This is a genomic window from Enterobacter sp. 03-F-07-AD-ECC (genome assembly GCF_047530935.1).
Classification (GTDB): domain Bacteria; phylum Pseudomonadota; class Gammaproteobacteria; order Enterobacterales; family Enterobacteriaceae; genus Enterobacter; species Enterobacter cloacae.
Window position 1 is genome coordinate 55626 of sequence record NZ_JBLKBZ010000005.1, and the last position, 114344, is coordinate 169969.

Genomic DNA, 114344 nt, shown 5'->3' on the forward strand with positions numbered 1-114344 from the left:
ATCCTTAGGAGGTGTAAGGCTACTTCATAAGGACAATAGGATCGCGTGAAAATCAGGCGTAATTTAAACAAAAATTGCAAAACATAAAATAAAATGAGGGTCTGATGGCGGGGGAAAATCCATTCACAGCGGCCTGGAGCCGGGGAGGCAATTTGCTATGTCACGGCCACTGGATCATCAGCTGGCATAATACGGCGCTGACGTTGCCGGAATCCCGACGTGAAAAGGATATGGGCACATGGGCGATTTATTCGATTATCGATCCTGAGGATGAGACCTTTGCACAGGGGTTAAAAGAGGATGAGTGGATAATCGAAAACGTGGACTGGCTGACGGATTTATTCTTCGACGCCGGGATCCCGCTTGAGGCGGCAAACTACCGGTACTTTTTCCAGGCCGTAAATCCGCATGACTGGCGCTGCACCAGTTGCGCAGGTTGCATGTAAAAAATACGGCGCTAAAAGTCAGCGCCGTATCGATATTAATTATGGGTATCAAGCGTAGAGAGTTCTTTATCAATAAAGTAAAGACCTTCACCGGTTTTACCGGCCAGCGATAATTTATCCAGAACCGATTTAAACAGTTTCTCTTCTTCGTGTTGTTCGGCCACATACCACTGCAGGAAATTAAAGGTTGGATAATCCTGGCTGGTCATTGCCGCATGCACCAGTTCGTTAATTTTCTGGGTGATCAGCTGCTCGTGCTCGTAGGTAGCGCGGAAGAGTTCATCAAGTGAGCCATACTCCGCAAACGGTGATGCCACGTTATCAATGCGCGGCAGGCTGCCGGTATCTGTCAGATAATCAAAGAGACGCTGCATGTGGGTCATCTCTTCCTGAGCGTGACGACGCAGAAACGCGGCGGCACCTTCAAAGCTGTGATAGCTGCACCAGGCACTCATCTGCTGGTAGAGCAGGGAGGAAAAAAGCTCAAGATTCATTTGTGCATTGAGCTTGTCGATCATTTCAGTTTTCAGCATGGTGACGCTCCGGTTTATTATTTCTGGTTCACAATGAGCGACACTATAATTTGTTATTTAATTATATGCAAAACGTAAAATAAATATTTGTTCATTTAAAAATACGAATGGGAATAAAACGCATTGGCGATATTTATATTTATAAATGAGAATTATTTATTTTAACGGGCTGCCAGCCAAAACTGGCAGCGCAGATTAATACCACGGATTACTGGTGGCCGGTTTAACAGCATAACCCATGCATTTGTACTGAATGGTCACGCTCTCGTTCAGACACAGTGAGCCGCTAATCAGGGTGCAGGTTTTAATGGGCTGTCCATAGGAGGAGGCGGTGGCATATCCCATGCCCTGGCACGCTTTGGTTGCGGTGCCGTTATTCACATATTCATCAGACCAGGCGTTTTGCAGGGCGGCCTGACCATAGTCAAGGCGGACTATGCCATTTGGCGCATCCAGACTGCTCACCTGTGCCTGGCGGTTGATGCTACATCCCGCGAGCAGCAGGACCGTGCCGACAACGAAGACTCTTTTCATGGTTCGCTCTGAGTGGAGGGAAATACGTTATCGTACCGCTCGCTGTCCGCCGCAATGCCCTGAATAGCCGGACAATCTGCCCTTTCTCTTTGCAACGGGCCGGGCTCAGACCTGTCATTAACAAAAATGTGAGTCCTCTTTGGTTTTTTAAAACAATCTTTCATTTAATTTGAAAGTGCGTTTGTGTGATAGTAGGGTGAAGATGAAAAGGTATCCATGATGGGCTCGCCCGCAACGCATTCAGGAGAGAGACAATGAAAATCGCACTGATGATGGAAAACAGCCAGGCCGCAAAAAATCCAGTGATTTTGAAAGAGTTAAAAACGGTCGCCGACGAAAAAGGGTTCCCGGTGTATAACGTTGGCATGAGCGATGAGAATGACCATCATCTGACCTATATCCATCTGGGGATCATGGCGAGCATTTTGCTCAATGCGAAGGCCGTTGATTTTGTGGTGACTGGGTGTGGAACGGGCCAGGGGGCGTTGATGTCGCTGAACATCCACCCGGGCGTGATCTGCGGTTACTGTATCGACCCTGCAGATGCGTTTCTCTTCGCCCAGATTAACAACGGTAACGCGCTTGCCCTGCCGTTTGCCAAAGGCTTCGGCTGGGGTGCAGAGTTGAACGTTCGCTTTATCTTCGAAAAAGCGTTCACCGGCCGCAAGGGAGAAGGTTATCCGCCAGAGCGCAAAGAGCCTCAGGTACGTAATGCGGGGATCCTGAATCAGGTGAAAGCGGCTGTGGTCAAAGAGAACTATCTGGACACGCTGCGGGCAATCGATCCTGAGCTGGTAAAAACCGCCGTTTCCGGCCAGCGCTTCCAGCAGTGCTTCTTTGAAAACTGCCAGGACAAAGAGATCGAGGCTTTCGTGCGCGAGATTGTCGGCTAACCGCGTGGCTGAATGCAGAAAAAAATTGTGATGTGAGTCACAAAAATATTGATTTTTGTGATGGTGGTCATATTATAGGCACATTGACGATAAAGTTGTATAACAAGTTAATGGAGCATCACAATGAAACTGCGCAAAATCCTCAAAAGCATGTGGGCTAACTACTGCAACACCTTCAAAGACGTGCCGCCTGGCGCGATGTTCTGATAAAAAAACCTGCTTCGGCAGGTTTTTTTATGCCTGCAACCACCAGAAAGGAGATGAAAGGGGGCGTGTTTTGTTACTATGGCGGCCTTTGAATAAGGAGAATCCCCCCATGTCTCAAAACCTGAGCGCCGATCAGGAACTGGTATCTGATGTTGTCGCATGCCAGTTGGTCATCAAACAGATCCTTGATGTCTTAGATGTTATCGCGCCGGTGGAAGTGCGCGAGAAGATGTCTACCCAGCTGAAAAACATCGATTTTTCCAGCCATCCCGCTGCGGCTGACCCGGTTACGCTTCGGGCGATCCAGAAAGCCATTGCACTGATTGAGCTGAGATTCACGCCGCAGAGTGAATCTCACTGATAGCGCGCAACGTGAGAAGGGCGACAGTGCCTGTCGCCCGAAAGCGTTTAAAAGAAGGTCTGTACCAGCAGATAACTCGCCGCGCAAGCACAGCTCACGCCAATTATCCCCGGCAGAATAAAGCTGTGGTTGATAATAAATTTGCCGATACGGGTTGTCCCTGAACGGTCAAACCCGATGCAGGCCAAATCGCTTGGGTAGGTGGGCAGAACAAAATAGCCATACGACGCCGGGAAGAAAGCGATCAGCATTTTCGGATCGATACCCAGCATTAACCCCATCGGCGCCACGGCCGTCAACGCTGCCGCCTGGCTGTTCACCAGTTTAGAGACCAGGAAAAGCACGATGGCGTAGGTCCACGGATGGCTTTTCACGACCCCTTCCAGCGCCAGTTTTAGCTCGTCGAGATGCGCCTGGAAAAAGGTATCACTCATCCACGCGACGCCGAACACCGAGAAAATCGCCACCATTCCGGCTTTAAAGACCGCGCCGTTAGAAATGGTCGCTGCATTGACCTTGCAGGTGACCAGCATCACCGCACCCGCAATGAGCATCATCATCTGAATGACAAGGTTCATCGACAGCGCCGTCATTTTGCCTTTCACCTCAAACGCCGGACGCAGTTCAGGTAATGCCCCGAGCAGCACCACCACCGCGATCCCGGCGAAGAAAATCCACGTTGACCAGTAGGCCTGTTTCGGAAAACGTTGGTTCATCAACGTCTCGGTTCCGCCGTAGATAAACTCGCGCTGTTTTGGATCTTTCAGCTTTTCCTGGAATTCCATGTCATCAGCTAAATCTTTCCCGCGGCGTAAACTCCACAGGGCGGCAATAGTCACACCGAACAGCGAGGCGGGAACCGACACGGCGAGAATTTCAAGGATCCCCCACGCGTGTCCAATGCCATGCTGGGCGGCCAGAATGGAAATCAGCGACACCACGGCAACGGAGACCGGGGAGGCGGTGATCGCCATTTGCGATGCCACCGACGCCACGGCCATCGGACGTTCCGGGCGGATCCCTTTTTTCAGGGCGATATCGGCAATAATCGGGAACATGGTGTACACCACATGGCCGGTACCGCAGAGAAAGGTCAGCAGCCAGGTGGTAAAGGGGGCGAGGAGGGTGATGTGCTGAGGATGCTTACGCAGCAGGCGCTCGGCAAATTGCATCATCACATTCAGCCCGCCTGCCGTCTGCAGGGTGGCCGCACACCCGATCACAGCGAGGATGGTCAGCATCACATCAACCGGCGGTTTACCGGGCTGCAGACCAAAGATAAACGTCAAAATAAACAGACCGATACCGCTTATCAGCCCCAGTCCCATCCCGCCAAAACGCGTGCCTGTCAGCAGGCACAGGAGGATGACAATAAACTCAATGGTGATCATGATGCTCCCTCGTCATTAATTATGTAATTAAATAAATCATTACATGTTGTAGGGATAATCATTGAGAGCGAGATCTGATTTGTTAAATCTTTTAAAAAGCAGGAGGTTGGCTGTGAAAAAGAGGCCCACTCCCGAACGGGAGCAGGCGAAAAGCTTAGTGGTGCTGTACTGTTACCAGATCGAGCAGGTGACGGTCGGTCTGTTCCGGGCATAACCCGGACTGTTGCGCGTTGCGGAGCTCATCCGCCAGTGCTTTAAGCAAAATGCCGTCCTGCTGCTGCTCTTTGTCCATATCACGCAAGAACTGCAGTGTTGCGCTGTCATGCTGTGCTCTGGCTTCATCCGCCAGTTTATTCAGCGTGGCGCAGCGTTGCTCATACTCTTCAAGCGTTTTCCTGAATAACTCCTCCAGCGAGGAGTAGTGCCCATTAATTGCATCCGGGGCTTTGACAATAGGATTTGCCCCTGCGCCTTTCAAAAAGTTAAAGACGCGCATCATATGGGTGACGTTACTTTGTGCCAGGGTACGAAAAAAAGTGGCGGTACCGTTGAGACGGTTCTCAGAACACCACTCGCTCAAATGGAGGTGCAGATTCGACGCATAGAACTCCAGGTTCATCTGCGCATTGAGTTTTTGCATCATCGTTTGGGTAGTCATACCAATATCCTTATAGACTGTTAGTGTGATGTCCGTAACAAAACCTGAACGGGCAGGTTAAGACGAGTAAGTGGCAGAAAAGCATTTCTGCAGTGACAAAAGTCGACCGAATAATCACTTCCTGTGTTCGATATAAATAAGCATACCCCTGCCCGGCGTTTAAGAAAACTCTTAATTGGTGCGTTTTACCATACATTACAAAATTTAATATAGTACAAAAATAACAACATGTTGTTATAAAATAATATTTATCTAATGCCTTGAAATTACTGGTTTTTGCCTATTTTAATATCGATATTTACCCACTGGGAATAGTGATCCGGAATAATGCTCTGAGAAATAGTTAATTCAGGATTAACTATTTCAAATATATGATGCGCCGACTAAATTGCGCTAAATCAATTTTCGCAGAATAACGCCATAAAATATATTTTGCGGCAACGCCAGTCCTACACAGTTCCCGATGATGGTAACGCCGTACCGCGATCGCGCCCGGAGTGCGGGGGTTTGGGTATCAGGGATTTCTTAGCTGATCTTATGGATAATTCTGCTTATCTCGGCTTCATTTGTCCGACAAATACTGCCGTTTTTATGTCATTTTTCGCTGAATTTATGTACGCAATTACTGTAATTCTGCGGTGTGATGGCGCTCTCTTATGGATGATTAATTTCCCGCTAAAACTATCACCAGCACTAACGCTTATGACGAGGTAAGCGCTAATGCCTTGTTTTAAGTCCGATTAAATAAGAAGTACGCAAATATTCCCTACAGAAAAGAACGCTAATGCTGGAGTTTACCATGCACAAATTTACTAAAGCGCTGGCGGCCATCGGTCTGGCTGCCGTTATGTCACAATCCGCTATCGCTGAGAATTTAAAACTCGGTTTTTTGGTAAAACAGCCGGAAGAACCCTGGTTCCAGACCGAATGGAAATTCGCCGATAAGGCCGGGAAAGATTTAGGATTTGAAGTCATTAAAATCGCCGTGCCTGACGGTGAAAAAACGCTGAACGCTATCGACAGCCTGGCGGCCAGCGGGGCGAAAGGGTTCGTTATCTGTACGCCGGATCCCAAACTGGGCTCTGCAATTGCAGCCAAAGCGCGCGGTTACGACATGAAGGTCATTGCGGTTGACGATCAGTTCGTCAACGCCAAGGGCAAACCGATGGACAGCGTGCCGCTGGTTATGATGGCGGCCACCAAAATTGGCGAACGTCAGGGCCAGGAACTCTATAAAGAGATGCAGAAACGCGGCTGGGATGTGAAAGATACCGCCGTGATGGCTATCACTGCCGACGAGTTGGATACCGCCCGCCGTCGTACCACCGGGTCGATGGACGCGCTGAAAGCGGCCGGCTTCCCGGAAAAACAGATCTATAAAGTGCCGACAAAATCCAACGACATTCCGGGGGCCTTCGACGCCGCCAACTCCATGCTGGTTCAACATCCAGAGGTGAAGCACTGGCTGGTGGTCGGCATGAACGATAACACCGTCCTGGGCGGCGTACGCGCAACGGAAGGTCAGGGCTTCAAAGCGCCTGATGTGATCGGTATCGGCATCAACGGCGTTGACGCGGTGAGTGAGCTCTCTAAAGCGCAGGCGACGGGCTTCTACGGCTCACTGCTGCCAAGCCCGGACGTACACGGCTATAAATCCAGCGAAATGCTCTACAACTGGGTCACCAAAGGGGTGGAACCGCCGAAGTTTACTGAAGTGACCGACGTGGTGCTGATCACCCGCGACAACTTCAAAGAGGAGCTGGCGAAAAAAGGACTGGGCGGTAAGTAATACGCGGTGATTGTGCCCCTCGCGAACCGCGAGGGGCCAGACGTACACACTACAGGAATCACGGAGACGTTATGCGACAGTCTGATCCGTATCTCTCTTTTCGCGGTATCGGGAAAACCTTCCCCGGTGTTAACGCGCTGACCGATATCAGCTTCGACTGCTATGCCGGTCAGGTTCACGCCCTGATGGGCGAAAACGGCGCCGGAAAATCCACGCTGTTGAAAATCCTCAGCGGCAACTACACGCCAACCACCGGCACGCTGGCCATTCGCGGCGAAGAGGTGGCGTTTGCTGATACCACCGCTGCGCTCAACGCCGGGGTGGCCATCATCTATCAGGAACTGCATTTGATCCCTGAGATGACGGTGGCGGAAAACATCTATTTAGGCCAGCTCCCGCACAAAAGCGGCGTGGTAAACCGGTCGCTACTTAATTACGAAGCGGGGCTGCAGCTGAAACATCTGGGTCTGGATGTCGATCCCCAGACACCACTGAAGTATCTCTCCATCGGCCAGTGGCAGATGGTTGAAATTGCCAAGGCGCTGGCGCGTAACGCCAAGATCATTGCCTTCGACGAACCGACAAGCTCGCTTTCCGCGCGTGAAATCGAAAACCTGTTCCGGGTGATCCGCGAGCTGCGTAAAGAAGGCCGCATTATTTTGTATGTTTCGCACCGTATGGAAGAGATTTTTGCCTTAAGCGATGCCATCACCGTCTTTAAAGATGGCCGCTACGTGCGCACCTTTACCGATATGGAGCAGGTCAATCATGACCAGCTCGTTCAGGCGATGGTTGGCCGCGAGCTGGGAGATATCTATCACTGGCAGCCACGCGAACACGGCCCTGAGCGCCTGAAGCTGGAAAACGTTAAAGCGCCGGGCGTGCGAACGCCGATCTCGCTCTCGGTGCGCAGCGGGGAGATCGTCGGGCTGTTTGGTCTGGTGGGCGCAGGGCGTAGCGAGTTAATGAAAGGCCTGTTTGGCGGTACGCGCATCACCGAAGGGCAGGTATCCATTGACGGGCAGCGGGTCGATATCCAGAAGCCCGCACATGCCATCCAGGCCGGGATGATGCTCTGCCCGGAAGACCGCAAAGCGGAGGGCATTATTCCGGTGCACTCGGTACGTGACAACATCAATATTTCCGCGCGGCGGAAGTTTATTCGCGCCGGTTGCCTGATCAACGACGGCTGGGAGGAGAGCAACGCCGACCACCATATCCGTTCGCTGAACATCAAAACCCCGGGCCCTGAACAGCTGATCATGAATCTCTCCGGCGGTAACCAGCAGAAGGCGATTTTAGGCCGCTGGTTGTCGGAGGATATGAAGGTCATTTTGCTGGATGAGCCAACGCGCGGCATCGATGTGGGGGCGAAACACGAAATTTATAACGTGATCTATGAGCTGGCAAAACGCGGTGTGGCGGTGTTGTTCGCCTCCAGCGATCTGCCTGAGGTACTCGGCGTGGCCGACCGCATTGTTGTGATGCGTGAGGGCGAAATCGCCGGTGAATTGCTTCATGAACAGGCGAATGAACAACAGGCGTTGAGTCTCGCCATGCCGAAAGTTAGCCAGGCTGTCGCCTGAGTAAGGAGTTAATGATGTCCTCTGTTACTACATCCGGAGCGCCGAAATCGAAATCGGCCTTCAGTTTTGGCCGCATCTGGGATCAGTACGGCATGCTGGTGGTCTTTGCCGCACTCTTTGTCGCCTGCGCGATCTTTGTGCCCAACTTTGCCACCTTCATTAATATGAAAGGGCTGGGGCTGGCCATTTCCATGTCCGGTATGGTGGCCTGCGGGATGCTGTTCTGTCTGGCCTCGGGCGATTTCGACCTGTCAGTGGCCTCCGTCATTGCCTGTGCTGGCGTCACCACGGCGGTGGTGATCAATATGACCGAAAGCCTGTGGATTGGCGTGCTGGCGGGTCTGCTGCTGGGCGTTATCAGCGGTCTGGTTAACGGGTTTGTGATTGCCCGCCTGAAGATTAACGCCCTGATCACCACGCTTGCGACCATGCAGATTGTGCGCGGTCTGGCCTATATCATCTCCGACGGTAAAGCGGTGGGGATTGAAGACGAGCGCTTCTTCACCCTTGGCTATGCGAACTGGCTGGGGTTGCCTGCGCCAATCTGGCTGACGGTGGCCTGCCTGATCCTGTTCGGCTTCCTGCTTAACCGCACCACGTTTGGCCGAAATACCCTGGCGATCGGCGGTAATGAGGAAGCGGCGCGGCTGGCGGGTGTACCGGTGGTGCGCACCAAGATCATTATCTTTGTGCTCTCCGGTCTGGTCTCGGCGGCAGCGGGGATTATTCTGGCATCGCGCATGACCAGCGGCCAGCCTATGACCTCCATCGGTTACGAGCTGATCGTCATTTCAGCCTGCGTGTTGGGCGGGGTTTCGCTGAAGGGCGGCATCGGAAAAATCTCATATGTGGTGGCCGGTATCCTCATTTTGGGGACGGTAGAGAACGCCATGAACCTGCTGAATATTTCGCCGTTCTCCCAGTATGTGGTTCGTGGCCTGATCCTGCTCGCAGCCGTGATTTTCGACCGTTACAAGCAAAAAGCGAAGCGTACCGTGTAACGTTCTTCCTGCCTTTTAATTGCTCAACTTATAACCTTAGTTGACGCCTGAACCGCCCCGCCAGTTCCGCTGGCGGGGCGGTTGTCAAATGGCGAGCGACGTCACACTGTCTATACTTACATGGCTATGAAAGAGGTAAAGGCGTTTACCTCTCGTAAACCGTAAGGAGGACCAGGGTGGCTGACTTGTTAACCGCACCGCCTGTACTGCCCGGACACTATGCTTTCTTTTTCGATCTCGACGGCACGCTCGCCGGGATAAAACCGCACCCCGACCAGGTGGTTATCCCGGAGGCGGTATTACAGGATTTGCATCAGCTCTCGCAAATGAATGAGGGAGCACTGGCATTGATATCAGGGCGCTCAATGGCCGAGCTGGATTTGCTCGCCAGTCCTTACCACTTTCCGCTGGCCGGTGTACACGGAGCGGAGCGCCGCGACATCCATGATCACACGCACATCGTTTCACTCCCCGATGCATTAATCGAAAAGCTGCAGGCGCAGCTCGCTGCTGCACTGGCTAAACTGCCGGGCACGGAGCTGGAAGCCAAAGGGATGGCCTTTGCCTTGCACTATCGCCAGGCACCGCAGCATGAAGAGGCCGTGCTTGCGCTCGCCGCCAGGGTCGCGCAGGCGCATCCTGAGCTGGCGCTGCAGCCGGGTAAATGCGTCGTGGAGCTTAAACCGAAAGGGATCAATAAAGGGGCTGCGATCGCCGCGTTTATGGCAACGCCGCCTTTCCGGGGCCGGACGCCCGTTTTTCTTGGGGATGACCTGACCGATGAGGCCGGGTTTCGTGTAGTGAATCAGGCCGGAGGGATCTCCGTGAAGGTTGGGCCTGGTGACACTGAAGCCGAATGGCGTCTGGCAAATGTGACCAGCGTCTGGCAGTGGATATCTGACATCGCTAACCAGCAACAACAACAAATAGCGCAAAACAAAGGGGGAAACCATTATGGGTCGCTTAGTCGTCGTCTCTAACCGTATCGCACCGCCTGACGATAAAAAAGCCAGTGCAGGTGGGCTGGCGGTGGGGGTATTAGGTGCCTTAAAAGCTGCTGGCGGGCTGTGGTTTGGCTGGAGTGGGGACATCAGTGAGGAAGAAAAACCACTTAAAAAGGTGACGCGCGGCAACATCACCTGGGCGTCATTCGCCCTGAAAGAGAAAGATTATGACGAGTACTACTCCCAGTTCTCGAATGCCGTGCTGTGGCCCGCGTTCCACTACCGTCTGGACCTGGTCAAATTCCAGCGAGAATCGTTTGAAGGCTACAGCCGCGTCAATGCGCTGCTGGCGGATAAACTGCTGCCTTTAATCGAGGAAGACGATATTTTATGGATCCACGATTATCATCTGCTTCCCTTCGCCCGCGAGCTGCGAAAACGCGGAGTCAACAACCGCATCGGCTTCTTCCTCCATATTCCGTTCCCGACACCGGAAATTTTTACCGCGCTGCCGCCGCATGAAGAGCTGCTGGAAGCGCTGTGTGATTACGATTTGCTGGGCTTCCAGACTGAGAATGACCGCATTGCGTTCCTGGATTCGGTATCGGGCAAAACACGCCTGATGACGAAAGGGGGCAAAACGCATACGGCCTGGGGTAAAACGTTCCACACCGAAGTCTATCCGATTGGGATAGAGCCGGATGAGATTGCTGAGCAGGCGTCTGGTCCGTTGCCGCCGAAGCTGGCGCAGCTTAAAAACGAGCTGAAACACGTGAAGAATATCTTCTCTGTGGAGCGTCTCGACTACTCCAAAGGGCTGCCGGAGCGCTTCCTGGCGTATGAAACGCTGCTGGATAAATATCCGCAGCACCACGGTAAAATCCGCTATACGCAGATTGCACCTACGTCGCGTGGGGAAGTGCAGGCCTATCAGGATATTCGTCATCAACTGGAGACGGAAGCAGGGCGCATCAACGGCCGCTACGGTCAGCTGGGCTGGACGCCGCTGTTTTATCTGAACCAACACTTTGACCGTAAGATCCTGATGAAGGTGTTCCGCTATGCTGACGTCGGCCTCGTAACACCGCTGCGCGACGGGATGAACCTGGTGGCAAAGGAGTATGTGGCGGCACAAGATCCAGCCGATCCGGGGGTGCTGGTGCTTTCTCAGTTTGCGGGAGCCGCGAACGAACTCACTTCAGCGCTCATCGTGAACCCTTACGACCGGGATGATGTGGCGAACGCGCTCAACCGTGCTCTGACGATGCCGCTGACGGAGCGTATTTCCCGTCATGCGGAAATGATGGATACGATCCGCGAGAACGATATTAATCACTGGCAGGCACGTTTTATTCGCGATTTGCGTAATATTGAACCGCAAAGCCATGAAGGCGTTCTGCAAAAAAAGATCGCGACTTTCCCTAAACTGGCGTGATATTCCTCTGGGGGTTTAACGACCCCCAAGAGGCACCAACAGCACATCAACCAGGCTTGAGGCGACTATCGATTTCGCCGCACAGGCCGCCCGTGAAATAAAGCTTTGGTTATGATTACCGCATATCACTAAATCAATTTTCTCTTTGCGACATACGTCGAGAATATGCGCATTCAGTTCACCTGTCGCAATGACGGTCTGATAAATGGGATATTGCGCTTTCTCCACCAGCTCCTGCAGAAATTGCTGCGTTTCTTCCTGTAATACCTCACGAATATCTTCCAGCATGGGGGCTGCCAGTTGATTGTACATCTCGGGTTCGGCCGCAAGGGTAATTAAGCTGATGCGCGCATTATGCGGGCGGGCGATGGACACCGCCCGGGCAACGAGTTGGTGACTTTCCGGTGAAACTGCAACAGAAACAAGAAGATGGGAGTAACTCATCACGCACTCCTTAGCTGTCTGAAAAACCGCGTCTGTGTCAGCATTACCGCGAAATCAGCACTTCTGCAAGAGGTGAATACGACATTAGTGTGAAGCTTCTCATAATTATTCATTAATTATTCTTATAAGAAGAATAACGGCAAACCGCGTGCAAATGAAAAAAATTAACAACTTAACGTAAATCACACATTTTGATGCGCGTGATGTTAAATCGTTTTAAAGCGTTATAGACGCAATGTGAATGATCACGCTTTGAAACAAATTTTTCACCCCTCAAGCATAACTGTATGTTTTTCATAGGTAATGAAAATGTGGCCCTGAGATGTATAGCGTGTGAATTGTTGCGGTAGTCGCTATTGCTCAAAAAAGCAATCGCCATGCGCCTTCTGTTCGCACTTCTGCATGAGTATTCGTCCATAAAGAATATAAAATGGTCTTTATTGGTTAAAAAGTGAACAAATTACAAGTCTCACTGATGGATTTATGGATGATATTCACTTAAATTATGTGACATGGATCACATTTTTTTTAAATTTGAGGATGGCTGCATTGTATGTGTCAAAACTGACGAGTAGAGTTTGCGTCGAATTAGGAAAAATCTTAGTTATTTGTAAGAAATGATAAAACATGTAAGAAGCGCATCCGCGCTTCGTTGGTGCACGTTTTGCAGAATACAAACCTAAATTCAACTATGCATTTAGCCTTTTTTTTAAATACCGGGTGTTTTCCCGGCGACATCACGGGGTGCGGTCTTTCCGCATAAAAATAATAGTTGGTTATTCGGGATGGGAAAAATGCATACATCCGAGTTGCTAAAACATATCTATGACATCAACCTGTCATATTTACTGCTCGCGCAGCGATTGATTAGTCAGGACAAAGCGTCCGCGATGTTTCGTTTAGGTATTAACGAAGAGATGGCAACCATGCTGGGCGGGTTAACCCTGCCGCAAATGGTTAAACTGGCTGAAACGAATCAACTGGTTTGCCAGTTCCGCTTCGATAATCCTCAGACTATCACGCGGCTGACACAGGAATCTCGTGTGGACGATCTGCAACAGATCCATACCGGTATTCTTCTCTCCACCCGCTTGCTCAACGAAATCAGCCAGCCTGATGACGCAGCCCGTAAAAAAAGAGCGTAGAAATGAGCGAGAAAAGCATTGTTCAGGAAGCGCGTGACATACAGTTGGCCATGGAGCTGATTACACTGGGTGCTCGTTTACAAATGCTGGAAAGCGAAACTCAGTTGAGCCGTGGTCGTCTCATCAAACTGTACAAAGAGTTACGTGGTAGTCCCCCACCGAAAGGAATGTTGCCGTTTTCAACGGACTGGTTTATGACCTGGGAGCAGAACATTCACGCCTCCATGTTCTGTAATGCCTGGCAGTACCTTCTCAAAACCGGTTTGTGTAGCGGCGTCGATGCCGTGATCAAAGCGTATAAACTTTACCTTGAACAATGCCCACAGCAGGAAGAGGGTCCCCTGCTGGCGCTGACCCGCGCATGGACGCTGGTACGTTTTGTTGAGAGCGGAATGCTTGAATTGTCGCGCTGCAACTGCTGCGATGGCAATTTCATTACCCATGCTCATCAGCCTGCAGGCAGCTTCGCCTGTAGTTTATGTCAGCCTCCATCCCGTGCAGTAAAAAGACGTAAACTTTCCCGGGATGCTGCCGATATTATTCCACAACTGCTGGATGAACAGATCGAACAAGCTGTTTAACCCGAACGTGTGGGAAAGATTCCAGCAGCGGTAAGCCATTACCGCTGCTTTTTTTTATCCTGGATTCGGTAAACGCTGCGAGCTGAACGTCCTTGCCATAGTCACTAGCGGAAGGATGATGTCGTGCTTATCTTATTAGGTTACCTGGTAGTTCTCGGTACAGTTTTCGGCGGTTACATGATGACCGGCGGGCACCTTGGAGCACTCTATCAACCGGCTGAACTTATTATCATCGGCGGCGCAGGGGTAGGGGCTTTTATCGTTGGCAACAACGGGAAATCGATCAAGGGGACGCTGAAAGCTATTCCATTGCTGTTCCGTCGCTCGAAATACACCAAAAGCATGTATATGGATCTACTGGCTCTGCTTTATCGCCTGATGGCGAAGTCGCGCCAGCAGGGGATGTTCTCGCTGGAACGGGATATCGAAAACCCGAAAGAGAGCGAGATTTTTGCCAGCTACCCGCGCATTCTTGCCGATGCCATGATGCTGGATTTCATTGTCGATTACCTGCGCCTGATCATCAGCGGCAATATGAATACCTTCGAAATTGAAGCGCTGATGGACGAAGAGATCGAAACCCACGAGAGCGAATCCGAAGTGCCGGCCAACAGCCTGGCGCTGGTGGGGGACTCATTGCCGGCCTTCGGTATCGTGGCGGCGGTCATGGGGGTTGTTCACGCGTTGGCCTCGGCGGATCGCCCGGCGGCAGAGCTGGGGGCGCTGATTGCCCACGCCATGGTGGGGACCTTCCTCGGTATTTTGCTGGCGTATGGTTTTATCTCTCCGCTGGCCAGCGTTCTGCGTCAGAAGAGCGCGGAAACCACCAAAATGATGCAGTGCGTGAAGATTACGCTGCTCTCTAACCTCAACGGTTATGCGCCACCGATCGCGGTTGAGTTTGGCCGTAAAACGCTTTACTCCAGCGAGCGTCCGTCGTTTATCGAGCTTGAAGAACACGTGCGTGCGGTGAAAAACCCAAACCAACAGACGACAACTGAGGACGCATGAAAAACCAGTCCCATCCGATCGTCATCGTAAAAAAGCGCAAGCATAAGGGGCATGGGCACGGTGCGCATGGCTCCTGGAAAATTGCCTACGCCGATTTTATGACCGCAATGATGGCCTTCTTTCTGGTGATGTGGTTGATCTCGATCTCCAGCCCGAAAGAGCTGATTCAGATTGCGGAATACTTCCGTACGCCACTGGCGACTGCGGTCTCCGGTGGGCCGCGTATCTCTAACAGTGACAGCCCGATCCCCGGCGGCGGCGATGATTACACCCAGAAGCAGGGTGAGGTGAAAAAAGAGCCGAACATCGATGAGCTGAAGAGAAAGATGGAGCAGGCGCGTCTGAAGAAACTGCGCGGCGATCTCGATCAGCTGATTGAAGCGGACCCGAAACTGCGCGCGCTGCGACCGCATCTGAAGATCGATCTGGTGCAGGAAGGGCTGCGTATCCAGATTATTGATAGCCAGAACCGCCCGATGTTCAAAACCGGTAGCGCCGAGGTTGAACCCTATATGCGCGATATTTTGCGCGCCATTGCGCCGGTGCTGAATGGTATTCCAAACCGCATTAGCCTGTCAGGCCACACGGATGACTTCCCGTACGCCACGGGCGAGAAGGGATACAGCAACTGGGAGCTTTCTGCCGATCGTGCCAACGCCTCGCGTCGCGAGCTGGTGGCGGGTGGGCTTGATGATGGCAAGGTACTGCGCGTGGTCGGCATGGCAGCAACCATGCGTGTCTCTGACCGCGGGCCGGATGACGCCATCAACCGTCGTATCAGTCTTTTAGTGCTGAACCAGCAGGCGGAGCAGGCCATCCTGCATGAAAACGCCGAAAGTCAGAATGAGTCACTGGACGATTTAAAACAGCCTGGGGCCGTTCCTTCGGCTGCCGTTCCAACATCGCCACCAGCCAATCCGAGGTGATAGCGTGAGCATGGATATTAGCGATTTTTACCAGACATTCTTTGATGAAGCCGACGAATTGTTGGCGGATATGGAGCAACATTTGCTGGATTTGGTGCCAGAAGCGCCGGACTCCGAGCAGCTCAATGCCATCTTCCGCGCTGCGCACTCCATTAAAGGCGGAGCCGGAACATTTGGATTTACCATCCTGCAGGAAACCACCCATTTAATGGAAAACCTGCTTGATGAAGCACGACGCGGTGAGATGCAGCTCAATACCGACATTATCAACCTGTTTTTGGAAACCAAAGATATTATGCAGGAACAGCTCGACGCCTATAAAAGTTCGGCAGAGCCTGATGCCGCCAGCTTTGAATACATCTGCAATGCGCTGCGCCAGCTTGCGCTGGAAGCAAAAGGTGAGGTCGCCGCAGCCGTTGTTCCTGCAGCCAAACTGAGCGTTGTTGATGCGCCAGCCGCTGAAGATGCAGCACCTGCCGCACCTGCCGCCGCTAAAGCGGGGAAACTGCGCGTTGTGCTGTCGCGCCTGAAAGAGAACGAAGTCAACCTGCTGGAAGAGGAGCTGGGTAACCTGGCGACATTAAGCAACGTGGTAAAAGGCAAAGACAGCCTTGCTGCGACGCTCGATGACGGTATCAGCCAGGACGACATCGTGGCAGTGCTGTGCTTTGTTATCGAAGCCGATCAAATCGCCTTTGAAACGGAAGCGGTTGCCGTTGACGCGCCTGCTGCAGTGGAGGAGGTTGCCGCTGTGGCTCAGGCTGCTGCGCCCGCGGTCGCCCCTGCTGCCCCGGCGTTGAAAGCTGTTCCTAAAGAAGCTGCCGCCCCGGGCCGTGGTGAAAAACCGGCGGCGCGCTCCAGCGAATCGACCAGCATCCGCGTTGCCGTAGAGAAGGTTGACCAGCTGATCAACCTGGTCGGCGAGCTGGTGATCACCCAGTCAATGCTGGCCCAGCGTTCTAACGAACTGGACCCGGTCACGCACGGCGATCTGATTACCAGCATGGGGCAGTTACAGCGTAACGCCCGCGATCTGCAGGAATCGGTGATGTCCATCCGTATGATGCCGATGGAGTACGTCTTTAGCCGCTTCCCGCGTCTGGTGCGCGACCTGGCCGGTAAACTCAATAAGCAGATTGAACTGACGCTGATGGGTAGCTCCACCGAGCTGGATAAGAGCCTGATTGAACGCATTATCGATCCGTTAACGCACCTGGTGCGTAACAGCCTGGACCACGGTATCGAACTGCCGGAAAACCGTATTGCCGCCGGAAAGTCCCCGGTCGGTAACCTGATCCTGTCTGCGGAGCACCAGGGCGGGAACATCTGTATTGAAGTGACCGATGACGGCGCGGGCCTTAACCGCGAGCGTATCCTGGCGAAGGCGATTTCGCAGGGGATGGCGGTCAGCGAAAACATGACCGATGAAGAAGTGGGCATGCTGATCTTCGCCCCGGGTTTCTCAACCGCCGAGCAGGTGACGGATGTCTCCGGACGCGGCGTGGGAATGGACGTGGTGAAGCGTAACATTCAGGAAATGGGCGGCCACGTCGAAATCCAGTCTAAGCAAGGTTCTGGTACCACCATTCGTATTCTGCTGCCGCTGACGCTGGCGATCCTCGACGGTATGTCGGTGAAAGTGGCGGACGAAGTCTTCATTCTGCCGCTGAACGCGGTAATGGAATCACTGCAGCCACGTGAAGAAGATCTGCACCCACTGGCAGGTGGCGAGCGGGTGCTCGAAGTGCGTGGGGAATACCTGCCGCTGGTGGAACTGTGGAAAGTCTTCGAAGTCGACGGGGCGAAAACAGAGGCCACGCAGGGTATCGTCGTGATCCTGCAAAGTGCGGGTCGCCGCTACGCGCTGCTGGTTGACCAGTTGATTGGTCAGCACCAGGTAGTGGTGAAAAACCTCGAAAGCAACTACCGCAAAGTGCCGGGTATTTCTGCCGCCACCATTCTGGGTGATGGTAGCGTGGCGCTGATCGTCGACGTGTCGGCGCTTCAGGGATTAAATCGTGAACAACGTGTGGCGTACACAGCCGCCTGATTAAGTAAAGGGTAAGAACATGACCGGTATGAGTAATGTAACGAAACTGGCGGGCGAGCCATCAGGACAGGAGTTCCTGGTATTCACTTTAGGCGATGAGGAGTACGGCATCGATATCCTGAAAGTGCAGGAAATTCGTGGTTACGATCAGGTTACCCGCATCGCGAACACGCCAGCGTTTATTAAAGGCGTCACCAACCTGCGCGGCGTGATTGTGCCTATCGTTGACCTGCGCGTGAAGTTCAGCCAGGGCGATGTGGAGTATAACGATAACACCGTGGTGATTGTCCTCAATCTGGGGCAGCGCGTGGTCGGTATCGTGGTGGATGGCGTGTCTGACGTGCTCTCACTGACGTCTGACCAAATCCGTCCGGCGCCGGAGTTTGCGGTCACGCTGTCTACCGAGTACCTGACGGGGCTGGGGGCGCTGGGTGAGCGTATGTTGATTCTGGTAAACATCGAGAAGCTGTTGAACAGCGAAGAGATGGCGTTGCTGGATATCGCGGCGAACCATGTAGCGTAGGTAAATGCAAAACGGCAATCCAGGTTGCCGTTTTTTGTGTTTGCTCCCCCTCCCACAGGGAGAGGGGTGAGGTGAGGGCATCAGGCCACACCCCTTTTGTACTCTTACACTTCCTGCTCTACCAGCTCCGCTTCAGCTTCCCGCGCCCCTTCATTCTGCGACAGCATCGCGGTTGCAATCCCGTTACCCAGCACGTTAATGGCGGAACGCCCCATATCCAGGAAGTGGTCGATCCCCATCAGCAGCAGAATACCCGCCACCGGAATATTAAAGCTTGGGATGGTCGCCGCCAGTACCACCAGCGAAGAGCGTGGTACCCCCGCAATGCCTTTTGATGCCAGCATCAGCGTCAGCATCAGAACGGTAACCTCAGAGAAACTCAAATGAATATTGTACGCCTGAGCGATAAACATTGAGGCAAAAGAGCAGTAGACCATCGAACCGACCAGGTTAAAGGAATACCCAATTGGCAGGACGAAAGAGGCGATGCTGCGCGAGCAGCCAAATCGCTCCAGTTGCTCAAGGGTTTTCGGATACGCTGCCTCGGAGCTGCTGGTGGTAAAGGCGACCAGCACCGGATCTTTCAGCATGCTGAGCAGGCGGAACACCTCTTTTTTCAGCACCATGTAACCCACTGCCAGCAACACCATGCAGGTGAGCAGGATCGCCACATAGTAGCCGCCAATAAAGGAGGCATAGTTCAGCAGAATGCCGAGACCCTGGGTGGCAATCACCGACGAGATAGCAGCGAAAATCGCCAGCGGGGCAACATACATGACGTAGCCCGTGACCTTCAGCATGATATGGGATACCACATCCAGCGCCGCGACCAGCGGGGCGTTGAATTTCTGGCCCAGCGACGCGCCGCCGATGCCAAAGAACATGGAGAACACCACAATTTGCAGAATTTCATTGTTCGCCATCGCCCCGGCAATGCTGGTCGGAATGGTGTGTGAGAGGAACGCTTTCAGGGTCATGCCGCCGACGGCCAGCCCGGTATCCACTGCTTCAGTGGGGATCGTCAGGTTCAGACCGCTGCCTGGATGCTCCAGAGTGACAATAAACAGCCCCACCAGAATAGAAAGCACCGATGAGCTGATAAACCATACCATCGCTTTACCGCCTACACGGCCAATAGTCGAGGTTTCGCCCATTTTCATAATGCCGACCGTCAGCGTGCTGAAGACCAACGGTGCAATCACCATTTTGATCAGTCGCAGAAAAATATCGGTGAGAAGCGTAATGTTATCCGACCAGGTTTTGATGGCATCCGCAGATGCGTATTCATGAATGGCCGCCCCTGAAAGAATACCCGCCAGCATGAATATCACGATGAAGAGCGTAAGTTTGTTTGCACTTGCCACGAAAAAGACCCCTATGCGCTGTAGATGTCGCCCGCGCCGATATATATGGATTTTTTATTACTGCGCGGGAAATTATTCGGCACATAAATTGAAGTAAAGCGGGGGGAGATACAACTCCTTTTTAAATTTTATTGATTTTGTTGCTTAGGCTACGACGATATATTGTGACGCTTATCACACTTTAATGGGATATATCCCCAGACAACAGTCGGTAAATTCCGTTTATAAATCAATAACCCAATGTTTCTAAAATCATTTCTCTGTCAATCGGACAAGGGGGTGACTGACATGGCCGCCAGTGGTCGAAGCGATAACCATAAACTAAATTCTCAATAACCCCCTCGGAGGAACATTAAGCGGGGCTAACATCTTGAACGTTAAAACTAAATTGTTGTACGTGAACGGAGACGTCTTCTGGAGGGTGGTAAATGAAAAGAAAACGCCTTTTGACCTGCGCTGGCATTCTGTTAACCGCGACAACCGCCCATCAGGCGCTGGCGGTCACCAGTAGTGGCACTATCGGCGCGACGCTGACATTGACAAACGGGTGTCTGATTAATGGATCGCCCACCCAAAACGGCATTAACTTCGGGACACTGGATTTCGGGACCCATCCTGCAACCTTTTCCACCCTGACGACGCAGTTGACCGGTGCCAGCGGTGGAAACACCTTCACGATTCAATGTACAACCGCCAGCTACACGGTGGCGATAACCGGGAATACCAACTCCACTGCGCCGGGCACCGTCGTTGGCACGACGGGGACACCCGCCCGCTATCTGATCAACACCACCAACACGGCGCAGGGTGTGGCATACAGCCTGTATAGCGACAGCGGATTTAATAACGTTGTGGCGAATAACGCGGCATTGCCGATCGCGTCCACGGCCGGTGGGGTGGACAGTTATACCCTCTACGGGCGTATTACCGGCGGCGGAAACAGCGTTACGGTGGTACCGGGGACCTACACCGACACCATAAATGTCAGCGTAACCTATTAGCCCACTTAGCCCATGAAGACCGCTTTTTCAGGTCTGCGCCACTGCGCAGAGGGGATCGTGCATCTTTTTTTTACGCTGATCCTCGGGCTGGCGCTGGTGCCGGCCGCTATGGCCGTCACGTCGCAGTCCTTTAAGGTCAGCGCGACCATTGTGCCGGGATGCGCGGTGAGCACCGGCAGTGGGGGGCTGTTAGGCACGCTGAACTTCGGTACCCATACCGGTGTGGAGAGTGCTCCGGTGAGCACCAGCTTCGTACCAAACGGGGCACTCTCGATCGCCTGTACGCCAGGCGTGGCGCTGAGTATGAGCATTAACGGCGGGCAGAATTACGCCTCCGTGCGGCGAATGACGCGCAACGGCGGGAACGACGTGGTGGGATACCGGCTTTACAGCAGCAGTTCACTTGCGGCGAACAGCGAAATAGGGGTCAACCAGGCGATTCCGGTGACCTATACCAACAGCAATAACATCGCGCTGCCGCTGTTTGGCGTGGCGCTATTGACCGGGTTCAGCCCGGCAGGAACCTATTCTGATCAACTTACCGTGACCTTGTCATGGTGATAAAGGGAGAGAGTCGATGACGGCATATTTCAGGCGCATATGTCTGGGAAGTTTGCTGGGGGTGATGGCTCTGGCGGCAGGCCAGGTGCAGGCCGCCGCGACCATTCTGTTATGGCCTATCGATCCGTGGCTGGCGGCTGATGCCAAAGCCACGGAGCTGTGGATCCAGAATCAAGGAAACAGCCCAACCACCATGCAGGTACGCATTGTGCGCTGGAAGCAGGAGGGCGGGTTCGAACGTTACAGTGCCCAGCAGGATGTGGTGGCCAGCCCGCCAATTGTCACCATCGCAGCGGGCAGCAAGCAGCTTATTCGTCTTATCAAACAGGGGACGGTTCCGGTGGGGGTCGAGCAGGCCTACCGCATTATTGTCGATGAAATTCCTCAGCCGGATAATAAAGCCGAACCGGCTATCGGCCTCAAACTGCAGATGCGTTATTCCATTCCCCTTTTTGTCTATGGGCAGGGGATCCCGACAAGCAAAGAGGGGGCGCACCATGCGTTTGTGGATACGCACAACCTCAGCTGGCGGGTAAAAAATGAGGGCGGACAGCCTCACCTGGAGGTTAACAACCGGGGCGATGTACACGTCAGGCTCAGTCAGGTTTCGCTGGTGCAGGGCGGGCAGAAACGTCCTGTTGCTGAGGGATTGCTGGGCTACGTGCTGGCGGGCAGTACCCGCAGCTGGGCCATCCCGGCCGGAATTCGGCAGCCAGACCAGATGCGCGCGCAGATTAACGCCAGGGATGAACAATGGCAGTCGACGCCCGTCAACTGAAACCGGCGATGATGATCCTGCTTTGCGTCACGACCAGCGCCTGGGCAGAACCCGGCGATGACAGTTTACCGCCGCCTCCCGAGGCCCGGGCGGTGAACGATGAGGCGGTTTTTCAGCTTGGCCTCATAGTGAACCACTACGATACCGGTCTGGTGGTGCCCGTGACGCAGCGTAAAGGCGCTTACTTTATCTCGAGCGCCGATTTGCTGCGTGCCGGGCTGCCGCCGGAGCATGTGCCGACCGGCGAGGTGGATCTCTCATCGCTTGCTCAGGTTCGCGTGGAGTACGACAGCGCCGCACAGCGTCTGCTGCTCAGCGTGCCCCGCGAATGGGTGGCCTCCCGGGTGACCTCTTTTGGCGGGCAAACCGCGCAAAGCAAACCTCACTTTGGGCGCGGGGCGCTGCTGAATTACGATCTTTATACTAACCACACGGAACACGTGGGTGGCCAGGCTTCTCTGTGGCATGAGTTCCGCTACTTCAATGAACGCGGTTCGCTCTCTTCTACCGGTTATGTGCGGAAAAATTTCGCTGGCGATGACGGCCAGCAGGCCGGATATGTGCGCTATGACACCACCCTGCTGGTCACCAATGAAGAGGACGCCACCACCTGGACGGCCGGGGATGTGATCAGCGATGCCCTGAGCTGGAGCTCCAGCGTACGTATGGGTGGGATAAGCTACGGGCGTGACTTCTCCCTGCGCCCGGATCTGGTGACCTGGCCGCTACCGGAGTTCTCCGGGGAAGCAGCGGTTCCCACCTCGGTCGATCTCTTTATTAATGGCTATCGGTCTGGCTCTACGCAGCTTCAACCGGGCCCCTTTACCCTGACGAATCTGCCCTATATTAACGGGGCCGGAGACGCGGTGCTGATCACCACCGATGCGCTGGGACGGCAGGTGAGCACTACGCTGCCGTTCTATGTCACCAGCGAACTGCTTAAACGCGGCTTGAGCGATGGGGCGGTGACGCTGGGAAGCCTGCGGCGCAACTACGGGATCGACAATTTTGATTATGGTCCGGCGGCGGGCAGCGGTTCGTATCGCTACGGGGTAACGGACTGGCTGACCCTTGAAGCTCACGCGGAAGGGGCGGAGTCGCTGGCGCTGGGCGGGGCCGGGACGGTGGTGAAGCTCGGGCACTTTGGCGTTGTGAATACCGCGTATACCCAAAGCCGGATGCGCGGCGATGAGGGCGGGCAGATCGCCTGGGGCTATCAGTACAGCACCAGCGATTTTAGCCTTGCCACTCAACATACGCGACGCGATCGCGGCTTTGGCAACCTGGCCCTCTATGACCAGCCGACGATCTATGACGAAAACGACCGGCCTGTCGCCAGCTTCAGCCGCAATACCGATCAATATTCCCTGACTTTTAACCTTGGGCAGTACGGCAATATCGGGGCTGCCTGGATCGGTGTGGAGAGTTTTGACAGCCAGAAAACAGAACTGCTTAACCTCTCATGGAGCCGCAACCTGTGGGGCGCGAGCAGTCTTTACCTCGCCGCAAGCCGTGATCAGCAGCGGGGCGACTGGACGGTTGCACTCTCGCTACAGGTCCCGCTTGGGGAACGGGACAGCGCCGCAGTCACCTTCGAAAACACGCCGGAGGCAGGCAGCACGCAGCGCATCAACTACAACCACTCCATGCCTTCCGATGGCGGGTTAAGCTGGAACATGGCATGGGCGCATCAGTCGCGGGCGAACAATTATCAGCAGGGAACCTTGGGCTGGCGTAACAATAATATCGAAGTGCAGGGCGGGGCCTACGGTGAAAAGGACATGATGACCTGGTGGAGCGAGGCGCTGGGCTCCATTGTGCTGATGGACGGCGAGCTGTTTGCGGCGAATAAAATCAACGACGCCTTTGTGGTGATCAGCACCGATGGTCAACCGGATGTGCCCGTCAGCTACGAGAACCAGCCGGTCGGCAAAACGAATCGCAACGGCTATCTGCTGGTGAGCGGCGTGTCGGCCTATTACCCGGCCAGTTACCGCATTGACACCCTTAATCTGCCTGCCGATACGCGTCTGAAAGAGACCGAACGCCGGATTGCGATCCGCCGCCACAGTGGTTATCTGGTGGACTTCCCTATGGAGCAGGAGCGGGTGGCAAGTGTCATTCTGCATGATGCCGAGGGACAGGCCATTCCGGTGGGCAGCCAGGTCAGACGTGCCTCACGCAGCAACGCGGTGGTGGGTTATGACGGGATCGCCTGGCTGGAAAATCTTAGCGACGTCAATTCGCTGGAGGTGATCACCCCGACGGGCAAACGGTGCCAGGCGACGCTGACTGTTGGCGCGAACCCGGAACACAGGCTGCAAACCTACGGGCCGCTGGTATGTCGGGAGGCACGGTGACGCGTTATCTGCTGGTGATTTTGCTGCTCTTCTCCGGTGCCAGCGGCGCGGCCTGCACCGTCAGTACGGTGAATGCGTCGTTTGGCAGCGTGACCTCGTTCGCGCTGAGCGGAACCGGGGAAGTGGAAACCACCGGCACGCTGGTGGTGGCCTGCGATACGGTCCTCAACCTGCTTACCAACGACTCGGTGGCGCTGACTTACACCTCGGCATCGATATTCGCCAACAGTCGCGCCACCCTGAAGCGCACGGACAATGCGGCTATTATCGATGTCATACCCACGCGCCTGTGCGCTGCCTCCGGCTGTGGCGGTAGCAGCGAAGTGCAGATCGGTAATGCCTATACCTGGAGCGGGAACACGCTGCTCGGGCTGCTGGGGTCGAAGCGCTACAACATTCCGCTCTATTTCCGTACGGTGCCGGGGCAGAACGTCTCGGCCGGGCCGTATCAGGTGCTGCTGACATTCAGTATTAATTACAACGTCTGTGCCGTTGGCGCTGCCGGACTTTGCCTGACGCCGCAAACCGGCACGGCCACCACCACGATCCTTCTCAACATGACCGTCACTAACGACTGCAGCACCATGACCACCCCGGACGTGAATTTCAACAGCGCGCCGCTGGTACAAAGTTTTCCCACCGTCTCGCAGGCCATCGCCGTCACCTGCACCAAAGGCAGTACCTATACCATAGGGATTAACAATGGTGCCAATGCGCTGAACAACGTTCGTCGCATGGTGAGCGGCAGTAACTACATGAGTTACGACATCTATAAAGAAGCTACCACCAACCGCTGGGGCAGCAGCGGCACCGAACGCTGGACCAGCGCGACCTCGTCCCAGGTCAGTACCGACGGATTACTGCGTACCTACAATTACACCGCCAAAGTCCTGACCGGGCAGGCCACGCCCCCCGCCGGAACCTATACCGATACGCTGATTGTTGACGTGGCGTTCTAACCCCCGCGCTTTTCCCTTTCGCAAATGTAAAGTTCCTGTGGCCTGTGCCGATAACACCGTTAATAAATCTATGAGAAGGTGTTGTATGTTGAACCGTATCCGCGTTGTCACAATGCTCATGATGGTGCTGGTCATTTTCGCACTACTTCAGCTTATCTCCGGTGGGCTTTTTTTCTCGTCGTTAAAACAGAATCAGGACAGTTTCGCCGCCTCAAACGATCTGCGCCTGCAGCAGAGTGAACTCACGTCAACGTGGGATTTGATGCTGCAAACGCGTATCAACCTGAGCCGCTCCTCCGCCCGCATGATGATGGATCCCAATAACCAGCAGAGCAGCGCGAAAACCGATCTGCTGAAAAATGCCCGCGCAACCCTTGCGGATGCCGCAAAGCATTACGACGCCTTTAAGAAGATCGCCCCGCAGCCTGCCATGGAGCAGGTGAGCCAGAATATCGATGAAAAATATAACGCCTACTATGCCGGTCTGACGGAGCTTATCCAGTTCCTGGAGAGCGGCAACATGGACGCCTATTTCGCCCAGCCGACACAAGGAATGCAAAACGCGCTCGGCGCGGCGCTGAGTGAATACGCCAAAGCCAGCGCAGATCTCTACCACTCGGCCTTTACGGAAAGCCAGAATGATTACCGCTTTGCCAAATGGCAGATGGCGGTAATGGCGCTGGCGCTGGCCATTGTGCTGATCGCGGTATGGTACGGCATTCGCCATAGCCTGCTGAACCCACTGGGTCGCGTCATTGCCCATATCCGCGAGATTGCGAGCGGCGATTTGACCAAAACGCTGACCGTCTCCGGGCGTAACGAAATCACCGAACTGGCTAACAGCGTAGACCATATGCAGCGTTCGCTTATCGATACCGTTGCCAACGTGCGTAGCGGCACGGATGCCATCTATACCGGCACCAGCGAAATTGCGATGGGCAATAACGATCTCTCTTCCCGTACCGAACAGCAGGCCTCCGCGCTGGAAGAGACCGCGGCCAGCATGGAACAGCTCACCGCCACCGTGAAGCAGAACGCGGATAACGCGCGTCAGGCTTCTCAGCTGGCAGAAAGCGCGTCCGAAACGGCGCAGCGTGGCGGTCGGGTGGTGGATGGGGTGGTGAAAACCATGCATGAAATTGCCGACAGCTCGAAGAAAATCGCTGACATTATCAGCGTGATCGACGGCATTGCCTTCCAGACCAATATCCTGGCGCTGAACGCCGCCGTTGAGGCTGCGCGTGCGGGTGAACAGGGGCGCGGGTTTGCGGTGGTGGCCGGTGAAGTGCGTAATCTCGCCAGCCGCAGCGCTAACGCGGCGAAAGAGATTAAAGCCCTGATTGAAGACTCGGTTTCCCGCGTCGATACCGGCTCCGTGCTGGTGGAAAGCGCAGGGGAGACCATGAATGACATCGTGAATGCCGTTACCCGCGTAACGGACATCATGGGTGAAATCGCCTCTGCCTCTGATGAGCAGAGTCGTGGTATCGACCAGGTTGCCCTGGCGGTATCGGAAATGGATCGCGTGACACAGCAAAACGCCGCTCTGGTGCAGGAGTCCGCCGCGGCGGCCGCTGCGCTGGAAGACCAGGCGAGCCGTCTGAAGATGGCCGTCTCGGCGTTTCGTCTCGCTTCACTCGCTGGAAATACGGTCACCCCGCAAGCCACGTATCGTGCGCCAGCCGCTGAGCCGGCGGCCACGCGTACCCGCGCCGCGACGACCGGACATGATGAAAACTGGGAAACATTTTGACTGACATTTAAACCGCGGCTGCTTGCCGCTTGATGGGAGCGTGGATGTTAAATCGTATTCGTATCTCGACCACACTGTTTTTGATTCTGATCCTTTGCGGTGTGTTGCAGGTTGGCAGTAACGGGTTGTCTTTTTGGGCGTTTCGCGATGGCTATCAGAATTTGCAGGAAGTTGAGGCGAGTAATCAGCAGCGCTCCGCACTGGCACAAACGCGTGCCGTGCTGTTGCAGGCAAGCACTGCGCTGAACAAGGCGGGAACCTTAACCGCGCTGAGTTATCCGCCGGATGATATCAAGGCGCTGATGGCGACGGCGCGCAACAGCCTTAAACAGGCCGACGCGCAGTTCAAAACGTTCACCGCGCAGGAGGACGTCAGCGAAAAAGGGAAAGCGCTGAAAGCTGCCATGAAGAAGAACTTTGAGCAGTGGCACAGCGATCTGGATCACCAGGCGACCTGGCTTGAGAACAACCAGCTCTCGGACTTTATGAGCGCGCCGGTGCAGGCCTCACAGGCGGCGTTTGATGACAGCTTTAACGCCTGGCAGCAGGACATTAACCAGTTTGTGCAGCGCGCAGGGGAAAGCAGCCGCATGAGCTACCACATGTCCGGCGTGATTTTTACCGTGGTGGTGATTCTGGCGGCGCTGCTGACCGGTGCCGCGCTGCTCTGGTCGCGCAAGATGATTGTTCAGCCGCTGGCGATCATCAGCAGCCACTTCGACAGCATTGCGAAGGGGGATCTGGCGCGTCCGGTGGCGGTGTATGGCAAAAACGAAATTTCGGCGATCTTTGCCAGCCTGAAGGCGATGCAAGGATCGCTACGGGAAACGGTCTCCGATGTGCGCCAGGGCAGCTATGCCATGCACACCGGGATCTCAGAGATTGCGGCAGGCAATAACGATCTCTCTTCCCGCACCGAGCAACAGGCGGCCTCGCTGGCGCAAACGGCGGCCAGCATGGAACAGCTGACTGCGACGGTAAGCCAGAACGCCGACAACGCGCGCCAGGCGTCAGACCTGTCAAAACAGGCGGCGATGACGGCGAAGAAGGGGGGCGACCAGGCGTCTCATGTGGCCAGCACCATGCAGGATATTGCCGCCAGTTCGCAGAAAATTGGCGACATCATCAGCGTGATTGATGGCATTGCGTTCCAGACCAACATTCTGGCGCTGAACGCGGCTGTGGAAGCGGCGCGTGCGGGTGAGCAGGGGCGCGGGTTTGCGGTGGTGGCGGGTGAAGTCCGTAACCTGGCGAGCCGCAGCGCCAACGCGGCGAAAGAGATCAAAGGGCTGATTGAAGAGTCTGTCTCCCGCGTCCAGCAAGGCTCCGCGCTGGTGGATACGGCGGCGAAAACCATGCACGAGATTGTCACCTCCGTTACGCGGGTGAACGACATCATGGGCGAAATTGCCTCGGCGTCTGATGAGCAGCGTCGCGGGATTGAGCAGGTGGCCCAGGCGGTAAGCCAGATGGATCAGGTCACGCAGCAGAATGCCTCGTTAGTGGAGGAAGCGGCAGCGGCAACCGATCAACTGGCCAGTCAGGCGGATCATCTGACCGGGCTGGTCGCGGTATTTAATGTCAAAGAGCACGTTGAAGCAGTAACAGAAGTCGGGCGGTCGCAGGCCGTGCCAGTTGTATCCTGAATGTAATTAAGAAGGCGCTATGACATCACCAATGCCTCCAGGGCAAACGTCATTATTGTTGCAGATGACACAGCGCCTCGCGCTGTCCGACGCGCATTTTCGTCGGATATGTCAGTTAATTTACCAGCGTGCGGGGATCGTGCTTGCTGACCATAAGCGAGACATGGTCTACAACCGTCTGGTGCGGCGCCTGCGTACGCTGGGGCTGGATGATTTTGGTCGCTACCTGAGCATGCTCGAAGCGAACCAGAACAGCGCCGAGTGGCAGGCTTTTATTAACTCTTTAACCACTAACCTGACGGCCTTTTTCCGCGAAGCTCATCACTTCCCGGTACTGGCAGAGCACGCCCGCCGTCGCACCGGGGAATATCGCGTCTGGAGTGCGGCGGCCTCGACCGGGGAAGAGCCTTACTCGCTGGCGATCACCCTTGCCGATACCCTGGGAATGGCGCCGGGTCGCTGGAAAGTGTACGCCAGCGATATCGACACCGAAGTGCTGGAGAAGGCGCGTAACGGCGTCTATCGCCAGGATGAGCTGAAGACGTTGTCGCCTCAGCAGCTTCAGCGTTACTTCATGCGCGGTACCGGCCCGCATGAAGGGCTGGTGCGCGTGCGCCAGGAGCTGGCGAACTGCGTGGAGTTTGCACCGGTTAACCTGCTGGATAAGCAGTACAACGTGCCGGGGCCTTTCGACGCCATTTTTTGCCGTAACGTCATGATCTATTTTGATAAAACGACGCAACAGGACATTCTGCGTCGTTTTGTTCCGTTGCTCAAGCCTGACGGTTTACTGTTTGCCGGGCACTCGGAAAACTTCAGCAACCTCGTGCGTGAGTTTAGCCTGCGTGGGCAAACGGTATATGCGCTGAGTAAGGAAAAAGCATGAGTAAAATCAGGGTATTGTCTGTCGATGATTCGGCGCTGATGCGCCAGATCATGACTGAAATTATCAATAGCCACAGCGACATGGAGATGGTCGCTACCGCGCCGGATCCGCTGGTAGCGCGGGATTTAATTAAAAAATATAACCCCGACGTGCTGACGCTGGATGTCGAGATGCCGCGCATGGATGGCATTGATTTCCTGGAAAAGTTGATGCGTCTGCGTCCAATGCCGGTGGTGATGGTCTCATCGCTGACTGGCAAAGGCTCGGAAATTACGCTGCGCGCGCTGGAGCTGGGGGCGGTGGATTTCGTCACCAAACCCCAGCTTGGCATTCGTGAAGGCATGCTGGCCTACAGCGAAATGATCGCTGAGAAGATCCGCACCGCCTCGCGCGCGAAGCTCGCGGCCCATAAGCCAACGGCTGCCCCGGCAACCCTGAAGGCGGGTCCGTTACTCAGCTCGGAAAAACTGCTGGTGATTGGCGCATCAACCGGAGGAACAGAGGCAATTCGCCATGTACTCCAGCCATTGCCGCTTTCCAGTCCGGGTATTCTGATTACTCAACATATGCCGCCAGGCTTTACCCGCTCGTTCGCGGAGCGTCTGAACAAGCTGTGCCAGATCAGCGTGAAAGAGGCGGAAGATGGCGAGCGTGTGCTCCCGGGTCATGCTTACATCGCGCCGGGCGATAAGCATATGGAGCTGGCGCGCAGCGGCGCTAACTATCAAATCAAAATTCATGACGGGCCGCCGGTAAACCGGCACCGTCCGTCGGTGGATGTGCTGTTTCATTCGGTGGCGAAACATGCGGGACGCAACGCCGTTGGGGTGATCCTGACGGGGATGGGCAACGATGGTGCCGCCGGAATGCTTGCAATGCACCAGGCTGGCGCCTGGACGATTGCGCAGAATGAAGCAAGTTGTGTGGTGTTCGGCATGCCGCGCGAGGCCATCAATATGGGTGGCGTGAGCGAAGTGGTCGATCTTAGCCAGGTAAGCCAGCAGATGCTGGCGAAAATCAGTGCCGGACAGGCAATACGTATTTGACTCAGGAGTATTATTTTATGGCGGATAAAGAGCTTAAGTTTTTGGTTGTGGATGACTTTTCCACCATGCGTCGCATTGTGCGCAACCTGCTGAAAGAGCTGGGCTTCAACAACGTTGAAGAAGCAGAAGACGGCGTGGATGCGCTGAACAAACTGCAGGCGGGCGGGTTTGGTTTTGTTATCTCTGACTGGAACATGCCGAATATGGATGGTCTGGAACTGCTGAAAACCATCCGCGCGGATGCAGGCATGGCCTCTATGCCGGTGCTGATGGTGACCGCAGAAGCGAAAAAAGAGAACATCATTGCCGCTGCACAGGCGGGCGCAAGCGGCTATGTGGTGAAGCCATTCACCGCGGCGACCCTGGAAGAGAAGCTCGGTAAGATCTTCGAGAAACTCGGCATGTGAGGTGTTGGTTATGATGCAACCTGCTATGAAACCCGTTGAAGAACATTCGCCCAGCGATATCATTGCCCGCATCGGCAGCCTGACACGCATGCTGCGTGACAGCCTGCGTGAACTGGGGCTGGACCAGGCAATCGCAGAAGCGGCGGAAGCGATTCCTGATGCGCGTGACCGTCTGGACTACGTTGTGCAGATGACCGCGCAAGCGGCTGAACGTGCGCTGAACAGCGTTGAAGCGTCACAACCGCACCAGGATGCGATGGAAAAGGGCGCAAAAGCGCTGACCAAACGCTGGGATGAGTGGTTTGAGAATCCTATCGAGCTGGCGGATGCCCGCGAGCTGGTGACGGATACCCGTCAGTTCCTGGGCGATGTACCGGGCCACACCAGCTTCACCAACGCTCAGCTGCTGGACATCATGATGGCGCAGGATTTCCAGGACCTGACCGGTCAGGTGATCAAGCGCATGATGGATGTGATTCAGGAGATTGAACGTCAGCTGCTGATGGTGCTGCTGGAGAACATCCCGGAACCGGCTGCACGTCCGAAACGCGAGAACGAAAGCCTGCTCAATGGCCCACAGCTCGACGCCACCAAAGCGGGCGTTGTGGCAAGCCAGGATCAGGTAGACGACCTGCTGGACAGCCTCGGCTTCTGATACGCCTTTCCGCCTCAGGTGTGCATGCGCCTGAGGCGGTTAACGCAGAATCACCGAAAAGAGCCCGAATAAACGGGCTTTTCCCGCCATTGGATTTCCTCTGCGCTGGCATGATACCCGTGACGTAATGGGCTGAGCATGCACTGTGGCAGAAGAGAACGACGACAAAACAGAAGCCCCCACACCCCACCGACTTGAAAAAGCGCGTGAGGAAGGGCAGATCCCCCGATCCCGAGAGCTGACATCCCTGCTGATCCTTATTGTGGGTGTGTGCATCATCTGGTGGGGTGGGGAGTCGCTCGCCCGAAAACTGGCCGGGATGCTCTCTGCCGGATTACGTTTCGACCACAGTATGGTCAACGACCCAAACCTTATCCTCAGCCAGATTATTCAGCTTATTAAAGGGGCCATGGTCGCACTGCTGCCACTGATTACCGGGGTGGTGCTGGTCGCGCTGATCTCGCCGGTGATGCTTGGCGGTCTGGTCTTTAGCACCAAATCGCTGCAACCAAAATTTTCCAAACTGAACCCGCTGTCCGGCATCGCGAAAATGTTCTCCGCACAGACCGGGGCAGAATTGCTTAAAGCCATCCTCAAAGCAGCGCTGATGGGCAGTGCCGCGGGGTTTTACCTGTGGCACAACTGGCCGGAAATGATGCGGCTTATCAGCGAGTCGCCTCTGACCGCGATGAGCAATGCATTGAATCTGGTCGGACTCTGCGCGCTGCTGGTGGTCCTCAGCATTATTCCGATGGTGGGGTTCGACGTCATCTTCCAGCTGTACAGCCATTTCAAAAAACTGCGCATGTCCCGTCAGGATATCCGTGACGAATATAAGCAGATGGAAGGTGACCCGCACGTGAAAGGGCGTATCCGCCAGATGCAGCGCGCCGCCGCCCGTCGACGGATGATGGAAGATGTGCCGAAAGCCGACGTTATTGTCACCAACCCGACCCACTATTCCGTTGCGCTGCAGTACGACGAAAACAAAATGAGCGCGCCGAAAGTGGTGGCGAAGGGGGCGGGCTTAATCGCCCTGCGCATCCGCGAGATTGGCACGGAAAACCGGGTGCCAATACTGGAAGCGCCGCCGCTGGCGCGTGCGTTGTACCGCCACGCGGAAATTGGACAACAGATCCCAGGACAACTCTACGCCGCCGTGGCGGAAGTGCTGGCCTGGGTATGGCAGTTGAAACGCTGGCGTCTGGCTGGCGGTCAACGACCTGTCAAACCTGAGAACCTTCCGGTGCCTGCTGCGCTGGATTTTATGAACGAGAAGGACACTGATGGCTAATCTGGTGGCAATGTTGCGCCTGCCCGGCAACCTGAAATCGACCCAATGGCAGATCCTTGCCGGGCCGATCCTCATCCTGCTAATCCTGTCGATGATGGTATTGCCGCTGCCGGCATTCATCCTCGACCTGCTTTTCACTTTCAACATTGCGTTGTCCATCATGGTGTTGCTGGTGGCGATGTTCACCCAGCGTACCCTTGAGTTTGCGGCGTTCCCGACCATCCTGCTGTTTACCACCCTGTTACGACTGGCGCTGAACGTGGCGTCCACGCGTATCATCCTGATGGAAGGCCACACCGGCGCGGCAGCAGCGGGTAAAGTGGTTGAGGCCTTTGGCCACTTCCTCGTGGGCGGTAACTTTGCCATCGGCATCGTGGTGTTTGTCATCCTCGTTATCATCAACTTTATGGTTATCACCAAAGGTGCAGGGCGTATTGCGGAAGTGGGTGCGCGCTTTGTGCTGGACGGGATGCCGGGTAAGCAGATGGCGATCGACGCCGACCTTAACGCCGGGCTTATCGCGGAAGATGAAGCGAAAAAACGCCGTGCGGAAGTGACCCAGGAAGCGGACTTCTACGGCTCAATGGACGGTGCAAGTAAGTTTGTGCGCGGTGACGCCATCGCGGGCATTCTCATCATGGTGATTAACGTGGTGGGTGGCCTGCTTGTTGGGGTGCTGCAGCATGGCATGGGCATGGGCCAGGCGGCTGAAAGCTATACGCTGCTGACCATTGGTGACGGTCTGGTTGCCCAGATCCCGGCACTGGTCATTTCTACCGCCGCGGGCGTTATTGTTACCCGCGTCAGTACCGATCAGGACGTTGGCGAGCAGATGGTTGGCCAGCTGTTCAGCAACCCGCGCGTCATGCTGCTGGCGGCGGCGGTGCTGGGGCTGCTCGGCCTGGTACCTGGCATGCCGAACCTGGTGTTCCTGCTGTTCACGGCAGCACTGCTGGGCCTTGCCTGGTGGATGCGTGGCCGTGAAATGAAACCCGCGGCAGAACCTGTACCGGTAAAAATGCCGGAGAACACGCAGGCCGTGGAAGCCACCTGGAACGACGTTCAGCTGGAAGATTCGCTGGGGATGGAAGTGGGTTACCGTCTGATCCCGATGGTCGATTTCCAGCAGGATGGCGAACTGCTTGGCCGCATCCGCAGTATCCGGAAAAAGTTCGCCCAGGATATGGGCTTCCTGCCGCCGGTTGTGCACATCCGCGACAACATGGATCTTCCGCCTGCCCGCTACCGTATTCTGATGAAAGGGGTTGAGATTGGCAGCGGCGATGCGTATCCAGGCCGCTGGCTGGCGATTAACCCGGGCACAGCCGCCGGTACGCTGCCGGGTGAACAGACCATCGATCCCGCGTTTGGTCTGGCCGCTATCTGGATTGAAAGCGCGCTCAAAGAGCAGGCGCAAATTCAGGGGTATACCGTGGTGGAGGCCAGTACCGTGGTCGCTACCCATCTTAACCACCTGATTGGACAGTTCTCAGCAGAGCTGTTTGGCCGTCAGGAAGCACAGCAGTTACTCGACCGCGTGAGCCAGGAGATGCCGAAGCTGACGGAGGATCTGGTGCCGGGCGTGCTGACGTTGACCACGCTGCATAAGGTGCTGCAAAACCTGCTTGATGAAAAAGTGCCGATCCGCGATATGCGCACCATTCTGGAAACCCTCGCCGAGCACGCGCCGCTGCAAAGCGATCCGCATGAGCTGACGGCGGTGGTGCGCGTGGCGCTGGGCCGCGCGATCACCCAGCAGTGGTTCCCGGGCACCGGTGAAGTGCAGGTGATTGGCCTGGATACGCCGCTGGAACGTCTGCTGCTGCAGGCCCTGCAGGGCGGTGGCGGGCTGGAGCCGGGTCTGGCGGACCGTCTGCTGGCGCAAACACAGGAGGCGCTGGCGCGTCAGGAGATGCTGGGGGCACCGCCGGTGCTGCTGGTGAACCATGCGCTGCGTCCGCTGCTGTCACGCTTCCTGCGCCGTAGCCTGAACCAGCTGGTGGTGCTGTCGAATCTGGAGCTGTCTGATAATCGCCATATTCGTATGACGGCGACGATTGGAGGTAAATAATGCGTAAGTGGTTAGGGCTATTACTCTTCCCGCTGGTGGCGCAGGCCGCGGGCGAAGGGAGCTGGCAGGCCAGCAGCATCGGCGTGACCCTCAGCAACCGTGGCGTGGCGATGTCGTCGCGTCCGCTGGCGCCTTCTGAACCGGTGTCCGGTCAGATGAGCCTGGTGGTGTGGAACTACTCGCTGATTGGCCCGACGCCTGCCGGGCTGCAGGTGCGTCTGTGCTCCCAGAGCCGTTGCACGGAAATTGACGGAGAGAGCGGCACTACCCAGGCGTTTAACGGCGTACCTGCGGTAGAACCTTTACGCTTTATCTGGGAAGTGCCGGGCGGCGGGCGGTTGATCCCGGCGCTCAAGGTGCAGAGTAATTCCGTTATCGTTAACTACCGCTAGTTGCCTGCCTCAACGCCCGTTATCAACGTTTATGATAGCGGGCTCGCAAAAATGACCTCACCTTTTGAAGTAATAGAAACGCTGTTTTATAAATCAGTGATGCACGTAATGACACTCTTTGCATTTTTGCCAGCCTTTGCGGTGTGATGGCAGAAACAGAAAGGTTTCCACAGTGCGTTAATTCTACTGTAGCCGTGTAAAAACTCCCGGACGAGGTTTGCTTACAGGGGGTCTCCTAAAACTGATTAGGGTTGACGGCAATGAAAACACGAAAAATTGGACTCGCAAACTATCTTGCATACGGGGCAGGGGATTTCCTCGGCGCTGGAACGACCGCGCTGACGGCGGCCTGGCTTTTGTATTTTTATACGACCTTCTGTGGACTCACACCGATTGAAGCGACCTTTATTTTTGCTGCTGCAAGGGTACTGGACGCAGTGGTCAGCCCGCTGATGGGCTTTTTAACCGATAACTTTGGCACCACCTGGCTGGGCAAACGTTTTGGCCGTCGCAAGTTCTTTATTCTGCTCGGCATTCCCTGCGTCTTCAGCTACTCCCTGATGTGGGTTGGGGAGATGAATTTCTGGTACTACCTGCTGACCTATCTGGTCTTCGATATTGTCTACACCATGATTCTGGTGCCGTATGAAACGCTGGTCCCGGAGATGACCGATGACTTTAAACAGAAAACGAAATTCTCCGGTGCGCGTATTTCGATGGCGCAGATGTCCGCTATCCTGGCTTCGTTCCTGCCGGGGATCCTGCTGACCCACTTTGGTAAAGACAACGCGATTTCATTCTTCTACGCAAGCCTGGTCTTCTCGGTGCTGTGCGCGCTGATGCTGACCTTTGTCTGGTTCTTCACCTGGGAGCGCCCGCGCGAGGAGTGGTCCGAAGCTGCCCTGCGCGCGGAAGAAGAGAAGAAAAAACTGACCCTGGGCCAGAGCCTGAATCGCCTGTTTGTGGAGTTAAGCTCGACGCTGCGCATCAAGATTTTCCGTCAGCACCTGGGCATGTACCTTGGCGGCTACATTGCGCAGGACGTCTTCAACGCCGTCTTTACCTATTACGTGGTGTTTGTGCTGATGCAGGAGGCGTCAATGGCGTCGAACCTGCTGGGCACGATGGCCATCTTCCAGTTCCTTGCCGTGATTGGGATGATCCCGCTGTGCATTCGCTTTGGGCCTGCGCCGTCTTACCGCATGGTGGTGGTGCTGTTTGGCCTGGCCTCTCTCTCCTACGCCGTGCTGTATTATGCCGGGCTGAGCGACGTTTACGCTTTGCTGCTGCTTATCTCCGCGGTTGCCGGTCTTGGTCGCGGCGGTATCAACTATGTGCCGTGGAACACCTATACCTACATTGCTGACGTGGACGAGGTGATCACCGGCCAGCGTCGTGAGGGCATCTTCGCCGGTATCATGACACTGACCCGAAAAGCGTCTCAGGCCGGTGCGGTAATGCTGGTGGGCATCGTGATGCAGATGTCCGGCTTTGTCAGCGGTCAGAAAACCCAGCCTGCTGAAGTCAGCCACACCATTCTGCTGATTTTGAGCGTGGGAACCCTTCTGGTGCTGTTATGTGGCTTCCTGGTCTCCCTGCGCTTCAGGCTCAATCTACAAACCCACAGCACGCTGCGCGAAGAGACCGCGAAAATGCGCGAATCGGGCCGCGCCATGCCTGAAGCGGCCACCCCGCACGCCCGCGCCACCGTGGAAATGCTGGCCGGTATGCCGTTCGAATCCTTGTGGGGGAATAACAACATTGGTTATCTCAATCGCAATAAACCAGCGGCTCCTTCGCTGAAGGAACGTGCGGTACTGAATTCGACATACAACAGAGGTTAAGATGATGAAAGTTTGGCCTGTCAAACATAGCCCCTTGCTGCGTCAGCCAGAGCGTTTTATCGCCAGGGACGAGCTGAAATCGCTGATTCAGAAGGTGACGCATAACCTGGTCAATATCCACGACAAAACGGGTGAATTTTTGCTGCGGCTGGACGACGGGCGCGTCATAGATACCAAAGGCTGGGCAGGGTGGGAGTGGACGCACGGCGTCGGGTTGTACGGTATCTGGCAGTACTACTGCCAGACCGGCGACGACGGAATGCGCGACATTATCGACAGCTGGTTTGCGGACCGTTTTGCACAAGGGGCAACCACCAAAAACGTGAATACCATGTCGCCGTTCCTGACGCTGGCGTACCGCTATGAAGAGACCCGAAATCCGGCCTGGCTGCCGTGGCTGGAGAGCTGGGCGGAGTGGGCGATGCATGAGATGCCGCGTACCGAACACGGCGGCATGCAGCACATTACCCTGGCGGAAGAGAACGCGCAGCAGATGTGGGATGACACGCTGATGATGACGGTCCTGCCGCTGGCCAAAATTGGCAAGCTGCTGAACAAACCGGAATACGTTGAGGAGGCCGTGTACCAGTTCCTGCTGCATGTGCAGAACCTGATGGACCGGGAGACCGGGCTGTGGTTCCACGGCTGGAACTATGACGGCAACCATAACTTTGCCCATGCCCGCTGGGCGCGTGGCAACAGCTGGCTCACCATTGTGATCCCGGACTTCCTCGAACTGGTTGATCTGCCGGAAAACAACGCCGTGCGCCGTTATCTGACGCAGGTGCTCAATGCGCAGATTGCCGCGCTGGCGACATGTCAGCACGACAGTGGCCTGTGGCATACGCTGCTCGACGACCCAGACTCATACCTGGAGGCGTCGGCCACGGCAGGCTTTGCCTACGGTATTCTTAAGGCCGTGCGTAAACGCTATGTGGCGGCGGAATACGCTGAGGTCGCGGAGAAAGCCATCAGAGGGATTGTGAAAAACATCTCGCCGGAAGGGGAGCTGCTGCAAACGTCGTTCGGAACCGGGATGGGGAGCGATCTGGAGTTTTACCGCCAGATCCCGCTGACGTCGATGCCGTACGGTCAGGCAATGGCAATCCTCTGTTTGACGGAGTATTTGCGGAAGTACTTCTGATCATAAAAAAACCCGGCGATGATAGCCGGGTTTTTTGTATTACATACGTTCTACGGTTTCGATACCCAAGGTATCCAGACCCAGCTTCAGGGTCTTCGCCGTCAGCTGCGCCAGCTTCAGGCGGCTGTTGCGGACCGATTCATTTTCCGCAGACAGAATAGGGCAGTGCTCGTAGAAGCCGGAGAACAGACCGGCCAGATCGTACAGGTAAGCACACATCACATGCGGCGTACCGTCGCGTGCAACCACGGACAGCGTCTCTTCAAACTGCAGCAGACGGGCCGCCAGCTGGGCTTCACGATCTTCGGTAATGGTGACGGTCGCATTCGCCAGCACGCTTTCATCGATATTCGCTTTACGGAACACCGAGAGCACGCGGGTGTAGGCATACTGCATGTACGGCGCGGTGTTACCTTCAAACGCCAGCATGTTGTCCCAGTCGAAGATATAGTCGGTGGTACGGTTCTTGGAGAGATCCGCGTATTTCACCGCACCGATACCCACGGCGTTCGCCAGTTTTTCCAGCTCCTCGGCCGGCATATCCGGGTTCTTCTCTGCCACCAGGCGACGGGCGCGTTCCAGCGCTTCGTCCAGCAGGTCGGACAGCTTCACCGTACCGCCCGCACGGGTTTTGAACGGCTTGCCGTCTTTACCCAGCATCATGCCGAACATGTGGTGTTCCAGCGGTACGCAATCGGGAACATAACCGGCTTTACGCACGATAGTCCACGCCTGCATCAGGTGCTGGTGCTGACGGGAGTCGATGTAGTACAGCACGCGGTCAGCATGCAGCGTTTCGTAACGGTACTTCGCACAGGCGATATCGGTGGTGGTGTAGAGGTAGCCGCCATCCTTTTTCTGGATGATCACGCCCATCGGTTCGCCTTCCTTGTTTTTGTACTCATCAAGGAATACGACCGTTGCGCCTTCGCTCTCAACCGCCAGATGTTTGGCCTTCAGGTCGGCCACAATGCCCGGCAGCATTGGGTTATAGAGGCTTTCACCCATCACGTCGTCGCGGGTCAGGGTGACGTTCAGACGGTTATAGGTGAGCTGGTTCTGGGACATGGTGATGTCCACCAGCTTGCGCCACATCTCCAGGAAATACGGGTCGCCGCCCTGCAGTTTCACCACATAGCTACGCGCGCGCTCGGCGAAGGCTTCATCTTCGTCGTAGTGTTTTTTGGCTTCACGGTAGAACCCTTCCAGGTCCGCCAGCGCCATTTCACCCGCGTTTTCCTGCTGCTGTTTTTCCAGGTAAGCAATCAGCATACCGAACTGGGTACCCCAGTCGCCCACGTGGTTCGCGCGGATCACCTTGTGACCGAGGAACTCAAGGGTGCGTACTGCCGCGTCACCGATGATGGTGGAGCGCAGGTGGCCAACGTGCATCTCTTTCGCGACGTTTGGCGCGGAGTAGTCAATCACCACGGTCTGTGGCTCTGGCTGGGTTACGCCCAGACGGTCAGATTTCAGCGCTGCGTCAACGTGGCTTGCTAGGAAGGCCGGCTCAAGGAAAATGTTGATAAAGCCCGGGCCAGCGATTTCGGTTTTGCTGGCAATGCCGGTGAGATCCAGATGAGTCAGCACCTGCTCAGCCAGTTGTCGCGGCGGCATGCCCAGTTTTTTAGCCACTGCCATCACGCCATTAGCCTGATAGTCGCCAAACTGTACTTTCGCTGACTGACGAACCTGCGGTTCGCAATCCGCAGGCGCACCTGCGGCAATCAGTGCCTGACTGACTTTTTCTGAGAGAAGAGCCTGAATATTCACCTGGATACCTTACGTTTTTGATGCGGGCTGACTGCCACCCGCGCCAGTTAAAGAATGAGGGCGGGAGTATACTGCAAATGCCTTCTGGCGTCAGCACTGCGGGGGGCGAAGATTGCGCAGAATCCAGGCTAAGAAAGCATGCATAATCATGCAGTGATAAAAAGCGTCATTCCGCGGTTGGTCAAAAGGGGGCAACAGAGTAAATTAGCGGCTTTGCGACACGATAAGAGACTGACTTATGGCGAACTGGCAATCCATTGACGAACTGCATGATATTTCCGCAGATTTACCGCGCTTCACCCAGGCGTTCACAGAACTTGCCACCCGTCTTGGTCTGGACATCGCACCGCTTGAGGCCGATCACATCTCCTTGCGCTGTCATCAGAACGCCACCGCCGAGCGCTGGCGTCGCGGGTTTGAACAGTGCGGGGAACTGCTCTCTGAGAACATCATCAACGGCCGTCCTATCTGTCTGTTTAAACTTCATGAGCCGGTCTGCGTAGCGCACTGGCAATTTAGCGTTGTTGAACTGCCGTGGCCGGGAGAAAAACGTTACCCGCATGAAGGCTGGGAGCACATCGAAATCGTGCTGCCAGGCGAGCCCGACACGCTGAATGCGCGCGCGCTGGCGCTGCTGTCTGATGAGGGGTTGAGCAAGCCGGGTATCTTTGTGAAAACGAGTTCACCAAAAGGCGAGCGCGAGCGTTTACCGAACCCGACGCTGGCCGTGACTGACGGACAGGTGACGGTGAAGTTCCATCCCTGGACGATAGAACAGATTGTTGCCAGCGAAGAGTAAGCGTTGTGACGACACGCGAAGACCGACCGGGAGCGGCGTGTCATGATGGTGCATTACGCGAAATTTAAGGAGGAGTGGATGGCGCGGCTGGAGATTTGCTGTTACAGCGTGGAGTGTGCCGTGACGGCGCAACAGCGGGGGGCTGACCGCATTGAACTGTGCGCGGCACCGAAAGAAGGGGGGTTAACGCCCTCGTACGGTGTGTTGAAGTCTGCCCGTCAGGCTGTCACCGTTCCGGTACACCCTATCATTCGTCCTCGGGGCGGTGATTTTTGTTACACGGCAGGCGAGTTCAATGCCATGCTTGACGATATCGCCCTTGTTCGCGATCTGGGTTTTCCGGGGCTGGTGACGGGACTGCTCGATGAAGAAGGTAACGTCGATGTACCGCGGATGCGCCAGGTAATGGCGGCCGCGAAGGGGATGGCGGTAACATTTCATCGCGCGTTCGATATGTGTAAAAACCCATTGCAAGCCTTTGATACCCTTGCGGAACTTGGCGTGGCGCGTGTGCTGACATCGGGCCAGCAGTCGTCGGCTGAAAAAGGACTGCAATTAATTACGGAACTAAAAGCACATTCCGGTGTTCCAATAATAATGGCGGGTGCGGGAGTCCGTGCCAGCAATCTGGAACTGTTTTTAAACGCCGGGGTGGAAGAGCTGCACAGCTCTGCCGGGAAATGGATACCGTCGCCCATGCGTTATCGCAATACAGGGTTGTCTATGTCGACGGATGCTGAAGCGGATGAGTACTCACGCTACGGTGTAGATGGAGAGTCGGTTGCGGAAATGAAATCGCTGATTGAACGTCATCACGTGTAGCAACGTACCGATTTTTACCGCGCATCATGTCGCCCAATATGATGCTTGCTTGTACCAGGCCCCTGCCAATTACACAGGGGCCTTTTTTTCTCCTTCATATTTCAAGCCGCAGCTGCGTTGGCTGCCTCGCTCCCCCCAGTCACTTACTGATGTAAGCTCCTGGGGATTCGCTGCGTTGCCGCCTTGCTGCAACTTGAAATATTTTGGAGAAAACCTGCGATGACCAGGCCGGGTAAGGCGCAGCCGCCACCCGGCTAAAAGGCTACGGCTTCGTGGCAATCAACACCGCACGCATTGGCGCCGGATAGCCTTCAACGGTTTTGCTGTGGTCGGTTGGGTCAAGGAACTGCTCCAGCGATTCGGTCACCATCCACTCCGTGCGGCGTTGCTCCTCAATGGAGGTCACGCAGACGTCGGCGATGCGCACATCCACAAACCCGCACTTCTCCAGCCAGTTTTTCAGCGCCAGCGCGGAAGGAATGAAGTAGACGTTGCGCATTTGCGCGTAACGATCGCCGGGAACCAGAACGGTATTTTCATCGCCTTCGACCACCAGCGTTTCCAGCACCAGTTCGCCGCCGCTGACCAGCTGATCTTTCAGCTGCCATAAATGCTCCAGCGGGGAACGGCGGTGGTACAGCACGCCCATGGACAAGACAGTATCAAACGCTTTCAGCGCGGGCAGTTGCTCAATGCCCAGCGGCAGCAAATGCGCGCGCTGGTCGTTACCCAGTAGCTTACGCACGGCTTCGAACTGGCACAGGAACAACTGCATCGGGTCGATGCCAACGGCTAAATGCGCGCCCGCGCCAATCATGCGCCACATGTGGTAACCGCTACCGCAGCCGACGTCCAGAATGGTACGCCCGGTCAGGTCGGAGAGGTGCGGCAGCACGCGATCCCATTTCCAGTCGGAGCGCCATTCAGTATTGATATTCACCCCGTAGAGCGAAAACGGTCCTTTGCGCCACGGCATCAGGTTACGCATCAGCGTTTCGATGCGATTAATCTGCCCGGCGGGCAGCGGCTCTGCGCTTTCTGCCGTGACGCTGTGCAGCAGATCCAGACGGTGAGGCGTCAGCTCCGGCAGAAACTCCACCGCATTTGACCACTGCTTCAACAGCCCATGCTGCTGATCGCGCTGCCAGGTGGCAATCTGCGCAGGCAGCGTCTCCAGCCAGTGGGAGAGATGGTTTTTTGCAATCAACTGATAGAAGTTACCGAACTCAATCATGCCGCGTCCTCAGCTTTCAGCGCCACCAGGGAGCCAAAGTTAAAGCACTGGAACCACAGTTCGCTGTGCTCAAAGCCTGCCTGGCGCAGACGCGCTTTATGGGTTTCCACGGAGTCCGTCAGCATCACGTTTTCCAGCATGCTGCGTTTCTGGCTAATCTCCAGCTCGCTGTAGCCGTTTGCACGTTTGAAATCGTGGTGCATGTTGAACAGCAGTTCGCCGACGGTCGCGTCTTCAAAGCTGAATTTCTCAGACAGCACCAGCGCGCCACCGGGGTTAAGGCCCTGATAAATTTTGTCCAGCAGCCGCTGGCGGTCATCGGGCACCAGGAACTGCAGGGTAAAATTCAGCACGACCATCGAGGCGTTGTGGATTTCGATGTCACGAATGTCGCCTTCAACGACCTCGACCGGAGTTGCCGCTTTCCAGGCATCAATATGACGGCGGCAGCGTTCAACCATCGCCGGGGAGTTATCGACGGCAATGATCTTACAGCCTTCGTGATGAACGTTACGACGTACCGACAACGTTGCCGCGCCGAGCGAGCAGCCCAGGTCATACACCTGCGTGCCGGGTTGAACGAAGCGCTCAGCCAGCATGCCGATCATGGAGATAATATTGGAATAACCGGGAACAGAGCGCTGGATCATATCCGGGAAGACTTCGGCTACCCGTTCATCGAAGGTCCAGTCGCCCAGGCTGGCGATAGGCGCGGAAAAAAGCGTGTCGCGATCTGACATAACGTAAAAATCCGGGAAAAATAAAGTGGCGTATTGTGCGCTAACGGAAGGAGAAAACCAACTCCCACGGCATATACCAAAGGTTAGCCAGCACCATCAGCAAAAGCGAACACCATGTCGCGCTCATGCCGGAACGACGCCAGCGGAATAAGCGGTGGTGAAAGCCGTAATAATGCATTAACCGACCCGCAATCAGCAGCAGGCCACAAATGTGTACCATCCAGGTTTCGGCGCCATTCATCTCCATAAACAGCAGCAAAATGAGTGCCACCGGAATGTACTCAACCGCGTTGCCGTGGATACGGATAGCGCTTTGCAGTTCGGAAAACCCCCCGTCGCCGTATGAGACGCGGTACTGCATTCTGAGTCGCACAACATCAAATGAAAATTTAATCAGCAGTAATGCACCTAGCACCGCATACAACGCGCTGACCATACAAACTCCCTGTGTTTTGGCAGATGGCGTCTCTATGATATGGCGTGATCTCAGAAAAGAGAAGATTGTTGTGGGATGGAGGGCGCGCTGCCGAGCGACGGAACCGCGGTTTGCAGGGCCTGCCAGAGCGTATCGACCAGTTCGGGGGCCTGGGCGATATCCGGCGTATGTAAAAAAAGATACGGCGTGGTGGTCTGTTCCCATTTCGCTAACGTGTGCAGCCAGACGGCGAACATCTCCTGATTTTGCTGCATATTGTCGCTGCCGATAAACCGGACCATCGGATTGTGCGCGGTTACGATAGCGTGGACCGGGACTTTGGGCTTCTTGCGCTGGGCATCAATAATGGCTTCGTTATGCGCAATTGCGCTGTGAACAGGACGACTGTCAAGGATGACGCGGTTGACTGAGCGCTCATGCAATCCCCGGTTGAGTGCTTTCTCTACCTCGCCTTTGGCAAAAAATTCAGGATGTCTCACTTCAACGCCGTAGGTAAAGTCCCGGGGCAGGCCATCAAGAAATGGCCAGAGCGCGGGCAGATCGCGCGGACCAAAGGTGGCGGGAAGCTGCAGCCAGTACTGGCCGATACGGTTTGCCAGTGGCGACATTCGGCCAAAAAACTCTTCGGTTAAATCACCGCAGTTACGCAGGGCGGCGTTATGGGAGATGGTTGCCGGAAATTTAAAGCAGAAGCGGAAATCATCCGTGGTTTGATCCCGCCAGCGCTCGACAATCTCTGCCCGGGGAAGGGCATACAGCGTGGTGTTACCCTCCACGCAGTTAAAGTGCCGGGCGTACTCTTCAAGGCTGGTTATGCCAAGGCGCACCCATTTCGGGTGCGACCACTGGGGCAGGCCCACATACATCATAACGCGCTTAAAATCTCATCCGTGCTGCGCACGCGACCGATGCGCGGGAAAATATGGGTCATGCTGCCCTGGTGTTGTTCCGCAGAAGCCGCGCTACATGCGTCTTCGGCAATCACCAGGTTAAAGCCCAACTCCCAGGCGTTACGGGCGGTGGATTCCACGCCAATGTTGGTGGAGATCCCGCACAGGATAATGGTGTCGATACCGCGGCGGCGCAGCTGTAGCTCCAGGTCGGTGCCATAGAAGGCGCCCCACTGGCGTTTGGTCACTTCGATATCGCTGTCGCGTTTGCCGAGCGAGACCGGATATGTCCACCAGTTGTCCGGCAGGGCGTGCGCGGGCGCCTGAGCGTCAACCGGCTGTTTTAACGCTTCGGCAAAATCGGCCGACCAGCCAACGCGCACCATGACAACCGGTGCGCCGCTGGCGCGGCATTTTTCCGCCAGACGGGCGGCACGGCTGACAACATCATCAGCGGTGTGCGGGCCACCGGCAAAGGGAAGGATCCCTTCCTGTAGATCAATCACCACCAGGGCGGTTTTGCGGGCATCAAGTGTCAGCATGGTAACTCCAGTTAAATGAATCGCTTCCGTTACACCTTACGACGTTATGGCCTGTTATCGGTCGGATAATTTTGTTAATTTTTGTGAGAATGCGCAATAAGAGTGCAGCAAACGTGCGTCTGGCCGTGCTTCGCTCTTATCGTCCGGCGGAATTTCCAGTATAATAGCCGCCTTTTTTCATCCAGTTGTGACATACAGAAAGCTGCGACATAGTAGCCTGCATACCAGGCGACATTTAGCCTGCGGCTAATTAAGGGATATCTCATGCGTACAGAATATTGCGGGCAGCTGCGTCAGTCCCACGTCGGACAGCAGGTGACCCTGTGTGGTTGGGTCAACCGTCGTCGTGATCTTGGTAGCCTTATCTTCATCGATATGCGCGACCGCGAAGGTATCGTTCAGGTGTTCTTCGATCCGGATCGCGCGGACGCGTTGAAGCTGGCTTCTGAGCTGCGTAATGAGTTCTGCATTCAGGTCACCGGCACCGTACGTGCGCGTGACGAGAAAAACGTCAACGCAGATATGGCGACCGGTGCCATTGAAGTGCTGGCCTCCGATCTGACGATCATCAACCGTGCTGAAGCGCTGCCGCTGGACTCCAACCACGTCAACACTGAAGAAGCGCGTCTGAAATACCGCTACCTGGATCTGCGTCGCCCGGAGATGGCACAGCGCCTGAAAACCCGTGCGAAAATCACCAGCCTGGTGCGTCGCTTTATGGATGACCACGGTTTCCTCGATATCGAAACCCCGATGCTGACCAAAGCCACGCCGGAAGGCGCGCGCGATTACCTGGTGCCATCCCGCGTTCATAAAGGCAAATTCTACGCGCTGCCGCAGTCTCCACAGCTGTTTAAACAGCTGCTGATGATGTCCGGCTTCGATCGCTACTATCAGATCGTAAAATGCTTCCGTGACGAAGACCTGCGCGCTGACCGTCAGCCAGAATTTACCCAGATCGATGTGGAAACCTCCTTCATGACCGCTGAGCAGGTGCGTGAAGTGATGGAAGCGCTGGTGCGCAGCCTGTGGAATGACGTGAAGGGCGTGGAGCTGGGCGACTTCCCCATTATGACCTTCGCCGAAGCCGAGCGTCGTTACGGCTCCGACAAACCAGACCTGCGTAACCCTATGGAGTTGGTGGACGTTGCTGACCTGGTGAAATCCGTTGAGTTTGCGGTGTTTGCCGGCCCGGCTAACGATCCGAAAGGCCGCGTAGCAGCCCTGCGTGTTCCGGGCGGTGCAGCGCTTAGCCGTAAGCAGATTGACGACTACGGCAACTTCATCAAGATCTACGGCGCGAAAGGTCTGGCCTATATTAAAGTAACCGAGCGTGCGAAAGGTCTGGAAGGTATCACCAGCCCGGTGGCGAAGTTCCTGAACGCGGAGATTGTAGAAGCGATCCTTGAGCGCACCGGCGCACAGGATGGCGACATGATCTTCTTCGGCGCTGACAACAAGAAAATTGTTGCCGATGCAATGGGCGCGCTGCGTCTGAAATTGGGCAAAGATCTGAACCTCACTGACGAGAGCAAATGGGCGCCGTTGTGGGTTATCGACTTCCCGATGTTTGAAGACGACGGTGAAGGCGGCCTGACTGCCATGCACCACCCGTTCACCTCGCCAAAAGACATGACGGCGGCAGAGCTGAAAGCGGCACCGGAAGAGGCAGTCGCGAACGCCTACGATATGGTTATCAACGGCTATGAAGTGGGTGGCGGCTCCGTGCGTATTCACAGCGGTGAGATGCAGCAGACGGTGTTCGGCATTCTGGGCATCAACGAACAGGAACAGCGCGAGAAGTTCGGCTTCCTGCTGGATGCGCTGAAGTACGGTACGCCGCCTCACGCAGGCCTGGCATTCGGTCTCGACCGTCTGACTATGCTGCTGACCGGCACCGACAACATCCGTGACGTTATCGCCTTCCCGAAAACCACCGCAGCGGCGTGTCTGATGACCGAAGCGCCAAGCTTCGCTAACCCGGCCGCACTGGCTGAGCTGGGTATCGACGTGGTGAAAAAGGAAGAGAAAAACTGATATGGCATATAAGCGTCCCGTTTCTGTCTTAGTTGTAATTTACGCTCAGGACACGAAGCGGGTGCTGATGTTGCAGCGGCGCGATGACCCTGAATTCTGGCAGTCGGTTACCGGCAGTCTGGAAGAGGGCGAAACCGCGCCGCAGGCCGCCGCGCGTGAAGTAAAGGAAGAGGTCACCATTGACGTTGCTTGCGAGCAACTGACCCTGAAGGACTGTCAGCGCACGGTGGAGTTCGAAATTTTTAGCCATTTACGTCATCGCTATGCACCGGGTATCGAGCGCAACACGGAATCGTGGTTCTGTCTCGCGCTCCCTCACGAACGGGAGATCGTGTTCACTGAACATCTGACCTACCGCTGGGTGGATGCGGCGGATGCCGCCGCACTGACCAAATCGTGGAGCAACCGGCAGGCGATTGAAGAATTTGTAATTAACGCAGCCTGAAAAGGCGCGATTTTTGGAGAACTTTTTATGGCAGGTCATAGTAAGTGGGCCAACACCAAACACCGCAAAGCGGCACAGGATGCCAAGCGCGGTAAGATCTTTACCAAAATCATTCGCGAGCTGGTGACAGCGGCGCGTCTGGGCGGCGGCGATCCTGCGTCTAACCCACGTCTGCGTGCGGCAGTAGATAAAGCGCTGTCCAACAACATGACGCGTGACACCCTGAACCGTGCTATCGCTCGTGGCGTGGGCGGTGATGAAGACACGAACATGGAAACCATCATTTATGAAGGTTACGGTCCTGGCGGCACCGCGGTAATGGTTGAATGTCTGTCCGACAACCGTAACCGTACCGTTGCAGAAGTGCGCCATGCGTTCACCAAAACCGGGGGTAACCTGGGGACTGACGGTTCTGTAGCGTACCTGTTCAGCAAAAAAGGCGTCATCTCCTTCGAGAAAGGCGACGAAGATGTCATCATGGAAGCGGCGCTGGAAGCGGGTGCGGAAGACGTAGTGACCTTCGACGATGGCGCTATCGATGTCTACACCGCGTGGGAAGAGATGGGCGCAGTACGTGATGCGCTGGAAGCGGCGGGCCTGAAAGCCGACAACGCTGAAGTCTCCATGATCCCGTCCACCAAAGCGGATATGGATGCTGAAACGGCACCAAAACTGCTGCGTCTGATCGACATGCTTGAAGACTGTGACGACGTGCAGGAAGTGTATCACAACGGTGAGATCTCTGATGAGGTTGCAGCGACTCTCTGATGAGAGCGTTTAAACCGTTTACGGGAGACGCGTGATGTCGATTATCCTTGGGATTGACCCCGGCTCACGCGTCACCGGTTACGGCGTTATCCGTCAGGTTGGACGCCAGTTAACCTACCTTGGCAGTGGCTGTATTCGCACCAAAGTTGAAGATCTGCCGTCGCGACTGAAGCTCATTTATGCGGGCGTGACGGAGATTATCACCCAGTTTCAGCCTGACTATTTCGCCATCGAGCAGGTCTTCATGGCGAAAAACGCCGATTCGGCGTTAAAGCTCGGTCAGGCGCGGGGCGTGGCAATTGTTGCTGCCGTGAACCAGGATCTTCCGGTATTTGAATACGCGGCAAGACAGGTCAAGCAGACGGTGGTGGGGATTGGTAGCGCGGAGAAAAGCCAGGTGCAGCACATGGTGCGTACCCTGTTGAAGCTCCCCGCGAACCCGCAGGCCGATGCCGCCGATGCGCTGGCAATTGCGATCACCCACTGTCATGTCAGCCAGAACGCGATGCAAATGAGCGAGTCGCGGCTCAATCTGGCGCGAGGCAGGTTACGATAATGAGAAATCAGGCTGGATGTTTATCCAGCCTTTTTTTATTATGTCGCAAATCAATAATTTTCCAGAACGCAGGAGCGTCACGTGATAGGCAGACTCAGAGGCATCATCATTGAAAAACACCCCCCGTTAGTGCTGCTGGAAGTGGGCGGCGTGGGCTATGAAGTCCATATGCCAATGACCTGCTTCTACGAGCTGCCGGACGCGGGCAAAGAGGCGATTGTCTTTACCCAGTTTGTGGTGCGTGAAGATGCTCAACTGCTCTATGGCTTCAACAACAAACAGGAACGCACCCTGTTCCGCGAGCTGATTAAAACCAACGGCGTCGGGCCGAAGCTGGCGCTGGCCATTCTCTCCGGTATGTCCGCCCAGCAGTTCGTGAATGCCGTTGAGCGCGAAGATCCTGCCGCGCTGATTAAGCTTCCGGGCATTGGTAAGAAAACGGCAGAGCGCCTGATTGTTGAGATGAAAGACCGCTTTAAAGGTCTGCATGGCGATCTCTTTACCCCTGCTGCCGATCTGGTGCTGACTTCGCCGGGTGCGCCTGTGTCGGATGATGATGCCGAGCAGGAAGCGGTTGCCGCGCTGGTGGCGCTGGGCTATAAACCTCAGGAGGCCAGCCGAATGGTGAGCAAAATTGCCAAACCGGATGCCAGCAGTGAAACTCTGATTCGTGAAGCGCTGCGCGCTGCATTGTGAGGTAAAGGATGATTGAAGCAGATCGCCTGATATCGGCAGGCACTATTCAGGCAGAGGACGTGGTGGATCGTGCGATCCGTCCGAAGTTGCTTGATGAGTATATTGGCCAGCCGCAGGTGCGTTCCCAGATGGAGATCTTCATCCAGGCGGCAAAGCTGCGCGGCGATGCGCTCGATCACCTGCTGATTTTCGGTCCTCCGGGTTTGGGGAAAACCACCCTGGCGAATATCGTTGCCAATGAAATGGGCGTGAACCTGCGTACCACGTCTGGCCCGGTGCTGGAAAAAGCAGGCGATCTGGCGGCGATGCTGACCAATCTTGAACCGCACGACGTGCTGTTTATCGATGAGATCCACCGCCTGTCGCCGGTGGTGGAAGAGGTTCTCTATCCGGCAATGGAAGACTACCAGCTGGATATCATGATCGGCGAAGGGCCTGCCGCGCGTTCGATCAAAATCGATCTGCCGCCGTTTACCCTGATTGGCGCCACCACCCGCGCCGGGTCGTTAACCTCTCCACTGCGCGACCGCTTTGGTATTGTGCAGCGCCTCGAGTTCTATCAGGTCGCCGACCTCCAGCATATCGTGGGCCGCAGTGCCCGCTATATGGGGCTGGATATGAGCGAAGAGGGGGCATTTGAAGTGGCGAAGCGTTCGCGCGGAACACCGCGTATCGCTAACCGCCTGCTGCGCCGCGTCCGTGACTTTGCAGAAGTGAAGCACGATGGTTCTATTTCTGCCGAAATTGCTGCTCAGGCGCTGGATATGCTGAATGTCGATGCTGAGGGTTTTGACTACATGGACCGCAAGCTGCTGCTGGCGGTGCTGGACAAATTCTTTGGCGGGCCGGTCGGGCTGGATAACCTGGCGGCGGCAATCGGGGAAGAGCGTGAGACAATTGAAGATGTACTCGAACCGTATCTGATCCAGCAGGGCTTCCTGCAACGTACCCCGCGTGGGCGTATGGCCACGGTGCGGGCGTGGAATCATTTTGGTATCACGCCACCGGCAATGCCGTAATGCTTAATTCCCTCTCCCAGTGGGAGAGGGTTAGGATGAGGGCATCAGCGCCCTCGATATCAACTAGCGGTCTTCTTCATCATACTGAAAATAAACAGCACCGCCGCACACAGCACCACTGACGGCCCCGCAGGCGTGTCATAGAACGCCGAGAAGGTTAACCCGCCCGTGACCGCAATCATCCCGATAATCACCGCCACGCCTGCCATCTGCTCCGGCGTACGGGCAAAACGACGCGCGGTGGCCGCAGGAATAATCAGTAGCGACGTAATAATCAGCGCACCGACGAACTTCATCGCCACGCCGATGGTTAACGCCGTCACCAGCATCAGCAGCAGTTTCACCCGCTGCAGCTTCACGCCGTCTACAAACGCCAGATCCGGGCTGACGGTCATCGCCAGCAAATTACGCCACTGCCACAGCAGAATACCCAGCACCACCACCACGCCAATGGCAATAGCAATGAGATCTTCAGGCGTCACGGCGAGCAGGTCGCCAAACAGATAGGCCATCAGGTCAACGCGGATATTGGACATCAGGCTCACTACCACCAGGCCCAGCGACAGGGCGCTGTGCGCCATAATGCCGAGCAGGGTATCAATGGCGAGGTGAGGGCGTTTTTCCAGCCAGACCAGACCGGCGGCGAGGAGCAGCGTAACGACAATCACCGCATAGAACGGGTTGACGTCCAACAGCAAACCAAAGGCCACGCCCAGCAGTGAAGCATGGGCCAGGGTATCGCCGAAATAGGACATTCTGCGCCAGACCACAAACGAGCCAAGCGGACCCGCGGCGCAGGCGAGCATAATCCCGGCCAGCCAGCCGGGCAGTAACAGTTCAATCATGAGTGTCCATTTCCCCGGCGCAGGACAATTCGTCCCTGTAAATCATGGCGGTGGTTATGATGATGGCGATAAATACCCAGTTGTTCAGCCCCGCGAGGGCCGAACATAGAGATAAATTCGGGGTGCATTGACACCACTTCAGGCGTGCCGGAACAGCAGATATGATGGTTCAGACAGAGCACTTCGTCGGTTTTCGCCATCACCAGATGCAGGTCGTGGGAGACCATCAGCACCGCGCAGTTCAGTTCGTGGCGCAGCTGGTCAATTAAATCGTAAAGCGCGACCTGACCATTGACGTCCACACCCTGCGTTGGCTCATCCAGTACCAGCAGCTGGGGGCTGCTGAGCAGCGCCCGGGCAAGTAACACGCGCTGGGTTTCCCCGCCGGACAGTTTTTGCAGTGGCGCGTCCACCAGGTGGCCCGCCTGGACACGTTTCAGCGCCGGAAGAATATCGGCTTTACGCGTACCAGGGCGCAGGCGCAGGAAGCGGCTGACGGTCAGCGGCAGCGTGGCATCAAGATGTAATTTTTGCGGCACGTAGCCGATACGCAATTTTTCTTCACGCTTGATGACACCTTCATCAGGGGCTACCAGACCCAGCACCACGCGCACAAGGGTGGATTTACCCGCGCCGTTCGGACCGAGCAGCGTCAGAATTTTACCGGGCTTCAGATCCAGCGAGACGTCAGAAAGGACGCGGCGCTGACCGAAAGAGACCGAAACATTTTCAAGAGAAACCAAAGTTGTCATGTCAATTTAAGCTTGCAGAAGTCAACGAATGTTATAATATCACATTCCACGCATTCATTACGATGATTAGTCGCATTATGTTACATAAAAATACGCTTCTTTTCGCAGCATTATCCGCTGCCCTTTGGGGCACAACAGCACAAGATGTTAACGCTGCCGTTGTCGCTTCGCTCAAACCGCTGGGATTCATTGCATCGGCCATTGCAGATGGGGTGACGGAAACCCAGGTTCTGCTGCCCGATGGGGCCTCTGAGCATGATTATTCACTGCGTCCATCTGATGTAAAACGCTTACAAAACGCGGACTTAGTTGTCTGGATTGGGCCGGAGATGGAAGCCTTCATGCAGAAGTCTGCGAACCAGATCGCGGACACGAAAAAGGTCACCATTGCCGAACTTTCTGGCGTGAAACCGTTGCTCATGAAGGGGAGTGACGACGACGGTGACGAACACGAAGGTCATCATGCTCATGATGAAAAAGGTGACGGGGATCACCATCACGGCGAGTATAATATGCATCTTTGGCTCTCCCCAGAGATAGCGCGGCTTTCGGCGGTTGCAATCCATGACAAATTAGTGGAACTTATGCCGCAAAGTCGAGCCAAACTAGACGCCAACCTGAAAGATTTTGAGGCACAATTAGCCGCAACCGATAAGCAGGTGGGTAACGAGCTGGCACCGCTGAAAGGAAAAGGGTATTTCGTTTTTCATGACGCCTATGGCTATTACGAAAAACACTACGGCCTGACCCCGCGTGGCCATTTTACCGTCAACCCTGAAATTCAGCCTGGTGCGCAGCGTTTACATGAGATCAGAACACAGTTGGTTGAGCAAAAAGCGTCCTGCGTTTTTGCTGAGCCACAGTTCAGGCCAGCGGTCGTAGAAGCCGTGGCCAGGGGAACATCCGTGCGCATGGGAACCCTTGACCCGCTAGGAACGAACATCCAGTTGAGTAAAGCGAGCTATTCGCAGTTCCTCACTCAACTGGCGAACCAGTATGCGAGCTGCCTGAAAGGAGATTAACGAGGAAGTGAATACGTGCAACAGATAGCCCGCTCTGTCGCCCTGGCATTTAACAATCTGCCCCGACCCCATCGCGTTATGCTGGGGTCGCTTACAGTTCTCACCTTAGCGGTCGCCGTCTGGCGGCCCTATGTTTACCACCCGAGTTCTGCCCCTATCATCAAAACCATCGAGCTTGAGAAGAACGAAATCCGTTCTCTGCTGCCGGAGGCCAGTGAGCCTATCGACCAGGCGGCTCAGGAAGATGAAGCCATTCCGCAGGATGAGCTGGACGATAAAACCGAGAATGAAGCCGGGATCCATGAATATGTGGTCTCCACTGGCGATACGCTGAGCAGCGTACTGAACCAGTACGGCATTGACATGGGGAATATCAGCCAGCTGGCTGCCGCAGATAAAGACCTGCGTAACCTGAAAATTGGCCAGCAGCTCTCGTGGACGTTAACGCCAGAGGGCGATCTGCAGCGCCTGACCTGGGAAATGTCCCGTCGCGAAACGCGCACATACGACCGCACTGCAAACGGTTTCAAGATGACCAGCGAGTTGCAGAAGGGCGACTGGGTTAACAGCGTGATGAAAGGGACCGTAGGCGCAAGCTTTGTATCGAGCGCGCGTGATGCGGGCCTGACCAGCGCTGAAATCAGCTCGGTTATCAAAGCCATGCAGTGGCAGATGGATTTCCGTAAGCTGAAAAAAGGTGATGAGTTCTCCGTACTGATGTCCCGCGAAATGCTGGACGGCAAGCGTGAGCAGAGCCAACTGGTGGGGGTACGTTTGCGCTCTGATGGTAAAGATTACTACGCCATTCGCGCTGAAGACGGCAAATTCTATGACCGCAGCGGTACCGGGCTTGCGAAAGGCTTCCTGCGCTTCCCAACGGCGAAACAGTTCCGCATCTCATCCAACTTCAACCCGCGTCGTCTGAACCCGGTCACCGGGCGTGTGGCGCCGCACCGTGGCGTGGACTTCGCCATGCCACAGGGCACACCGGTGCTGGCGGTGGGAGATGGTGAAGTGGTTGTCGCCAAACGCAGCGGGGCTGCCGGGTACTATGTTGCGGTCCGTCATGGTCGCACTTATACCACCCGCTATATGCACCTGCGTAAGCTGCTGGTGAAACCAGGCCAGAAAGTGAAACGTGGCGACCGTATCGCCCTCTCAGGCAATACCGGACGTTCTACAGGGCCACACCTGCATTATGAAGTGTGGATCAACCAGCAGGCGGTAAACCCGCTGACGGCGAAACTGCCGCGCACCGAAGGGCTGACGGGTAAAGATCGTAAAGATTACCTGGCGCAGGTGAAAGAGGTTGTGCCGCAACTGCGTTTCGACTAAACCCTTCCGTTTTGTCTAAAGCCGGCGTCAGTAAGCGCCGGCTTTTTCTTTTGTGCGTGGGGCGCTGCCTCGCTACACTATCGTCATTATATTTTGCGTCACCAGACCCTGGAACCAGCATGGAAACCAAAAAAAACAATATTGAGTTCATTCCTGAGTTTGAAAAATCCTTTCGCCACCCGCGTAACTGGGGCGCCTGGCTTGGCGTTTACGCGTTTGCTGGCATTGCCATGTTACCTGCCCCTGTGCGCGATCCCGTTCTGGGTAAAATTGGCCGTCTCGCAGGACGAATGGGCAAAAGTGCCCGCCGTCGCGCGCAAATCAATCTCTTCTACTGCTTCCCGGAAAAGAGCGATGCCGAGCGCGAAGCGATTATTGATGACATGTATACCACCGCGCCACAGGCCATGGCGATGATGGCAGAGCTGGCGCTAAAAGGGCCAGAAAAGGTCCTTAAGCGTGTTGACTGGAAAGGGCTGGAGATCATTGACGAGATGCGCCGCAACGATGAAAAAGTGATTTTTCTCGTTCCGCACGGCTGGGGAGTGGATATCCCGGCCATGTTGATGGCATCTCAGGGCCAGAAGATGGCGGCCATGTTCCATAACCAGGGTAATAAAGTGTTTGATTTCGTCTGGAACACCGTGCGTCGTCGTTTTGGTGGACGCCTTCACGCCCGTAACGATGGTATCAAGCCGTTTATTCAGTCCGTGCGACAGGGGTACTGGGGTTACTATCTGCCGGATCAGGATCACGGTCCTGAGCACAGCGAGTTTGTCGATTTCTTTGCCACCTACAAGGCGACGCTTCCGGCGATTGGCCGTCTGATGAAAGTCTGCCGCGCCCGGGTTATTCCGCTGTTCCCGGTCTACGATGGCAACACGCACCGTCTGAGCATTGAGGTTCGCCCGCCGATGGACGACTTACTGACCGCGGACGATAACACCATCGCGCGTCGCATGAATGAAGAGGTGGAGGTGCTGGTGGGGCCGCATCTTGAGCAATACACGTGGATCCTGAAGTTGCTCAAAACGCGTAAGCCTGGCGAGAAAGAGCCGTATCAGCGCAAAGAACTTTACCCAAAGAAATAAAACCCCTCACGCTGACCCTCTCCCCGTGGGGGAGAGGGAAACATCTGTTTATTATTCGACGGTTAATACGCGGGTGGTGTTGGTTGAGCCGATGGTGCTCATGACATCACCCTGGGTCACGATGACAATATCACCGGATACCAGGTAGCCTTTGTCGCGCAGCAGATTAACGGCATCGTGCGCCGCTGCCACACCGTCATTGGTGCTGTCGAAGTAAACCGGGGTTACGCCGCGGTACAGCGCCGTCAGGTTCAGCGTGCGCTCGTGGCGGGACATCGCGAAGATCGGCAGACCGGAGCTGATACGGGACGTCATTAGCGCGGTACGGCCTGATTCGGTCATGGTGATGATCGCCGTGACGCCCTTCAGATGGTTAGCCGCATACATGGCGGACATCGCAATCGCTTCTTCCACGTTGTCGAACTGCACGTCCAGACGGTGTTTAGAGACGTTAATGCTTGGGATCTTCTCCGCGCCCAGACAGACGCGCGCCATCGCGGCAACGGTCTCTGCCGGGTACTGACCGGCTGCGGTTTCAGCGGAAAGCATGACCGCATCGGTACCGTCCAGCACGGCGTTAGCCACGTCCATCACCTCTGCACGGGTCGGCATTGGGTTGGTGATCATGGATTCCATCATCTGGGTTGCGGTGATCACCGCGCGGTTCAGCTGACGCGCGCGACGGATCAGCGCTTTCTGGATGCCGACCAGTTCCGGGTCGCCAATTTCCACACCCAGATCGCCACGGGCAACCATCACCACGTCAGACGCCAGAATCACGTCGTCCATGGCATCCTGATCGCAAACGGCTTCCGCACGTTCAACTTTTGCTACGATTTTCGCGTCGCAGCCGGCATCACGCGCCAGACGACGGGCATAGTTCAGGTCTTCGCCGCAGCGCGGGAAGGAGACGGCCAGATAGTCCACGCCGATCAGCGCCGCGGTAACGATATCCGCTTTGTCTTTATCGGTCAGCGCTTCGGCAGACAGGCCACCGCCGAGTTTGTTAATGCCTTTGTTGTTAGAGAGTGGGCCGCCGACGGTGACTTCGGTGAACACCTTCATCCCCTGAACTTCCAGCACTTTCAGCTGAACACGACCGTCGTCGAGCAGCAGGATATCGCCAGGCACAACGTCAGCCGGCAGACCTTTATAGTCGATACCCACTTTCTCTTTATCGCCTTCACCTTTACCCAGGTTGGCATCAAGCAGGAATTTATCGCCGATATTGAGGAAAACTTTGCCTTCTTTGAAGGTCGAGACACGAATTTTTGGACCCTGCAGGTCACCGAGGATAGCAACATGGCGGCCCAGTTTAGCCGCGATCTCACGCACTTTGTCGGCACGTAATTTATGGTCTTCTGGCGTACCGTGAGAGAAGTTCATACGCACCACGTTGGCACCCGCGGCGATAATCTTTTCGAGGTTATTATCGCGATCGGTGGCCGGGCCTAAGGTGGTGACGATCTTGGTTCTGCGAAGCCTTCTGGACATGTAATACTCCGTTGACTGAAACAACTTTGGTGTTGCGTGAAGATTGAATCGGCCTTCATCTGCTGCAAAGCAACCGCGAGGGGACCGAATGCCGTAAATCGTTACATCGTAATTTTTCGTTACGTCTTAGTTATCTACTATCAAGGAACATCGCTCTTTATAAGCAATTCTTTATCAAAACGCGATTCCTTGAGCGCTTCCTTGACACGCTTCAAGTTATCTCTGAATTTAGCGCCGCGGCGTAAGGTAAAACCGGTTGCCAGGACGTCAATCACGGTCAGCTGCGCCAGACGGGAGACCATTGGCATATAGATATCCGTATCTTCCGGAACGTCCAGAGTGATGGCGAGCGTGGCTTCTCTTGCCAGCGGCGTGCCTGCTGTCGTGAGGGCGATAACCATGGCATCGTGTTCACGCGCCAGCTGCGCCAGCTCAACCTGACTTTTGGTGCGCCCGGTATGGGAAATCAGGACCACCACGTCATCCTCGCTACAATTCATACAGCTCATGCGTTGCAACACGATGTCATCGGAATAAATGACCGGGACGTTAAAGCGGAAGAATTTATTCATGGCATCATGCGCCACGGCCGCCGATGAACCGAGTCCGAAGAATGCAATTCGCTTGGCCTGGGTCAGTAAATCGACCGCCCGGTTAACGGAACTCATATCCAGCGACTGACGCACGTGGTCAAGCGTGGCCATGGCCGATTCAAATATTTTCGCCGTGTATGCATCAACGCTGTCGTCTTCATCCACATTGCGATTAACATAGGGCGTACCATTTGCCAGACTTTGTGCCAGATGCAGTTTAAAATCAGGAAAGCCACGCGTTTCCAGGCTCCGGCAGAACCGATTCACCGTCGGCTCGCTGACGCCTGCATCCTGTGCCAGAGCGGCGATGCTTGAATGAATCGCCTGAGCAGGCGAGGCGAGAATAACTTCAGCCACTTTTCGCTCGGATTTGCTAAGGTGTTCCAGTTGAAACTGGATTTTTTCCAGTATGTTCATGTTAACAGGACGCTCATGGGTGTAAACGATTTCATCTATAGATGAAATTGAGATTCGATTTAGCCGATATTACCCTCGTGGCTTCCATAAAGGGTAACAGTCGACAAGATAATGTTGTTGTTTTTTTTCATTACTTGATCGGTGTCGGGTTTTACTGTGACCGTGTTGCGCAAAGAATCGACGCTTGTTGCGTCATCAGGCCAGCGTAATCCTCTTAAGGGGTGAAAAATCGCCGTATCGCACGCGACGTTAAGCGCTAATGGTTTCGGGAATGACGTAAAAGCAGTACAGTGCATTGTAATAAAATTACAACGATACCTGGCAGAAGCACCAGGTGATCCAACTGAGGAGAATGACATGGCGGTAACGCAAACAGCCCAGGCATGTGACCTGGTCATTTTCGGCGCGAAAGGCGATCTTGCACGCCGAAAATTGCTGCCTTCCCTGTATCAACTGGAGAAAGCGGGCCAACTTCATCCGGATACCCGTATCCTGGGTGTAGGGCGCGCCGACTGGGACAAGGACGCATACACCAAAGTCGTGCGTGAAGCGCTCGAAACTTTCATGAAAGAGAAAATTGATGAAAGTTTGTGGGATACCCTGAGCGGACGTCTCGATTTCTGCAATCTGGATGTGAACGACGTGAGCGCGTTTACCCGTCTGGGTGAGATGCTGGATCAGAAAAACCGGGTCACCATCAACTATTTCGCCATGCCACCAAGCACCTTCGGCGCCATCTGTAAAGGTCTGGGCGAAGCGAATCTGAACGCCAAACCTGCGCGTGTGGTAATGGAAAAACCGCTGGGTACCTCACTGTCTACCTCCCGCGAAATCAACGACCAGGTGGGCGAATACTTCGAAGAGTGCCAGGTCTACCGCATCGACCACTATCTGGGCAAAGAGACGGTACTGAACCTGCTGGCGCTGCGTTTTGCCAACTCCCTGTTTGTGAACAACTGGGACAACCGTACCATCGACCACGTGGAAATCACCGTGGCCGAAGAGGTGGGTATCGAAGGCCGCTGGGGTTACTTTGACCAGGCCGGTCAGATGCGTGACATGATCCAGAACCACCTGCTGCAGGTACTCTGCATGATTGCCATGTCTCCGCCATCAGACCTGACCGCTGACAGCATCCGCGACGCGAAGGTGAAAGTGCTGAAGTCACTGCGTCGTATCGACCGTTCTAACGTGCGCGAGAAGACGGTGCGTGGTCAGTACACATCCGGCTTTGCGCAGGGCAAAAAAGTCCCTGGTTATCTGGAAGAAGAGGGCGCGAACAAGTCCAGCAACACCGAGACGTTCGTGGCGATCCGCGTGGATATCGATGACTGGCGTTGGGCGGGTGTGCCGTTCTACCTGCGTACCGGTAAACGTCTGCCAGCCAAATGCTCTGAAGTTGTCGTTTACTTCAAAAACCCTGAGCTGAACCTGTTCAAAGAGTCGTGGCAGGAGCTGCCGCAGAACAAACTGACTATCCGTCTGCAGCCGGATGAAGGTGTGGATATCCAGATCCTGAACAAAGTGCCGGGACTGGATCACAAACATAACCTGCAGACCACCAAACTGGATCTGAGCTACTCCGAGACCTTCAATCAAACGCACCTGGCGGATGCTTACGAGCGCCTGCTGCTGGAAACCATGCGCGGTATCCAGGCGCTGTTTGTGCGTCGCGACGAAGTGGAAGAGGCGTGGAAATGGGTCGACTCCATCACCGAAGCCTGGGCTGCCGATCAGGATCCACCAAAACCGTATCAGGCGGGCACCTGGGGACCTGTCGCCTCCGTGGCGATGATCACCCGTGATGGCCGCTCCTGGAACGAGTTTGAGTAAGATAATCCTCTAGCCCGAAGGTGTTATTTTACCGGTAACATGATCTAACACAGCTAGTGGCACAATTTTTATACTTTTAAGCTCCGCGTGGATTCACCCGCGGGGCTTTTTTTATTACACTGCCGGAAGCGATTTTGCCCCTGAGCTCCGGACAGCAAGCGTTTCAGCGTTGTTAACAACTGCCAGCGACTTTGTAAACTCCCGAGCCCGGACAGATAAATTAGAGGAGCTTTTATGAATCCGACATTGTTACGCGTAACACAACGCATTATCGAGCGCTCGAAAGAGACCCGTTCGGCCTACCTCGCCCGCATTGAACAGGCTAAGACCAATACCGTACACCGCTCGCAGCTGGCCTGCGGTAATCTGGCGCACGGTTTCGCCGCCTGTCAGCCTGAAGACAAAGCCTCATTAAAGAGCATGCTGCGTAACAATATCGCCATCATTACCTCCTATAACGACATGCTCTCCGCGCATCAGCCGTACGAAGTGTACCCGGACATCATCCGTAAAGCGCTGCACAGCGTGAATGCGGTGGGCCAGGTGGCGGGGGGCGTGCCGGCCATGTGTGACGGTGTGACCCAGGGGCAGGACGGGATGGAGCTGTCGCTGCTGAGCCGCGAAGTCATTGCCATGTCTGCAGCGGTCGGTCTTTCTCACAATATGTTTGATGGCGCGCTGTACCTCGGCGTGTGCGATAAGATTGTCCCGGGGCTCGCCATGGCGGCGCTGTCGTTTGGTCATCTTCCGGCCATTTTTGTGCCGTCAGGTCCGATGGCCAGCGGTTTGCCAAACAAAGAAAAAGTGCGTATCCGCCAGCTGTATGCCGAAGGTAAAGCAGACCGCCAGGCGCTGCTGGAAGCGGAAGCCGCCTCTTACCATGCGCCGGGTACCTGTACCTTCTACGGTACGGCCAACACCAACCAGATGGTGGTGGAATTTATGGGGATGCAGCTTCCGGGCTCCTCCTTCATTCAACCCGATGCGCCGCTGCGCAAGGCTCTGACCGAAGCCGCCGCCCGTCAGGTGACGCGTCTGACCGGGAACGGCAACGAGTGGATGCCGCTGGGTAAAATGGTCGACGAGAAAGTGATCGTCAACGGCATCGTGGCCCTGCTGGCAACGGGGGGCTCAACCAACCACACCATGCACCTTGTGGCAATGGCACGTGCGGCTGGCATCCTGATCAACTGGGATGATTTCTCCGACATCTCTTCCGTGGTGCCGCTGATGGCGCGCCTGTATCCGAACGGTCCGGCAGACATTAACCACTTCCAGGCCGCCGGTGGCGTACCGGTGTTGATGCGTGAGCTGCTCAAGGGCGGTCTGTTGCACGAAGATGTGAACACGGTGGCGGGTTTTGGTCTGCATCGCTATACCCTTGAGCCATGGCTGAACAACGGTGAGCTGGACTGGCGTGATGGGGCGAGCGCCTCTCTTGATCCGCAGGTCATTGCTACCTTCGAACAGCCGTTCTCACGCCACGGCGGCACGAAAGTGCTGAGCGGCAACCTGGGACGCGCAGTGATGAAAACCTCTGCCGTGCCGGAAGAGAACCAGGTGATTGAAGCCCCGGCAGTGGTCTTTGAGAGCCAGCATGATGTTTTACCTGCCTTTGATGCGGGCCTTCTCGACAAGGATTGCGTGGTGGTGGTGCGTCATCAGGGACCCAAAGCGAACGGGATGCCAGAATTACATAAACTTATGCCACCACTTGGTGTATTATTGGACCGCCGTTTCAAAATTGCACTGGTCACCGATGGACGCCTCTCGGGTGCCTCAGGTAAAGTGCCTTCAGCCATCCACGTAACGCCTGAAGCGTATGATGGTGGTTTGCTGGCTAAGGTGCGTGACGGCGACATCATCCGCGTCAATGGCCAGACAGGTGAGTTAACCCTGCTGGTGGACGAAGCCGAGCTGGCGGCCCGTCAGCCGCATATTCCAGACCTGAGCGCATCGCGCGTGGGAACCGGACGCGAAATGTTTGGCGCGCTGCGTGAGAAACTCTCCGGGGCGGAGCAGGGCGCAACCTGTATTACGTTTTAAGACGACTTGATTTTATCGATCTGGCGAGAGAAAACTCTGATGAAAAACTGGAAAACAAGTGCAGAAGCAATCCTGACCACTGGCCCCGTTGTGCCGGTTATCGTGGTGAACAAACTGGAGCACGCGGTACCGATGGCGAAAGCGCTGGTTGCGGGTGGCGTTCGCGTTCTGGAAGTGACCCTGCGTACCGCCTGCGCGATGGACGCGATTCGCGCAATCGCTAAAGAAGTGCCGGATGCCATCATTGGTGCGGGTACCGTTACGAACGCAAAACAGCTGGCTGAAGTGACCGAAGCGGGCGCGCAGTTTGCCATCAGCCCGGGTCTGACCGAGCCGCTGTTAAAAGCGGCAACCGAGGGCACCATCCCGCTGATCCCGGGGATCAGCACCGTTTCTGAACTGATGCTGGGTATGGACTACGGTCTGAAAGAGTTCAAATTCTTCCCGGCAGAAGCCAACGGCGGCACCAAAGCGCTGCAGGCGATTGCGGGTCCATTCTCTCAGGTGCGCTTCTGCCCGACGGGCGGCATCTCTCCGGCCAACTACCGTGATTACCTGGCGCTGAAGAGCGTGCTGTGCATCGGCGGCTCCTGGCTGGTACCGGCGGATGCCCTGGAAGCAGGCGACTGGGATCGCATCACCAGACTGGCTCGCGAAGCGGTTGAAGGCGCGAAGCAGTAAGCACCTCGCATCATGAAAAACGGGCCATCAGGCCCGTTTTTTTTATCCGTTAACGCTAACCGCGGCAGCGGCAGCTTTCGCCCTTGCCACGGCATCATCCACGCTATTGCCAGTGGCTAATGCCACGCCCAGTCGACGCGTACCGTCGATCTCCGGTTTCCCGAACAGGCGAACCTGCAGACCTGCCCCAACCGCGCCTTCAACGTTGTCAAAGGTGACGTTCTGGCTGGTCAGTTGCGGGAGGATCACCGCCGAGGCGGCCGGACCATACTGGCGAATACCACCAACCGGCAGGCCGAGGAACGCGCGCACGTGCAGGGCGAACTCGGAGAGATCCTGGGAAATCAGGGTCACCATCCCCGTATCGTGCGGGCGAGGGGACACTTCGCTGAAAATCACCTCATCACCGCAGACAAACAGTTCCACGCCGAACAGGCCGTAACCGCCCAGCGCCAGCACCGTTTTACGGGCGATCTCCTGCGCGCGCGCCAGCGCCAGGGCACTCATCTGCTGCGGCTGCCAGGATTCACGGTAATCGCCATCCTCCTGACGGTGTCCAATCGGATCGCAGAAATGGACACCATCAACGGCACTGACGGTCAGGAGGGTAATTTCGAAATCAAACTTCACCACGCCTTCAACAATCACGCGACCGGCTCCGGCGCGACCGCCCTGTTGGGCATAATCCCATGCCTTGTCCAGCGTGCTGCTGTCGCGGATGAAGCTCTGCCCTTTACCGGAGGAGCTCATCACCGGCTTAATGATGCACGGATAGCCAATCTCCTCAACGGCCTGCAGGAAAGCAGCTTTATCGCCGGCAAAACGATAGCCAGAGGTGGGTAATCCCAGCTCTTCCGCCGCCAGGCGACGAATGCCTTCGCGATTCATGGTCAGCTTCGCGGCCTTTGCACAGGGCACCACGCGCTGGCCTTCCTGTTCAAGGGCAAGCAGCGTATCGGTGGCGATGGCTTCGATTTCCGGTACGACAAAATCCGGTTTCTCACGCGTAATCAGCTCGCGCAGGGCATCGCCATCCAGCATGTTAATCACATAAGAACGGTGGGCAACGTGCATGGCGGGTGCATCGGCGTACCGGTCTACGGCAATGACTTCCACGCCTAAACGCTGACACTCAATGGCGACCTCTTTGCCCAGTTCACCCGATCCCAACAGCATTACACGCGTCGCCGCAGGTCGCAGCGCGGTTCCTAAACGAGTCATAACAATCCCCCTGAAAAAGTTGCGCGCAGTATAAACGAAAACGTTTGCGTGTGTCTTGATCGGGGCCCGTGCGCGGGGAAGAAATTTGCGCTTCTTTAGCCCCGCCAGACATTTCCTGACGCCTGCTCGCTTACGCTGTGGAACATGTACACCGTTAAGTGAGGGAAACCATGTCTGGCTGGTTAAATCAATTGCAATCACTGTTAGGGCAGAAAACGTCGCCATCCGGCGAACAGGGGCTGAGCAAACTGGTCCCCGGGGCGCTCGGCGGTCTGGCAGGCCTGCTGGTGGCGAATAAATCCTCGCGCAAGTTGCTGGCAAAATATGGCACCGGCGCGTTACTGGCCGGTGGCGGAGCCATTGCGGGGACTGTACTGTGGAATAAATACAAGGACAGAGTACGAACCGCACATAGCGATGAACCCGATTATGGTCAGCACACATCACCGTTGGATCTGCGCACTGAACGGCTGATCCTTGCGCTGGTTTTTGCCGCGAAAAGTGACGGGCATATCGACGATAAAGAACGGTCGGCGATTGAGCAGCAGCTGCGGGAGGCCGGTGTGGAAGAGCAGGGCAGAACGCTGGTGGCCCAGGCCATCGAACAGCCGCTGGATCCGCAGCGCCTTGCGCAAAGCGTAAAGAATGAGGAGGAGGCGCTTGAACTCTATTTCTTAAGCTGTGCCGCCATTGATATTGACCACTTTATGGAGCGCAGCTACCTCAATGCCCTCGGCGACGCGTTGAAGATCCCTCAGGACGTGCGCGACGGCATTGAGAAGGATATCAGGGAGCAAAAACAGGCGTTAGCGGGTTAACTGTCACCGTCGCGGTCATGTTTCGCTTGCATCATGCGCGTGTTTTGCCAACCTTATAGGGTGTAAAACTCAAAAGAAACATGACATGCCACCAAAAGCCCGACGTACTCCTTATGCGATCACCACGCATGGCGATACGCGCATTGACAACTATTACTGGCTCCGGGACGATTCGCGTTCCCGGCCAGAGGTGCTCGACTATTTGCACGCGGAAAATGACTATGGCCGTAAGGTCATGGCCAGCCAGCAGGCGCTTCAGGATCAGTTGCTGAATGAAATGGTGCAGCGTATTCCCCAGCGCGATGTCTCCGCACCCTGGACCAAAAACGGCTATCGTTATCGCCATATCTACGAGCCCGGTAACGAATATCCCATCTACCAGCGTCAGTCGGTGTTAAGCGCCGAGTGGGATGAATGGGATATTTTGCTGGATGCTAACCAGCGTGCTGCCCACAGCGAGTTTTATACGCTGGGCGGCATGTCGGTCTCGCCCGATAACGCCATTATGGCGCTGGCGGAAGATTACCTCTCCCGGCGTCAGTACGGCCTGCGTTTTCGCAATCTGGAAACCGGTAACTGGTATCCGGAGATGATTGCGAACGTTTCGCCGGATTTTGTCTGGGCGAATGATTCTGAAACCGTCTACTACGTGAAGAAACATGCCTCCACGCTGCTGCCTTATCAGGTATGGCGTCATACCGTCGGCACCAGTGCGGATGATGACGAGCTGGTCTACGAAGAGAAAGATGAAACGTTCTATGTCAGTCTGCATAAAACGTCGTCACGCCACTATGTGATTATCTTCCTCGCCAGCGCAACCACCTCTGAAGTTCTGCTCCTGGATGCCGAGCTGCCTGATGCGCAGCCGCTCTGCTTCCTGCCGCGTCGTAAAGATCATGAGTACAGCCTGGATCACTTCCAGCACAGCTTTTACCTGCGCTCTAACCGCGAGGGCAAAAACTTTGGCCTCTATAAAACCAAAGTACGCGATGAAAGGAAATGGGAAGTGCTCATTCCTGCGCGGGAACAGGTGATGCTGGAAGGATTTACCCTCTTTACCGACTGGCTGGTGGTGGAAGAGCGCCAGCGGGGGCTGACCAGCCTGCGGCAAATTAACCGCAAAACGCGGGAGGTCATCGGGATTGCGTTTGACGATCCGGCCTATGTTACGTGGATTGGGTTTAATCCCGAGCCGGAATCGTCCCGCTTGCGCTATGGCTACTCGTCAATGACCACGCCGGATACGCTGTTTGAGCTGGACATGGAGACCGGACAACGTCAGGTGCTTAAGCAGTCTGAGGTAAAAGGGTTTGATTCCGATAACTACCGAAGCGAACACCTGTGGGTCACCGCCCGGGATGGCGTTGAGGTGCCCGTCTCGCTCGTCTATCACAAGGCGCATTTCCAGAAAGGGAAAAACCCGATCCTGGTCTACGGGTATGGATCCTACGGCTCAAGCATGGATGCCGATTTCAGCAGCAGCAGATTAAGCCTGCTCGATCGTGGCTTTGTTTTCGCCATCGCTCACGTGCGCGGTGGCGGCGAGCTGGGCCAGCACTGGTACGAAGACGGGAAATTCCTGAAGAAGAAAAACACCTTTAACGATTACCTCGACGTCTGCGATGCGCTAATAGAACAGGGTTATGGCGATCCGCAGCTCTGCTTTGGCATGGGCGGCAGTGCGGGAGGGCTGCTGATGGGGGCGGCCATTAACCAGCGTCCTGACCGCTTCAAAGGGGTCATCGCGCAGGTTCCGTTTGTCGACGTGGTAACCACGATGCTGGATGAGTCTATTCCGCTGACGACCGGTGAGTTTGAAGAGTGGGGGAATCCTCAGGACGAGATCTATTACCGCTATATGAAAGAGTACAGCCCGTACGATAACGTGGAAGCCAAAGCCTATCCGCACATGCTGGTGACCACCGGCCTGCACGATTCACAGGTGCAATACTGGGAGCCCGCAAAGTGGGTGGCGAAGCTGCGTGAGCTGAAAACTGATAATAACCTGCTGCTACTCTGTACCGACATGGACTCCGGACACGGCGGGAAATCGGGACGATTCAAATCGTATGAAGGGGTCGCGCTGGAGTATGCCTTTTTGATTGGCCTGGCGCAGGAAACGCTGCCAGGCCGTGCCGGAAGTTAAGCTTCACCCAGATAGTGCTTGAGCGTTAAGCGAAGCTCCGGGCTCATTTTGTCGAGGTTGTTATACAGCCAGCGCAGGTAGCCCGGATCTTTATCGGCGATATCGGACACCGCTTTGCCGCGGTATTTGCCAAAGGTGAAGGTGGTCATAAGCGCCGGTCGCCCGGTGATCGTTGCCATATCATCCGGCGTCCAGCCAGAGGTATTCATAATATCTATGAGTAGCGCCGCGGTGATATAGCAGTCGTACAGGGCGCGGTGATGATGCAGCCCCTCGGGCGTTCTGACGCTGAGCTTACGCGATTTATACAGCGCCATATTGCTGTATTTGATCCCCGGCCACAGACGACGCGCCAGCTTCATGGTGCAAATCCATTCGCCGGGCATCTCGGGCAGTACCCGGCGGTCAAAGCTGGCGTTGTGCGCGACATACCACGGGCTACCGTAATAGTGCGGAATGACCTCTTCAATCCAGGGTTTATCCGCCACCATCGATTCTGTAATGCGATGAATAGCCATCGCCTGCGGGCTAATCGGGCGGTCGGGACGCACCAGATGGCTCATGGGATTGACGATTTTACCGTCAATGACGTCAACAGACGCCACTTCCACTATTCCGCCCTGAAGATCGCAAGTTTCGGTATCGATGACGCGCAGCATTGAACGCTCCTGAGCTAAAACGCTTAGCCTAAAGGAATGATATCGCCTTGCCAACCCTGTCGGCCCAGAGATCCGGTCAATAATAGTTCGCCCTTATCCGCACGGACAATCAGCTGGCCTTTTTCATCCCACAGCGCGCTACCGCCACGGGCGTTCGCCATTAACACGGCAATGGCATACCTGTGCGCGAAGCGCTGCAACGTGTTGATGGACTGGCGCCAGCGGGTATCGCCCACGGACTGACAGCTGGTGAATAGCGTCGCCTGCGGATCCAGATTGGGGGAATCGGCATGCGTATCAACAATCGTCAGCTGTTTATCACCCGGCACCAGGCTGGCTCCGCTTCCCTGGGGGTAGCGCAGGATGCTGTGCCGGGATGGCGAAAACAGGGCGAGGCCCTTTACGCGCTGACCATTCAGATCAAGGGGCAGACCGGCAATGATGGTGATCCGGTAACGCTTTGCGGCGGCCAGCAAGGGGGTCAGCTGTGCGTCATCGGGTGGTGGAGGTAGGTCCGTCCTTCCCGGTCCTGTTAACGAGAGTTCAGGAAAGACCAGGAGATCGCACCGCTGTTGTGCCGCTTCCGCAACGAAACGGAGGTGGTGCGTTACGTGGTCATCTACACTGTGATGCTGCCCGGCATACTGGGCGGCGGCAATATTCCATTGTGACATCGTGACTTCCTTATACACAGAGTCGCAGGATTTAAGAATACACCTAAACTAATCAGGGTTTTCTTATCCTGGCATATTCCGCGTAAGGAAGTGTAACGAGTCGTTAAGCTTATTTAACTTTAGGTTCGTACGGCAAACGAGAGAGATTGACCGACGCGAGTCGGTGCGCAATCAAACGTTCGCGGAACCAGTCACGCAGATGGGCGGGTTGTTCACGTTCCACCACCTCAGCCACGATTGGCATGTTGTAACGCTCTTTAAACGCGACACCTGCGGCAGCGAGATCGACATTCACTTTATCCATCTCGTCCTGAGGAAGGGCAGCCAGATTGATCTTCATTACCTTCTCCTTTTTATGCGGCGGCAACGTTACCGCGATTGCACGATGATGACAAGCGGAGGTGGGATGATCCTCGACTCGATTATTATACAGCGTTATTCTTTAGCATACAGGCATAACAAAAAGGAATGATTGCGATGGGTTTATCCGCTTCCCGCGCGGTATGCGCGCTGGCTTTTCTCTTCTCTTCCGTTACAGCGACCCCGGTGCTGGCGCATGCGCACCTCCAGCAGCAAATCCCGGCAGCCGATAGCCAGGTAGCAGCTCCTCAGGCGCTTACCCTGAATTTTTCCGAAGGCATTGAACCCGGATTCAGCGGTGTCGTGGTGAAGGATGCACAGGGGAACGTGGTTAAAACCGGTGATATACAGCGTGACGAGCAGAATAAGGCCCAGTTCCATGTTCCGCTGGAGCAGACGCTGGTGACCGGCACGTACCAGGTTGACTGGCATGTGGTCTCGGTAGATGGTCACAAAACCAAAGGCAGCTATCGCTTCAGCGTGAAATAATATGCTGGCCTTCATCTACGTGGGGTTGCGCTTTATCCATTTCGGCGCGCTGATGCTGATTTTTGGTAATGCGCTGTATAGCGTCTGGTTCGCGCCGTCTTCTTTGTACCGTCTGATGTCCTGTCGTTTTCAGGTGCAGCAGCAGATTGCGGCGCTGGTCAGTCTGTTGTCGGCGCTCCTGATGTTCATGATCCAGGCCGGGCTCATGGGCAACGGCTGGGGAGACGTGTTTAACCCGAACGTCTGGCAGAGCGTGCTGGCAACGCAGTTTGGTAGCGTGTGGCTGTGGCAAATTATCCTGGGTGCAATTGCGGCCTGTGTCGCCTGGCTTGCGCCCCAGAAAGGATCGCGACTCTTGCTGCTCGCCATGGGGCAATTTGTCCTGCTGGCAGGCGTAGGGCATGCGGCAATGAACGACGGTGCAGCGGGGGCGTTGCAGCGTATCAATCACGCTCTGCATCTGCTCTGTGCCGCCACCTGGGTTGGCGGCCTCCTGCCGCTGCTGTATTGCATGCATCTGGCGAAAGGGCGCTGGCGGGTTGCGGCAATTTACACCATGATGCGCTTCTCTCGCGTGGGACATTATGCCGTAGCGGGGGTCGTGCTTACCGGCGCGATCAATGGGCTCTTTATTCTGGGCATTACGGTGCCCTGGCAGACGGGCTACGTGCAACTATTGTTGTTCAAATGTGCGCTGGTGGCATTGATGGTGGTAATTGCACTGGTGAATCGGTATTTTCTGGTGCCACGGTTTGGTGCCCACATCGGGCGCGAACAACAGATTTTTATCAGAATGACACAGGCAGAGGTGGTGCTGGGGGCGTTGGTGCTGGCAACGGTCAGCCTGTTCGCGACCTGGGAACCCTTTTGACAAGGTTAAAAAGCTTATGAAAAAGACAGTACTTTCTCTCTTATTGTTGGCCTGCACGGGTAGCGCGCTGGCGGCACCACAGGTTATCACCGTCAGCCGTTTTGAAGTGGGTAAGGATAAATGGGCGTTCAATCGTGAAGAGGTGATGCTGACCTGCCGTCCGGGTCATGCGCTGTATGCCATCAACCCAAGCACGCTGGTGCAATACCCGTTAAACGACGCGGCCGAACAGCAGGTCGCCAGCGGTAAGAGCAGCGGACAGCCTATCAGCGTTATCCAGATTGACGACCCGTCCAGCCCGGGGCAGAAAATGAGCCTGGCGCCGTTTATCGAACGCGCTGACAAGCTCTGCTAGCTTTCGGTTTCCAGTAAAAAAACCGCAGTGGCTTGCGAAAGCACTGCGGTTTTTCATATTTATTGATGTTTTGACGCTTTTTTTCCGGCCGCTTTAGCTGTGGACTGGAAAACCTGGCGTCGTCATCTATTCTTAAAAGGCAAGGCGACTTAGCCTGCATTAATGCCAACTTTTAGCGCACGGCTCTCTCCCAAGAGCCATTTCCCTGGACCGAATACAGGAATCGTATTCGGTCTCTTTTTATCTGATTGAAAGTAACGACAAAATCCACTTATCGACTCTCTCAGAAGGGACACTTCCAGTGAACCGCCTTCAACCATACCACACTACGGCAGGCGGAAGTCCTGCCCTTTTTGACGGTTTTGTTAAATTTTTGTATGTGGTTGGCAAAAGCAAGACGCAGGGTTAAAAGCGGGCGTTAATGGCCGTTTTAATTTCATCAAGCAGCTCAAAGCGGCGGCGATATTCTGCCCGTTTCTTACTGGCAATCTCGTCCAGGGATTTACGCGCCATCTCAAGTGGCAACTGCCAGCAGAAGGTCGAGCGTTTCTTACCGTCCAGGGTTTCCCAAAACTCATCGTAGCTGGCGTGGAAATGACGGCCTTTGCTCAGGCGATAACGCAACGCGCGGAAAACATGGCCCTCATCACTGACGGCATAGATGGCGCGGATGTTTGACTGTGCGACCAGCTGGAAAATCACTTCCATCAGTACGCGTTTTGGGAACAGGCCGTGGCAGGCGCGGGTAGCCTGTTTGATCACATCGCGCGTGACGCCACGGCGAGGCCCCTGAAGCCCGCCAATCACCAGTACCCGTTGTCCCGCGCTATGTGCAACAGTGAAGGTCAGGCTTGCGAGTAAGGTATTCTCGTCATCGCGCAGCCACAGTGTGCTTTCACCTTCGCGCTCGGCTTTGTGAGCGGAGGAGGCGTTGACGGTATAGAGCACCTCATTTTTAGCCCTGAACTGCACGACAGGTTGCTCCTGAGGGCTGGTCAGCGCATGGGCGAGTAAGGGGTCTTTCAGACCATCAATCCAGTGGTAGTGGCTGACGATCGCGTCAGCACGGTCGCCGGCATTCAGGCCGCGCATCAAGTACTGGCGGTGGGTTTTACTGGGTAACGTGATTTGCGCGGCCAGTAACCGATCGAAGTCATCCCGGCCAGAAAGTGCCTCAAGCATGCGTCGGGTAGAAGACCAGAACAGAAGCGAGCGTAACAGGAATTTCAGCCGATACTCACGCTTTTTCCAGATGGGGCCCGGAACGCATCTTCCGTTGACCAGGTCGGAAATAATATGTGTACGATGCGGATAGAGCACATCGTTATGCAGGTGAGTATTGGACACGTTGAAACCTCTCTTTTATTTAGCGCTTATTTTAAAGGCCCGATAAAAAGGGATTAATAGCGCGGGAAGGTTTATTTCCGTTTGGTTTAGCGTTTGTTTGGCTTTGTGATGCCCGGCGCTGATATTTGCATTTTCTGATGCGGCTATACTTATTCAGGGAGGCCTTATGTATCAGCGAATCGATGGTGGAAAGTGGCGTCACGTCTGGGTTGTGAGCGATATACACGGTTGCTATCAGTGGCTGTTGGACGAACTGAAACGCCGCCGTTTTAATCCTTATGAGGATTTGCTGATCTCCGTTGGGGATTTGATTGATCGTGGCCCTGACAGCGTTAAGTGCCTGCAACTGATCAATGAAAAATGGTTTCGCGCAGTCCGGGGGAACCATGAGCAAATGGCAATCGACAGCGTGGAAAATAACGACTTTGCGCTCTGGTTGATGAATGGTGGAAGCTGGTTCTCGCAGCTTGATGATTCGCAACAGCAGCAGGCGCTGACCCTGTTAGAAGCGTGCCGACAGTTGCCGCTGATTATTGAGATAACCTGCACAAACGGCCTGAATGTCATTGCTCATGCTGACTATCCGGCAGCGGAATATCGCTGGCAGCAGCCGGTGAGCGCTGAGCGGGTGCTGTGGGATCGGGATCGGCTAATGGGGTTTATGGCAGGAAAAGGGCAGGGAATTCGCGGGGCGGATCACTTCTGGTTTGGTCATACGCCGCTGGATAAGCGATATGATTTTGACAACCTGCACTACATTGATACCGGCGCGGTGTTTGACGGCTATTTCACGCTGGCGCAGTTGCAGTAATAAATAACCCGCCTTCGGGCGGGTTCTCTCTGGTCAGGCAAGACGCATGACCCAGGCATCGGTTTTACTATCGTAATGCTCGCGGTAAAGGACGGAATGTTCGCCATCAAGGATTGCCGGAACGCTGGTGTCGGCATCCCAGGCATCCAGTTGCATACACAAATCCGGGTCGGATTTGCAGGGAATACTTAACGTTCGTTCGCCCTGGGTTTCGCCGCGCAATTCTGCGTCGTCGATTTCAAAAGCGCCAATTCGCACGCTGGTTTTCGTCATAATGCTCTCCGGGTGTGTTGTCAAAATCTGGTATGACCAGTACAGCCATCCATTTTTGATCGTAGACAAGGAGAGCAAAATCGCCAGTAAAAAAGTGCGCTTTTTTTAGTCGGCGCGATCGTTACCGGTAAACAGGCGACCATCGCGCACCAGTTCGCGTGGATAGCTGTTTTTCAGACGCGAACCCACTTTCTTTGCCAGTCCCAGCGGGTATCCCTGGTACGTCACCACAACGTCATCCTGAGAAGGGGCCGTTTCCGGATACACATCGCGCCCCCGGTACCACTCTTCAGCTTCCTGATGCGTCAATGCGAAGGTGTTAGACGTGCCGGCAAGGGCAATGACCGCCTCGTGCTGCCAGCGATAGCCCTTGTTATGCACTTCCGCCAGGCGGATCCCGATTCGGGAAAAACGAACTTTGCCGATAAGCGGTTCGATGTTCGCCGGGAAAAGCCAAATCTCTTTATCGCGCTGCCAGAGGTGAAGATCGTCATTCCAGTTCAGTCCGGCTTTGCGGGCTGCGGTGGTGACCTGCTCTGCTTCACGGCTCTTCAGCGGTGTGAAGGGGAAATTACCGACCTTAAATGTTGGCGCGGGCAGTGGTGCGATGGCGGCAGTTTTACGCAGACGGGCGACAAAAAAACCTTCGCAGTCATAAATCTGCGGGAATACGTGGAGGAAACCCTCCGGGGTGATGGCGTCTTCAGCAGAGGCAAATAAGTCATTCAGTGGCAGAAACTCAACCGCATCGGGGTATTGCGCTTTCAGCCACAGGCAGACGTCTTCGTTTTCATCACGGTTTAACGTGCAGGTGGAATAAACCAGCGTACCGCCTGGACGAAGGGCATGAAACGCGCTGTCGATCAGTTCGCGCTGCGTTGCGGCAATGTCGAGGTTGCTTTCAACTGACCAGTTTTTTAGCGCATCGGGATCTTTACGTACCACGCCTTCACCGGAGCAGGGGGCGTCCAGCAGGATGGCGTCAAACGCTTCCGGCAGGGCGGCACCAAACACGCGTCCGTCGAAATGCGTCAGGGCGACATTCTGAATGCCGCAGCGGCTGATGTTGGCATGCAGCACCTTCACGCGGCTGGCTGAAAACTCATTGGCGAGAATGGCCCCGCGGTTAGCCATGCGGGCGGCAATCTGCGTGGTTTTTGAACCGGGGGCGGCAGCCACATCCATGACCCGTTCAGGCGTGTTGCCATCGGCAAACAGCGCAGCAACCGGCAGCATTGAGCTGGCTTCCTGAATATAAAACAGACCGCTCAAATGCTCGGCGGTACTGCCCAGCGGCAGTGACGCCTCGTCCTCCCGTTCGATCCAGAAACCCTCTTCACACCACGGAACGGGCGTGAGCTGCCAGTGGTAAGGTGATACCAGCGCAAGGAAATCCGCGACGCTGATTTTCAGCGTGTTGACGCGAATACTCCGGCGTAACGGTCGCTGACAGGCGGCGATAAAATCGTCTAACGAGAGGTGAGAAGGAAGCGCCTCGCGCATCTGCGCGAGGAATTGTTCAGGAAGATATACGGAGTTTTGAGCCACGGGCACACCACAGGGAAAAGTTCAGGTGCGCAGTGTAACATAAAGGCTCCGGCGCGTTGACACCGGAGCCCTGAGATTAACGCGGCAGGGCGGTTCCCCACTCACGCCACTCTTTAGGTTCGCTTTCGAGCAGCAGGAAGTGTTTGCCCGGCTGTGCTTTCGGCGCCAGCGGTGTACCCGGCGGCGTGGCGAAAGCAATACCGCCGCGAATAAACTGGTTGAACGTACCGGTTTTCACCACGCCGCCCGTCAGGCCGAAGTCCAGCGAATAGCCAGAGGCCAGCCAGAACACCGAGTTATTCCGTACCAGATGCTGGTAACGATCGCTGATGCGTAACGCCACCATCACGCGGTCGGAGAGCGTGCCGAGCGTCAGGCCGGTCACCGTTCCTACTTCAATACCGCGGAACAGGACTGGCGTGCCGATGCTAAGCGAGCCGGCTTCCGGTACCTCCACCACAATGCTCAGACCATCAAGATAGCGCGAGTCGGTGATGGTGGCTTCCTGCAGTTCAAAATCACGACGCGCGTTGCCACGGCCAGGCTCGACGTTGATATACGGCTGCAGGATGGTGTCGAGATGCTCAACGCCCGCGGCCGAGATCTGCGGCGTCACCACGGAGAAACGCGTGCCTGAACGGGCAAACGTCTGCACATATTCCGGATAAAGCACCGCGGTGGCCTGCACTTCATTGCGGGCGGTGATCAGCGTCAGCTTCTGGATCTGTCCGATATCAATGCCCAGGTAGCGGATAGGCATTCCTTCCGCCAGCTTTCCGGCATCGAAGGCGTGCAGGGTAATCTGCCCGCCAACCGCACGTGCAGCGGTTTCAGACGGGAAGAGGATACGCTTGTCACCCTTGCGCATATTGCCGCCCGCGCCGGGCAGATTATCGAAGCTGATCGCCCCGCGCAGCGCGCGCGAGAGCGGGGAGGCCTGCACGGTCAGTCCGCTACCGTTAAGCTGAACTTTTGCGCCACCTTCTGCCCAGAAGACGCTGTTCGGGGTAAGCAGTTTGCGATACTCCGGCTTGATGTGCAGTTCAATATCAAAGGCGTCTGCACGAGGGCGAACGGTGATGACCTCCCCAACTTCAAACTTGCGATACAGCACGACTGAGCCTGCCTGAACGTCCGGCAGCGTTTCCGCACTCAGCGTCAGCGTGGTGGTCGGCAGATCGCTCATGCTGTTTTCAATCGCTTTATCCAGATTGGCATACAGCGGATAGCTGTCGCGAACGGGACCTTTGCTGCCCGGCAGAATGCGGATCCCGCCGTTCACCCACTCGCTCGCACTGGCTCCGAGGAATTCAACGCCGTCCAGCCCGACCTTCACGTCTAAGCGGCTGTTAACCACGAATTTGCTGTCGCCATGCACCAGATTGCTGTATTGCGGATCGATTGCAGCGGAGAAGCTTACACCGTTTTCCGACAACGACCGCTCCAGCACCTGGCCTACCTGTACACCGTGTAAGATCAGCGGCTGACCAGCTTCGATACCGTAACTTTCCGGCGCGTTCAGCGTTATTGTCACTACGCCGGGTTTTTGCAGCAGGGCTTTATCCGCCGGGGCAACCACAAAGGTGTTGCTGGGCTGGCCTTCGCCGGGGATCAACTCGAAGGTACTGCCTGTCAGGAGGCTGCTGATGCTGGCATCACTCAGGGACAGTTTCGGGCTGCGCATTTCGATACGCGTTTTCTCGCGCAGAAGATCTACCACGCTTGGGTCAACCGTCATCTCCCCGGTTACGGAACCGCCCGGATTGAGCGTCATTTTGGTGAGCTGACCGACCTCCAGACCCTGATACATCAGCGGCGTAGAACCGGCTTTTAACCCTTTGGCATCGGGCAGGGCAAGTTTGACGATCACGCCACGCTGGCTGTGCGCCAGGTCGGCATACAGGCCAAACGTGTCATCTGCGGCGGCAGGGCTGGAATTTTCCGGGGAGTCAAAGGCAATGGCACCATTGACCAGCGCGGCCAGACTTTCAAGCTTCACTTTCGCACCGCTGAGGCTTAGGTCAGCATCCACGCCGGAAACGTTCCAGAAACGGCTGCCTTTTTTCACCAGATTGGTAAAGCGACGCTCGATTAACACATCGATAGTCACCCCCTGCTTGTTGGGGTTGATGGCGTAATCGTACACCCGGCCCACCGGGATTTTACGGAAGTACACCAGCGAGCCGCTGTTGAGTGACCCCAAGTCCGGCGCCTGCAGGTGGATCATCAGATCCCCGTTATTGAGACGATATTTGGGCTGCGTATCAAGCGCCACAAAGTGATCCTGTGGCTCACCTTTACCCGGCATCATGCCGATATAGTTCCCGCCAACCAGCGCATCCAGACCGGACACCCCGGCCAGAGAGGCCTTTGGCGTGACCAGCCAGAACTGTGTTTCGCTGCGCAGCGCGTCCTGCATATCAGATTTGATGCTGGCCCGCACCTGAATCTTATTCAGCCCTTTTCCAAGGGAGATATCCTGGACGGTACCGACTTCCACCCCCTGGAAACGCACCGGGGTACGTCCGGCCACAATGCCGTCGGCAGACTGGAAATCAATGGTGATGGTACTTCCGCGATCTTCATAGCTCGTCCAGATAAGCCAGCCTGCAATCATCAGGGCGATGACAGGCAGCAACCAGAATGGCGAAATGCGGCGTTTTGTTTTAATTCTCGCTTCAGTCGGCGAAGCGGGGGTTTCCTGACTCATGTGCATCCCAAAGTAAGCGGCTATCCAGCCATTCCACAGCAAGAATAGTCAATATCACCGCAGAGCCGAAATAAAAAGCTGCGGGTCCCATTGTAAAAGCAAGTAGCTGGTCGCGGTTAATCAGCGACATCATCAACGAAATCACGAACAGATCCAACATCGACCAGCGGCCAATCCAGGTAACGAAGCGCAGGAGCAGGATACGGGTACGTAAGCCTTGCTCACATTTAAAGTGAATGCTGATGAGCAGGGTAAACATCACCACCACTTTGGTAAACGGCACCAGAATACTGGCGATAAACACAATTGCCGCCACGCCAATATTACTGTGCGCAAGGGAGATAATGCCCGAGAGGATGGTATCCTCCTGCCGCCCGCCATTCACGTAAATAATCGATATCGGCAACATGTTGGCAGGAAGCAGGAATATCAACGAGGCGATGAGGGCGGCCCAGCATTTTTGCAGGCTGTTGTTGCGCCGCAGTCGCAAGGGAATATGGCAGCGTGGGCAGCGGCCGCGCGCATCGGGGAGCCCGGTATAGTGGCAGCCCAGACAGACCCGGAGATTCTCGTCCGGGCGCGTGGCGGGGCGCTGCGGGTAAAATCGCTCCCAGAGCTGCTCAACGTTGAGATGGATCAGCGTCAGGATACTGAGCAATACCAGACAGATAAAAGCAAAGAGGCCGACGCCCGGTTGCAGAAACGCGTAGTCCTGCACTTTTATGGAGGCCACGCCAACGCCCACCAGATAGATATCCAGCATCACCCACTCTTTGAGTTTATCGAGCATCAGCAACACCGGGCGCAGGTTCATGCCGAGAATATTACCGAACCAGAGATACGCAATGGCGGCGACCAGCACCAGCGGTGCACCAACGGTACAGAAAAGCACCATGGCTGCGGTCACCGGATCGCCCTGGCGCGTCATCTGCCAGATCCCCTGCAGCACGTTGGCATCGATGCGCACGCCGAGCAGGTAGAGCTTCAGCAGCGGCTCGCTCCAGGCAAAGGGCATCAACAGCAGCATGGTGACCGCCATGGCGGCGAGACGGGTTAATGACCAGTCGCGGCCGTCACGAATTTTGGCGTCGCAGCGGGGACAAAAGGCGCTTTGGTGCGATTTCATCTTCGGCAACATAAAAAGCGTATCGCACTGGGGGCAACGCTGATAATGTGCACGAGGCAAAGCTGCGCTTACCGTATGGACAGTTATCTTTTTTGTCGGCGTGATTTTGGTTGTTTTTAAGGCCATCAGTTGCGCACAAATAGGTATTGTTGAAAGTTATAATAACTCATGAATGGATTCATCTTGAGCATGAGCGCATTTAATGCTTATTTTAATAGGCTATGCGGTAATTTTGTAAGACAACTAAGTGATTAAAGAATGAACAAAACAGAATTCTACGCGGATCTGAACCGCGATTTTAAGGCATTGATGGCGGGTGAAACCAGCTTCTTAGCCACTCTGGCAAATACTAGCGCATTGCTGTTTGAACATCTCTCTGACGTGAACTGGGCCGGTTTTTATCTTCTGGAAGGTGAAACGCTGGTGCTGGGGCCGTTCCAGGGCAAACTGGCCTGCGTGCGCATTCCGGTAGGCCGGGGTGTCTGCGGCACGGCAGTCGCCGAGAATCAGGTACAGCGTGTGGAAGATGTGCATGCGTTTGACGGGCACATTGCCTGTGATGCCGCCAGTAATTCTGAAATCGTGCTGCCGCTGGTGGTAAAAAATCAGATTATTGGCGTTCTGGACATCGACAGTACGGTCTTCAGTCGCTTTACAATCGAGGACGAACAGGGGCTGCGCGAGCTGGTGGCGAATCTGGAAAACGTTCTTGCAGCAACCGATTATCAAAAATTCTTTGCGAGCGTCGCAGGATAATCAACGGATAACGTAGCATTTACTGATAGCGTCATTATAATGACGCCTGTTCATGCCTGCGCTTGTTGGCAACGTCCGTTGTAATCAGGAAATTTCATGGAAAATCAACCTAAGTTGAATAGCAGTAAAGAAGTTATCGCATTTCTGGCCGAGCGTTTCCCACAGTGCTTCAGCGCTGAAGGCGAAGCTCGTCCCCTGAAAGTCGGTATTTTTCAGGATCTGGTAGCACGCGTTGAGGGGGAAATGAACCTCAGCAAAACTCAGCTGCGTTCCGCCTTACGTCTTTATACTTCGAGCTGGCGTTACCTGTACGGTATCAAACCGGGCGCGACTCGCGTGGATCTTGACGGCAACCCCTGTGGTGAGCTGGACGAGCAGCACGTCGAGCATGCGCGTAAGCAGCTTGAAGAAGCCAAAGCACGCGTTCAGGCACAACGTGCAGAACAGCAGGCGAAAAAACGTGAAGCCGCTGCGGCAAACGGCCAGGAAGAAGCGCCTCGCCGTGAGCGTAAACCGCGTCCTGCACCGCGTCGCACCGAAAATAACGATCGCAAACCGCGTGCTGACAAACCAGCAGCTAAAGCCCCGCGCGCGCCTCGTGAAGAGCAGCGCCACACTCCGGTTTCAGACATCAACGCCCTGAGCGTCGGTCAGGCACTGAAGGTAAAAGCGGGTAACAATGCAATGGACGCCACCGTTATGGAAATCACCAAAGATGGCGTTCGTGTACAGCTGACTTCTGGTATGTCAATGATTGTACGCGCAGAACACTTGTTGTTCTGAAACGGAGGCCAAGCCTGGCATGAACACTTTTTTTAAGCTCACCGCGCTGGCGGGCCTGTTTGCCATAACAGGCCATGCTTTCGCAGTGGACGATATTACGCGTGTTGATCAAATTCCGGTTCTCAAGGAAGAGACGCAGCACGCGACGGTGAGCGAGCGTGTGACGTCACGCTTCACCCGTTCGCACTATCGTCAGTTCGATCTCGATCAGGCCTTTTCGGCCAAAATCTTCGACCGCTATCTGAACTTGCTGGATTACAGCCATAACGTACTGCTCGCCAGCGATGTCGAGCAGTTCGCCAAACGTAAATCCGACGTCGGTGATGAGCTGCGTTCCGGCAAGCTGGATCTGTTCTACGATCTGTATAATCTGGCACAAAAGCGCCGCTTTGAACGTTATCAATATGCGCTGAAAGTGCTGGAACGTCCGATGGACTTCACCGGCAATGACACCTTTAATCTGGACCGCAGTAAAGCGCCCTGGCCGAAAGACGAAGCCGAGCTGAACGCCCTGTGGGACAGCAAAGTGAAGTACGACGAACTGAGCCTCAAGCTCACTGGCAAAGATGAGAAAGAGATCCGTGACACGCTGACGCGCCGTTACAAGTTTGCCATTCGTCGTCTGGCACAAACCAACAGCGAAGATGTTTTCTCGCTGGCAATGACTGCCTTTGCCCACGAAATCGACCCGCACACGAACTATCTCTCCCCGCGTAACACCGAACAGTTCAATACCGAAATGAGCCTGTCTCTGGAAGGTATCGGCGCGGTGCTGCAGATGGACGACGATTACACGGTGATCAACTCCATGGTTGCGGGTGGCCCGGCATCAAAAAGCAAAGCGATAAGCGTAGGCGATCGCATTGTCGGTGTAGGCCAAACCGGGCAGAACATGGTTGATGTCATCGGCTGGCGTCTGGACGATGTGGTTGCGCTGATCAAAGGTCCGAAAGGCAGCAAAGTTCGTCTTGAAATTCTGCCTGCCGGGAAAGGCACCAAAACCCGTATCGTAACCCTGACCCGCGAGCGTATTCGTCTTGAAGACCGCGCGGTGAAAATGTCGGTGAAAACCGTTGGTAAAGAGAAGGTGGGTGTACTTGATATCCCTGGCTTCTACGTAGGGCTGACCGATGACGTAAAAGTGCAGCTGCAGAAGCTTGAGAAGCAGAACGTCAGCAGCGTGATCATCGATCTGCGCAGCAACGGCGGTGGTGCACTGACAGAAGCTGTCTCTCTGTCTGGCCTGTTTATCCCGTCTGGTCCGGTCGTGCAGGTGCGCGATAACAACGGTAAAGTGCGTGAAGATGCCGACAATGATGGCGTGGTTTACTACAAAGGCCCGCTGGTGGTGCTGGTCGATCGCTTCAGTGCGTCAGCGTCAGAAATCTTTGCCGCTGCAATGCAGGACTATGGTCGCGCGCTGATCGTGGGTGAGCCGACGTTCGGTAAAGGTACCGTGCAGCAGTATCGTTCCCTGAATCGTATTTACGATCAGATGCTGCGTCCGGAATGGCCTGCGCTGGGGTCTGTTCAGTACACCATTCAGAAATTCTATCGTGTGAACGGCGGCAGTACGCAGCGTAAGGGCGTGACGCCAGACATCATGATGCCGACAGGCACGGAAGAGACGGAAACCGGTGAGAAGTTTGAAGATAACGCGTTGCCGTGGGATAGCATCAATGCCGCGACTTACGTGAAAGCCGGTGATATGACCCAGTTTGGTCCGGAGCTACTGAAAGACCACAACGAACGCATCGCGAAAGATCCTGAATTCCAGTACATCATGAAGGACATTGCCCGCTTTAATGCCCTGAAAGAAAAACGGAATATTGTTTCTCTTAACTACGCTCAGCGTGAGAAAGAGAACAATGAGGATGACGCAACGCGTCTGGCGCGTATCAACGATCGCTTCAAACGTGAAGGTAAACCGTTGCTCAAGAAACTGGACGATCTGCCAAAAGATTACCAGGAGCCGGATCCGTACCTGGACGAGACGGTACATATCGCTCTTGACCTGGCGAAACTCGAAAAAGCCAGGCCCGCCGAGCAACCTGCTCCGGCAAAATAATCCCCAACAGGCACAAGAAATTGTGCCTGTTTCTTTTTGTTCTGCATCCTTCCGTCAGGCAGATTTCCAATTGTGTAAAGTTGTGTCTTTCTGGTGACTTACGCCCTTCGGATGCTTGAAAATAGCCACAATACCCATACGATGTGGGTAATCGCATAGTGCGTTTTGTTAAACTGAGGTTAAAAGAAAATTATGATGCGAATCGCGCTCTTCCTGCTCACCAACCTGGCGGTAATGGTGGTATTCGGGCTGGTGCTAAGCCTGACAGGAATTCAGTCGAGTAGCGTTCAGGGTCTGTTGATTATGGCGCTGCTGTTTGGTTTTGGTGGCTCTTTTATTTCACTTCTGATGTCGAAGTGGATGGCGCTGAAATCGGTAGGTGGTGAGGTCATTGAACAGCCGCGCAACGATATGGAGCAGTGGCTGATGAATACGGTGGCGCAGCAAGCTAAGCAGGCGGGGATCGCCATGCCGCAGGTTGCCATTTACCATGCGCCGGACATCAATGCCTTTGCTACGGGTGCCCGTCGCGATGCGTCGCTGGTTGCCGTAAGTACCGGGCTGCTGCAGAACATGAGCCGTGACGAAGCCGAAGCGGTTATCGCGCACGAAATCAGCCATATTGCGAACGGTGACATGGTAACCATGACGCTGATTCAGGGCGTGGTGAACACCTTTGTGATCTTTATTTCCCGTATTCTGGCGCAGATCGCCGCTGGCTTTATGGGTGGAAACCGCGATGAAGGTGAAGAGAGCAACGGTAACCCGCTGATCTACTTCGCGGTATCAATGGTTCTGGAACTGGTGTTCGGCATTCTGGCCAGCATCATCACCATGTGGTTCTCCCGTCACCGTGAATTCCATGCGGATGCCGGCTCTGCGAAACTGGTTGGTCGTGAGAAGATGATTGCTGCCCTGCAGCGTCTGAAAACCAGCTACGAGCCGCAGGAAGCAAACAGCATGATGGCATTCTGCATCAACGGTAAATCAAAATCGTTGAGCGAGCTGTTTATGTCTCACCCGCCGCTGGATAAACGTATTGAAGCGCTGCGCAGTGGGGAATACCTGAAGTAACGCTGAAGATGCAGTCTGAGCCGGGCGGAGGTAACTCCGCCCGGCTTTTTTTACGCCTGTACGCTGGGCTGCGTGACGCGCAGGCCGCTGACGATCGCGGCAAGTGTGGCAAGTGCGCCTGCGGTGAGGAGCGCAAGGTGATTACCATTCTGCCCGGCAAGGTTGAACATCAGGGCGACCAGTGCCGCACCGGTGCTTTGCCCCAGCAGGCGCGCGGTACCCAACATGCCACTGGCTCCTCCACTGCGGTGGCGCGGTGCGGAGGTGATAATGGTGTGGTTGTTCGGCGACTGGAACAGGCCAAAACCGGCACCGCAGAGGATCATGCGCCAGATAATATCCAGATCCGTAGGTTGCGAGGGAAGCAGCGCCAGCGCAAACAGACCCGCCGCCATGACTGCCAGCCCCAGCGCGCCCAGTAATCCGGCATGCACTCGCTCTATGAGATAACCTGCCAGCGGTGCCATCACCATCGTTGCCAGCGGCCATGGGGTCAGCAGCAGTCCAGTCTCCACTTCCGAACGTCCTATTACGCTCTGCAGGAAAAAGGGCAGAGAGACGAGGGCGAGCATCTGGGCGCAGAACGAACAGATGGAGGTGCATATTGAGAGCGAAAAAAGCGGAATACGCAGCAGATCCACCGGCAGTAACGGCACAGGTAAAGCGAGCTGACGGCGAACAAAGAAGTAGCCAATGATCAGCAGAGCAGCAACCTCTGCGACGGTCAGCAGGAGTGATTGACCCTGCGCAAAGCCGCTCAGGGCCGTAATCAACAGGCCAAAGGTCAGCGCATTCATCACCGCACTGGCGATATCAAAACGAGGCATGGTGCTTTTGGGGCCGTTCCCCGGCAGATAGCGCAGGGCAAAGAAAATGGCCACCATACCCAGCGGCACATTGATGGCGAACAACCATTGCCATGAGGCGACAGACAGTATAGCCGCCGCAATGGTGGGCCCGGCGGCCGAGGATACCGCCACAATAAAGGAGTTTATTCCCATTCCGCGCCCTAAATGGCGCTGAGGATAAATTAAGCGAATCAACGCGGTATTAACGCTCATCAACGCCGCGCCGCCAAAACCCTGCGCAATGCGGGCCAGCGTCAGCATATGCAGCGAATCAGAGAGGGCGCAGAACAGGGAGGTTAAGGTAAACACAACCAGACCGCACTGATACACCCGCCGGTAGCCGAACATATCACCCAGAAACGAGAACGAGAGCAGTGAGATCACGATCGCTATCTGATAAGCGTTAACAATCCAGATTGAGCTGGCGGGTGAGGCATGCAGATCGCTGGCAATGGTAGGCAGGGCAACATTGGCAATCGCGCCGTCGAGTACGGCCATTGAAATACCGATGATAATCGTAGCGATAGCGCCATACCGCTGGGGTAAAGGCAGGCCATCGGACAGTTTTTTTTCCATGTGGGATGAATAGCTCAGTGTGAAATTATTCTCAGGGTAACTATTTTAGCACTGTTACAACCGCTTTATGTCGCAGATTTGTAACGAAGTAAACGCGGATTGATTGCAGCAGGCATGACGGGAATTTATAATAAAAACCGGTTCTGATTTTTATAAAACACTCTCTATGAGGTGATGAATGGCAATTGCAGATTTGGATAAACAACCCGATTCTGTTTCTTCCGTGCTGAAGGTGTTTGGCATCCTGCAGGCGCTCGGAGAAGAGCGTGAAATTGGTATTACAGAATTGTCGCAGCGTGTGATGATGTCGAAAAGCACCGTTTATCGCTTTTTGCAAACCATGAAGTCACTGGGGTATGTCGCGCAGGAAGGCGAGTCTGAAAAATATTCTCTGACGCTGAAACTGTTCGAATTAGGTGCCCGTGCGCTGCAAAACGTTGACCTGGTGCGTAGTGCAGATATCCAGATGCGTGAGCTCTCTCGTCTGACCAAAGAAACCATTCACCTGGGTGCTCTGGATGAAGACAGCATTGTTTACATCCATAAAATTGACTCTATGTATAACCTGCGCATGTACTCTCGCATCGGGCGTCGCAATCCGTTATACAGCACGGCTATCGGCAAAGTTCTGCTGGCCTGGCGCGACCGTGAAGAAGTGAAGCAGATTCTGGATGGGGTGGAGTACAAACGCAGTACCCAGCGTACCATCACCAGTACGGACGAACTGCTGACGGTGCTTGATAAGGTACGTGAGCAGGGCTATGGCGAAGATAACGAAGAGCAGGAAGAAGGGCTGCGCTGCATTGGTGTGCCGGTATTTGACCGCTTTGGTGTGGTGATTGCGGGCTTGAGTATCTCCTTCCCGACGCTGCGCTTCTCAGAAGAGCGTCTGCATGAGTATGTTGCTATTCTTCATACCGCCGCGCGTAAGATTTCTGAGCAGATGGGCTATAACGCGTATCCGTTTTAACCCCTCTCAGCATAAAAAAACGCCGCAGACATTGCGGCGTTTTTTATCGGTCGTAAAAAAGGGTAATTAACCGTTATCAATGACGACGGAAGTTTTACGCAGGACCGGGCAGTTGGTTAACCCGATGATCCCGCTATCAGAATGCAGGTACTGGGCGGTGCTCATTCCCTGGGCGGTCAGGTATTTACACTGGATACCTAATCCAGCTGCGTTTTCGGTGCTCCCCACAAGCACGCCATATCCGGTTAATAAAAGGCCAATCCATACTACGGCCAGTGCAATAATTGTTCGAATGATTAAATGCATCATTGCCTCTTTATCTTTGTTGTCATGCCTCAAGACTAAACGGTTTACTCTATGAAACAAGTGCATGATTCTGAAAAGGGCTTACAGGCGTTACAGTTAGTCCTTGTTTAAGATAACCGTGATAACCTGTATGCAACAGGTGTTAAGACGGAGTGTGGAGTGAAAAAAATACGCTGGGTAATTCTGGTTATCGTGCTGATTGCATGCGTGGTGTTGTGGACGCAGACGATCAATGTGATGTGCGATCAGGATGTACAGTTTTTTAGCGGCGTTTGCGCAATCAATAAGTTTATTCCGTGGTAACAGGCATTTTTTCTTCAGGTGATTTCCTTCCTTCGCGCCAGTGGTAAAATGCGTGTTTTTATTGAGGTGGTGAAATGGGTGAGTTACTGAATTCAGGGCTGCTGAATATGGCATCCCTGATGGTTTCTGTCGTTGTTTTGCTGGTGGGACTTGTCATCTGGTTTTTCGTGAACCGTGCGAGCTCCCGGACGAACGAGCAGATCGAACTGCTGGAAGCGCTGCTCGATCAGCAAAAGCGTCAGAATGCGCTGTTACGCCGTCTGTGTGAGGCCAACGAACCGGAAGAGAAAGAGACGGCGAAAGAGGCTGCTGCGGAAGAGAGCGACGACAAAGACGACTTTATCCGTCTGGTGGCAGAGCGTTAATCTTTCTGACCTGGGAGGTGGTTGTGGTCTGGAAAAATCCCTGGTATGACGCCTCCCTGAAGCATCACACACCGAACGGTTTTCAGAATACCTGTCCCGTTGGGCATCAGCCCGGCGACCTTGAGCGCTGGCGTAAAGCGCGTAAAGAAGCCGGTTTGCCCAAACCTCCTGCGCTCGGTTATGACGACTTTATCCGCCAGTGGTGGCAGCCCGTGTCGCTTAATCAACCTCATGAAGATGGGGTATGGTGGCTGGGGCATGCGAGTATGCTGCTGCAAATGGACGGCAATACTCTTCTCACCGACCCGGTGTTTTCCCGACGCGCCTCTCCCGTACCGTTCCTGGGCCCCCTGCGCAGAACGCCTCCCGCTCTCTCAGTGGAACAACTCACGCAGCTTGATGCAGTGGTTATCTCCCACAATCATTACGATCACCTTGATGACGCGACCGTTCGCCGTATCCTGAAGCGCTTTCCCGATGTCAGTTTCTTCGTGCCGTTAGGACTTGCACAGTGGTTTCGCCGCCGGGGAGCAAGGCGCATCGTTGAGCTCGACTGGTGGCAGAGTATCACCTGGCAGGGGATAACCCTGACCGCCGTTCCGGCACAGCACTGGAGCATGCGAACATTCTGGAACCGCAATCGCTCTCTGTGGTGTGGCTGGGTCTTTGAGGGACGACACCGCCGTTTCTGGTTTAGCGGCGATACGGGCTACTCTCCGGAGCTGCTTTTGATCCCGGAACGATTGGGCAAAATCGACGCCGCCGCGTTGCCCATTGGCGCCTATGCACCAAGATGGTTCATGGCGGTACACCATATGGATCCGCAATCTGCCGTCGCATTGTGGCAGCAACTGGGAAGTCCCTTAGCCTTTCCCATTCACTGGGGCGTGTTTGAACTGGCGGATGAATCACTTGATGAACCTGTCAGAGAGTTAACTGACGCGCTTGTTAATTTAGCACCGGTTAATAATTCCTTCAGGATACTGAAAATTGGTGAATATTTATCCTTGTAAGCGAAGCGATGATTTGTTGCATATATTCTGCTATTAAAGCCACTATCTAATGTTTTATTTTTATCGAAACGTTTTGCTTGCCTTCTTTTGAGGCAGAGTCATAAAAATTTCATTATTTTGGTGCATAACGTTTTTATTATCTGGTGATTTTTAACACAGTTTGGCCGGGCTTATTAGCTGTGTATTTTCTTTGTAACAATACAGTTGCGTTACAATGATTTGAGCATAACTTTTCACAAAATGTTCTAAATCAATCACTGTTTCCGGCTTTCTTTCGTAGGTTGCTGGACGCATTGTAATGATTGAGCTATGTTAAAAAAGTCTTTGATTACAGCGGGTGTGAAAGCAACGTTGAGTCTGTATAAGGACGAGGACTGGTTTGTATGCGGTAAGCATAAATGTGCAAATCCTTACAGGCTGTGTTCGAATTTGTGCGGCGGATCGAGACATGTTTAAAAATGGCTTGCCATATTAAACATAGTGTGTGATAACACGTTTTGGGTCAAACGAGGTACAGTTCTGTTTATGTGTGGCATTTTCAGTAAAGAAGTCCTGAGTAAACACGTTGTCGTTGAATACCGCTTCTCTGCCGAACCTTATATTAGTGCCTCAAGCAGTAATGTCTCAGTTTTATCTCAGTCAATGCCTGCGGGCTAAGAAAACACTCTAAGGAATTTTGCAAATGGCAAAGATTAAAGGTCAAGTTAAGTGGTTCAACGAGTCTAAAGGTTTTGGTTTCATTACTCCTGCTGACGGCAGCAAAGACGTGTTCGTACACTTCTCTGCAATCCAGGGTAACGGCTTCAAAACTCTGGCTGAAGGCCAGAACGTTGAGTTCGAAATTCAGGACGGCCAGAAAGGCCCAGCTGCAGTTAACGTAACTGCTATCTGATCGAACCGCTGCTGACTGAAGCGCGTAGCACTTCAATCTCAGACATAAAGCCTCGCAAACGCGGGGCTTTTTTATATGCCTTATCTTTCAAAATATTACCATCCCTGTCTCTGTTAGTAACTTGTTGCAAAGCTACGAGATTATTAGCACTGTTTTCCCCCCTCCACAGCGGCTTTTCCCGTTAAATCAGGGCGTTGTTCAACAGCCCTGGGGTTCAGGTGAAGAAGAAAATGATACCGAGTGCCGGCAGTTTCACCCCGGCACGTTTTGCTCTGCTCTGTTTTGCTATTTTTTGCAGCCTGGCATTTTTACTGGGACGCGTTGCCTGGCTGCAGATTATTAAACCTGACAATCTGGTAAAACAGGAAGATATGCGATCGCTGCGTGAGGTGGCGATTGATGCACCGCGTGGCATGATCATGGATCGTGAAGGCCGTCCGCTGGCGGTGAGTGTGCCCGTCAGGGCCGTCTGGGCCGACCCCAAAACGGTGCTGGCAAAAGGTGGGGTTGGGTTTGATGACCGCTGGCAGGCGCTGGCCAGTGCGCTGCATCTCTCCCTTAGCACGCTGGCATCTCGCATTAACAGTAATCCGCAGGGACGCTTCATTTACCTTGCCCGTCAGGTGGATCCTGCTCAGGCGCAGTGGATCGATAAACTCAATTTGCCGGGCATCAACCTGCGCGATGAGTCCCGGCGTTTTTATCCGGCAGGCCATGTGGCCGCAAACCTTATCGGTTTTACCAATATTGATGGCCAGGGGATTGAAGGCGTAGAGAAGAGCTTCAACGCGCAGCTGATGGGGAAGGCCGGGGTCCGGCAGGTGAGGGAGGACCGCTATGGACGCGTGGTGGAAAACCTGACCGAAGTGGCGCCCGTTCCTGCGCATAATATCCAGTTGAGCATTGACGAGCGTCTGCAAACCATCACCGAGGACGCGCTTGATAATGCGGTTGCCTGGAATAAAGCCGAGTCGGGTGCATCGGTCCTGATCAATATCCCCACAGGGGAAATACTCGCCATGGCGAGCTATCCCTATTTCAACCCAAACAACCGTGAAGGTGCAACGTTAAACGATTTTCGTAATCGTGCCATTAGCGATACCTTCGAACCCGGCTCCACCGTTAAGCCGCTGGTTCTGATGACGGCATTGCAGCAGGGGCTGGTGCAACCGGACAGCGTCATTGATACCCATCCGTATACTCTTGACGGTCACCGTATCCGTGATGTGGGTTACTATCCGGAACTGACGATGACCGGGATCCTGCAAAAATCGAGCGACACCGGTGTTTCCCGTCTCTCTCTGGCGATGCCCATCCAGCATCTTATCGATACCTACCGGAACTTTGGCTTTGGCACCAATACCGGGCTGGGCTTAACGGGCGAAAGCTCAGGATTACTGCCGCAGCGTAAATTCTGGAGTCAACTCGACAGGGCAACCTTTGCCTTCGGCTACGGCCTGATGGTGACGCCCCTTCAGCTGGCCCATGTCTACGCCACCATTGGCGGGTATGGGCTTGAGCGCCCGCTCTCGATCACCCGTATCGACCCGCCGGTGATAGGCCACAGAGTCATGCCAGAAAAGATTGCCCATGAAGTGGAACACATGATGGAAAGCGTGGCGCTTCCGGGCGGTGGAGGAGTGAAGGCCGCGGTACGGGATTACCGGGTGGCGGTCAAAACCGGTACGGCGAAAAAGATTGATGACAGTGGCAAGTACGTCGATAAGTATGTCGCCTATACCGCAGGCGTTGCGCCTGCCAGCGACCCGCGTTTTGCGCTGGTGGTGGTCATAAACGATCCGCAGAACGGTGCCTATTATGGTGGTGCCGTTTCAGCGCCAGTTTTCAGTGAGATCATGGGGAATGTGCTGCGCCTGGAGAACGTGAAACCGGATGGCTTGCCGGCTGATTCCGGCCACCTTATCGTCATGCGTTAACCCTGGCGTTTTATAACGGGGCGAATAGCGGTACACTTCGCCCTTTGATTTATGCCCCGGAGTTGTCATGCCCTTCAGTTGCCCCCTTTGTCACGCGCGCCTGACGCGTTCTGAGAAAAGTTATGCGTGTCCGCAGGGACATCAGTTTGATATGGCGAAAGAGGGGTATGTGAATCTTCTGCCGGTACAGCATAAACGCTCCCGCGATCCGGGCGACAGCGCAGAGATGATGCAGGCGCGACGTGCCTTTCTGGATGCCGGACATTACAAGCCGCTAAGGGAGAGTGTCGCGCAGCTGCTGGACCACACGCTGACGCAGAGTGCCTCCGCTCTGCTGGATATCGGCTGTGGTGAAGGGTATTACACCGCAAGGTTTGCCGAGATTGCCGCCGGGAAGGGCGCGCAGACGACGGGTCTGGACGTGTCGAAAGCGGCGATTCGCGCAGCGGCAAAACGCTACGCGGGGGTGATGTTCTGCGTGGCCTCAAGCCACCGGCTGCCGTTTGAAGATGCCAGCATGGATGCCGTTGTGCGTATTTATGCTCCCTGTAAGGCAGAAGAGCTGGCCCGGGTGGTGAAACCCGGCGGGTGGTTGATAACCGTCACGCCTGGACCACGTCATCTGATGGAGCTGAAAGGGCTGATTTATGACGAGGTTCGCCTGCATGCTCCCCATTCAGAACAACTGGCTGGTTTTGTGCTCAGGCAGGAAGAAACCGTAGCGTATGAGATGGATCTGACAGGGGATGAAGCCGTGGCGTTACTGCAAATGACGCCGTTTGCCTGGCGGGCAAAACCGGCTGTCCGGGAGACGCTGGCTGCACAGGCCACGTTTCGCTGCCAGACGGATTTCAGCATCCACTGCTGGCAGCGCGAAGGTTAACCCGCGAAGTGTGCCCAGAGTATCTGGGCACCAATACCGATTAACACGATCCCGCCCAGGATCTCGGCTCGCTTACCCAGCAGCGGGCCGATAAAACGGCCAACCATCATGCCCAGGGTGGACATAATCAGTGTGGCGCAACCAATGGCCAGCGCGGTGGCAATGATATTCACCTGCAGGAAGGCCAGACCAACACCGACGGCCATCGCGTCAAGGCTGGTGGCAATTGCGGTGGTGACCAGCAGCCAGAAACCGTGGCGGTGCTGAGGCTCTTCATCTTCATCGCTGTTGCCACGGAATCCTTCAATCACCATTCGTCCGCCGAGAAACACCAGCAGCACAAACGCAATCCAGTGGTTCCACTCCAGTACAAACTGGCTGGCCAGCATACCCAGGCCCCAGCCGATAAGCGGCGTCAGGGTTTCGATAGCACCGAAAATCAGACCTGTGCGCAGCGCTTCAGAAAATTTTGGTTTATGGAGTGTGGCACCTTTTCCGATGGAAGCAGCAAAAGCATCCATGGACATGCCGAAAGCGAGAAGAATGGTGGCGGAGATGTTCATACAAGCGTCCAGACCGGGAGATATCCATATGACACATCACTGCCCCCAGTAAACAGCAGTTGATGTATCTATGGTCTCGCCTGACCGTCGCACAATGATGTGCAGAAAACGATCCGTACGCGCCACGTTTTTCAACGAGTATGTTGACACGTACATTTCCTGAGTACAGGAAATTAGCTACTCCCCAACGACGGGCGCAACCTTAACATATTTTGAGAATATAAAACAACAACAGCGGGGTATTATTTTATTATCTTGTTGATAACGATTTTCATTTAGATTTATTCGTAAAAATAGCGTTAAAAAATAGGAAGGATAAAAAGAATGGAATATAGCTATGGCTATATTTCGTGAGCAACGTTAACACGGAATATAGCCGATGCTATAAATATAACTTATTGAGTTTTAATGAGTAATTTGTATATCTTTTCCAGGTCATCTATATTTTTGACCCGAATGAGCAGGCGGCGCTGTTCTAATTGCATCACCAGCACCCCGTCTTCAGATAAATTCATCTCTTTAATGCGGTTATATTCTATCCAGACATTGGCAAAGAAGAACCCGTGTTTTTTAAAAATGAGTTTTGGCGAACGGATCCAGAACAGGTAAATCGCCATTAATGCCAGCGCACATAATAACCATGTGGTTAATATTGCACCATGGCTGGTCACGTTATTGTAAATCAGGATGACCACCAGACCGGCGAAGATAAACGCATCAATGCGTCCACGGCGTAAGAGGGGAAGGGTCAGCAGCGTCTCGCCGTGGCGGCGAGGCATTATGAACTCGTCATAGATCGCGTAAGCCAGAAGGGCAACAATAAACAAAACCAGTACGGTGTCCGTGACAGTCATTCATCCTCCAGATAAAAAAACCGGGGGCAAGCCCCCGGCGTATAACATAAAGCTTTACAGGCCCAACAGACCAACAGCGTAGCCCGCGATACCGATGACGAAGAAGCCAACGATGATCCACAGCGGGTTCACTTTCTTACGCAGCAGCCACATACAGGCGAAGGTCAACAGCAGCGGCACCAGGCCAGGCATCAGCTGGTCAAGGATGGTCTGCACGGTGGTCACACGGGTTTGCCCATCCTGTCCGGTGATGGTTGAAACCACCAGCGGGATGTTCACGTGCGTCCACTTGTTAACCAGCGCCCCCATCACAAACAGGCCGAGGATTGACGCCCCCTCTGTCAGTTTTTGCAGGAAGCCGCCGCCCATATCTTTAACGATATCCACCCCTTTACGGTAACCGTACGTCACGCCGTAGTAACGGGTCAGCAGACGCACCGCATTGAACAGGATGAAAAACAGCAGTGGACCGAGCAGGCTGCCGCTCATCGCGATACCCGCGCCCAGCGCTGCAAAGACCGGACGAACGGTACCCCAGAAGATCGGGTCACCTACGCCTGCCAGCGGACCCATCAGACCGACTTTAATACCGTTGATGGCACCATCGTCGATCTCTGCGCCGTTTGCACGCTGCTCTTCCATCGCCAGGGTAACGCCCAGTACCGGTGCCGCTACGTAAGGATGGGTGTTAAAGAATTCCAGGTGACGCTTAATCGCCTGGCGACGTGCTTCGTTGTTCTCCGGGTAGAGGCGTTTGATCGCCGGTACCATGGAGAAGCAGAAGCCCAGGGCCTGCATACGTTCGAAGTTCCATGAACCCTGAAACAGGTTAGAACGGATGAACACGCCACGAATATCACCCGGAGTGAGTTTCTTCTCAGGGGTAGTTTTAGTCATATCAACCATTTCGCTCACCTGTTAGTCCAGTTCGTTATCGAGATCGTTATTACCAGCAGCCTGCGCTGGGGCACCCGCAACGCGGTTATATTTCGGGCTGAGCTGGATGTAGAGAATTGCCATTACCGCACCAATCACACCCAGAGCAACCAGGTTGAAGTTGGTGAACGCCGCGGTTACGAAGCCCAGGTAGAAGAATGGCATCAGGTAGCCTGCGCGCATCATGTTGATGACCATCGCATAACCAACCACCACGATCATACCACCGGCGATGTTCAGACCGCTGGTCACCACTTCAGGGATGGCGTTGAGCATGCCCTGAACTTCGCTGGTGCCTACGGAGATAGCGACGATAACGGCCGGAATAGCGATACGCATCGCCTGCAGGAACAGGGACGAGACGTGGATCCAGGAGAGCGCCGTGAGGTTGCCGTTTTCGGCCGCCTTATCCGCCGCGTGCTGGAAAGCCACGGTGATAGTACGAACGATAATGGTCAGTACCTGGCCTGCGGCGGCCAGCGGAATTGCCAGAGCGATACCGGCACCGATGCTTTGATGACCGGCAATGACCAACACGGTTGAAATAATGGACGCCAGCGCGGCATCGGGCGCAACCGCCGCACCGATGTTCATCCAGCCAAGGGCGATCATTTCCAGGGTACCACCGATGATGATACCGGTTTTCATATCACCGAGAACGGCGCCAATCAACGTACAGGCCACCAGAGGGCGGTGGAACTGAAATTCATCAAGTACGGATTCCATACCCGCAATACACGCGACGATGAACACCAGCACAATCTGAAGAGTGGTAATCTCCATTGTACTTCTCCTATTGCATAATCTTTATGTGAAAAACCGGCGCGGGCTTATTTCCCAACTTTGCCGATCAAATCCATCATTTTCAGTTTCGGGTCCGTGGAAACCTTACGGGCTTCCAGTTCAATACCGCGAGCATTCAACTTGTTAAATGCCTCGATATCTTTCGCATCGACTGAAATCGCGTTGTTGACCTGCGTTTTGCCCTGACGGAAAGCCATACCACCAATGTTCACGGAGGTGATTTTCACGCCGCCTTCAACAATGCGCTCGACGTCTGTCGGGTTAGTGAACAGAAGCATCACACGTTCACCGGCATATTTCGGGTTGTTATAGACGCGGATCATCTTGGCGACATCCACCACGTGCGCGGTAACGCCCGGAGGAGCAACCTGGGTGAGGAGGGTTTTACGCACCGTGTCGGCGGCCACTTCGTCGCTGACCACGATAATACGTTGAACGTTGGTCTCTTTGGTCCAGCGCGTTGCCACCTGGCCGTGAATTAAACGGTCATCGATGCGCGCAAGGCCAATCACCATATAATCGTTCGGGCCCATCGGTTTTGCGGGGGCAGCGGCTTTCGGTGCCGCGGCAGCCGCCGGTGCGGGTTTCTCAACCGGCTGTGCCTTCAGCGCTTTCACGCCTTCGCGACCGGTTTCGACCGCCAGGGCAACCAGCTCATCAAAAGCCGGGTTGTCGTCGCGTGCCATGAAGGTTTCCACCAGCATCGGGATATTGACCCCGGCGACAACTTCATAGTGCTCTTTATCGACGACAATGCGGCTGGCAGCGTTGAACGGGCTGCCGCCCCATGTATCAACGAGAAACAGCACGCCTTTGCTGGTATCCAGCTTCGACAGTTGAGCCGTGTATTTCTCAATCAGCGTCTCGGCGTTTTCACCGGGAACGAAATCGATCCAGCCGACGTTTTCCTGCTCGCCCAACAGCATCTCTGCTGTTTTGAGTAGCTGCTCTGCAGCCCAACCATGTGTGCCTATGACAATAGCAATGGTCACTTGCTACCTCCTTTTATTATCATTAATACCTCTGCCAGGCAGACGTACTGAGAATCGTATTGGCGAACCGAATCGATTCAGATAAGGGTTAGAGTTAAAAAAGCTCAGACTTACGCGAATTATTTTAGATAGTGAAAAAATAATTTATGTGATGAAGATCCGTAATTTAGGTTTCGAAAATCAGAAATTACTCAACACAAATTCTGCCTTTTCACGTTTTTGCAAAGGAACGTAAATCTTTGCTAAAAACGTAATGTCTCTGATATGTTTAGCCTCCGTTTAATTGATCAGGAGTATAGGGCTACAGCCCACTATATGGACCGTCACCGACGTCAGTCATCTATCAGGCCACTTCGCGCCTTTTTCACCGGCGATCCTCGCCACGTATCGACTCTGTTTACCGCTGTTTTGCCCACATTGAGTGGGGCACCGTTTCGTCATTCCTTTAGCAGGAGCTTGTCATGGAATTCTTAATGGACCCGTCAATCTGGGTGGGATTGCTCACGCTGGTGGTGCTGGAGATCGTTCTCGGCATTGATAACCTGGTGTTTATTGCCATCCTCGCGGACAAACTGCCGCCAAAACAGCGTGATAAAGCGCGTCTGATCGGCCTCTCGCTGGCGCTGGTTATGCGTCTGGCGCTGCTGTCCGTGATCTCATGGATGGTCACCCTGACAAAACCGCTCTTTACCGTCATGGATTTCACCTTCTCTGGCCGCGATTTGATCATGCTGCTCGGGGGGATATTCCTGCTCTTTAAAGCAACGACAGAACTGCACGAGCGGCTGGAGAACCGTCAGCACGACGATGGTCATGGCAAAGGCTATGCCAGCTTCTGGGTTGTGGTGCTGCAGATCGTGGTGCTGGATGCTGTCTTCTCGCTTGATGCGGTGATCACAGCGGTGGGTATGGTGAACCATCTCCCGGTGATGATGGCGGCGGTGGTTATCGCCATGGCAGTTATGCTGCTGGCGTCTAAACCGCTGACCCGCTTTGTGAACCAACATCCGACGGTCGTGGTGCTGTGTCTGAGCTTCCTGCTGATGATCGGTCTGAGCCTCGTTGCGGAAGGTTTCGGTTTCCATATTCCGAAAGGTTATCTGTATGCCGCGATTGGCTTCTCGATCCTGATCGAACTGTTTAACCAGATTGCACGCCGTAACTTTATTAAGCAGCAGTCCAATCAGCCGCTGCGTGCCCGCACCGCGGATGCCATCCTGCGCCTGATGGGCGGTCGCCGTCAGGTGAATGTGCAGAGTGACACCGAGAACCGTAACCCGGTTCCGGTGCCGGAAGGGGCATTTGTGGAAGAAGAGCGTTATATGATTAACGGCGTTCTCTCCCTGGCCTCCCGTTCGCTGCGCGGCATCATGACCCCGCGCGGCGAGATCAGCTGGGTAGATTCCCGGTTGAGCGTTGATGAAATTCGTCAGCAGCTGCTCTCTTCACCGCACAGCCTGTTCCCGGTGTGTCGTGGTGAGCTGGATGAGATCATCGGTGTCGTGCGTGCCAAAGAGATGCTGGTCGCGCTGGAAGAGGGCGTTGACGTCGAAGCCATCGCCGCCGCCTCCCCGGCTATCGTGGTACCGGAAACGCTGGACCCCATCAACCTGCTTGGCGTTCTGCGCCGTGCCCGCGGCAGCTTCGTGATTGTTACCAACGAGTTTGGTGTGGTGCAGGGGCTGGTCACGCCGCTGGACGTGCTTGAAGCCATTGCCGGTGAGTTCCCGGATGAGGACGAAACACCGGAAATCGTGGCCGATGGTGAAGGCTGGCTGGTGAAAGGTACCACTGACCTGCACGCGCTTTCGCATACGCTGGGGCTGGAAAACGTGGTCAACGATGAAGAAGACATTGCCACTGTGGCCGGTCTGGTCATCGCCGTGAACGGGCAGATCCCGCGCGTGGGGGATGTGATCGAACTGCCCCCGCTGAGCATTACCATTGTTGAAGCCAACGACTATCGCGTTGATATGGTGCGTATTGTTAAAGAGCAATCCGTGCACGACGAAGATGAGTAACGCTTCTTAACGCAACGGCATTAAGGGCACGATGTGCCCGTTATGATGCGCTGGCGGAGGTGAACTCTCCGCCAGCCATTGTGGAAAATCCCGCAGCGGCATCGGCCGCGCATAGAAATACCCCTGCAGAGTATGAACACCGTGTCGGCGTAAGTAGCGCGCCTGCTCCTCCGTTTCGACCCCTTCCGCAACCAGCTCAATATTCAGCCGCTGACCCAGCGCAATAATGATATCTGTCACCGTTGAGTTCACGGCATCGGTTCCAATGGCGGTGGTAAAGGACTGGTCGATTTTCAGTACGTCAGGATGAAGCTTTTCAAGCCAGGAGAGCGAACTGTTCCCGGTACCAAAATCGTCGATAGCCAGTTTGACCCCTTTGCGATGCAGCTCGCGCACGATGCGATAATCTGCATCGACCAGCGCGTCACGCTCGGTGAGTTCGATAACCAGCCGCTGGCTCGGGTTTGCGCTGAACCAGTAGCGGTTCAAATCCTGAAGTAGCACGGCGTGACGGAAGTGGCTGGCCGCCACGTTAATACCGATGTGAAAGCCCGGGTGGGAGGGGAAGTAGCCTATCTGGCGTACCGTCTCGGCAATCACGTAGCGGGTCAGGGGAACAATCAGGTTATGTTCTTCTGCCAGGGGGATGAACACTTCCGGGGAGATCCAACCCTGACGCGGGTTGTTCCAGCGCAGAAGAATTTCCACGCCGATACACTCCTGCGTACGGGCATTCACAAGCGGCTGACAGAACAGCTCAAATTCCCGCGCCGCAATCCCCATATCGATCTCCCACGTGAAGCTCATCCGGTTTGCTGTGGCCAGCCAGGCCAGATACCCCAGAACCAGGCTCAGCATTAACCCCAGCGGCAGCTGTGCCGGCAGGCTTTTAAGTGCCAGCGCGCCAGGACCCGGCCCACTGACCGTGATGGTAAATGGAAAGCGTGTAGAGACTTCCTCTATTCGCGAGTCAGCCTCATTAAACTTCAGCGCGTCGGTAATACCTTGACCGTAGCGTAAAGAGCGATCTCCCACGGTTAACGCCACGTCAGTGATAAGCGGGCGGGGCGGCTCAAGGATCATTCTGGTGATGAGATCGATATTGATCACCTCCATCACCCCCTCTTCACCGCGTTGTGACGTCGGGTGCCACTGGATAAGAATAGGGCTGCCTTTAAGCAGCCACTTATCGGTCGATAAAATCAGTTTTGGCAGACCTGACGGCAGTTCGGGAAATAATTCATGAACCGGGACGGCGCGACTGCCAAAAATACTGGAGCAGTAGAGGATCCCCTCTTTAATCAGGGTAATCGAGCGGACGGTCTGTAAAATGGCGGCCTGCTTACGCAGAGTCAGATGCGCCTGCGGGCACGGCTGGCCGACAAGACCCAACAACTCCGGTCGGCGGTTATCCAGAGAAAGCAGGACGTTTTCAAGTGAGCGAACGGTATGGCTGGCGAAATCGACAATGCGTTGTTGATTAACATTGCGCTGTGAAATAAATCGAATGCCCAACGTCAGGATGAGCGTAAGGAGCGCAACCGTCACGCAGACGATAACGCGTTTTCGGCGATAGTTTTTAATGATCGTTTGTGCGGTTTGCATGAACGGTCGCCTGATACACCTCCAGCCCCAAAAGCCAGACGCAACAGTGAAAGTGTAGTGGGGAAAGTGAAAGGCGACGAGAATCAGAAGGAAATTTCGCCCATCCGTTGCAGATGGGCGAGGGGAGGTATTAGTCGCACTGTACCTTAATGGCCAGACCACCACGGGAAGTCTCACGGTACTTCGCGTTCATGTCTTTACCGGTTTCGTACATGGTCTCAATAACTTTATCCAGCGACACGCGAGGCTCGCTGGTACGGCGCATTGCCATACGGGAGGCGTTAATCGCTTTCACCGACGCAATGGCGTTACGCTCAATGCACGGTACCTGCACCTGCCCGGCAACCGGGTCACAGGTCAGGCCCAGGTTATGTTCCATACCGATCTCCGCCGCCACGCAAACCTGCTCAGGGCTTGCGCCCAGCAGTTCAGCCAGACCAGCGGCCGCCATGGAACAGGCCACACCCACTTCACCCTGGCATCCTACTTCAGCGCCAGAGATAGAAGCGTTCATTTTGTACAGCGCACCGATGGCACCTGCCGCCAGGAAGTAACGGATGTAGATATCTGGCGTAACAGGTTCAATAAAGTGATCGTAATAAGCCAGCACCGCCGGAACAATACCGCACGCACCGTTGGTGGGCGCCGTCACCACGCGGCCACCGGCAGCGTTTTCTTCGTTAACCGCCAGAGCGAACATATTCACCCAGTCGACCACGTTCATCGGGTCGTTGGAGAATTTATCGGTGGTCACCAGCATGCGGCGCAGGGCAGAGGCACGACGCGGTACCCGCAGCGGACCCGGCAGCACGCCTTCGGTGTTCATCCCGCGATCGATACAGGCGCGCATGGTCTGCCATACGTTTGCAAAATAGTCTTCGATCTCTTTTTTGCTGTGCAGTGCCAGTTCGTTCTGCATCACCATGCCGGACAGCGACAGGCCGGTCTCTTTGCAATAACCCAACATCTCGGTGGCCGATTTGAACGGATACGGCACGTTGACGTCGCCGGTGCTCTCTTTACCGAAATGCTCTTCATCCACGATGAATCCACCGCCGATGGAGTAGTACGTTTTGCTGTAAATCTCTTTTTCGCCATTCCATGCATGGATGGTCATGCCGTTTTCATGCAGCGGCAGGTTGTCGCTACGAAAACGCATCCCGTCATCCTGCGGGAAATCCACTTCGTGCTGGCCGTTAGCCAGCAGCAGACGACCGCGCGCTTCCACGTCACGGATGAATGCCGGGATGGCATCAATATCTACAGTGTCCGGCATATTGCCCGCCAGACCCATAATAATGGCGATATCGGTGTGGTGGCCTTTACCCGTTAATGACAGTGAGCCGTAGACATCCACGGCGACACGGGTAACGCTTTCCAGTAATCCTTTTTCGACCAGATCATCGACGAACTGTTTACCGGCCTTCATCGGCCCAACAGTATGGGAAGACGAAGGGCCAATTCCCACTTTGAACATGTCGAATATACTAATCACTTTCACACTCCTGACAGGGTTACCGGGGTTCCAGTAACGATGTTATAACTGCGCATAGTGTAAGAGGGAACATCGACCTCGGCTTAACTATTCACATGAATTAAACTAATGGTTAACGATGGTTTTGCTAATAGCGCGACGCCGATCGCAAACCTGACAAAAGAGGGTGGAATGTAAAGTATAGTCAAGGCTTCAGGCCGATTTGCAGAGCCAGTTCACGAATGATGCCCGCCGTCATGCCCCAGACAAAATAATGCTGATACCAGGACAACCAGACCCGATGATCGTGCCCACGGCGCTGAATATCCAGCGGGTGATAGCGACTGAGGCGAAGGGCTTCTTCTAGTGGCATTTCAAACACCGCAGACACCTCATCAACACTGGCGTGATACTGAAGGCCGGGCGGGATAATGCCCACCACCGGCGTCACCTGGAAACCGGTCACGCTGTCCACCGGCGGGAGGACGCCGACAATCTCGACGGCCTCCGGTGGGATAGCCACCTCTTCCTGCGCTTCACGCAGCGCCGCGGCAATCAGCGAGGCATCGCTGCTGTCTACCGCGCCGCCGGGGAAAGCGACCTGACCGGCATGTTTGCGTAAATGAGGGGAGCGCTGGGTCAGCAGCAAACCGGGCTGCTCACGACGCACCACGGGGATCAGCACCGCCGCCTGACGTTGATTAAGCGCTTCGCGGCTCACCTGTGGCCGCAAAAGCTGAAAGCGCGACAGAAAATCATCCAGCGTCAGGTTCTCTCTCTCCACCCGTCAGTTCTCCAGTTGTTGCAGGATACGGTTAACTTTATCAAAGGTTTCCTGATATTCCGCCTCGACCTGGCTGTCAGCAACAATCCCGCCGCCTGCGGAACAGTAAAGCTGGCCGTCGCAGGCCGTCAGGGTGCGAATAGTGATGCTGGTATCCAGCGTGCCGCAGACGCTAACGTAGCCAATGCTGCCGCACCAGGCGTTGCGACGGTGCGGTTCCAGTTCATCGATAATCTCCATCGCCCGCACTTTTGGCGCGCCGGTGATGGAGCCACCCGGGAACGCGGCGCGCAGAAGATCGCAGGGGGTACGCGAAGCCGGCAGCTGTGCGGTAATGGTGCTGACCAGATGGTGCACCGCCGGGAAAGGCTCGACGACGAACAGCTCCGGCACGCGAACGCTGCCCGGTACCGCCACCCGGCCAATGTCGTTGCGCATCAGGTCGACAATCATTAAATTTTCGGCGCGGTCCTTCGGTGACGCGGCGAGCTTTTCCGCCTGCTGGCGGTCAGCAGCCGGATCGCTCAGGCGCGGCAAGGTCCCTTTAATCGGGCGTGTCTGGATCTTGCCTTCCGCCAGATGAATAAACCGCTCAGGCGAAAGACTCAGGATCGCGCCCAGATCGAGACGGATAAACGCACTGAACGGTGCCCGGTTGCTGGCATTGAGGCGGGTAAAGGCCTGCCATTCATCGCCCTGATATGTCGCCTGGAAGCGCTGGGCAAGGTTCACCTGATAACAATCGCCGCTTTGCAGATATGCCTGTACGCGTGCGAATTTTTCCGCATAGGTCTGCGGGGTCATGTTTGAACGCCACGCAGAGGTCAGACGGAAATCCGGCGCGGCTGCGGGCTGCTGCGCGTTCAGCCAGGCCAGGCGTGCCTCCACATCCGAATGGCTGAGCAGGGAGACCACCTGTTTATGGTGATCGACAATCAGCGCCCAGTCGTAAAGTCCCACCGCCATATCCGGCAGTGGAATATCCGCCTTCGCAACGGAAGGCAGCGTTTCAAAGCGGCGACCAAGGTCATAGCCAAACACGCCCAGCGCACCGCCCTGGAAGGGAAGATCCGGGTTAGGCGTGGCAGACAAACCCAGCTCGTCGATAGCCTCCTGAAGCTTGATCAGCGGATCGTGCGTGGAGGGCTGGTTTTCGGATGTCACCGTGCGCACCGGGTCAGCAACCACAATGTCGAAGCGGCTGTAAGGATGGTCCGCATGGCCGGAATGCAGCAGCATCGCCCAGGGAAGATGGCTCAGACGAGCAAACCAGAATTCAGCGGCGTCAGTACGCCACGGCAGGGTAATAACAGTGGGGAAGCGCATGTTCATGTGTGGCATACTACCGGGCAGCGTGAAATAATTAGCGCGAATAATTTAGCAGGAGTTGACGATGTTTGCAGGTTTACCTTCTCTGAGCCATGAGCAACAGCAGAAAGCGGTTGAGCGGATCCAGGAGCTGATGTCCCAGGGGATGAGCAGCGGGCAGGCCATTTCTCAGGTGGCGGAAGAACTTCGCGCCACCCATACCGGCGAGCGGATCGTGGCGCGTTTCGAGGATGAAGATGAAGAGTAACCGGCTTACACAGCCGCGATAATCTTAATCTCTACCTTGTATTCCGGCTTCATCAGCGTGGCCTGTACGGTACAACGTACAGGCGCGTGACCCGCCACCACCCACGCATCCCAGGCTTTGTTCATGGCCGCAAAATCGTCTTTATTCGCCAGGAAAATGGTGGCGTCCAGAATACGCGATTTGTCGCTGCCTTGCTTTTCCAGCACCGCATCGATCTGCGCCAGGGTGTCAGCCGTTTGTTCAAAGGCACCCGCATCCAGATTGGACGGCACGCCAGTGTAATAGAGCGTCTGGTTATGAATGACTACATCAGACCAGCGGGCTTCGGCATCAATGCGCACAATTGTCATAAACGTTTCCTCGTTACTTTCGTCATCAGGCGGCAAGACTGCCATATTGTTTCGCCGTCGTCACTATTTGGGGTGGCACAGGAGAGGATGGGCTGACATAATCCCTGTGCAAAAATACAGTGAGAGAACACCGTGGCAGACGATTTTTCCCCTGAAGGGCAGTTAGCACAGGCTATTCCCGGTTTTAAACCGCGTGAACCGCAGCGTCAGATGGCGCATGCCGTCGCTCGCGCCATCGATAAGGCACAGCCGCTGGTGGTCGAGGCCGGAACCGGCACGGGAAAAACCTACGCTTACCTTGCACCGGCGCTGCGCGCGAAAAAGAAGGTGATCATCTCTACCGGCTCGAAGGCGTTGCAGGATCAGCTCTACAGCCGTGATTTGCCGACGGTGGCAAAAGCGCTGAAATACAAAGGGCGGCTGGCGTTGCTGAAAGGGCGCTCCAACTATCTCTGCCTGGAGCGTCTTGAACAGCAGGCGCTGGCGGGCGGCGACCTGCCGGTGCAGACCCTGAGTGATGTGATCATCCTTCGCGCCTGGGCTAACCAGACGGAAGAGGGGGATATCAGCACCTGCGCGAGCGTGGCGGAAGACTCTCCCGCCTGGCCGCTGGTGACCAGCACCAATGACAACTGCCTGGGCAGCGACTGCCCGCTGTATAAAGACTGTTTTGTGGTCAAAGCGCGTAAAACCGCGATGGATGCAGATGTGGTGGTGGTCAACCACCATCTGTTTCTCGCGGATATGGTGGTGAAAGACAGCGGTTTTGGCGAACTTATTCCTGAAGCGGAAGTGATGATCTTCGACGAAGCCCATCAGCTTCCGGATATCGCCAGCCAGTATTTCGGCCAGTCGCTCTCCAGCCGCCAGCTGCTGGATCTGGCGAAAGATTTCACCATTGCTTATCGCACTGAATTAAAAGATACCCAGCAGCTGCAAAAATGTGCCGATCGCCTCGCGCAAAGCGCGCAGGATTTTCGCCTGCAGCTTGGCGAGCCGGGTTACCGCGGCAATCTGCGCGAGCTGCTGGCGGACAATAATATCCAGCGCGCGCTACTGCTGCTAGATGACGCGCTGGAACTCTGTTACGACGTGGCGAAACTGTCGCTTGGCCGTTCTGCGCTGCTGGACGCCGCCTTCGAGCGCGCCACGCTCTATCGCGGGCGGCTGAAACGGCTGAAGGAGATCAACCAGCCGGGGTACAGCTACTGGTATGAATGCACCTCGCGTCATTTCACCCTGGCGCTTACGCCGCTGACGGTGGCAGACAAATTCAAAGAGGTGATGGCGCAAAAACCGGGGAGCTGGATATTTACCTCCGCGACCCTGTCGGTGAATGACGATCTGCACCACTTCACTGAGCGTCTCGGGATTGAACAGGCGGAATCACTGCTGCTGCCGAGCCCGTTTGATTATGAAAAACAGGCGCTGCTCTGCGTGCCGCGTAATCTGCCGTTACCCAACCAGCCCGGCGCCGCACGCCTGTTGGCAGCCATGCTGAAGCCGATGATTGAGGCCAACAATGGCCGCTGCTTTATGCTCTGCACCTCTCACGCCATGATGCGCGACCTGGCAGAACAGTTCCGCGCCACCATGACCTTGCCGGTGCTGCTGCAGGGGGAAACCAGCAAAGGGCAACTGTTACAGCAGTTTGTCAGTGCCGGGAATGCGCTTCTGGTGGCAACCAGCAGCTTCTGGGAAGGTGTGGACGTGCGGGGCGATACCCTGTCGCTGGTCATTATCGATAAACTGCCTTTTACCTCGCCGGACGATCCGCTGCTCAAAGCGCGAATGGAAGACTGCCGTCTGCGCGGGGGCGATCCTTTCGACGAGGTACAGCTGCCGGACGCGGTGATCACCCTTAAGCAGGGGGTAGGACGACTGATCCGCGACGTGGACGACCGCGGCGTGCTCGTAATCTGTGATAACCGGCTGGTGATGCGCCCCTACGGTGCGACCTTCCTCGCCAGCCTGCCGCCCGCGCCGCGTACGCGGGACATTAAACGCGCGGTTCGCTTCCTGGCCAACCCAACGGCGGAGTAATTTGCCCGGGAGTGTGCTAAGATGCGCGCCATTTTGTGACTGACCATTGCGAGAGCGCGACGACTGATGCGAATTCTGGCTATTGATACCGCTACAGAGGCGTGTTCCGTTGCTCTGTGGAACGACGGTGCTATTTCTGCTCATTTCGAAGAGTGCCCACGAGAACACACCCAACGTATTCTGCCCCTGGTGAAAGCGATTTTGACCCAGGGCAACACCACCTTAACCGACCTCGATGCGCTGGCCTTTGGCCGTGGCCCCGGCAGCTTTACGGGTGTACGCATTGGGATCGGTATTGCGCAGGGGCTGGCGCTGGGCGCTGACCTGCCGATGATCGGTGTTTCCACCCTGGCGACGATGGCGCAGGGCGCGTGGCGTATGACCGGTGCTACCCGTGTGCTGGCAGCGATTGATGCCCGCATGGGCGAAGTCTACTGGGCTGAATACACCCGCGACGAGCAGGGCGTGTGGCACGGCGAAGAGACGGAAGCGGTGCTCAAGCCGGAAGCGGTAACCGAACGGTTGCAGAACCTCTCCGGTGAATGGGCGACGGTAGGAACCGGTTGGGCGGCATGGCCTGACATGGCAAACGGTACCGGCGTAACGCTGGTGGACGGCAACATGCTTCTGCCTGCCGCAGAGGATATGCTTCCTCTGGCCTGCCAGCTGCTCGCAGCAGGAAAAACCGTGGCTGTTGAACATGCCGAGCCGGTTTATTTGCGAAACACCGTCGCGTGGAAGAAACTTCCAGGCCGCGAGTGAATCTCAGTAACAGGAACTGAGAAAAAGGAGTCGCATCATGGCGGTTCAGACTAAAGTAGTACGCCTAATTATGGCAGGCGCTGTGGCCATAGCACTGAGCGGATGCGTTTCCGTTCCTGATGCGATTAAGGGCAGTAGCCCTACGCCACAGCAGGATCTGGTTCGCGTGATGAATGCCCCTGAGCTTTACGTCGGTCAGGAAGCGCGCTTCGGCGGGAAGGTGATTGAGGTGCAAAACCAGCAGGGGAAAACCCGGCTGGAGATCGCCACCGTGCCACTGGATAGCGGCGCGCGGCCGATCCTCGGCGAAACCTCGCGCGGGCGCATTTTTGCCGATGTCAGCGGCTTCCTCGACCCGGTTGATTTCCGTGGACAGCTGGTGACCGTCGTCGGGCCGATTACCGGCACGACACAGGGCAAAATCGGCACAACGCCTTACAAATTTATGACCATGCAGGTTAACGGCTACAAACGCTGGCGGCTGACACAGCAGGTGATCATGCCGCCTCAGCCTGTCGATCCGTGGATGTGGGGCCCACACCCGTATCGTTACGGCTACCCCGGCTGGGGCTGGTATAACCCGGGTCCGGCGCAGGTACAGACGATCGTTACTGAGTAACTTACTGTTATTGTTAGAAAAGAGACAGCGGCTCAGCCGCTGTCTCTGTTTTTTTACGGCTAAAACGAAAAAAAAAAGTGACGCGCTTCGCAACCTTAAATCTGGGCAATTAATAAACTGGTACGCTGAGTTAATATAATGTTAACAAACTGTTTATTATCGGGGTTGTGATGACGACGAACACTCAATTCAGAGGTGATGCATTGAACAAGGTTTGGCTTAACCGTTATCCCGCAGATGTGCCTGCGGAGATCAATCCTGACCGTTATCAATCCCTGGTTGAATTATTTGAACACTCGGTAAGGCGTTACGCCGATCAGCCCGCGTTTATCAATATGGGTGAGGTGATGACGTTCCGTAAGCTTGAGGAGCGGAGTCGGGCGTTCGCGGCCTATTTGCAGGAAGGGCTGGGGCTGCAAAAAGGGGATCGCGTCGCGCTGATGATGCCGAACCTGCTGCAATACCCGGTCGCGTTATTTGGTATCCTGCGGGCCGGGATGATTGTCGTCAACGTCAACCCGCTCTACACCCCACGTGAGCTGGAGCATCAGCTGAACGACAGCGGCGCGACCGCAATTGTGATCGTCTCAAACTTTGCCCACACGCTGGAGAAAGTGGTCGACAGAACCCAGGTGAAACACGTCATCCTGACGCGCATGGGGGATCAGCTCTCCACCGCCAAGGGCACGCTGGTTAACTTTGTCGTCAAATACATCAAACGTCTGGTACCGAAATACCATCTGCCGGATGCCATCTCCTTCCGCCGCGCGTTGCATGCCGGGTATCGTATGCAATACGTCAAACCGGAAGTGGTGTCAGAGGATCTTGCGTTCCTGCAGTACACCGGTGGCACTACCGGCGTGGCCAAAGGCGCCATGCTGACTCACCGCAATATGCTGGCGAACCTTGAGCAGGTGAATGCGACCTACGGGCCGCTGCTGCATCCGGGCAAAGAGGTGGTCATCACCGCGCTTCCGCTTTATCACATTTTTGCGCTGACCATGAACTGCCTGCTGTTCATCGAGCTGGGCGGTCAGAACGTGCTGATCACCAACCCACGCGACATTCCGGGGCTGGTTAAAGAGCTGGCGAAATACCCGTTCACCGCCATGACCGGGGTCAATACCCTGTTTAACGCGCTGCTTAATAACAAAGAGTTCCAGCAGCTTGATTTCTCCACGCTGCACCTCTCTGCGGGCGGCGGAATGCCGGTTCAGCAGGCGGTGGCAGAGCGCTGGGTGAAACTCACCGGCCAGTATTTACTCGAAGGCTATGGCCTGACCGAATGCGCCCCGCTGGTCAGCGTCAATCCGCATGATATCGACTATCACAGCGGCAGTATCGGCCTGCCCGTACCGTCGACGGAAGCCAAACTGGTGGATGATGACGACAACGAAGTTGCACCGGGCGAGCCGGGTGAACTGTGCGTTAAAGGGCCACAGGTGATGCTGGGCTACTGGCAGCGTCCTGATGCCACCGACGAAATCATCAAAGACGGCTGGCTGCACACCGGTGATATCGCGGTGATGGACGAAGAGGGCTTCCTGCGCATTGTCGATCGTAAGAAAGACATGATCCTCGTCTCCGGATTTAACGTCTATCCGAATGAGATCGAAGATGTGGTGATGCAGCATAGCGGCGTGCTTGAAGTTGCCGCGGTTGGCGTACCTTCCGGCAGCAGCGGCGAGGCAGTGAAGATTTTTGTGGTGAAGAAAAACGCCTCTCTTACCGAGGAGGAGCTCATCACGTTCTGCCGCCGTCAGCTCACCGGCTATAAAGTGCCGAAGCTGGTGGAGTTCCGCGATGAGTTGCCGAAATCAAACGTCGGGAAGATATTACGACGAGAATTACGTGACGAAGCCCGTGCCAAAGTGGACAATAAGGCCTGAGCTTCACGCTAATCGCCCAGACGCCGGTTTAGCCGGCGTTTTTTATGGGCGCAAACAAAAGAGAAACCGTTTTGAATTACCAGATGATCACGACCAACGACGAGCTGGCTTCGCTGTGCGAAGTGACGCGCGACTTTCCTGCCATCGCCCTGGATACCGAGTTTGTCCGTACCCGGACGTATTATCCGCAGTTGGGTTTGATTCAGATGTACGACGGCAAACACGTGTCGCTGATTGACCCGCTCGGCATTACCGACTGGACGCCGATGCGTGACCTGCTGCTTGATACTGCGGTCACCAAATACCTGCACGCAGGCAGTGAAGATCTGGAAGTCTTTCTGAATACGTTTGGCATCATGCCGCAGCCGCTGATTGACACGCAGATCCTCGCCGCGTTCAGCAATCGTCCGCTTTCATGGGGCTTTGCCGCCATGGTTGAGGAGTACACCGGCCTGACCCTGGATAAAAGTGAATCCCGTACCGACTGGCTGGCGCGCCCGCTCACAGAGCGTCAGCTGGACTACGCTGCGGCAGATGTGTTTTACCTGCTGCCGATTGCCGGACAACTGATGAAAGAGGCAGAAGCCTCCGGCTGGCTGCCTGCTGCACTGGATGAGTGCCGCATGACGCAGCAGCGTCGCCAGGAAATTGCTGACCCGAAAGAGGCCTGGCGCGATATCAGCAATGCGTGGCAGCTGCGTACGCGTCAGTTGGCCTGTCTGCAATTATTAGCCGACTGGCGCCTGCGTAAAGCGCACGAACGCGATTTGGCCGTTAACTTTGTGGTACGCGAAGAGCACCTGTGGGCGGTCGCACGCTATATGCCAGGCAGCATGGGCGAGCTGGACAGCATTGGGCTTTCAGGCAGCGAAATTCGTTTTCATGGAAAAACGCTGCTCGCGCTGGTGGCCAAAGCGCAGCAGATACCGGATGACGCACTGCCAGAGCCGCTGCTGAATCTGATGGATATGCCGGGCTATCGTAAAGCGTTTAAAGATATTAAAGCGCTGGTGCAGGCTGTGGCGGCAGAAAGCAAATTGAGTGCGGAGTTGCTGGCATCACGTCGTCAGATAAACCAGTTGCTGAACTGGCACTGGAAGCTGAAACCGCAGAATGGCTTACCGGAAATGATGGCGGGCTGGCGCGGGGAATTGATGGCCGATCGCCTGAATACGTTGCTGGAAGGGTATCCACGATAATAAATATGCCGGGCGATATACCCGGCATATTCCCCCGGTGGCGCTGCGCTTACCGGGGCTACGAAATCAAAAACTACGGACGCGACTCTTCCGCTTCCGGGAGCGTAACGTTCAGCTCCAGAATCGAAATATCCCCGTCTTTTTGCTCCAGCTGCACGGTGACCATCTCCGGGTCAATCTGCACATATTTGCAGATCACTTCCAGGATGTCCTTGCGCAGCTGCGGCAGGTAGTGAGGCTCGGCGTCGCTACGACGACGCTCCGCAACGATGATTTGCAGTCGTTCTTTTGCGATGTTGGCGGTGTTCTTTTTCCGCGAGAGAAAAAAGTCCAGTAATGCCATAACTTATCCTCCGAACAGGCGTTTGAGGAAACCTTTCTTCTCTTCTTCAATGAAGCGGAAAGGACGTTCTTCTCCCAGCAGACGGTCAACCGTATCCGCATACGCTTTACCGGCATCTGCTGTTGTATCAAGGATCACTGGCTCGCCCTGGTTAGAGGCGCGCAGCACGGACTGGTCTTCCGGGATGACGCCCACCAGTTTAATGCGCAGGATCTCCAGCACGTCTTCCATGCTCAGCATGTCACCTTTGTTTACGCGGCCCGGGTTATAGCGGGTCAGCAGCAGGTGCTCTTTAATCGGGTCTTCGCCATTTTCCGCACGGCGGGATTTGGATGCGAGGATCCCGAGAATGCGGTCAGAGTCACGGACGGATGACACTTCAGGGTTCGTGGTGATGATCGCTTCATCAGCGAAGTAGAGCGCCATCAGGGCACCGGTTTCGATACCGGCAGGGGAGTCACAGACAATGAAGTCGAACTCCATTTTTTTCAGCTCATCGAGCACCTTTTCAACGCCTTCGCGGGTCAGGGCGTCTTTGTCACGCGTCTGAGAGGCCGGGAGGATATAAAGGTTCTCGGTGCGCTTGTCTTTAATCAGCGCCTGGTTAAGGGTGGCATCGCCCTGAATCACGTTTACGAAGTCATACACGACGCGACGTTCACAACCCATAATCAGGTCGAGGTTACGCAGACCGATATCGAAATCGATAACGACGGTTTTCTTTCCCTTCTGGGCCAAACCAGTAGCGATGGCCGCGCTGGAGGTGGTCTTGCCAACGCCTCCTTTACCCGAAGTAACAACAATAATGCGTGCCATAGAAATTCCTTGTTAAAAAGGGATCAATTCAACGGTTGAACGGTCAACGCGTCGTCTGCCAGTCGCAGACGAGCCGCTTTGCCATAAAATTCGGCTGGGATCTTGTCGCTCAGCCAATATTCACCTGCGATGGACACCAGTTCCGCAGTCAGGTGAGTACAAAATATTTGTGCGTCCCGATCGCCACTCGCCCCGGCGAGTGCACGCCCACGCATCATACCGTAAACGTGAATGTTGCCATCTGCAATCAGCTCAGCGCCAGCGCTGACGTGGCTTGTAACAATTAGATCACAGTTTGGTGCATAAATGCGCTGTCCGGAACGAACCGGCACATCAATCATTCGCGTTTTTGTGAGGGCGGTAACGTTTTGTACCGCAGGTGGGGGCGTTTCAACGGCAACGGGGGCCGCACGTGGGGCTTTTTCTTTGCCTTCGTTCAGAAGAGGCAGTCCCGCACGGTCGATTTCCGCTTTTAGCTCAGTATCTTTGCAGCCGCTGATGCCCACAATGCGCAGACCGGTAGAGGAGACGGCCTGCTGGAGTTGTTTCCAGTTAACCGGGGATTCCAGACCGCTGACATTGATAACCACAGGGGCGTGTTTCAGAAAGGCGGGAGCCTGAGCGATTTTGTCTTCTAACGCCTGACGAATAACCTCGGGTTTTGCATCATGCAAATGTACCACTGATAAGGTGAAGCTACTGCCTTTAAGCTCGATGGGCGTGTTTGACATCCTGGCCTTACTCAATTTGCTATTAACCGCAACCACTCGCTGCGATATTCCGAAGAGTATCAGGCATGTTATAGTCAGGAGTATATTGAGGCAAGCAACCACCTATGAATTCAGAGTAAAAACATGTTTTGTGTGATCTACAGAAGTACAAGCCGCGACCAGACCTATCTTTATGTCGAAAAGAAAGACGATTTTTCCCGCGTGCCAGAAGAATTAATGAAGAGCTTTGGCCGACCTCAGCTGGCGATGCTGCTGCCGCTCGACGGTCGTAAGAAACTGGTTAACGCCGATCTGGAAAAAGTTAAAACGGCCTTAACGGAGCAAGGCTATTATTTACAGCTTCCGCCACCTCCCGAGAATTTATTAAAACAGCATCTTGAGGCGACCGGTAAAAAATAGCCTCACCTGTTTTCGGGCATAACATATCAACCGTTTAGGGGTCGACCATGTATCAACATCATAACTGGCAAGGTGCATTACTGGATTATCCCGTCAGCAAAGTGGTTTGCGTGGGCAGCAATTATGCCAAACACATTCAGGAGATGGGCAGCGCGACGCCAGAAGAGCCGGTGCTGTTCATTAAGCCGGAAACCGCGCTTTGCGATATCCGCCAGCCGCTGGCACTGCCGCAGGGACTGGGTTCTGTGCATCATGAAGTGGAGCTGGCGGTGCTGATTGGCGCGACGCTACGCCAGGCCTCCGAAGAGCATGTGCAAAAAGCTATTGCCGGTTACGGCGTGGCGCTGGATCTGACGCTACGTGAGGTACAGGGCAAGCTGAAGAAAGCAGGGCAGCCGTGGGAAAAAGCCAAAGGCTTTGATAATGCCTGCCCGATCTCGGGTTTTGTTCCGGTCGGCGAATTTACCGGCGATCCACAGAACACGTCCCTCAGCCTGAAAGTGAACGGTGAGATCCGCCAGCAGGGTAACACGGCAGATATGATCCATAAGATCGTGCCGCTGATTGCCTATATGAGCCGCTTCTTTACCCTTAAGCCGGGTGATGTGATCCTGACCGGTACGCCAGAAGGTGTCGGCCCTCTTAACGGTGGAGACGAACTGGAAGTGAGCTTTAACGGCCTGTCACTGAAAACCCGCGTACTGTAAACGCATTTTGCCGCCCCTCAGGGCGGCAAAACTTGCATCAACGTGCCAGACTCGTTATAAGGTGCGCTTTCTTTTGACGTGTGGACATCCTGATGAACGACATCCCTTTCTGGCAACGCAAAACTCTCGACGAAATGACAGACGTGGAGTGGGAGTCGTTATGTGACGGCTGCGGGCAGTGCTGCCTGCATAAGCTCATGGATGAAGACACTGATGAAATCTATTTCACCAACGTTGCCTGTAAGCAGTTAAACATCAAAACCTGCCAGTGCCGCAACTACGAGCGCCGCTTCGAGTTCGAGCCGGACTGCATTAAGCTCACCCGTGAGAACCTACCGACGTTTGAATGGCTGCCGCATACCTGCGCGTATCGCCTGCTGGCGGAAGGGAAGGATCTGCCGACATGGCACCCCTTGCTGACCGGCTCTAAAGCGGCCATGCACGGCGAGCGTATTTCGGTGCGCCACATCGCGGTGAAAGAGTCCGAGGTGCGGGACTGGGAAGACCACATTATGAATCACCCGACCCGGTGATAAATAAAAACCCGCCTCGGCGGGTTTTTATTGGGGTGCGGCCTGATGCCCTCACCCCAACCCTCTCCCACGGGAGAGGGCGCAAAAACTAAAAACGGCAACTATCGTTGCCGTTTTGCTTTTACCTTCCGAACAGATCGCGCTTCTTCGGCTTAAACGGCTGAGCAATTAGCACCAGCAGCGCCACGACGAAGTAGGCCACAAAAATGCCCACCAGCCACTGCGGCATCTCCAGCGACAGGAATTCCCACTGACGTACAGAGCAGTCACCGGAGGCGACAAACACCTGCGGCAGCCATTTATCCAGCGGCAACCAGCTCGGGAAGCGGGCAGCGAAATCACAGGTCATGAACGGCGACGGGTGCAGTTGCATCATGGTGTGCTGCCAGGAAAGCTCAATCCCTTTCCAGGCGCTGTACAGCCAGACCGCGATAGCGACGTAGCGGAGCGGTGTTTTAGGTGCAATCGCACCCAACAGACCCGCACCCATGACGCCGAACAGCGCGCAGCGCTCGTAGATACAGAGCACGCAGGGTTTGAGTCCCATCACATGCTGGAACCACAGCGCGACCATTTCCAGCGCAAAGGCGGTCAGGGCCATTAACAACCATGCTCCGCGACCGCGGGAGCACTGGTTTAAAAATCTCAACATAATCATTTCCCTGGAACATGCTTAG

General features: G+C 55.2%; 114 protein-coding genes and 1 pseudogene. 74 read left to right on the plus strand and 41 right to left on the minus strand.

Going from position 1 to position 114344, the window contains the following annotated elements; translation table 11 throughout:
- The first annotated feature begins 104 nt into the window (after positions 1-104).
- Positions 105-446: a hypothetical protein gene (locus ACMWKA_RS09655; protein ID WP_058660513.1), complete on the plus strand. Its 342-nt coding sequence runs from the start codon at positions 105-107 to the stop codon at positions 444-446.
- A gap of 35 nt (positions 447-481) precedes the next feature.
- On the opposite strand, the gene ftnA is transcribed toward ACMWKA_RS09655, so the two are convergent.
- Both ftnA and yecR read right to left on the minus strand, forming a co-directional pair.
- The gene (gene ftnA / locus ACMWKA_RS09660; protein WP_058660512.1) at positions 482-979 is read right to left on the minus strand and encodes a non-heme ferritin; all 498 of its coding nucleotides are present in this window, start codon (positions 977-979) and stop codon (positions 482-484) included.
- 195 nt (positions 980-1174) lie between these two features.
- Positions 1175-1513 carry a YecR family lipoprotein gene (gene yecR, locus ACMWKA_RS09665; protein ID WP_013096039.1) on the minus strand — a complete coding sequence of 113 codons (339 nt, stop codon included), beginning with the start codon at positions 1511-1513 and terminating at the stop codon, positions 1175-1177.
- Positions 1514-1767: 254 nt separating this feature from the next.
- Between yecR and ACMWKA_RS09670 the strand changes: the two genes are divergently transcribed.
- From ACMWKA_RS09670 to ACMWKA_RS09680, 3 genes are all read left to right on the plus strand, one after another.
- The gene (locus tag ACMWKA_RS09670) at positions 1768-2406 is read left to right on the plus strand and encodes an RpiB/LacA/LacB family sugar-phosphate isomerase (RefSeq protein ID WP_013096040.1); all 639 of its coding nucleotides are present in this window, start codon (positions 1768-1770) and stop codon (positions 2404-2406) included.
- A 123-nt stretch (positions 2407-2529) separates the two neighbouring features.
- Positions 2530-2613 (plus strand): stress response protein AzuC, encoded by an 84-nt coding sequence (azuC, locus tag ACMWKA_RS09675; protein WP_014832437.1) that lies wholly within the window; start codon positions 2530-2532, stop codon positions 2611-2613.
- A gap of 109 nt (positions 2614-2722) precedes the next feature.
- Positions 2723-2974 carry a DUF2766 family protein gene (locus tag ACMWKA_RS09680; protein ID WP_023620128.1) on the plus strand — a complete coding sequence of 84 codons (252 nt, stop codon included), beginning with the start codon at positions 2723-2725 and terminating at the stop codon, positions 2972-2974.
- A gap of 47 nt (positions 2975-3021) precedes the next feature.
- Here ACMWKA_RS09680 and ACMWKA_RS09685 read toward each other — a convergent pair whose 3' ends face one another.
- Together ACMWKA_RS09685 and ACMWKA_RS09690 are read right to left on the minus strand one after the other, a co-directional pair.
- A complete protein-coding gene (locus ACMWKA_RS09685; RefSeq protein WP_414760159.1) occupies positions 3022-4365 on the minus strand; it encodes an anaerobic C4-dicarboxylate transporter in 1344 nt (447 codons plus the stop codon).
- Positions 4366-4519: 154 nt separating this feature from the next.
- Complete coding sequence (locus ACMWKA_RS09690) at positions 4520-5023, minus strand: non-heme ferritin-like protein (protein ID WP_414760160.1); 504 nt, start codon at positions 5021-5023, stop codon at positions 4520-4522.
- Positions 5024-5822: 799 nt separating this feature from the next.
- Between ACMWKA_RS09690 and araF the strand changes: the two genes are divergently transcribed.
- From araF to otsA, 5 genes are all read left to right on the plus strand, one after another.
- Complete coding sequence (gene araF, locus ACMWKA_RS09695; protein WP_028027935.1) at positions 5823-6812, plus strand: arabinose ABC transporter substrate-binding protein AraF; 990 nt, start codon at positions 5823-5825, stop codon at positions 6810-6812.
- A 71-nt stretch (positions 6813-6883) separates the two neighbouring features.
- Positions 6884-8398, plus strand: a complete 1515-nt coding sequence (gene araG, locus ACMWKA_RS09700; protein WP_045903194.1) for an L-arabinose ABC transporter ATP-binding protein AraG — start codon at positions 6884-6886, stop codon at positions 8396-8398.
- Between the two features lie 14 nt (positions 8399-8412).
- Positions 8413-9399: an L-arabinose ABC transporter permease AraH gene (araH, locus tag ACMWKA_RS09705; RefSeq protein WP_013096046.1), complete on the plus strand. Its 987-nt coding sequence runs from the start codon at positions 8413-8415 to the stop codon at positions 9397-9399.
- A 176-nt stretch (positions 9400-9575) separates the two neighbouring features.
- A complete protein-coding gene (otsB, locus tag ACMWKA_RS09710; RefSeq protein WP_095907948.1) occupies positions 9576-10379 on the plus strand; it encodes a trehalose-phosphatase in 804 nt (267 codons plus the stop codon).
- On the plus strand, positions 10354-11778 hold the full coding sequence (gene otsA, locus ACMWKA_RS09715; protein WP_013096048.1) for an alpha,alpha-trehalose-phosphate synthase: 1425 nt from the start codon (positions 10354-10356) through the stop codon (positions 11776-11778). Before otsB ends, otsA begins: the two co-directional genes overlap by 26 nt.
- A gap of 15 nt (positions 11779-11793) precedes the next feature.
- On the opposite strand, the gene uspC is transcribed toward otsA, so the two are convergent.
- Positions 11794-12222 carry a universal stress protein UspC gene (uspC, locus tag ACMWKA_RS09720; RefSeq protein ID WP_029882593.1) on the minus strand — a complete coding sequence of 143 codons (429 nt, stop codon included), beginning with the start codon at positions 12220-12222 and terminating at the stop codon, positions 11794-11796.
- A gap of 794 nt (positions 12223-13016) precedes the next feature.
- Between uspC and flhD the strand changes: the two genes are divergently transcribed.
- The 6 genes from flhD to cheW all read left to right on the plus strand — a co-directional run bounded on the left by flhD (position 13017) and on the right by cheW (position 18458).
- Positions 13017-13367 (plus strand): flagellar transcriptional regulator FlhD, encoded by a 351-nt coding sequence (gene flhD, locus ACMWKA_RS09725; protein ID WP_013096050.1) that lies wholly within the window; start codon positions 13017-13019, stop codon positions 13365-13367.
- A gap of 2 nt (positions 13368-13369) precedes the next feature.
- Positions 13370-13948: a flagellar transcriptional regulator FlhC gene (flhC, locus tag ACMWKA_RS09730; RefSeq protein ID WP_013096051.1), complete on the plus strand. Its 579-nt coding sequence runs from the start codon at positions 13370-13372 to the stop codon at positions 13946-13948.
- A 123-nt stretch (positions 13949-14071) separates the two neighbouring features.
- Positions 14072-14959: a flagellar motor stator protein MotA gene (gene motA, locus ACMWKA_RS09735; RefSeq protein ID WP_008500417.1), complete on the plus strand. Its 888-nt coding sequence runs from the start codon at positions 14072-14074 to the stop codon at positions 14957-14959.
- Entirely contained in the window at positions 14956-15885 is a 930-nt protein-coding gene (gene motB / locus ACMWKA_RS09740; RefSeq protein ID WP_013096052.1) for a flagellar motor protein MotB, read from the plus strand. The genes motA and motB overlap by 4 nt, the downstream gene beginning before the upstream one ends.
- Before the next feature lie 4 nt (positions 15886-15889).
- Complete coding sequence (gene cheA, locus ACMWKA_RS09745) at positions 15890-17935, plus strand: chemotaxis protein CheA (protein WP_102751970.1); 2046 nt, start codon at positions 15890-15892, stop codon at positions 17933-17935.
- Between the two features lie 19 nt (positions 17936-17954).
- A complete protein-coding gene (gene cheW, locus ACMWKA_RS09750; protein ID WP_013096054.1) occupies positions 17955-18458 on the plus strand; it encodes a chemotaxis protein CheW in 504 nt (167 codons plus the stop codon).
- Positions 18459-18562: 104 nt separating this feature from the next.
- On the opposite strand, the gene ACMWKA_RS09755 is transcribed toward cheW, so the two are convergent.
- Positions 18563-19822 carry a dicarboxylate/amino acid:cation symporter gene (locus ACMWKA_RS09755; RefSeq protein ID WP_023620134.1) on the minus strand — a complete coding sequence of 420 codons (1260 nt, stop codon included), beginning with the start codon at positions 19820-19822 and terminating at the stop codon, positions 18563-18565.
- Between the two features lie 428 nt (positions 19823-20250).
- Here ACMWKA_RS09755 and ACMWKA_RS09760 point away from each other — a divergent pair, with 428 nt between their 5' ends.
- The 16 genes from ACMWKA_RS09760 to ACMWKA_RS09835 all read left to right on the plus strand — a co-directional run bounded on the left by ACMWKA_RS09760 (position 20251) and on the right by ACMWKA_RS09835 (position 38619).
- A complete protein-coding gene (locus tag ACMWKA_RS09760) occupies positions 20251-20823 on the plus strand; it encodes a spore coat protein U domain-containing protein (RefSeq protein ID WP_013096056.1) in 573 nt (190 codons plus the stop codon).
- Between the two features lie 12 nt (positions 20824-20835).
- Positions 20836-21384, plus strand: a complete 549-nt coding sequence (locus ACMWKA_RS09765; RefSeq protein WP_028027938.1) for a spore coat U domain-containing protein — start codon at positions 20836-20838, stop codon at positions 21382-21384.
- A gap of 16 nt (positions 21385-21400) precedes the next feature.
- A complete protein-coding gene (locus ACMWKA_RS09770; protein ID WP_029882325.1) occupies positions 21401-22162 on the plus strand; it encodes a molecular chaperone in 762 nt (253 codons plus the stop codon).
- Positions 22138-24522, plus strand: a complete 2385-nt coding sequence (locus ACMWKA_RS09775) for a fimbria/pilus outer membrane usher protein (RefSeq protein WP_414760161.1) — start codon at positions 22138-22140, stop codon at positions 24520-24522. The genes ACMWKA_RS09770 and ACMWKA_RS09775 overlap by 25 nt, the downstream gene beginning before the upstream one ends.
- Positions 24519-25481, plus strand: coding sequence for a spore coat U domain-containing protein (locus ACMWKA_RS09780; RefSeq protein WP_414760162.1), 963 nt, complete (start codon positions 24519-24521; stop codon positions 25479-25481). Before ACMWKA_RS09775 ends, ACMWKA_RS09780 begins: the two co-directional genes overlap by 4 nt.
- Before the next feature lie 85 nt (positions 25482-25566).
- Positions 25567-27234 (plus strand): methyl-accepting chemotaxis protein II, encoded by a 1668-nt coding sequence (gene tar / locus ACMWKA_RS09785; RefSeq protein ID WP_013096061.1) that lies wholly within the window; start codon positions 25567-25569, stop codon positions 27232-27234.
- Positions 27235-27278: 44 nt separating this feature from the next.
- Positions 27279-28880, plus strand: a complete 1602-nt coding sequence (gene tap / locus ACMWKA_RS09790) for a methyl-accepting chemotaxis protein IV (RefSeq protein ID WP_029882322.1) — start codon at positions 27279-27281, stop codon at positions 28878-28880.
- Between the two features lie 19 nt (positions 28881-28899).
- Positions 28900-29766 (plus strand): protein-glutamate O-methyltransferase CheR, encoded by an 867-nt coding sequence (gene cheR, locus ACMWKA_RS09795; RefSeq protein ID WP_008500429.1) that lies wholly within the window; start codon positions 28900-28902, stop codon positions 29764-29766.
- Complete coding sequence (locus tag ACMWKA_RS09800) at positions 29763-30812, plus strand: protein-glutamate methylesterase/protein-glutamine glutaminase (protein ID WP_003859716.1); 1050 nt, start codon at positions 29763-29765, stop codon at positions 30810-30812. The genes cheR and ACMWKA_RS09800 overlap by 4 nt, the downstream gene beginning before the upstream one ends.
- 17 nt (positions 30813-30829) lie before the next feature.
- Positions 30830-31219: a chemotaxis response regulator CheY gene (gene cheY / locus ACMWKA_RS09805; protein ID WP_008500431.1), complete on the plus strand. Its 390-nt coding sequence runs from the start codon at positions 30830-30832 to the stop codon at positions 31217-31219.
- A gap of 10 nt (positions 31220-31229) precedes the next feature.
- Positions 31230-31874, plus strand: a complete 645-nt coding sequence (cheZ, locus tag ACMWKA_RS09810; RefSeq protein WP_013096065.1) for a protein phosphatase CheZ — start codon at positions 31230-31232, stop codon at positions 31872-31874.
- 145 nt (positions 31875-32019) lie between these two features.
- Positions 32020-33168, plus strand: a complete 1149-nt coding sequence (flhB, locus tag ACMWKA_RS09815; protein WP_013096066.1) for a flagellar biosynthesis protein FlhB — start codon at positions 32020-32022, stop codon at positions 33166-33168.
- Entirely contained in the window at positions 33161-35239 is a 2079-nt protein-coding gene (flhA, locus tag ACMWKA_RS09820) for a flagellar biosynthesis protein FlhA (RefSeq protein WP_020687642.1), read from the plus strand. The genes flhB and flhA overlap by 8 nt, the downstream gene beginning before the upstream one ends.
- Positions 35239-35631 (plus strand): flagellar protein FlhE, encoded by a 393-nt coding sequence (flhE, locus tag ACMWKA_RS09825; RefSeq protein ID WP_029882321.1) that lies wholly within the window; start codon positions 35239-35241, stop codon positions 35629-35631. The genes flhA and flhE overlap by 1 nt, the downstream gene beginning before the upstream one ends.
- Positions 35632-35891: 260 nt before the next feature.
- A complete protein-coding gene (locus tag ACMWKA_RS09830) occupies positions 35892-37475 on the plus strand; it encodes an MFS transporter (RefSeq protein ID WP_038419927.1) in 1584 nt (527 codons plus the stop codon).
- A gap of 4 nt (positions 37476-37479) precedes the next feature.
- Positions 37480-38619, plus strand: a complete 1140-nt coding sequence (locus ACMWKA_RS09835) for a glycoside hydrolase family 88/105 protein (RefSeq protein ID WP_414760208.1) — start codon at positions 37480-37482, stop codon at positions 38617-38619.
- 39 nt (positions 38620-38658) lie between these two features.
- Here the strand turns inward: ACMWKA_RS09835 and argS are convergent, their stop codons facing one another.
- On the minus strand, positions 38659-40392 hold the full coding sequence (argS, locus tag ACMWKA_RS09840) for an arginine--tRNA ligase (RefSeq protein WP_029882318.1): 1734 nt from the start codon (positions 40390-40392) through the stop codon (positions 38659-38661).
- A gap of 238 nt (positions 40393-40630) precedes the next feature.
- Between argS and ACMWKA_RS09845 the strand changes: the two genes are divergently transcribed.
- A complete protein-coding gene (locus tag ACMWKA_RS09845) occupies positions 40631-41191 on the plus strand; it encodes a VOC family protein (protein WP_013096073.1) in 561 nt (186 codons plus the stop codon).
- Positions 41192-41269: 78 nt separating this feature from the next.
- Positions 41270-42013 (plus strand): copper homeostasis protein CutC, encoded by a 744-nt coding sequence (gene cutC / locus ACMWKA_RS09850; protein ID WP_097535234.1) that lies wholly within the window; start codon positions 41270-41272, stop codon positions 42011-42013.
- 262 nt (positions 42014-42275) lie between these two features.
- Here the strand turns inward: cutC and cmoB are convergent, their stop codons facing one another.
- The 5 genes from cmoB to ACMWKA_RS09875 are packed head-to-tail and all read right to left on the minus strand — an operon-like array spanning position 42276 to position 45855.
- Positions 42276-43247: a tRNA 5-methoxyuridine(34)/uridine 5-oxyacetic acid(34) synthase CmoB gene (gene cmoB / locus ACMWKA_RS09855; RefSeq protein ID WP_414760163.1), complete on the minus strand. Its 972-nt coding sequence runs from the start codon at positions 43245-43247 to the stop codon at positions 42276-42278.
- Positions 43244-43987 carry a carboxy-S-adenosyl-L-methionine synthase CmoA gene (gene cmoA / locus ACMWKA_RS09860; protein ID WP_013096076.1) on the minus strand — a complete coding sequence of 248 codons (744 nt, stop codon included), beginning with the start codon at positions 43985-43987 and terminating at the stop codon, positions 43244-43246. Before cmoA ends, cmoB begins: the two co-directional genes overlap by 4 nt.
- A gap of 40 nt (positions 43988-44027) precedes the next feature.
- Positions 44028-44423, minus strand: a complete 396-nt coding sequence (locus ACMWKA_RS09865) for an MAPEG family protein (protein WP_013096077.1) — start codon at positions 44421-44423, stop codon at positions 44028-44030.
- Positions 44424-44473: 50 nt separating this feature from the next.
- The gene (locus ACMWKA_RS09870) at positions 44474-45292 is read right to left on the minus strand and encodes a DUF72 domain-containing protein (RefSeq protein WP_013096078.1); all 819 of its coding nucleotides are present in this window, start codon (positions 45290-45292) and stop codon (positions 44474-44476) included.
- Positions 45289-45855 carry a hydrolase gene (locus ACMWKA_RS09875; RefSeq protein WP_013096079.1) on the minus strand — a complete coding sequence of 189 codons (567 nt, stop codon included), beginning with the start codon at positions 45853-45855 and terminating at the stop codon, positions 45289-45291. The genes ACMWKA_RS09870 and ACMWKA_RS09875 overlap by 4 nt, the downstream gene beginning before the upstream one ends.
- Positions 45856-46119: 264 nt before the next feature.
- Between ACMWKA_RS09875 and aspS the strand changes: the two genes are divergently transcribed.
- The 6 genes from aspS (at position 46120) to ruvB (ending at position 51376) form a co-directional block, all read left to right on the plus strand.
- Entirely contained in the window at positions 46120-47892 is a 1773-nt protein-coding gene (gene aspS / locus ACMWKA_RS09880) for an aspartate--tRNA ligase (protein WP_013096080.1), read from the plus strand.
- 1 nt (position 47893) lies between these two features.
- Entirely contained in the window at positions 47894-48337 is a 444-nt protein-coding gene (gene nudB / locus ACMWKA_RS09885) for a dihydroneopterin triphosphate diphosphatase (RefSeq protein ID WP_023620451.1), read from the plus strand.
- A gap of 27 nt (positions 48338-48364) precedes the next feature.
- Positions 48365-49105, plus strand: coding sequence for a YebC/PmpR family DNA-binding transcriptional regulator (locus ACMWKA_RS09890; RefSeq protein WP_013096082.1), 741 nt, complete (start codon positions 48365-48367; stop codon positions 49103-49105).
- Positions 49106-49139: 34 nt separating this feature from the next.
- The gene (gene ruvC, locus ACMWKA_RS09895) at positions 49140-49661 is read left to right on the plus strand and encodes a crossover junction endodeoxyribonuclease RuvC (RefSeq protein ID WP_013096083.1); all 522 of its coding nucleotides are present in this window, start codon (positions 49140-49142) and stop codon (positions 49659-49661) included.
- Between the two features lie 81 nt (positions 49662-49742).
- Positions 49743-50357 carry a Holliday junction branch migration protein RuvA gene (gene ruvA, locus ACMWKA_RS09900; RefSeq protein ID WP_057071817.1) on the plus strand — a complete coding sequence of 205 codons (615 nt, stop codon included), beginning with the start codon at positions 49743-49745 and terminating at the stop codon, positions 50355-50357.
- A gap of 8 nt (positions 50358-50365) precedes the next feature.
- Positions 50366-51376: a Holliday junction branch migration DNA helicase RuvB gene (ruvB, locus tag ACMWKA_RS09905; RefSeq protein WP_414760164.1), complete on the plus strand. Its 1011-nt coding sequence runs from the start codon at positions 50366-50368 to the stop codon at positions 51374-51376.
- A gap of 59 nt (positions 51377-51435) precedes the next feature.
- Here ruvB and znuB read toward each other — a convergent pair whose 3' ends face one another.
- Both znuB and znuC read right to left on the minus strand, forming a co-directional pair.
- A complete protein-coding gene (gene znuB / locus ACMWKA_RS09910; protein WP_013096087.1) occupies positions 51436-52221 on the minus strand; it encodes a zinc ABC transporter permease subunit ZnuB in 786 nt (261 codons plus the stop codon).
- Positions 52218-52973 carry a zinc ABC transporter ATP-binding protein ZnuC gene (znuC, locus tag ACMWKA_RS09915; protein WP_014832401.1) on the minus strand — a complete coding sequence of 252 codons (756 nt, stop codon included), beginning with the start codon at positions 52971-52973 and terminating at the stop codon, positions 52218-52220. Before znuC ends, znuB begins: the two co-directional genes overlap by 4 nt.
- A gap of 77 nt (positions 52974-53050) precedes the next feature.
- Between znuC and znuA the strand changes: the two genes are divergently transcribed.
- The 3 genes from znuA to lpxM all read left to right on the plus strand — a co-directional run bounded on the left by znuA (position 53051) and on the right by lpxM (position 56421).
- Positions 53051-53995 carry a zinc ABC transporter substrate-binding protein ZnuA gene (gene znuA / locus ACMWKA_RS09920; RefSeq protein ID WP_013096089.1) on the plus strand — a complete coding sequence of 315 codons (945 nt, stop codon included), beginning with the start codon at positions 53051-53053 and terminating at the stop codon, positions 53993-53995.
- A gap of 15 nt (positions 53996-54010) precedes the next feature.
- Positions 54011-55330 carry a murein DD-endopeptidase MepM gene (mepM, locus tag ACMWKA_RS09925; protein WP_013096090.1) on the plus strand — a complete coding sequence of 440 codons (1320 nt, stop codon included), beginning with the start codon at positions 54011-54013 and terminating at the stop codon, positions 55328-55330.
- 119 nt (positions 55331-55449) lie between these two features.
- Positions 55450-56421, plus strand: coding sequence for a lauroyl-Kdo(2)-lipid IV(A) myristoyltransferase (lpxM, locus tag ACMWKA_RS09930; RefSeq protein ID WP_414760165.1), 972 nt, complete (start codon positions 55450-55452; stop codon positions 56419-56421).
- 51 nt (positions 56422-56472) lie between these two features.
- On the opposite strand, the gene pyk is transcribed toward lpxM, so the two are convergent.
- On the minus strand, positions 56473-57915 hold the full coding sequence (gene pyk / locus ACMWKA_RS09935; RefSeq protein ID WP_013096092.1) for a pyruvate kinase: 1443 nt from the start codon (positions 57913-57915) through the stop codon (positions 56473-56475).
- A 140-nt stretch (positions 57916-58055) separates the two neighbouring features.
- Positions 58056-58925, minus strand: a complete 870-nt coding sequence (locus ACMWKA_RS09940; protein ID WP_414760166.1) for a MurR/RpiR family transcriptional regulator — start codon at positions 58923-58925, stop codon at positions 58056-58058.
- Between the two features lie 357 nt (positions 58926-59282).
- Between ACMWKA_RS09940 and zwf the strand changes: the two genes are divergently transcribed.
- From zwf to kdgA, 3 genes are all read left to right on the plus strand, one after another.
- Positions 59283-60758 carry a glucose-6-phosphate dehydrogenase gene (zwf, locus tag ACMWKA_RS09945; RefSeq protein ID WP_014832396.1) on the plus strand — a complete coding sequence of 492 codons (1476 nt, stop codon included), beginning with the start codon at positions 59283-59285 and terminating at the stop codon, positions 60756-60758.
- A gap of 234 nt (positions 60759-60992) precedes the next feature.
- On the plus strand, positions 60993-62804 hold the full coding sequence (edd, locus tag ACMWKA_RS09950) for a phosphogluconate dehydratase (protein ID WP_061772747.1): 1812 nt from the start codon (positions 60993-60995) through the stop codon (positions 62802-62804).
- 39 nt (positions 62805-62843) lie between these two features.
- Positions 62844-63485, plus strand: coding sequence for a bifunctional 4-hydroxy-2-oxoglutarate aldolase/2-dehydro-3-deoxy-phosphogluconate aldolase (kdgA, locus tag ACMWKA_RS09955; RefSeq protein WP_029882310.1), 642 nt, complete (start codon positions 62844-62846; stop codon positions 63483-63485).
- A 42-nt stretch (positions 63486-63527) separates the two neighbouring features.
- On the opposite strand, the gene purT is transcribed toward kdgA, so the two are convergent.
- Positions 63528-64706, minus strand: coding sequence for a formate-dependent phosphoribosylglycinamide formyltransferase (gene purT, locus ACMWKA_RS09960; RefSeq protein ID WP_058678590.1), 1179 nt, complete (start codon positions 64704-64706; stop codon positions 63528-63530).
- Between the two features lie 170 nt (positions 64707-64876).
- Here purT and ACMWKA_RS09965 point away from each other — a divergent pair, with 170 nt between their 5' ends.
- Both ACMWKA_RS09965 and ptrB read left to right on the plus strand, forming a co-directional pair.
- The gene (locus tag ACMWKA_RS09965) at positions 64877-65524 is read left to right on the plus strand and encodes a tellurite resistance TerB family protein (protein ID WP_020690815.1); all 648 of its coding nucleotides are present in this window, start codon (positions 64877-64879) and stop codon (positions 65522-65524) included.
- 85 nt (positions 65525-65609) lie between these two features.
- Complete coding sequence (gene ptrB / locus ACMWKA_RS09970) at positions 65610-67670, plus strand: oligopeptidase B (RefSeq protein WP_020690816.1); 2061 nt, start codon at positions 65610-65612, stop codon at positions 67668-67670.
- Here the strand turns inward: ptrB and exoX are convergent.
- The 3 genes from exoX to ACMWKA_RS09985 all read right to left on the minus strand — a co-directional run bounded on the left by exoX (position 67667) and on the right by ACMWKA_RS09985 (position 69343).
- Positions 67667-68329: an exodeoxyribonuclease X gene (exoX, locus tag ACMWKA_RS09975; RefSeq protein ID WP_020690817.1), complete on the minus strand. Its 663-nt coding sequence runs from the start codon at positions 68327-68329 to the stop codon at positions 67667-67669. The two genes, ptrB and exoX, sit on opposite strands and share 4 nt — an antisense overlap.
- A 23-nt stretch (positions 68330-68352) precedes the next feature.
- The gene (locus tag ACMWKA_RS09980; protein ID WP_284155929.1) at positions 68353-69003 is read right to left on the minus strand and encodes a carbon-nitrogen hydrolase family protein; all 651 of its coding nucleotides are present in this window, start codon (positions 69001-69003) and stop codon (positions 68353-68355) included.
- A gap of 109 nt (positions 69004-69112) precedes the next feature.
- Complete coding sequence (locus ACMWKA_RS09985) at positions 69113-69343, minus strand: DNA polymerase III subunit theta (protein ID WP_013096102.1); 231 nt, start codon at positions 69341-69343, stop codon at positions 69113-69115.
- A gap of 137 nt (positions 69344-69480) precedes the next feature.
- Here ACMWKA_RS09985 and yobA point away from each other — a divergent pair, with 137 nt between their 5' ends.
- The 3 genes from yobA to ACMWKA_RS10000 are packed head-to-tail and all read left to right on the plus strand — an operon-like array spanning position 69481 to position 71078.
- The gene (gene yobA / locus ACMWKA_RS09990; protein ID WP_020690820.1) at positions 69481-69852 is read left to right on the plus strand and encodes a CopC domain-containing protein YobA; all 372 of its coding nucleotides are present in this window, start codon (positions 69481-69483) and stop codon (positions 69850-69852) included.
- A gap of 1 nt (position 69853) precedes the next feature.
- Complete coding sequence (gene copD / locus ACMWKA_RS09995) at positions 69854-70723, plus strand: copper homeostasis membrane protein CopD (RefSeq protein ID WP_248066040.1); 870 nt, start codon at positions 69854-69856, stop codon at positions 70721-70723.
- Between the two features lie 16 nt (positions 70724-70739).
- Positions 70740-71078: a YebY family protein gene (locus ACMWKA_RS10000; RefSeq protein WP_013096105.1), complete on the plus strand. Its 339-nt coding sequence runs from the start codon at positions 70740-70742 to the stop codon at positions 71076-71078.
- Between the two features lie 405 nt (positions 71079-71483).
- On the opposite strand, the gene ACMWKA_RS10005 is transcribed toward ACMWKA_RS10000, so the two are convergent.
- Positions 71484-72425, minus strand: a complete 942-nt coding sequence (locus ACMWKA_RS10005) for a VirK/YbjX family protein (protein WP_020690823.1) — start codon at positions 72423-72425, stop codon at positions 71484-71486.
- A 166-nt stretch (positions 72426-72591) separates the two neighbouring features.
- On the opposite strand from ACMWKA_RS10005, the gene pphA reads away from it, so the two are divergent.
- Positions 72592-73236: a protein-serine/threonine phosphatase gene (gene pphA / locus ACMWKA_RS10010; protein WP_020690824.1), complete on the plus strand. Its 645-nt coding sequence runs from the start codon at positions 72592-72594 to the stop codon at positions 73234-73236.
- 33 nt (positions 73237-73269) lie between these two features.
- Here the strand turns inward: pphA and ACMWKA_RS10015 are convergent, their stop codons facing one another.
- The 4 genes from ACMWKA_RS10015 to yebS all read right to left on the minus strand — a co-directional run bounded on the left by ACMWKA_RS10015 (position 73270) and on the right by yebS (position 79019).
- Positions 73270-73509 carry a YebV family protein gene (locus tag ACMWKA_RS10015; protein WP_013096113.1) on the minus strand — a complete coding sequence of 80 codons (240 nt, stop codon included), beginning with the start codon at positions 73507-73509 and terminating at the stop codon, positions 73270-73272.
- Positions 73510-73614: 105 nt separating this feature from the next.
- Positions 73615-75057, minus strand: a complete 1443-nt coding sequence (gene rsmF / locus ACMWKA_RS10020) for a 16S rRNA (cytosine(1407)-C(5))-methyltransferase RsmF (protein WP_048972804.1) — start codon at positions 75055-75057, stop codon at positions 73615-73617.
- 76 nt (positions 75058-75133) lie between these two features.
- On the minus strand, positions 75134-77767 hold the full coding sequence (locus ACMWKA_RS10025) for a PqiB family protein (RefSeq protein WP_038984487.1): 2634 nt from the start codon (positions 77765-77767) through the stop codon (positions 75134-75136).
- Positions 77736-79019: a membrane integrity lipid transport subunit YebS gene (gene yebS, locus ACMWKA_RS10030; RefSeq protein ID WP_038984489.1), complete on the minus strand. Its 1284-nt coding sequence runs from the start codon at positions 79017-79019 to the stop codon at positions 77736-77738. Before yebS ends, ACMWKA_RS10025 begins: the two co-directional genes overlap by 32 nt.
- A gap of 132 nt (positions 79020-79151) precedes the next feature.
- Here yebS and ACMWKA_RS10035 point away from each other — a divergent pair, with 132 nt between their 5' ends.
- The 4 genes from ACMWKA_RS10035 to htpX all read left to right on the plus strand — a co-directional run bounded on the left by ACMWKA_RS10035 (position 79152) and on the right by htpX (position 83574).
- Positions 79152-79649: a GAF domain-containing protein gene (locus tag ACMWKA_RS10035; protein ID WP_023620459.1), complete on the plus strand. Its 498-nt coding sequence runs from the start codon at positions 79152-79154 to the stop codon at positions 79647-79649.
- 96 nt (positions 79650-79745) lie between these two features.
- On the plus strand, positions 79746-80432 hold the full coding sequence (gene proQ, locus ACMWKA_RS10040; RefSeq protein WP_020690828.1) for an RNA chaperone ProQ: 687 nt from the start codon (positions 79746-79748) through the stop codon (positions 80430-80432).
- Between the two features lie 19 nt (positions 80433-80451).
- Positions 80452-82500, plus strand: a complete 2049-nt coding sequence (gene prc / locus ACMWKA_RS10045) for a carboxy terminal-processing peptidase (RefSeq protein WP_013096119.1) — start codon at positions 80452-80454, stop codon at positions 82498-82500.
- Between the two features lie 192 nt (positions 82501-82692).
- A complete protein-coding gene (gene htpX, locus ACMWKA_RS10050; protein ID WP_013096120.1) occupies positions 82693-83574 on the plus strand; it encodes a protease HtpX in 882 nt (293 codons plus the stop codon).
- 50 nt (positions 83575-83624) lie between these two features.
- On the opposite strand, the gene ACMWKA_RS10055 is transcribed toward htpX, so the two are convergent.
- Entirely contained in the window at positions 83625-84998 is a 1374-nt protein-coding gene (locus ACMWKA_RS10055; protein ID WP_058680167.1) for an MFS transporter, read from the minus strand.
- Positions 84999-85176: 178 nt separating this feature from the next.
- Between ACMWKA_RS10055 and kdgR the strand changes: the two genes are divergently transcribed.
- Positions 85177-85968, plus strand: coding sequence for a DNA-binding transcriptional regulator KdgR (gene kdgR, locus ACMWKA_RS10060; RefSeq protein ID WP_013096122.1), 792 nt, complete (start codon positions 85177-85179; stop codon positions 85966-85968).
- A 66-nt stretch (positions 85969-86034) separates the two neighbouring features.
- On the opposite strand, the gene ACMWKA_RS10065 is transcribed toward kdgR, so the two are convergent.
- On the minus strand, positions 86035-86274 hold the full coding sequence (locus tag ACMWKA_RS10065) for a YobH family protein (protein ID WP_013096123.1): 240 nt from the start codon (positions 86272-86274) through the stop codon (positions 86035-86037).
- Between the two features lie 159 nt (positions 86275-86433).
- On the opposite strand from ACMWKA_RS10065, the gene mgrB reads away from it, so the two are divergent.
- From mgrB to rlmA, 7 genes and pseudogenes are all read left to right on the plus strand, one after another.
- Complete coding sequence (gene mgrB / locus ACMWKA_RS10070; RefSeq protein WP_013096124.1) at positions 86434-86577, plus strand: PhoP/PhoQ regulator MgrB; 144 nt, start codon at positions 86434-86436, stop codon at positions 86575-86577.
- Between the two features lie 74 nt (positions 86578-86651).
- On the plus strand, positions 86652-86942 hold the full coding sequence (locus ACMWKA_RS10075; RefSeq protein ID WP_023620462.1) for a YebO family protein: 291 nt from the start codon (positions 86652-86654) through the stop codon (positions 86940-86942).
- A 23-nt stretch (positions 86943-86965) separates the two neighbouring features.
- On the plus strand, positions 86966-87955 hold the full coding sequence (locus ACMWKA_RS10080) for an MBL fold metallo-hydrolase (protein WP_075203482.1): 990 nt from the start codon (positions 86966-86968) through the stop codon (positions 87953-87955).
- A gap of 525 nt (positions 87956-88480) precedes the next feature.
- Positions 88481-88625 (plus strand): annotated as a pseudogene (locus tag ACMWKA_RS10085) (DUF2627 domain-containing protein).
- 12 nt (positions 88626-88637) lie between these two features.
- On the plus strand, positions 88638-88847 hold the full coding sequence (cspE, locus tag ACMWKA_RS10090; protein ID WP_001062678.1) for a transcription antiterminator/RNA stability regulator CspE: 210 nt from the start codon (positions 88638-88640) through the stop codon (positions 88845-88847).
- Between the two features lie 230 nt (positions 88848-89077).
- A complete protein-coding gene (gene ftsI / locus ACMWKA_RS10095) occupies positions 89078-90784 on the plus strand; it encodes a peptidoglycan glycosyltransferase FtsI (RefSeq protein WP_414760167.1) in 1707 nt (568 codons plus the stop codon).
- Positions 90785-90851: 67 nt separating this feature from the next.
- Positions 90852-91667, plus strand: coding sequence for a 23S rRNA (guanine(745)-N(1))-methyltransferase (gene rlmA, locus ACMWKA_RS10100; protein WP_038419898.1), 816 nt, complete (start codon positions 90852-90854; stop codon positions 91665-91667).
- Here rlmA and mntP read toward each other — a convergent pair.
- The 5 genes from mntP to manX form a co-directional block, all read right to left on the minus strand.
- Positions 91664-92230 (minus strand): manganese efflux pump MntP, encoded by a 567-nt coding sequence (gene mntP, locus ACMWKA_RS10105; RefSeq protein WP_013096130.1) that lies wholly within the window; start codon positions 92228-92230, stop codon positions 91664-91666. The genes rlmA and mntP overlap by 4 nt on opposite strands.
- A gap of 395 nt (positions 92231-92625) precedes the next feature.
- Positions 92626-93084, minus strand: coding sequence for a DUF986 family protein (locus tag ACMWKA_RS10110; protein WP_013096131.1), 459 nt, complete (start codon positions 93082-93084; stop codon positions 92626-92628).
- Positions 93085-93138: 54 nt separating this feature from the next.
- The gene (locus ACMWKA_RS10115; RefSeq protein WP_414760168.1) at positions 93139-93990 is read right to left on the minus strand and encodes a PTS mannose transporter subunit IID; all 852 of its coding nucleotides are present in this window, start codon (positions 93988-93990) and stop codon (positions 93139-93141) included.
- Positions 93991-94002: 12 nt separating this feature from the next.
- Positions 94003-94803, minus strand: a complete 801-nt coding sequence (gene manY, locus ACMWKA_RS10120; RefSeq protein ID WP_003859914.1) for a PTS mannose transporter subunit IIC — start codon at positions 94801-94803, stop codon at positions 94003-94005.
- Between the two features lie 47 nt (positions 94804-94850).
- Positions 94851-95816 carry a PTS mannose transporter subunit IIAB gene (gene manX / locus ACMWKA_RS10125; protein WP_038419895.1) on the minus strand — a complete coding sequence of 322 codons (966 nt, stop codon included), beginning with the start codon at positions 95814-95816 and terminating at the stop codon, positions 94851-94853.
- Positions 95817-96131: 315 nt separating this feature from the next.
- Between manX and ACMWKA_RS10130 the strand changes: the two genes are divergently transcribed.
- Positions 96132-96290 carry a protein YoaL gene (locus tag ACMWKA_RS10130; protein WP_372588456.1) on the plus strand — a complete coding sequence of 53 codons (159 nt, stop codon included), beginning with the start codon at positions 96132-96134 and terminating at the stop codon, positions 96288-96290.
- Complete coding sequence (gene yoaE / locus ACMWKA_RS10135) at positions 96278-97837, plus strand: CNNM family cation transport protein YoaE (RefSeq protein WP_013096133.1); 1560 nt, start codon at positions 96278-96280, stop codon at positions 97835-97837. Before ACMWKA_RS10130 ends, yoaE begins: the two co-directional genes overlap by 13 nt.
- Before the next feature lie 6 nt (positions 97838-97843).
- On the opposite strand, the gene ACMWKA_RS10140 is transcribed toward yoaE, so the two are convergent.
- The 4 genes from ACMWKA_RS10140 to pabB all read right to left on the minus strand — a co-directional run bounded on the left by ACMWKA_RS10140 (position 97844) and on the right by pabB (position 103032).
- Positions 97844-99442, minus strand: a complete 1599-nt coding sequence (locus tag ACMWKA_RS10140) for an EAL domain-containing protein (RefSeq protein ID WP_020690838.1) — start codon at positions 99440-99442, stop codon at positions 97844-97846.
- Between the two features lie 130 nt (positions 99443-99572).
- Positions 99573-100937, minus strand: a complete 1365-nt coding sequence (gene sdaA / locus ACMWKA_RS10145) for an L-serine ammonia-lyase (RefSeq protein WP_038419892.1) — start codon at positions 100935-100937, stop codon at positions 99573-99575.
- 184 nt (positions 100938-101121) lie between these two features.
- Positions 101122-101700, minus strand: coding sequence for a CoA pyrophosphatase (locus tag ACMWKA_RS10150; protein ID WP_013096136.1), 579 nt, complete (start codon positions 101698-101700; stop codon positions 101122-101124).
- A gap of 3 nt (positions 101701-101703) precedes the next feature.
- Positions 101704-103032 carry an aminodeoxychorismate synthase component 1 gene (gene pabB / locus ACMWKA_RS10155; protein ID WP_062934761.1) on the minus strand — a complete coding sequence of 443 codons (1329 nt, stop codon included), beginning with the start codon at positions 103030-103032 and terminating at the stop codon, positions 101704-101706.
- 61 nt (positions 103033-103093) lie between these two features.
- On the opposite strand from pabB, the gene ACMWKA_RS10160 reads away from it, so the two are divergent.
- Positions 103094-103276 carry a YoaH family protein gene (locus ACMWKA_RS10160; protein WP_008500497.1) on the plus strand — a complete coding sequence of 61 codons (183 nt, stop codon included), beginning with the start codon at positions 103094-103096 and terminating at the stop codon, positions 103274-103276.
- 5 nt (positions 103277-103281) lie between these two features.
- Here the strand turns inward: ACMWKA_RS10160 and ACMWKA_RS10165 are convergent, their stop codons facing one another.
- Complete coding sequence (locus ACMWKA_RS10165; RefSeq protein ID WP_045294454.1) at positions 103282-103626, minus strand: RidA family protein; 345 nt, start codon at positions 103624-103626, stop codon at positions 103282-103284.
- A gap of 132 nt (positions 103627-103758) precedes the next feature.
- On the opposite strand from ACMWKA_RS10165, the gene ACMWKA_RS10170 reads away from it, so the two are divergent.
- From ACMWKA_RS10170 to rnd, 5 genes are all read left to right on the plus strand, one after another.
- Positions 103759-105669, plus strand: coding sequence for an ATP-dependent DNA helicase (locus ACMWKA_RS10170; protein ID WP_013096139.1), 1911 nt, complete (start codon positions 103759-103761; stop codon positions 105667-105669).
- 66 nt (positions 105670-105735) lie between these two features.
- Positions 105736-106431, plus strand: coding sequence for a tRNA (adenosine(37)-N6)-threonylcarbamoyltransferase complex dimerization subunit type 1 TsaB (gene tsaB / locus ACMWKA_RS10175; protein WP_013096140.1), 696 nt, complete (start codon positions 105736-105738; stop codon positions 106429-106431).
- A 37-nt stretch (positions 106432-106468) separates the two neighbouring features.
- Entirely contained in the window at positions 106469-107050 is a 582-nt protein-coding gene (locus ACMWKA_RS10180) for a Slp family lipoprotein (protein ID WP_013096141.1), read from the plus strand.
- Positions 107051-107253: 203 nt separating this feature from the next.
- The gene (gene fadD, locus ACMWKA_RS10185) at positions 107254-108939 is read left to right on the plus strand and encodes a long-chain-fatty-acid--CoA ligase FadD (protein WP_072193822.1); all 1686 of its coding nucleotides are present in this window, start codon (positions 107254-107256) and stop codon (positions 108937-108939) included.
- A 71-nt stretch (positions 108940-109010) separates the two neighbouring features.
- On the plus strand, positions 109011-110138 hold the full coding sequence (rnd, locus tag ACMWKA_RS10190; RefSeq protein WP_414760209.1) for a ribonuclease D: 1128 nt from the start codon (positions 109011-109013) through the stop codon (positions 110136-110138).
- 73 nt (positions 110139-110211) lie between these two features.
- Here the strand turns inward: rnd and minE are convergent, their stop codons facing one another.
- Genes minE through minC form a run of 3 tightly spaced genes read right to left on the minus strand, consistent with a single transcriptional unit; the run spans position 110212 to position 112028 of the window.
- On the minus strand, positions 110212-110481 hold the full coding sequence (minE, locus tag ACMWKA_RS10195; RefSeq protein WP_008500504.1) for a cell division topological specificity factor MinE: 270 nt from the start codon (positions 110479-110481) through the stop codon (positions 110212-110214).
- 3 nt (positions 110482-110484) lie between these two features.
- Entirely contained in the window at positions 110485-111297 is an 813-nt protein-coding gene (gene minD, locus ACMWKA_RS10200; RefSeq protein WP_013096144.1) for a septum site-determining protein MinD, read from the minus strand.
- A 23-nt stretch (positions 111298-111320) separates the two neighbouring features.
- On the minus strand, positions 111321-112028 hold the full coding sequence (gene minC, locus ACMWKA_RS10205; protein WP_020690845.1) for a septum site-determining protein MinC: 708 nt from the start codon (positions 112026-112028) through the stop codon (positions 111321-111323).
- 123 nt (positions 112029-112151) lie between these two features.
- Between minC and ACMWKA_RS10210 the strand changes: the two genes are divergently transcribed.
- The 3 genes from ACMWKA_RS10210 to ACMWKA_RS10220 all read left to right on the plus strand — a co-directional run bounded on the left by ACMWKA_RS10210 (position 112152) and on the right by ACMWKA_RS10220 (position 113667).
- Positions 112152-112427, plus strand: coding sequence for a YcgL domain-containing protein (locus tag ACMWKA_RS10210; protein ID WP_013096146.1), 276 nt, complete (start codon positions 112152-112154; stop codon positions 112425-112427).
- Between the two features lie 47 nt (positions 112428-112474).
- The gene (locus tag ACMWKA_RS10215; protein ID WP_414760169.1) at positions 112475-113134 is read left to right on the plus strand and encodes a fumarylacetoacetate hydrolase family protein; all 660 of its coding nucleotides are present in this window, start codon (positions 112475-112477) and stop codon (positions 113132-113134) included.
- A 92-nt stretch (positions 113135-113226) separates the two neighbouring features.
- Positions 113227-113667, plus strand: a complete 441-nt coding sequence (locus ACMWKA_RS10220; RefSeq protein WP_014832353.1) for a YcgN family cysteine cluster protein — start codon at positions 113227-113229, stop codon at positions 113665-113667.
- Between the two features lie 121 nt (positions 113668-113788).
- On the opposite strand, the gene dsbB is transcribed toward ACMWKA_RS10220, so the two are convergent.
- Positions 113789-114319: a disulfide bond formation protein DsbB gene (gene dsbB, locus ACMWKA_RS10225; RefSeq protein ID WP_028028084.1), complete on the minus strand. Its 531-nt coding sequence runs from the start codon at positions 114317-114319 to the stop codon at positions 113789-113791.
- Positions 114320-114344 lie beyond the last annotated feature (25 nt).

Bases quoted from the DNA above. Each gene is read 5' to 3' on its own strand.
- ACMWKA_RS09655 (WP_058660513.1), top strand. From the start codon at position 105: ATGGCGGGGGAAAATCCATTCACAGCGGCCTGGAGCCGGGGAGGCAAT.
- ftnA (WP_058660512.1), bottom strand. From the start codon at position 979: ATGCTGAAAACTGAAATGATCGACAAGCTCAATGCACAAATGAATCTT.
- yecR (WP_013096039.1), bottom strand. From the start codon at position 1,513: ATGAAAAGAGTCTTCGTTGTCGGCACGGTCCTGCTGCTCGCGGGATGT.
- ACMWKA_RS09670 (WP_013096040.1), top strand. From the start codon at position 1,768: ATGAAAATCGCACTGATGATGGAAAACAGCCAGGCCGCAAAAAATCCA.
- azuC (WP_014832437.1), top strand. From the start codon at position 2,530: ATGAAACTGCGCAAAATCCTCAAAAGCATGTGGGCTAACTACTGCAAC.
- ACMWKA_RS09680 (WP_023620128.1), top strand. From the start codon at position 2,723: ATGTCTCAAAACCTGAGCGCCGATCAGGAACTGGTATCTGATGTTGTC.
- ACMWKA_RS09685 (WP_414760159.1), bottom strand. From the start codon at position 4,365: ATGATCACCATTGAGTTTATTGTCATCCTCCTGTGCCTGCTGACAGGC.
- ACMWKA_RS09690 (WP_414760160.1), bottom strand. From the start codon at position 5,023: ATGACTACCCAAACGATGATGCAAAAACTCAATGCGCAGATGAACCTG.
- araF (WP_028027935.1), top strand. From the start codon at position 5,823: ATGCACAAATTTACTAAAGCGCTGGCGGCCATCGGTCTGGCTGCCGTT.
- araG (WP_045903194.1), top strand. From the start codon at position 6,884: ATGCGACAGTCTGATCCGTATCTCTCTTTTCGCGGTATCGGGAAAACC.
- araH (WP_013096046.1), top strand. From the start codon at position 8,413: ATGTCCTCTGTTACTACATCCGGAGCGCCGAAATCGAAATCGGCCTTC.
- otsA (WP_013096048.1), top strand. From the start codon at position 10,354: ATGGGTCGCTTAGTCGTCGTCTCTAACCGTATCGCACCGCCTGACGAT.
- uspC (WP_029882593.1), bottom strand. From the start codon at position 12,222: ATGAGTTACTCCCATCTTCTTGTTTCTGTTGCAGTTTCACCGGAAAGT.
- flhD (WP_013096050.1), top strand. From the start codon at position 13,017: ATGCATACATCCGAGTTGCTAAAACATATCTATGACATCAACCTGTCA.
- flhC (WP_013096051.1), top strand. From the start codon at position 13,370: ATGAGCGAGAAAAGCATTGTTCAGGAAGCGCGTGACATACAGTTGGCC.
- motB (WP_013096052.1), top strand. From the start codon at position 14,956: ATGAAAAACCAGTCCCATCCGATCGTCATCGTAAAAAAGCGCAAGCAT.
- cheW (WP_013096054.1), top strand. From the start codon at position 17,955: ATGACCGGTATGAGTAATGTAACGAAACTGGCGGGCGAGCCATCAGGA.
- ACMWKA_RS09760 (WP_013096056.1), top strand. From the start codon at position 20,251: ATGAAAAGAAAACGCCTTTTGACCTGCGCTGGCATTCTGTTAACCGCG.
- ACMWKA_RS09765 (WP_028027938.1), top strand. From the start codon at position 20,836: ATGAAGACCGCTTTTTCAGGTCTGCGCCACTGCGCAGAGGGGATCGTG.
- ACMWKA_RS09770 (WP_029882325.1), top strand. From the start codon at position 21,401: ATGACGGCATATTTCAGGCGCATATGTCTGGGAAGTTTGCTGGGGGTG.
- ACMWKA_RS09775 (WP_414760161.1), top strand. From the start codon at position 22,138: ATGGCAGTCGACGCCCGTCAACTGAAACCGGCGATGATGATCCTGCTT.
- tar (WP_013096061.1), top strand. From the start codon at position 25,567: ATGTTGAACCGTATCCGCGTTGTCACAATGCTCATGATGGTGCTGGTC.
- tap (WP_029882322.1), top strand. From the start codon at position 27,279: ATGTTAAATCGTATTCGTATCTCGACCACACTGTTTTTGATTCTGATC.
- cheR (WP_008500429.1), top strand. From the start codon at position 28,900: ATGACATCACCAATGCCTCCAGGGCAAACGTCATTATTGTTGCAGATG.
- ACMWKA_RS09800 (WP_003859716.1), top strand. From the start codon at position 29,763: ATGAGTAAAATCAGGGTATTGTCTGTCGATGATTCGGCGCTGATGCGC.
- cheY (WP_008500431.1), top strand. From the start codon at position 30,830: ATGGCGGATAAAGAGCTTAAGTTTTTGGTTGTGGATGACTTTTCCACC.
- cheZ (WP_013096065.1), top strand. From the start codon at position 31,230: ATGATGCAACCTGCTATGAAACCCGTTGAAGAACATTCGCCCAGCGAT.
- flhA (WP_020687642.1), top strand. From the start codon at position 33,161: ATGGCTAATCTGGTGGCAATGTTGCGCCTGCCCGGCAACCTGAAATCG.
- flhE (WP_029882321.1), top strand. From the start codon at position 35,239: ATGCGTAAGTGGTTAGGGCTATTACTCTTCCCGCTGGTGGCGCAGGCC.
- ACMWKA_RS09830 (WP_038419927.1), top strand. From the start codon at position 35,892: ATGAAAACACGAAAAATTGGACTCGCAAACTATCTTGCATACGGGGCA.
- ACMWKA_RS09835 (WP_414760208.1), top strand. From the start codon at position 37,480: ATGAAAGTTTGGCCTGTCAAACATAGCCCCTTGCTGCGTCAGCCAGAG.
- ACMWKA_RS09845 (WP_013096073.1), top strand. From the start codon at position 40,631: ATGGCGAACTGGCAATCCATTGACGAACTGCATGATATTTCCGCAGAT.
- cutC (WP_097535234.1), top strand. From the start codon at position 41,270: ATGGCGCGGCTGGAGATTTGCTGTTACAGCGTGGAGTGTGCCGTGACG.
- cmoB (WP_414760163.1), bottom strand. From the start codon at position 43,247: ATGATTGAGTTCGGTAACTTCTATCAGTTGATTGCAAAAAACCATCTC.
- cmoA (WP_013096076.1), bottom strand. From the start codon at position 43,987: ATGTCAGATCGCGACACGCTTTTTTCCGCGCCTATCGCCAGCCTGGGC.
- ACMWKA_RS09865 (WP_013096077.1), bottom strand. From the start codon at position 44,423: ATGGTCAGCGCGTTGTATGCGGTGCTAGGTGCATTACTGCTGATTAAA.
- ACMWKA_RS09870 (WP_013096078.1), bottom strand. From the start codon at position 45,292: ATGATGTATGTGGGCCTGCCCCAGTGGTCGCACCCGAAATGGGTGCGC.
- ACMWKA_RS09875 (WP_013096079.1), bottom strand. From the start codon at position 45,855: ATGCTGACACTTGATGCCCGCAAAACCGCCCTGGTGGTGATTGATCTA.
- aspS (WP_013096080.1), top strand. From the start codon at position 46,120: ATGCGTACAGAATATTGCGGGCAGCTGCGTCAGTCCCACGTCGGACAG.
- nudB (WP_023620451.1), top strand. From the start codon at position 47,894: ATGGCATATAAGCGTCCCGTTTCTGTCTTAGTTGTAATTTACGCTCAG.
- ACMWKA_RS09890 (WP_013096082.1), top strand. From the start codon at position 48,365: ATGGCAGGTCATAGTAAGTGGGCCAACACCAAACACCGCAAAGCGGCA.
- ruvC (WP_013096083.1), top strand. From the start codon at position 49,140: ATGTCGATTATCCTTGGGATTGACCCCGGCTCACGCGTCACCGGTTAC.
- ruvB (WP_414760164.1), top strand. From the start codon at position 50,366: ATGATTGAAGCAGATCGCCTGATATCGGCAGGCACTATTCAGGCAGAG.
- znuB (WP_013096087.1), bottom strand. From the start codon at position 52,221: ATGATTGAACTGTTACTGCCCGGCTGGCTGGCCGGGATTATGCTCGCC.
- znuC (WP_014832401.1), bottom strand. From the start codon at position 52,973: ATGACAACTTTGGTTTCTCTTGAAAATGTTTCGGTCTCTTTCGGTCAG.
- znuA (WP_013096089.1), top strand. From the start codon at position 53,051: ATGTTACATAAAAATACGCTTCTTTTCGCAGCATTATCCGCTGCCCTT.
- lpxM (WP_414760165.1), top strand. From the start codon at position 55,450: ATGGAAACCAAAAAAAACAATATTGAGTTCATTCCTGAGTTTGAAAAA.
- pyk (WP_013096092.1), bottom strand. From the start codon at position 57,915: ATGTCCAGAAGGCTTCGCAGAACCAAGATCGTCACCACCTTAGGCCCG.
- ACMWKA_RS09940 (WP_414760166.1), bottom strand. From the start codon at position 58,925: ATGAACATACTGGAAAAAATCCAGTTTCAACTGGAACACCTTAGCAAA.
- zwf (WP_014832396.1), top strand. From the start codon at position 59,283: ATGGCGGTAACGCAAACAGCCCAGGCATGTGACCTGGTCATTTTCGGC.
- edd (WP_061772747.1), top strand. From the start codon at position 60,993: ATGAATCCGACATTGTTACGCGTAACACAACGCATTATCGAGCGCTCG.
- kdgA (WP_029882310.1), top strand. From the start codon at position 62,844: ATGAAAAACTGGAAAACAAGTGCAGAAGCAATCCTGACCACTGGCCCC.
- purT (WP_058678590.1), bottom strand. From the start codon at position 64,706: ATGACTCGTTTAGGAACCGCGCTGCGACCTGCGGCGACGCGTGTAATG.
- ACMWKA_RS09965 (WP_020690815.1), top strand. From the start codon at position 64,877: ATGTCTGGCTGGTTAAATCAATTGCAATCACTGTTAGGGCAGAAAACG.
- ptrB (WP_020690816.1), top strand. From the start codon at position 65,610: ATGCCACCAAAAGCCCGACGTACTCCTTATGCGATCACCACGCATGGC.
- exoX (WP_020690817.1), bottom strand. From the start codon at position 68,329: ATGCTGCGCGTCATCGATACCGAAACTTGCGATCTTCAGGGCGGAATA.
- ACMWKA_RS09980 (WP_284155929.1), bottom strand. From the start codon at position 69,003: ATGTCACAATGGAATATTGCCGCCGCCCAGTATGCCGGGCAGCATCAC.
- ACMWKA_RS09985 (WP_013096102.1), bottom strand. From the start codon at position 69,343: ATGAAGATCAATCTGGCTGCCCTTCCTCAGGACGAGATGGATAAAGTG.
- yobA (WP_020690820.1), top strand. From the start codon at position 69,481: ATGGGTTTATCCGCTTCCCGCGCGGTATGCGCGCTGGCTTTTCTCTTC.
- copD (WP_248066040.1), top strand. From the start codon at position 69,854: ATGCTGGCCTTCATCTACGTGGGGTTGCGCTTTATCCATTTCGGCGCG.
- ACMWKA_RS10000 (WP_013096105.1), top strand. From the start codon at position 70,740: ATGAAAAAGACAGTACTTTCTCTCTTATTGTTGGCCTGCACGGGTAGC.
- pphA (WP_020690824.1), top strand. From the start codon at position 72,592: ATGTATCAGCGAATCGATGGTGGAAAGTGGCGTCACGTCTGGGTTGTG.
- ACMWKA_RS10015 (WP_013096113.1), bottom strand. From the start codon at position 73,509: ATGACGAAAACCAGCGTGCGAATTGGCGCTTTTGAAATCGACGACGCA.
- ACMWKA_RS10025 (WP_038984487.1), bottom strand. From the start codon at position 77,767: ATGAGTCAGGAAACCCCCGCTTCGCCGACTGAAGCGAGAATTAAAACA.
- yebS (WP_038984489.1), bottom strand. From the start codon at position 79,019: ATGGCCTTAAAAACAACCAAAATCACGCCGACAAAAAAGATAACTGTC.
- ACMWKA_RS10035 (WP_023620459.1), top strand. From the start codon at position 79,152: ATGAACAAAACAGAATTCTACGCGGATCTGAACCGCGATTTTAAGGCA.
- proQ (WP_020690828.1), top strand. From the start codon at position 79,746: ATGGAAAATCAACCTAAGTTGAATAGCAGTAAAGAAGTTATCGCATTT.
- prc (WP_013096119.1), top strand. From the start codon at position 80,452: ATGAACACTTTTTTTAAGCTCACCGCGCTGGCGGGCCTGTTTGCCATA.
- htpX (WP_013096120.1), top strand. From the start codon at position 82,693: ATGATGCGAATCGCGCTCTTCCTGCTCACCAACCTGGCGGTAATGGTG.
- ACMWKA_RS10055 (WP_058680167.1), bottom strand. From the start codon at position 84,998: ATGGAAAAAAAACTGTCCGATGGCCTGCCTTTACCCCAGCGGTATGGC.
- kdgR (WP_013096122.1), top strand. From the start codon at position 85,177: ATGGCAATTGCAGATTTGGATAAACAACCCGATTCTGTTTCTTCCGTG.
- ACMWKA_RS10065 (WP_013096123.1), bottom strand. From the start codon at position 86,274: ATGCATTTAATCATTCGAACAATTATTGCACTGGCCGTAGTATGGATT.
- ACMWKA_RS10075 (WP_023620462.1), top strand. From the start codon at position 86,652: ATGGGTGAGTTACTGAATTCAGGGCTGCTGAATATGGCATCCCTGATG.
- cspE (WP_001062678.1), top strand. From the start codon at position 88,638: ATGGCAAAGATTAAAGGTCAAGTTAAGTGGTTCAACGAGTCTAAAGGT.
- ftsI (WP_414760167.1), top strand. From the start codon at position 89,078: ATGATACCGAGTGCCGGCAGTTTCACCCCGGCACGTTTTGCTCTGCTC.
- rlmA (WP_038419898.1), top strand. From the start codon at position 90,852: ATGCCCTTCAGTTGCCCCCTTTGTCACGCGCGCCTGACGCGTTCTGAG.
- mntP (WP_013096130.1), bottom strand. From the start codon at position 92,230: ATGAACATCTCCGCCACCATTCTTCTCGCTTTCGGCATGTCCATGGAT.
- ACMWKA_RS10110 (WP_013096131.1), bottom strand. From the start codon at position 93,084: ATGACTGTCACGGACACCGTACTGGTTTTGTTTATTGTTGCCCTTCTG.
- ACMWKA_RS10115 (WP_414760168.1), bottom strand. From the start codon at position 93,990: ATGGTTGATATGACTAAAACTACCCCTGAGAAGAAACTCACTCCGGGT.
- manY (WP_003859914.1), bottom strand. From the start codon at position 94,803: ATGGAGATTACCACTCTTCAGATTGTGCTGGTGTTCATCGTCGCGTGT.
- ACMWKA_RS10130 (WP_372588456.1), top strand. From the start codon at position 96,132: ATGGACCGTCACCGACGTCAGTCATCTATCAGGCCACTTCGCGCCTTT.
- yoaE (WP_013096133.1), top strand. From the start codon at position 96,278: ATGGAATTCTTAATGGACCCGTCAATCTGGGTGGGATTGCTCACGCTG.
- ACMWKA_RS10140 (WP_020690838.1), bottom strand. From the start codon at position 99,442: ATGCAAACCGCACAAACGATCATTAAAAACTATCGCCGAAAACGCGTT.
- pabB (WP_062934761.1), bottom strand. From the start codon at position 103,032: ATGAACATGCGCTTCCCCACTGTTATTACCCTGCCGTGGCGTACTGAC.
- ACMWKA_RS10160 (WP_008500497.1), top strand. From the start codon at position 103,094: ATGTTTGCAGGTTTACCTTCTCTGAGCCATGAGCAACAGCAGAAAGCG.
- ACMWKA_RS10165 (WP_045294454.1), bottom strand. From the start codon at position 103,626: ATGACAATTGTGCGCATTGATGCCGAAGCCCGCTGGTCTGATGTAGTC.
- tsaB (WP_013096140.1), top strand. From the start codon at position 105,736: ATGCGAATTCTGGCTATTGATACCGCTACAGAGGCGTGTTCCGTTGCT.
- ACMWKA_RS10180 (WP_013096141.1), top strand. From the start codon at position 106,469: ATGGCGGTTCAGACTAAAGTAGTACGCCTAATTATGGCAGGCGCTGTG.
- minE (WP_008500504.1), bottom strand. From the start codon at position 110,481: ATGGCATTACTGGACTTTTTTCTCTCGCGGAAAAAGAACACCGCCAAC.
- minD (WP_013096144.1), bottom strand. From the start codon at position 111,297: ATGGCACGCATTATTGTTGTTACTTCGGGTAAAGGAGGCGTTGGCAAG.
- minC (WP_020690845.1), bottom strand. From the start codon at position 112,028: ATGTCAAACACGCCCATCGAGCTTAAAGGCAGTAGCTTCACCTTATCA.
- ACMWKA_RS10210 (WP_013096146.1), top strand. From the start codon at position 112,152: ATGTTTTGTGTGATCTACAGAAGTACAAGCCGCGACCAGACCTATCTT.
- ACMWKA_RS10215 (WP_414760169.1), top strand. From the start codon at position 112,475: ATGTATCAACATCATAACTGGCAAGGTGCATTACTGGATTATCCCGTC.
- ACMWKA_RS10220 (WP_014832353.1), top strand. From the start codon at position 113,227: ATGAACGACATCCCTTTCTGGCAACGCAAAACTCTCGACGAAATGACA.
- dsbB (WP_028028084.1), bottom strand. From the start codon at position 114,319: ATGTTGAGATTTTTAAACCAGTGCTCCCGCGGTCGCGGAGCATGGTTG.